97 protein-coding genes, 1 tRNA gene and 2 pseudogenes (1 of these 100 running past the window's edge) are annotated in these 115,343 nt (G+C 38.1%); 62 read left to right on the top strand and 38 right to left on the bottom strand.

What is annotated here, in order from left to right:
• The 5 genes from mnmE to ACFIJK_RS01930 form a co-directional block, all read left to right on the top strand.
• Positions 1 to 860, top strand: the 3' portion of a protein-coding gene (gene mnmE, locus ACFIJK_RS01950) for a tRNA uridine-5-carboxymethylaminomethyl(34) synthesis GTPase MnmE (protein ID WP_375626117.1). The gene continues 448 nt to the left of window position 1, outside the view; the window shows 860 of its 1,308 coding nt (coding positions 449-1,308); the start codon falls outside the window, past its left edge; it ends in the stop codon at positions 858 to 860.
• A gap of 106 nt (positions 861 to 966) precedes the next feature.
• Positions 967 to 2,835 (top strand): tRNA uridine-5-carboxymethylaminomethyl(34) synthesis enzyme MnmG, encoded by a 1,869-nt coding sequence (mnmG, locus tag ACFIJK_RS01945; protein ID WP_375626115.1) that lies wholly within the window; start codon positions 967 to 969, stop codon positions 2,833 to 2,835.
• Complete coding sequence (gene rsmG, locus ACFIJK_RS01940; RefSeq protein ID WP_375625523.1) at positions 2,835 to 3,482, top strand: 16S rRNA (guanine(527)-N(7))-methyltransferase RsmG; 648 nt, start codon at positions 2,835 to 2,837, stop codon at positions 3,480 to 3,482. Before mnmG ends, rsmG begins: the two co-directional genes overlap by 1 nt.
• A gap of 6 nt (positions 3,483 to 3,488) precedes the next feature.
• Positions 3,489 to 4,286 carry a ParA family protein gene (locus tag ACFIJK_RS01935; RefSeq protein ID WP_273787549.1) on the top strand — a complete coding sequence of 266 codons (798 nt, stop codon included), beginning with the start codon at positions 3,489 to 3,491 and terminating at the stop codon, positions 4,284 to 4,286.
• 32 nt (positions 4,287 to 4,318) lie between these two features.
• Complete coding sequence (locus tag ACFIJK_RS01930) at positions 4,319 to 5,224, top strand: ParB/RepB/Spo0J family partition protein (protein ID WP_026500155.1); 906 nt, start codon at positions 4,319 to 4,321, stop codon at positions 5,222 to 5,224.
• A gap of 409 nt (positions 5,225 to 5,633) precedes the next feature.
• Here the strand turns inward: ACFIJK_RS01930 and ACFIJK_RS01925 are convergent, their stop codons facing one another.
• The 7 genes from ACFIJK_RS01925 to dapF all read right to left on the bottom strand — a co-directional run bounded on the left by ACFIJK_RS01925 (position 5,634) and on the right by dapF (position 11,594).
• Entirely contained in the window at positions 5,634 to 6,146 is a 513-nt protein-coding gene (locus ACFIJK_RS01925; RefSeq protein ID WP_375626112.1) for a hypothetical protein, read from the bottom strand.
• Positions 6,147 to 6,220: 74 nt separating this feature from the next.
• Entirely contained in the window at positions 6,221 to 6,619 is a 399-nt protein-coding gene (locus tag ACFIJK_RS01920; protein ID WP_375626110.1) for a hypothetical protein, read from the bottom strand.
• A gap of 65 nt (positions 6,620 to 6,684) precedes the next feature.
• Positions 6,685 to 7,446 (bottom strand): hydroxyacylglutathione hydrolase, encoded by a 762-nt coding sequence (gloB, locus tag ACFIJK_RS01915; protein ID WP_375626108.1) that lies wholly within the window; start codon positions 7,444 to 7,446, stop codon positions 6,685 to 6,687.
• 62 nt (positions 7,447 to 7,508) lie between these two features.
• On the bottom strand, positions 7,509 to 8,195 hold the full coding sequence (locus ACFIJK_RS01910; protein ID WP_375626106.1) for a septation protein A: 687 nt from the start codon (positions 8,193 to 8,195) through the stop codon (positions 7,509 to 7,511).
• The gene (gene ftsY, locus ACFIJK_RS01905; protein WP_375626104.1) at positions 8,192 to 9,445 is read right to left on the bottom strand and encodes a signal recognition particle-docking protein FtsY; all 1,254 of its coding nucleotides are present in this window, start codon (positions 9,443 to 9,445) and stop codon (positions 8,192 to 8,194) included. Before ftsY ends, ACFIJK_RS01910 begins: the two co-directional genes overlap by 4 nt.
• A gap of 14 nt (positions 9,446 to 9,459) precedes the next feature.
• On the bottom strand, positions 9,460 to 10,743 hold the full coding sequence (mtaB, locus tag ACFIJK_RS01900) for a tRNA (N(6)-L-threonylcarbamoyladenosine(37)-C(2))-methylthiotransferase MtaB (protein ID WP_375626102.1): 1,284 nt from the start codon (positions 10,741 to 10,743) through the stop codon (positions 9,460 to 9,462).
• Positions 10,743 to 11,594: a diaminopimelate epimerase gene (dapF, locus tag ACFIJK_RS01895; RefSeq protein WP_375625532.1), complete on the bottom strand. Its 852-nt coding sequence runs from the start codon at positions 11,592 to 11,594 to the stop codon at positions 10,743 to 10,745. The genes mtaB and dapF overlap by 1 nt, the downstream gene beginning before the upstream one ends.
• 224 nt (positions 11,595 to 11,818) lie before the next feature.
• On the opposite strand from dapF, the gene ACFIJK_RS01890 reads away from it, so the two are divergent.
• The 8 genes from ACFIJK_RS01890 (at position 11,819) to lpdA (ending at position 22,952) form a co-directional block, all read left to right on the top strand.
• Complete coding sequence (locus tag ACFIJK_RS01890; RefSeq protein ID WP_015857108.1) at positions 11,819 to 12,364, top strand: AprI/Inh family metalloprotease inhibitor; 546 nt, start codon at positions 11,819 to 11,821, stop codon at positions 12,362 to 12,364.
• Between the two features lie 98 nt (positions 12,365 to 12,462).
• Positions 12,463 to 13,662, top strand: a complete 1,200-nt coding sequence (zapE, locus tag ACFIJK_RS01885; RefSeq protein WP_375626300.1) for a cell division protein ZapE — start codon at positions 12,463 to 12,465, stop codon at positions 13,660 to 13,662.
• Positions 13,663 to 13,950: 288 nt separating this feature from the next.
• On the top strand, positions 13,951 to 14,913 hold the full coding sequence (gene mdh / locus ACFIJK_RS01880) for a malate dehydrogenase (protein WP_375626099.1): 963 nt from the start codon (positions 13,951 to 13,953) through the stop codon (positions 14,911 to 14,913).
• 90 nt (positions 14,914 to 15,003) lie between these two features.
• Entirely contained in the window at positions 15,004 to 16,200 is a 1,197-nt protein-coding gene (sucC, locus tag ACFIJK_RS01875) for an ADP-forming succinate--CoA ligase subunit beta (protein WP_375626098.1), read from the top strand.
• Positions 16,201 to 16,203: 3 nt separating this feature from the next.
• Positions 16,204 to 17,106, top strand: coding sequence for a succinate--CoA ligase subunit alpha (gene sucD / locus ACFIJK_RS01870; protein WP_375625535.1), 903 nt, complete (start codon positions 16,204 to 16,206; stop codon positions 17,104 to 17,106).
• 164 nt (positions 17,107 to 17,270) lie between these two features.
• Positions 17,271 to 20,270 carry a 2-oxoglutarate dehydrogenase E1 component gene (locus ACFIJK_RS01865; protein WP_375626095.1) on the top strand — a complete coding sequence of 1,000 codons (3,000 nt, stop codon included), beginning with the start codon at positions 17,271 to 17,273 and terminating at the stop codon, positions 20,268 to 20,270.
• Positions 20,271 to 20,302: 32 nt separating this feature from the next.
• The gene (gene odhB, locus ACFIJK_RS01860) at positions 20,303 to 21,514 is read left to right on the top strand and encodes a 2-oxoglutarate dehydrogenase complex dihydrolipoyllysine-residue succinyltransferase (protein ID WP_375625537.1); all 1,212 of its coding nucleotides are present in this window, start codon (positions 20,303 to 20,305) and stop codon (positions 21,512 to 21,514) included.
• 31 nt (positions 21,515 to 21,545) lie between these two features.
• On the top strand, positions 21,546 to 22,952 hold the full coding sequence (gene lpdA, locus ACFIJK_RS01855) for a dihydrolipoyl dehydrogenase (protein WP_375626093.1): 1,407 nt from the start codon (positions 21,546 to 21,548) through the stop codon (positions 22,950 to 22,952).
• A 1,055-nt stretch (positions 22,953 to 24,007) separates the two neighbouring features.
• On the opposite strand, the gene ACFIJK_RS01850 is transcribed toward lpdA, so the two are convergent.
• Positions 24,008 to 25,246, bottom strand: a complete 1,239-nt coding sequence (locus ACFIJK_RS01850) for a saccharopine dehydrogenase family protein (RefSeq protein ID WP_015857100.1) — start codon at positions 25,244 to 25,246, stop codon at positions 24,008 to 24,010.
• A gap of 53 nt (positions 25,247 to 25,299) precedes the next feature.
• A complete protein-coding gene (locus ACFIJK_RS01845) occupies positions 25,300 to 26,397 on the bottom strand; it encodes a carboxynorspermidine decarboxylase (RefSeq protein WP_375626298.1) in 1,098 nt (365 codons plus the stop codon).
• 167 nt (positions 26,398 to 26,564) lie between these two features.
• On the opposite strand from ACFIJK_RS01845, the gene ACFIJK_RS01840 reads away from it, so the two are divergent.
• The 7 genes from ACFIJK_RS01840 (at position 26,565) to mnhG (ending at position 33,343) form a co-directional block, all read left to right on the top strand.
• The gene (locus tag ACFIJK_RS01840; protein WP_375625539.1) at positions 26,565 to 27,062 is read left to right on the top strand and encodes a BA14K family protein; all 498 of its coding nucleotides are present in this window, start codon (positions 26,565 to 26,567) and stop codon (positions 27,060 to 27,062) included.
• A 229-nt stretch (positions 27,063 to 27,291) separates the two neighbouring features.
• The gene (locus ACFIJK_RS01835) at positions 27,292 to 30,213 is read left to right on the top strand and encodes a monovalent cation/H+ antiporter subunit A (RefSeq protein ID WP_375626090.1); all 2,922 of its coding nucleotides are present in this window, start codon (positions 27,292 to 27,294) and stop codon (positions 30,211 to 30,213) included.
• Positions 30,213 to 30,554 carry a Na+/H+ antiporter subunit C gene (locus tag ACFIJK_RS01830; protein ID WP_375626088.1) on the top strand — a complete coding sequence of 114 codons (342 nt, stop codon included), beginning with the start codon at positions 30,213 to 30,215 and terminating at the stop codon, positions 30,552 to 30,554. Before ACFIJK_RS01835 ends, ACFIJK_RS01830 begins: the two co-directional genes overlap by 1 nt.
• Positions 30,554 to 32,176 (top strand): monovalent cation/H+ antiporter subunit D, encoded by a 1,623-nt coding sequence (locus ACFIJK_RS01825; RefSeq protein ID WP_375626086.1) that lies wholly within the window; start codon positions 30,554 to 30,556, stop codon positions 32,174 to 32,176. Before ACFIJK_RS01830 ends, ACFIJK_RS01825 begins: the two co-directional genes overlap by 1 nt.
• Entirely contained in the window at positions 32,173 to 32,658 is a 486-nt protein-coding gene (locus tag ACFIJK_RS01820; protein WP_375626084.1) for a Na+/H+ antiporter subunit E, read from the top strand. The genes ACFIJK_RS01825 and ACFIJK_RS01820 overlap by 4 nt, the downstream gene beginning before the upstream one ends.
• Positions 32,655 to 32,936, top strand: coding sequence for a K+/H+ antiporter subunit F (locus ACFIJK_RS01815; protein ID WP_375625542.1), 282 nt, complete (start codon positions 32,655 to 32,657; stop codon positions 32,934 to 32,936). The genes ACFIJK_RS01820 and ACFIJK_RS01815 overlap by 4 nt, the downstream gene beginning before the upstream one ends.
• Positions 32,933 to 33,343 carry a monovalent cation/H(+) antiporter subunit G gene (mnhG, locus tag ACFIJK_RS01810; protein ID WP_375626082.1) on the top strand — a complete coding sequence of 137 codons (411 nt, stop codon included), beginning with the start codon at positions 32,933 to 32,935 and terminating at the stop codon, positions 33,341 to 33,343. The genes ACFIJK_RS01815 and mnhG overlap by 4 nt, the downstream gene beginning before the upstream one ends.
• A gap of 16 nt (positions 33,344 to 33,359) precedes the next feature.
• Here the strand turns inward: mnhG and ACFIJK_RS01805 are convergent, their stop codons facing one another.
• The 4 genes from ACFIJK_RS01805 to ACFIJK_RS01790 form a co-directional block, all read right to left on the bottom strand.
• Complete coding sequence (locus ACFIJK_RS01805) at positions 33,360 to 33,752, bottom strand: MliC family protein (protein ID WP_375626080.1); 393 nt, start codon at positions 33,750 to 33,752, stop codon at positions 33,360 to 33,362.
• Positions 33,753 to 33,769: 17 nt separating this feature from the next.
• A complete protein-coding gene (locus ACFIJK_RS01800; RefSeq protein WP_375626078.1) occupies positions 33,770 to 34,165 on the bottom strand; it encodes an MliC family protein in 396 nt (131 codons plus the stop codon).
• 417 nt (positions 34,166 to 34,582) lie between these two features.
• A complete protein-coding gene (aroB, locus tag ACFIJK_RS01795; RefSeq protein WP_375625546.1) occupies positions 34,583 to 35,716 on the bottom strand; it encodes a 3-dehydroquinate synthase in 1,134 nt (377 codons plus the stop codon).
• Positions 35,691 to 36,323: a shikimate kinase gene (locus ACFIJK_RS01790; RefSeq protein ID WP_375626296.1), complete on the bottom strand. Its 633-nt coding sequence runs from the start codon at positions 36,321 to 36,323 to the stop codon at positions 35,691 to 35,693. Before ACFIJK_RS01790 ends, aroB begins: the two co-directional genes overlap by 26 nt.
• A 260-nt stretch (positions 36,324 to 36,583) precedes the next feature.
• Here ACFIJK_RS01790 and ACFIJK_RS01785 point away from each other — a divergent pair, with 260 nt between their 5' ends.
• The 3 genes from ACFIJK_RS01785 to ACFIJK_RS01775 all read left to right on the top strand — a co-directional run bounded on the left by ACFIJK_RS01785 (position 36,584) and on the right by ACFIJK_RS01775 (position 39,345).
• The gene (locus ACFIJK_RS01785) at positions 36,584 to 37,510 is read left to right on the top strand and encodes a site-specific tyrosine recombinase XerD (protein WP_375626075.1); all 927 of its coding nucleotides are present in this window, start codon (positions 36,584 to 36,586) and stop codon (positions 37,508 to 37,510) included.
• Between the two features lie 90 nt (positions 37,511 to 37,600).
• Complete coding sequence (locus ACFIJK_RS01780) at positions 37,601 to 38,557, top strand: acetyl-CoA carboxylase carboxyltransferase subunit alpha (protein WP_375625548.1); 957 nt, start codon at positions 37,601 to 37,603, stop codon at positions 38,555 to 38,557.
• A 38-nt stretch (positions 38,558 to 38,595) separates the two neighbouring features.
• Positions 38,596 to 39,345, top strand: coding sequence for a L,D-transpeptidase family protein (locus ACFIJK_RS01775; RefSeq protein ID WP_375626073.1), 750 nt, complete (start codon positions 38,596 to 38,598; stop codon positions 39,343 to 39,345).
• Between the two features lie 1,564 nt (positions 39,346 to 40,909).
• On the opposite strand, the gene ACFIJK_RS01770 is transcribed toward ACFIJK_RS01775, so the two are convergent.
• The 3 genes from ACFIJK_RS01770 to ACFIJK_RS01760 form a co-directional block, all read right to left on the bottom strand.
• A complete protein-coding gene (locus ACFIJK_RS01770; protein WP_375626071.1) occupies positions 40,910 to 41,971 on the bottom strand; it encodes a CobW family GTP-binding protein in 1,062 nt (353 codons plus the stop codon).
• 407 nt (positions 41,972 to 42,378) lie between these two features.
• Positions 42,379 to 43,476 carry a D-alanyl-D-alanine carboxypeptidase family protein gene (locus ACFIJK_RS01765; protein WP_375626069.1) on the bottom strand — a complete coding sequence of 366 codons (1,098 nt, stop codon included), beginning with the start codon at positions 43,474 to 43,476 and terminating at the stop codon, positions 42,379 to 42,381.
• Between the two features lie 711 nt (positions 43,477 to 44,187).
• Entirely contained in the window at positions 44,188 to 44,985 is a 798-nt protein-coding gene (locus ACFIJK_RS01760) for a lysophospholipid acyltransferase family protein (protein ID WP_375626067.1), read from the bottom strand.
• A 129-nt stretch (positions 44,986 to 45,114) separates the two neighbouring features.
• Here ACFIJK_RS01760 and thiD point away from each other — a divergent pair, with 129 nt between their 5' ends.
• On the top strand, positions 45,115 to 45,969 hold the full coding sequence (gene thiD, locus ACFIJK_RS01755) for a bifunctional hydroxymethylpyrimidine kinase/phosphomethylpyrimidine kinase (protein ID WP_375626066.1): 855 nt from the start codon (positions 45,115 to 45,117) through the stop codon (positions 45,967 to 45,969).
• A 1,949-nt stretch (positions 45,970 to 47,918) separates the two neighbouring features.
• Here thiD and ACFIJK_RS01750 read toward each other — a convergent pair.
• The gene (locus ACFIJK_RS01750; RefSeq protein ID WP_375626064.1) at positions 47,919 to 48,401 is read right to left on the bottom strand and encodes a GNAT family N-acetyltransferase; all 483 of its coding nucleotides are present in this window, start codon (positions 48,399 to 48,401) and stop codon (positions 47,919 to 47,921) included.
• A 125-nt stretch (positions 48,402 to 48,526) separates the two neighbouring features.
• Between ACFIJK_RS01750 and ACFIJK_RS01745 the strand changes: the two genes are divergently transcribed.
• Positions 48,527 to 48,805 (top strand): hypothetical protein, encoded by a 279-nt coding sequence (locus ACFIJK_RS01745; protein ID WP_375626063.1) that lies wholly within the window; start codon positions 48,527 to 48,529, stop codon positions 48,803 to 48,805.
• A 375-nt stretch (positions 48,806 to 49,180) separates the two neighbouring features.
• Here the strand turns inward: ACFIJK_RS01745 and ACFIJK_RS01740 are convergent.
• Positions 49,181 to 49,255 (bottom strand) — tRNA-Gly (locus ACFIJK_RS01740).
• Positions 49,256 to 49,440: 185 nt separating this feature from the next.
• Here ACFIJK_RS01740 and ACFIJK_RS01735 point away from each other — a divergent pair.
• From ACFIJK_RS01735 to ACFIJK_RS01705, 7 genes are all read left to right on the top strand, one after another.
• Entirely contained in the window at positions 49,441 to 50,418 is a 978-nt protein-coding gene (locus ACFIJK_RS01735; protein ID WP_375626061.1) for an ABC transporter substrate-binding protein, read from the top strand.
• A gap of 62 nt (positions 50,419 to 50,480) precedes the next feature.
• Positions 50,481 to 51,377 (top strand): ABC transporter permease, encoded by an 897-nt coding sequence (locus tag ACFIJK_RS01730; RefSeq protein WP_375626060.1) that lies wholly within the window; start codon positions 50,481 to 50,483, stop codon positions 51,375 to 51,377.
• A complete protein-coding gene (locus ACFIJK_RS01725) occupies positions 51,370 to 52,164 on the top strand; it encodes an ABC transporter ATP-binding protein (protein WP_273787584.1) in 795 nt (264 codons plus the stop codon). Before ACFIJK_RS01730 ends, ACFIJK_RS01725 begins: the two co-directional genes overlap by 8 nt.
• Positions 52,165 to 52,168: 4 nt before the next feature.
• Positions 52,169 to 53,209, top strand: a complete 1,041-nt coding sequence (holA, locus tag ACFIJK_RS01720; RefSeq protein ID WP_375626058.1) for a DNA polymerase III subunit delta — start codon at positions 52,169 to 52,171, stop codon at positions 53,207 to 53,209.
• 1,934 nt (positions 53,210 to 55,143) lie between these two features.
• On the top strand, positions 55,144 to 56,073 hold the full coding sequence (locus ACFIJK_RS01715; protein WP_375626056.1) for a prephenate/arogenate dehydrogenase family protein: 930 nt from the start codon (positions 55,144 to 55,146) through the stop codon (positions 56,071 to 56,073).
• Positions 56,074 to 56,483: 410 nt separating this feature from the next.
• Positions 56,484 to 57,338 carry a YihY/virulence factor BrkB family protein gene (locus ACFIJK_RS01710; RefSeq protein ID WP_375626054.1) on the top strand — a complete coding sequence of 285 codons (855 nt, stop codon included), beginning with the start codon at positions 56,484 to 56,486 and terminating at the stop codon, positions 57,336 to 57,338.
• Positions 57,339 to 57,369: 31 nt separating this feature from the next.
• Positions 57,370 to 57,846, top strand: coding sequence for a YaiI/YqxD family protein (locus ACFIJK_RS01705; RefSeq protein WP_375626295.1), 477 nt, complete (start codon positions 57,370 to 57,372; stop codon positions 57,844 to 57,846).
• 1 nt (position 57,847) lies between these two features.
• Here ACFIJK_RS01705 and ACFIJK_RS01700 read toward each other — a convergent pair whose 3' ends face one another.
• Positions 57,848 to 58,543: a TlpA disulfide reductase family protein gene (locus tag ACFIJK_RS01700; RefSeq protein ID WP_375626052.1), complete on the bottom strand. Its 696-nt coding sequence runs from the start codon at positions 58,541 to 58,543 to the stop codon at positions 57,848 to 57,850.
• Between the two features lie 32 nt (positions 58,544 to 58,575).
• Here ACFIJK_RS01700 and argH point away from each other — a divergent pair, with 32 nt between their 5' ends.
• From argH to ACFIJK_RS01675, 5 genes are all read left to right on the top strand, one after another.
• On the top strand, positions 58,576 to 59,976 hold the full coding sequence (gene argH / locus ACFIJK_RS01695; protein WP_375626050.1) for an argininosuccinate lyase: 1,401 nt from the start codon (positions 58,576 to 58,578) through the stop codon (positions 59,974 to 59,976).
• Positions 59,977 to 60,027: 51 nt separating this feature from the next.
• Entirely contained in the window at positions 60,028 to 60,207 is a 180-nt protein-coding gene (locus ACFIJK_RS01690) for an LPS translocon maturation chaperone LptM (protein WP_375626049.1), read from the top strand.
• A gap of 9 nt (positions 60,208 to 60,216) precedes the next feature.
• Complete coding sequence (gene lysA / locus ACFIJK_RS01685) at positions 60,217 to 61,491, top strand: diaminopimelate decarboxylase (RefSeq protein ID WP_375626047.1); 1,275 nt, start codon at positions 60,217 to 60,219, stop codon at positions 61,489 to 61,491.
• Between the two features lie 116 nt (positions 61,492 to 61,607).
• Positions 61,608 to 64,037 (top strand): TIGR02302 family protein, encoded by a 2,430-nt coding sequence (locus ACFIJK_RS01680; protein WP_375626045.1) that lies wholly within the window; start codon positions 61,608 to 61,610, stop codon positions 64,035 to 64,037.
• A gap of 221 nt (positions 64,038 to 64,258) precedes the next feature.
• Entirely contained in the window at positions 64,259 to 65,029 is a 771-nt protein-coding gene (locus ACFIJK_RS01675; RefSeq protein ID WP_375626043.1) for a class I SAM-dependent methyltransferase, read from the top strand.
• A gap of 144 nt (positions 65,030 to 65,173) precedes the next feature.
• On the opposite strand, the gene ACFIJK_RS01670 is transcribed toward ACFIJK_RS01675, so the two are convergent.
• The 4 genes from ACFIJK_RS01670 to tsaD all read right to left on the bottom strand — a co-directional run bounded on the left by ACFIJK_RS01670 (position 65,174) and on the right by tsaD (position 68,455).
• Positions 65,174 to 65,854, bottom strand: a complete 681-nt coding sequence (locus ACFIJK_RS01670) for a response regulator transcription factor (RefSeq protein ID WP_375626042.1) — start codon at positions 65,852 to 65,854, stop codon at positions 65,174 to 65,176.
• Between the two features lie 457 nt (positions 65,855 to 66,311).
• On the bottom strand, positions 66,312 to 66,746 hold the full coding sequence (locus ACFIJK_RS01665; RefSeq protein WP_375626040.1) for an EVE domain-containing protein: 435 nt from the start codon (positions 66,744 to 66,746) through the stop codon (positions 66,312 to 66,314).
• Between the two features lie 69 nt (positions 66,747 to 66,815).
• Complete coding sequence (locus ACFIJK_RS01660; protein WP_375626038.1) at positions 66,816 to 66,977, bottom strand: hypothetical protein; 162 nt, start codon at positions 66,975 to 66,977, stop codon at positions 66,816 to 66,818.
• A 383-nt stretch (positions 66,978 to 67,360) separates the two neighbouring features.
• Positions 67,361 to 68,455 carry a tRNA (adenosine(37)-N6)-threonylcarbamoyltransferase complex transferase subunit TsaD gene (gene tsaD / locus ACFIJK_RS01655; RefSeq protein ID WP_375626036.1) on the bottom strand — a complete coding sequence of 365 codons (1,095 nt, stop codon included), beginning with the start codon at positions 68,453 to 68,455 and terminating at the stop codon, positions 67,361 to 67,363.
• A gap of 384 nt (positions 68,456 to 68,839) precedes the next feature.
• Between tsaD and ACFIJK_RS01650 the strand changes: the two genes are divergently transcribed.
• From ACFIJK_RS01650 to ACFIJK_RS01635, 4 genes are all read left to right on the top strand, one after another.
• Positions 68,840 to 70,024 (top strand): COG4223 family protein, encoded by a 1,185-nt coding sequence (locus ACFIJK_RS01650; RefSeq protein ID WP_375626035.1) that lies wholly within the window; start codon positions 68,840 to 68,842, stop codon positions 70,022 to 70,024.
• A gap of 11 nt (positions 70,025 to 70,035) precedes the next feature.
• Positions 70,036 to 71,595 (top strand): heme biosynthesis protein HemY, encoded by a 1,560-nt coding sequence (locus ACFIJK_RS01645; protein ID WP_375626033.1) that lies wholly within the window; start codon positions 70,036 to 70,038, stop codon positions 71,593 to 71,595.
• Between the two features lie 146 nt (positions 71,596 to 71,741).
• On the top strand, positions 71,742 to 72,488 hold the full coding sequence (locus tag ACFIJK_RS01640) for a glutamine amidotransferase (protein WP_375626031.1): 747 nt from the start codon (positions 71,742 to 71,744) through the stop codon (positions 72,486 to 72,488).
• A gap of 422 nt (positions 72,489 to 72,910) precedes the next feature.
• Positions 72,911 to 73,966 (top strand): DUF2125 domain-containing protein, encoded by a 1,056-nt coding sequence (locus ACFIJK_RS01635; RefSeq protein ID WP_375626293.1) that lies wholly within the window; start codon positions 72,911 to 72,913, stop codon positions 73,964 to 73,966.
• Positions 73,967 to 75,005: 1,039 nt separating this feature from the next.
• Here ACFIJK_RS01635 and ACFIJK_RS01630 read toward each other — a convergent pair.
• Positions 75,006 to 79,715, bottom strand: coding sequence for an NAD-glutamate dehydrogenase (locus tag ACFIJK_RS01630; RefSeq protein ID WP_375626029.1), 4,710 nt, complete (start codon positions 79,713 to 79,715; stop codon positions 75,006 to 75,008).
• 273 nt (positions 79,716 to 79,988) lie between these two features.
• On the opposite strand from ACFIJK_RS01630, the gene ACFIJK_RS01625 reads away from it, so the two are divergent.
• From ACFIJK_RS01625 to rpsP, 4 genes and pseudogenes are all read left to right on the top strand, one after another.
• Positions 79,989 to 80,645, top strand: a complete 657-nt coding sequence (locus tag ACFIJK_RS01625; RefSeq protein ID WP_375626027.1) for a carbonic anhydrase — start codon at positions 79,989 to 79,991, stop codon at positions 80,643 to 80,645.
• A 230-nt stretch (positions 80,646 to 80,875) separates the two neighbouring features.
• Positions 80,876 to 82,444 (top strand): signal recognition particle protein, encoded by a 1,569-nt coding sequence (gene ffh, locus ACFIJK_RS01620; protein WP_375626291.1) that lies wholly within the window; start codon positions 80,876 to 80,878, stop codon positions 82,442 to 82,444.
• 24 nt (positions 82,445 to 82,468) lie between these two features.
• Positions 82,469 to 82,797, top strand: a pseudogene (locus tag ACFIJK_RS01615) (chorismate mutase).
• 16 nt (positions 82,798 to 82,813) lie between these two features.
• Positions 82,814 to 83,188, top strand: a complete 375-nt coding sequence (gene rpsP / locus ACFIJK_RS01610; protein WP_273787601.1) for a 30S ribosomal protein S16 — start codon at positions 82,814 to 82,816, stop codon at positions 83,186 to 83,188.
• A 135-nt stretch (positions 83,189 to 83,323) separates the two neighbouring features.
• Here the strand turns inward: rpsP and ACFIJK_RS01605 are convergent, their stop codons facing one another.
• Positions 83,324 to 83,539: a DUF1674 domain-containing protein gene (locus ACFIJK_RS01605; protein ID WP_015857055.1), complete on the bottom strand. Its 216-nt coding sequence runs from the start codon at positions 83,537 to 83,539 to the stop codon at positions 83,324 to 83,326.
• 83 nt (positions 83,540 to 83,622) lie between these two features.
• Here ACFIJK_RS01605 and htpX point away from each other — a divergent pair, with 83 nt between their 5' ends.
• From htpX to ACFIJK_RS01590, 3 genes are all read left to right on the top strand, one after another.
• Positions 83,623 to 84,669: a zinc metalloprotease HtpX gene (gene htpX / locus ACFIJK_RS01600; protein WP_375626024.1), complete on the top strand. Its 1,047-nt coding sequence runs from the start codon at positions 83,623 to 83,625 to the stop codon at positions 84,667 to 84,669.
• A 47-nt stretch (positions 84,670 to 84,716) separates the two neighbouring features.
• Positions 84,717 to 86,081: an RsmB/NOP family class I SAM-dependent RNA methyltransferase gene (locus tag ACFIJK_RS01595; RefSeq protein WP_375626022.1), complete on the top strand. Its 1,365-nt coding sequence runs from the start codon at positions 84,717 to 84,719 to the stop codon at positions 86,079 to 86,081.
• A 64-nt stretch (positions 86,082 to 86,145) separates the two neighbouring features.
• The gene (locus ACFIJK_RS01590) at positions 86,146 to 87,891 is read left to right on the top strand and encodes a heparinase II/III family protein (RefSeq protein WP_375626020.1); all 1,746 of its coding nucleotides are present in this window, start codon (positions 86,146 to 86,148) and stop codon (positions 87,889 to 87,891) included.
• A gap of 914 nt (positions 87,892 to 88,805) precedes the next feature.
• Here ACFIJK_RS01590 and ACFIJK_RS01585 read toward each other — a convergent pair.
• The 3 genes from ACFIJK_RS01585 to ACFIJK_RS01575 form a co-directional block, all read right to left on the bottom strand.
• Complete coding sequence (locus ACFIJK_RS01585; RefSeq protein ID WP_273787606.1) at positions 88,806 to 88,958, bottom strand: DUF1127 domain-containing protein; 153 nt, start codon at positions 88,956 to 88,958, stop codon at positions 88,806 to 88,808.
• Positions 88,959 to 89,308: 350 nt separating this feature from the next.
• Complete coding sequence (gene purH, locus ACFIJK_RS01580) at positions 89,309 to 90,928, bottom strand: bifunctional phosphoribosylaminoimidazolecarboxamide formyltransferase/IMP cyclohydrolase (RefSeq protein WP_375626018.1); 1,620 nt, start codon at positions 90,926 to 90,928, stop codon at positions 89,309 to 89,311.
• Between the two features lie 690 nt (positions 90,929 to 91,618).
• Positions 91,619 to 92,401, bottom strand: a complete 783-nt coding sequence (locus tag ACFIJK_RS01575; RefSeq protein ID WP_375626016.1) for an SURF1 family protein — start codon at positions 92,399 to 92,401, stop codon at positions 91,619 to 91,621.
• Positions 92,402 to 92,699: 298 nt separating this feature from the next.
• Here ACFIJK_RS01575 and rpmB point away from each other — a divergent pair, with 298 nt between their 5' ends.
• The 6 genes and pseudogenes from rpmB (at position 92,700) to ACFIJK_RS01545 (ending at position 96,133) form a co-directional block, all read left to right on the top strand.
• Positions 92,700 to 93,017, top strand: a complete 318-nt coding sequence (gene rpmB / locus ACFIJK_RS01570) for a 50S ribosomal protein L28 (RefSeq protein ID WP_375626014.1) — start codon at positions 92,700 to 92,702, stop codon at positions 93,015 to 93,017.
• Between the two features lie 119 nt (positions 93,018 to 93,136).
• Positions 93,137 to 93,820, top strand: coding sequence for a VUT family protein (locus tag ACFIJK_RS01565; protein WP_375626012.1), 684 nt, complete (start codon positions 93,137 to 93,139; stop codon positions 93,818 to 93,820).
• 557 nt (positions 93,821 to 94,377) lie between these two features.
• The gene (locus ACFIJK_RS01560) at positions 94,378 to 94,557 is read left to right on the top strand and encodes a hypothetical protein (protein WP_375626010.1); all 180 of its coding nucleotides are present in this window, start codon (positions 94,378 to 94,380) and stop codon (positions 94,555 to 94,557) included.
• Between the two features lie 12 nt (positions 94,558 to 94,569).
• Positions 94,570 to 94,815 (top strand): annotated as a pseudogene (locus ACFIJK_RS01555) (DNA adenine methylase); the annotation flags it as partial.
• A gap of 35 nt (positions 94,816 to 94,850) precedes the next feature.
• On the top strand, positions 94,851 to 95,108 hold the full coding sequence (locus ACFIJK_RS01550; RefSeq protein ID WP_375626008.1) for a DNA adenine methylase: 258 nt from the start codon (positions 94,851 to 94,853) through the stop codon (positions 95,106 to 95,108).
• Positions 95,109 to 95,530: 422 nt separating this feature from the next.
• On the top strand, positions 95,531 to 96,133 hold the full coding sequence (locus tag ACFIJK_RS01545; RefSeq protein WP_375626289.1) for a HaeIII family restriction endonuclease: 603 nt from the start codon (positions 95,531 to 95,533) through the stop codon (positions 96,131 to 96,133).
• A 50-nt stretch (positions 96,134 to 96,183) separates the two neighbouring features.
• On the opposite strand, the gene cobT is transcribed toward ACFIJK_RS01545, so the two are convergent.
• From cobT to ACFIJK_RS01530, 3 genes are all read right to left on the bottom strand, one after another.
• Entirely contained in the window at positions 96,184 to 98,079 is a 1,896-nt protein-coding gene (gene cobT / locus ACFIJK_RS01540) for a cobaltochelatase subunit CobT (RefSeq protein WP_375626006.1), read from the bottom strand.
• A 14-nt stretch (positions 98,080 to 98,093) separates the two neighbouring features.
• Entirely contained in the window at positions 98,094 to 99,074 is a 981-nt protein-coding gene (gene cobS / locus ACFIJK_RS01535; RefSeq protein ID WP_375626004.1) for a cobaltochelatase subunit CobS, read from the bottom strand.
• Positions 99,075 to 99,274: 200 nt separating this feature from the next.
• Positions 99,275 to 99,895 carry a J domain-containing protein gene (locus ACFIJK_RS01530; protein ID WP_375626002.1) on the bottom strand — a complete coding sequence of 207 codons (621 nt, stop codon included), beginning with the start codon at positions 99,893 to 99,895 and terminating at the stop codon, positions 99,275 to 99,277.
• A 125-nt stretch (positions 99,896 to 100,020) separates the two neighbouring features.
• Between ACFIJK_RS01530 and ACFIJK_RS01525 the strand changes: the two genes are divergently transcribed.
• Entirely contained in the window at positions 100,021 to 100,293 is a 273-nt protein-coding gene (locus ACFIJK_RS01525; protein ID WP_015857043.1) for a BolA family transcriptional regulator, read from the top strand.
• Positions 100,294 to 100,311: 18 nt separating this feature from the next.
• Here the strand turns inward: ACFIJK_RS01525 and ACFIJK_RS01520 are convergent, their stop codons facing one another.
• Together ACFIJK_RS01520 and ACFIJK_RS01515 are read right to left on the bottom strand one after the other, a co-directional pair.
• Positions 100,312 to 101,280, bottom strand: coding sequence for a tyrosine recombinase XerC (locus ACFIJK_RS01520; RefSeq protein WP_375626000.1), 969 nt, complete (start codon positions 101,278 to 101,280; stop codon positions 100,312 to 100,314).
• Between the two features lie 3 nt (positions 101,281 to 101,283).
• On the bottom strand, positions 101,284 to 102,105 hold the full coding sequence (locus tag ACFIJK_RS01515; protein WP_015857041.1) for a SapC family protein: 822 nt from the start codon (positions 102,103 to 102,105) through the stop codon (positions 101,284 to 101,286).
• Positions 102,106 to 102,237: 132 nt separating this feature from the next.
• Here ACFIJK_RS01515 and rimM point away from each other — a divergent pair, with 132 nt between their 5' ends.
• From rimM to ACFIJK_RS01480, 7 genes are all read left to right on the top strand, one after another.
• On the top strand, positions 102,238 to 102,795 hold the full coding sequence (rimM, locus tag ACFIJK_RS01510) for a ribosome maturation factor RimM (protein ID WP_375625997.1): 558 nt from the start codon (positions 102,238 to 102,240) through the stop codon (positions 102,793 to 102,795).
• Between the two features lie 285 nt (positions 102,796 to 103,080).
• A complete protein-coding gene (trmD, locus tag ACFIJK_RS01505; protein WP_375626287.1) occupies positions 103,081 to 103,779 on the top strand; it encodes a tRNA (guanosine(37)-N1)-methyltransferase TrmD in 699 nt (232 codons plus the stop codon).
• Between the two features lie 209 nt (positions 103,780 to 103,988).
• Positions 103,989 to 104,429 carry a 50S ribosomal protein L19 gene (gene rplS / locus ACFIJK_RS01500; protein WP_375625996.1) on the top strand — a complete coding sequence of 147 codons (441 nt, stop codon included), beginning with the start codon at positions 103,989 to 103,991 and terminating at the stop codon, positions 104,427 to 104,429.
• A gap of 473 nt (positions 104,430 to 104,902) precedes the next feature.
• Positions 104,903 to 105,304 carry a succinate dehydrogenase, cytochrome b556 subunit gene (gene sdhC / locus ACFIJK_RS01495; protein ID WP_375625994.1) on the top strand — a complete coding sequence of 134 codons (402 nt, stop codon included), beginning with the start codon at positions 104,903 to 104,905 and terminating at the stop codon, positions 105,302 to 105,304.
• Positions 105,305 to 105,322: 18 nt separating this feature from the next.
• Positions 105,323 to 105,709, top strand: a complete 387-nt coding sequence (gene sdhD, locus ACFIJK_RS01490) for a succinate dehydrogenase, hydrophobic membrane anchor protein (protein ID WP_375625992.1) — start codon at positions 105,323 to 105,325, stop codon at positions 105,707 to 105,709.
• Positions 105,710 to 105,715: 6 nt separating this feature from the next.
• Positions 105,716 to 107,560 (top strand): succinate dehydrogenase flavoprotein subunit, encoded by a 1,845-nt coding sequence (gene sdhA, locus ACFIJK_RS01485; RefSeq protein WP_375625990.1) that lies wholly within the window; start codon positions 105,716 to 105,718, stop codon positions 107,558 to 107,560.
• A 15-nt stretch (positions 107,561 to 107,575) separates the two neighbouring features.
• On the top strand, positions 107,576 to 108,355 hold the full coding sequence (locus ACFIJK_RS01480) for a succinate dehydrogenase iron-sulfur subunit (RefSeq protein WP_273723297.1): 780 nt from the start codon (positions 107,576 to 107,578) through the stop codon (positions 108,353 to 108,355).
• 3,151 nt (positions 108,356 to 111,506) lie between these two features.
• On the opposite strand, the gene virB11 is transcribed toward ACFIJK_RS01480, so the two are convergent.
• From virB11 to ACFIJK_RS01455, 5 genes are read right to left on the bottom strand one after another with little or no spacing between them, the layout of a single operon-like run.
• Positions 111,507 to 112,568: a P-type DNA transfer ATPase VirB11 gene (gene virB11, locus ACFIJK_RS01475; RefSeq protein WP_375625987.1), complete on the bottom strand. Its 1,062-nt coding sequence runs from the start codon at positions 112,566 to 112,568 to the stop codon at positions 111,507 to 111,509.
• Positions 112,543 to 113,700 carry a type IV secretion system protein VirB10 gene (gene virB10, locus ACFIJK_RS01470; protein ID WP_375625985.1) on the bottom strand — a complete coding sequence of 386 codons (1,158 nt, stop codon included), beginning with the start codon at positions 113,698 to 113,700 and terminating at the stop codon, positions 112,543 to 112,545. Before virB10 ends, virB11 begins: the two co-directional genes overlap by 26 nt.
• Positions 113,700 to 114,506 (bottom strand): P-type conjugative transfer protein VirB9, encoded by an 807-nt coding sequence (gene virB9, locus ACFIJK_RS01465; RefSeq protein WP_375625983.1) that lies wholly within the window; start codon positions 114,504 to 114,506, stop codon positions 113,700 to 113,702. Before virB9 ends, virB10 begins: the two co-directional genes overlap by 1 nt.
• Positions 114,507 to 114,519: 13 nt before the next feature.
• On the bottom strand, positions 114,520 to 115,221 hold the full coding sequence (locus ACFIJK_RS01460; protein WP_375625981.1) for a virB8 family protein: 702 nt from the start codon (positions 115,219 to 115,221) through the stop codon (positions 114,520 to 114,522).
• The gene (locus ACFIJK_RS01455) at positions 115,218 to 115,343 is read right to left on the bottom strand and encodes a TrwH protein (protein WP_375626285.1); all 126 of its coding nucleotides are present in this window, start codon (positions 115,341 to 115,343) and stop codon (positions 115,218 to 115,220) included. The genes ACFIJK_RS01460 and ACFIJK_RS01455 overlap by 4 nt, the downstream gene beginning before the upstream one ends.

The raw sequence follows: 115,343 nt of genomic DNA, 5'->3' as shown, positions 1-115,343 counted from the left end.
CGACGCTTTATCGTGATTGGCGTCATAAGCTTATGAAGGCGCGTGCTTTTATTGAGGCAGAACTTGATTTTGTTGATGAAGCAGATATTCCCAACGCAATATCTGATAAAGTTTGGAAAGATGTTGAGGATCTTTGTACTTCTATTCGTGAATATATTATTGAAGGAGAGCGTGCGAGTATTTTACGTGATGGATTAAAAATTGTTATTGCTGGTGCTCCAAATTCTGGAAAATCAAGCATTATGAATCGTCTTTCAGGAAGATCTGTTGCTATTGTAACGGAAGAAGCAGGAACAACCCGTGATGCTTTAGAAATGAGAATTATTCTTGGTGGTTTACCTATTTTTTTAACGGATACTGCTGGTTTTAGAAAAACAGAAAATAAAATAGAACAAATGGGAATAGAAGTTGCTAAACAGCATGTTAGGGAAGCTGATTTAGTTATTTTGGTTTATGATATAGGAAATCCTGAACAAGTTGATTTACCAGAAACATCGGCTGAAATATGGTGTGTTGGCAATAAGCTTGATCTTTATGAAAAAAATGATCAGCATTGGTCTATACAATTTTCCGCATTAACTGGTTTAAATTTTGATTATTTTATCAAAGAACTTGAATCATTTTGTCATCATCGTGCTTCTGAAATTGGAAATATTGTTCCGGCGCGTAAAAGACAACTTCAATTATTAAAGGAGGCTGTTAAAGAGATTGAATATTCTCTTAATTATCATTCTCTTGATCTCAGTTTACGTGCAGAACATCTCCGTTGTGCAAGTGATTTTATTGGAAAAATTACAGGAGATATTGATGTTGAAGATTTGCTTGATATTATTTTTTCAGAGTTTTGTGTTGGTAAATAATGATTCACGTGAAACATTGATTATTTCATAGACAGATTATAAAGATTATGTAATTTATATACTGTTTCACGTGAAACCTTAGAATATTTTCTACGGAATGAATTAAATGCAATCATATGATGTTGTTATTGTTGGTGGTGGTCATGCTGGCTGTGAAGCGGCTTCAGCTTCAGCGCGTGTAGGAGCCAAAACAGCGCTTGTTACACATAAAATATCAGCACTGGGAACAATGTCGTGTAATCCTGCTATTGGTGGTCTTGGAAAAGGGCATCTAGTTCGTGAAATAGATGCATTAGATGGTCTCATGGGAAGAGCAGCAGATGCTGCTGGAATTCAGTTTAGACTACTTAATAGACGTAAAGGACCGGCAGTAAGAGGACCACGGACGCAAGCGGATCGACAACTTTATAAAAAAGCAATTCAAAAATTATTAAAAGAACAAGAAAATCTTACTCTTATTGAGGATGAAGTTATTGATCTGGTCGTTAAAGATAATTGTGTATCAGGTGTTATTTTAAAAAAACAAGGAACAATTTTATCTGGTGCTGTTGTTTTAACAACAGGGACATTTTTAAATGGCTTTATTCATATTGGTGATAAAACATGGGCTGCTGGACGTATGGGAGATCAGTCAAGTGTGCAACTTGCTAAACGTTTAAAAAATTATCATATAAAATTTGGTCGATTAAAAACAGGAACCCCTGCTCGTTTGAGTAAAAAAACAATTGCTTGGGATCATCTTCCAAAACAACAAGCAGATGAAAATCCCATTCCCTTTTCTCTTTTAACAGAGAAAATTGAACAACCACAAATTGAATGTGCAATAACACGTACAAATGAGAAAACACATCAAATTATTCGCGAGAATATTTATCGTTCTGCTTTATATTCTGGAAATATTGAAGGGTTAGGACCACGTTATTGTCCTTCTGTTGAAGATAAAATTGTGAAATTTGGAGAACGTGATGGACATCAGATCTTTCTAGAACCAGAAGGATTAAATGATGATACTGTTTATCCAAATGGTCTTTCTACTTCTCTTCCTGAAGATGTACAAATTTCTCTATTGAAAACCATTGAAGGGTTGGAAAATGCTGTAGTTTTGCAACCTGGTTATGCTATTGAATATGATTTTGTTAATCCACAACAATTAACGAGAAGCTTAGAATTACGTTCTTTACCGGGTTTGTTTTTAGCAGGCCAAATTAATGGTACAACAGGATATGAGGAAGCAGCAGCACAAGGACTTTTAGCTGGGTTAAATGCGGCACGTAAAGTAGGTAAATTAGATGAAATACTTATAAGTCGTTCTACCGCTTATATTGGTGTTATGGTTGATGATTTGGTTTCACGTGGTGTTTGTGAACCTTATAGGATGTTTACATCACGTGCTGAATTTCGTTTATCTTTACGATCTGATAATGCTGATACGCGTTTAACACCTTTGGCACAAAAATGGGGTATTGTGAGTGAAATACGTTGGGAATGTTATCAGAAAAAACAAGAACGCCTTGATCAAGCACGATCAATATGTCAAAATCTTTTTTTAACACCCAATGAAGCTTCTGCTCATGGATTACACGTTAATCATGATGGAATTCGGCGTTCCGCTTATGATTTTCTTGCGTATCCTCATATGACTTTAGAGCGTCTTTCAGATTTTTGGCCACAATTACAAACGGTTGATTCTAAAACAGCAGAATCTTTAGAAATTGAGGCACAATATGCGGTTTATTTAGATAAACAAGCACAAGATATTGCTTCTCTTCAGAGAGATGAGCGTTTAGAAATTCCTTCTTCTCTTGATATTCAGGCAATTTCAGGTCTTTCAAATGAACTTAAATCAAAAATTCAAGAAGTGTCGCCGCGTTCAATTGCTGATGCACAAAAAATTGATGGCATGACACCCGCCGCGTTATCGCTTATTATTACATATATTCAACGTCAACGACGTGAAAAGGCTAAAACAGCTTAATGGATTTTTCTACAGAAAAAAAATATCAACAATTATTAAATATTGTTCCTTCTGTTTCACGTGAAACGATGGAAAATTTAATTCAGTTTGAGTCTTTAATACTTCAATGGAATGCACATATTAATTTGATATCTGCTACAACGATACCAGATCTATGGACACGGCATATTCTAGATTCAGCACAAATTTTTCCTTTGTATGCTCATTCTTTACATTGGTGTGATTTAGGATCAGGAGGAGGTTTTCCTGCAATTGTGATTGCTATCTTTTTGAAAGAAAAAAAAGTAGGACATATTAATCTTGTTGAAAGTAATGGGAAAAAAGTTGCTTTTTTGCGAACAGTTATTTCTCAACTTAATCTTCCAGCAACGGTTTATCACGCTAGAATTGAAGATGTATATCAAAAAATTCCCGTATCTGATATTATAACGGCACGGGGATTAGCGCCGCTCAATAGTCTTCTACAACTTATTTTTCCTTTATTAACAGAAAAAACAATCGCTCTTTTGCAAAAAGGTCGGGATTACGCTACAGAAATAAAAAATGCCTCTGCCAATTGGCACTTTGATCTGTTAAAACATAAAAGTAAAGTTGATGAAAATTCTGTTATTTTGGAAATTTCTCATATTCGATCATATAGAGGGTAGAGCAAAATGAGCGAAACACGAATTATCGCTATTGCAAACCAAAAGGGTGGAGTCGGAAAAACAACCACAGCAATTAATCTTGCAACAGCTTTAGCGGCTATTGGTGAAAATGTCCTTATTATGGATGTTGATCCACAAGGTAATGCTAGTACAGGTTTAGGGATTGATCGTAATAACCGTCCTTTATCTTCTTATGATGTTTTAGTTTCGGGAATTTCAATTACACAAGCGGCTTTAAAAACAGCAGTACCCAATCTTTATATAGTTCCCTCTACACTTGATCTTTTAGGTGTGGAAATGGAAATTTCTTCATCACAAGATCGCATACAACGCTTACGTAAAGCTTTCTATGATGATCCGGAAATGGAAAAAAAATTCAATTATATTTTAATTGATTGTCCCCCCTCCCTTAATCTTTTAACACTTAATGCTATGGGGGCTGCGGATTCTGTTTTAGTGCCTATGCAGTGTGAATTTTTAGCACTTGAAGGTTTAAGTCAATTACTTGAAACAGTAAAACAAGTGCGATCCGTACTTAATCCATCTTTAGAAATCCAAGGTATCGTTCTAACAATGTATGATGGACGTAATAATCTTTCAAATCAAGTTGTTGAAGATGTACGTTCTTTTATGGGAGATAAGGTTTATCGTACTGTTATTCCACGAAATGTAAGAGTATCAGAAGCGCCCTCTTTTGGAAAACCTGTATTGCTTTATGATCTCAAATGTGCTGGGAGCCAAGCTTATTTGCGTCTAGCATCAGAAATGATTCAACGTGAAAAACAAGCACGTGCTGCTGCTTAAAAAAATAAACTAAAAATTTAAAGAGCAAAATTATGAATGATGATCAATCAAAAAAAAGACTGGGTCGTGGATTAGCGGCATTAATTGGGGATATCAGTTTAAACAGCGATCTTACACGTTCATCAAATACTGACAAATTTACAGAGTCCAATACAGCTTCTCCTGTTTCTGAACGATTTGTTCCACTTGAATCTATTTCGTGCAATCCACATAATCCGCGACGTCATTTTACCGATTCAGAACTTGATAATTTAGCACAATCAATTCGCCAGCACGGTGTTGTTCAACCTGTTATTGTAAGACCATCACGTGATCATCCTCATCGTTTTGAATTAATTGCTGGCGAACGGCGTTGGCGTGCTGCACAGCGAGCCAATTTAAATAAATTACCGGTTATTGTTCGCGATGTAGATGATAAAACGGCTTTGGAATTGGCAATTATTGAAAATGTTCAACGTGCTGATCTTAATCCTATCGAAGAAGCAATGGGATATGAAATTTTGCTGAATGAACATGGATATACGCAGGCAGATTTAGCGCAAGTTATTGGAAAAAGTCGCAGTCATGTTGCTAATACGCTTCGTTTGTTAAAACTTCCACCAAAAGTACAACAATTCTTAACCGATGGGCAACTCTCCGCTGGTCATGCACGCTGTCTTATCACTGTTGAGAATCCACAGGATTTAGCTGAAAAAATTATTCGCGAAGGGCTTTCTGTGCGCCAAACAGAAATACTTGCGTATGAACAGGCAAATCCAAAAGTCAAAAAACGAACTGCTGTTGAGAAAGATACAGAAACAAAATCTTTAGAAAAATTACTTGCAGACGTGATCGGAATGAAAGTGACTATTCGGCATGGCAAAAAAGGTGGTGATTTAAAAATACGCTACTCTTCACTAGAACAATTAGATGATATTTGCCGGCGTTTGCAAAACTAATTAATTATCTAAAATAGCACGAATTCTATCTACATATTTTTGACTGAAATTAAAATTATCTGAAGGTATAGTATTTTTGAAGAGAATTTTTTATCTTCAAAGGCTATTATTGCAGCTAAAGTTGTTTGAAGGGCCATGAGACCAATAACATAATCTTTAGGTGAGAAATTATATTTTCTTAAAAGATCTGTTAGTTTTGATCTAGCAGAAATAGAAGCAATTAACCCTTCAATGCTGTTATCATTTCCGGTATTGGATGCCTCTGGCTCTGGGGGTAAATCCTCAATTTATTTGTTTTAGTTATTCTATTTTTGAGAGAAAATATTCTGTTAAAGGATAATTTACAATGATATTTGGGTTGCTGCTAGGGAGAAAACAAATTGATAGTCTGTTCAAAATAGCACGAATTCTATTTACAACGACTTTTTAAAATAGCAAGTATTCTATACGTATATTTTTTACCAAACTCTAAATTGTTTGAAACTACAGTATTTTTTTCATCAAAAGAAATCCCCTCTTTTTTAAGAAGTTCAAGAGGAGCTAAAAGCATTGTTAATGTTGCTTGAAGGGCGATGGTTCCTATAGCAAAATCTTTAGGTGTTATATTATTTTTTCTTAAAATATTCATTAATTTTGGTTGATTAGAAATAGAAGCTACGAATCCTTCAATACTGTTGTCGTGTTCAATTTCAATATCAGGTTCTTTTTCGGTATCGGATACTTTTGATTCTGATGGTGAACTTTCACACTCTTCTTTATTAATTTGTTCCATTTTTAAAAGCAAATCTTCTGTTAAGGTATAATTTGCAATAATATACGGGAACTCAAATCGATAGTCTGTTTTCTTTTCCTCTGCCATTGTTAGTTGAGTATGTATCACGAAAAGAAAAAGGAGGAACAAACGTAATACGAACTTAAGCATGTTTAAAAGTTATCCTTTCTTCTTCGAATTTCAGCAAAGACTTCTCCGTTTGTTAAGTCAATTAATTTTTAAAGTTAACAGCCACAAATTTTTTCTACAACAGTATATACTCTATACATATGCTTTTTACCAAATTCCAAATTGCTTAAAAATACGGTGTTTTTTTCATCAAATTCAGCCGAGGTAAGTATCAATAACGTTCCCGTAAGCGCATTGCAACCAAGAAAAAAATCTCTAGGCGTGATGTTATTGTTTTTTAAAATATTCATTAATTTTGGCTGATCAGAAATGTAAGTGGTAAATTCTTTAATAGTATTGTTACATGGGGTATTAGATGCTTTTAACTCTGGCAGTAAATTTTCATATTCTTTTCCAATTTGTTCCATTTTCAAGAGAAAATCTTCTGTTAAGGTATAATTTGCAATAATATACGGGAACTCAAATCGATAGTCTGTTTTCTTTTCCTCTGCCATTGTTAGTTGAGTATGTATCACGAAAAGAAAAAGGAGGAACAAACGTAATACGAACTTAAGCATGTTTAAAAGTTATCCTTTCTTCTTCGAATTTCAGCAAAGACTTCTTCATCTGTTTCTTCTTCCATTGCGAGGTTTCTTCGCAACACACTATCATCCCATCGGAGAAAGGGATTGGTGGCTTTTTCTTGCCCTAAGGTTACTGGTAAAGTCATAGCGTTTTTTGCACGTAGCAAAGAAACTTCTTCCACTCTTTGACGAAGTTTTTGATTATGTGGATCAAGTGTTAATGCGAAAAGAGCATTGGTTTTGGTATATTCATGACCACAATAAAGAAGTGTCTTATCGGGAAGTTGACGAAGCTTTTTTAAAGAGTTCAGCATTTGAGCAGGTGTTCCTTCGAAAAGGCGTCCACAACCAAGTGAGAAAAGTGTATCTCCAGCAAAGAGCAAACCTTTTTCAGGAAAATAATAAGATAATGCGCCCAAAGTGTGACCAGGTGTTGAAAGAGCTAAAAGTGGGTGAGAACCAAAGAGAAGTTTTTCATCAGGTTGAAGTGTTTGATCAAGATGATGAATCTTTTCTTTTTCTGCTTCTGGTCCGATAATCATAGCGTTGTATACTTGTTTTAATTCTTCCAATGCTTCTACATGGTCGTGATGATGATGAGTTACAAAAATAGTCTGAAGTGTCCAGTTACGGCGTTTTAAGGTGTTATGAATAGCTTCACTTTCAGGTGCATCAATTGCAGCTGTGTAGCCACTTTTTTCATCATGAATGAGTACACCAAAGTTATCTTTTCGACAAATAAACTGTTCAATCAACATGTTTTTCTCCTGAACAGTGTTTGGTAATGAATCTATAAAATAATATATAGTGGTGGATTTTTTTAAGAATCAGATTTGTCCTCTTCTGTGAAAAGCCCTTTTGAATGTTTCAGAATGATAGGCATTTGGGTAAGCATAAAGAGGATTGTTAGGGGCATAACGCCAAATACTTTAAAACTTGTCCAAAAATTATCGCTAAAATTGCGCCAAATGATTTCATTCAAAAGGGCAAGAAAAACGAAAAAGAATGCCCAACGATAGGTAAGTTTTTGCCAGCCTAAATCATCAAGTTTTAATGTAGAATCAAGAGCATAACGTAAAAGTGGTTTTTTAAAAAACATACCACTAAAGAGGATGAGCGCAAATAAGCTATTAATAATTGTTGGTTTCATTTTGATGAAAGTATCATTATGAAGCCAAAGAGTTAAAAATCCAAAGAATAGAACAAAGATTCCTGAAATAAGGGGCATAATAGGAATTTGTCGTGCAAGGATCCATGATAAGCTTAGAGAAATAATAATGGCTATCATAAAAATAGCTGTTGCAGGGAAAATAGGTTTACTAAAATTTTGAAAAAATCCAATGTTTTTTATCAACCATTCGCCCTTATAATTAGCCAGAAAAAAGGCGACTAACGGCCCCATTTCCAAGAAAAATTTTATGGTTGGTGAGAGAGGGGGTTTCTTATTGTTATTCATATTTTTTTCAGAATTATTCTGTGAATTAGAGTTAGATAAAGGCTGTTTCATGTATGTTTTCCTGCGATAGTTTCGGCAAAGTCAGAAGCAGAAAAAGGTTGAAGGTCTTCAATATTTTCTCCTATACCGATAAAATAAACGGGTAATTTATATTTTGCTGCTATAGCGACAAGAATTCCTCCTCGTGCGGTCCCATCCAGCTTTGTCATGACTAAACCATTAACACCAGCAATTTCACGGAAAATTTCCACTTGGTTGAGTGCATTTTGTCCGGTAGTTGCATCAAGCGTTTGAAGGATTGTATGGGGTGCTTGGGGTGTGTGTTTCTTTAAAACACGAATAATTTTTGCTAACTCATCCATCAATTCAGATTTATTTTGTAAACGCCCTGCTGTATCAATAATTAATACATCACTGTTTGCTTTTTTTGCTTTTTCATAAGCATCAAAGGCTAAGCTGGCGGCATCTGCACCCAATTTTGTCGAAATAACAGGAGAATCAGTACGTTTACCCCAAATATGCAATTGTTCAATAGCTGCGGCTCGGAAAGTATCACCAGCTGCAAGCATAACTTTTAATCCCCCTGCTGTTAATTTTGCTGCAAGTTTTCCGATTGTTGTCGTTTTTCCAGTTCCATTTACACCTACCAGCAAAATAACATGAGGTTTATAGCTGAGATCAAGCTCTAATGGAATTGCAACAGGTTCCAGAACTTTTTTGACCTCATCAGCTACAATAGTATGAATATCGTCTGGGGAAAGATCTTTTCCGTAACGACTGGAAGCTAAAGTATTTGTGATGCGTGTCGCCGTTTCTACTCCAAGATCAGCTTGGATAAGGATATCTTCGAGCTCTTGCAATGTATCTTCATCAAGTTTTCTTTTAACAAAGAGGTCGCCAATTGATCCGCTTAGGCGTTGTGAAGAAAGGGATAGACTTTTTTTAAGGCGCTCAAACCACGCTATCCTTTTTTGTTCAACAGAAAGTTCAGATAAAATTTCTTCATTCTTTTTTTCACGGACGTTGTCTGTGACAATAATTTTACCAGAAAGAGGAATTTTATCAGAATGAGATTCTAGAAATGGAGATTTTTCATCATATTTTGTAAGTGTTGACTCTCGATTTTTTGTTTGTTCTTCTTTTTCTGTGTCTATAGAGATTTGGTTATTTTTTGTCCTTTCATTTTTGTCTTTATTTTTTTCCATTACATCGCTTTTATCAGGAATAGAAATCTGTTGTTCCATTTCCTGCTCTTGAGATTTGTTAAAAGAGAATATTTTTTTTATAAAAGATTTCGTCATAAGAATTTTCCTGCTCAAGCAGCGTTTAATTTTGGAAGGATAGCAATCAATTTATCGCCATCATGATCAACGATAAGGGCTTGAACAATTGTTCCTGCTTTTGCACCTTTAACTTGTACAAGAGTATAATCTTCCGTTCGTCCGATTTCATCTTTTTCAACGAGAATTGTTTGTAGACTGTTTTGTAAATGAGCAAGATGCTTTTGGTAAGCCTCCTCACCTGCTTTACGTAATTTTTCAGCACGCATCTTAACTATTTTACGGTTGATTTGTGGCATACGTGCGGCAGGTGTTCCTTCTCTTGGACTAAAGGGGAAGACATGGAGATGGGTTAAATTACAATCTTTGATTAAAATAAGACTGTTTTGAAACATCTCTTCTGTTTCTGTAGGAAAACCAGCAATTAAGTCGGCACCATAAACCATTGTAGGACGTTTGGCACGCAATTCTTGGCAAAATTGAATAGCATGTTCGCGTAAGTGTCGCCGTTTCATCCGTTTTAAAATCATATTATCACCTGCTTGCAAAGATAAATGCAAATGGGGCATGATCCTTGTTTCATAAGCTAAAAGATTGATGAGTTCTTCGTCTGCTTCAATTGAGTCAATAGATGAGAGGCGTAATCGCGCTAAGTCAGGGACATGATGCAAAATTGCTGAAGTTAATTTTCCTAGAGTAGCTTTTCCAGGAAGATCGTGACCATAACTTGTAAGATCAACACCTGTAAGGACCACTTCTTGGATACCCTCACCTACCAGCTTTTTAATTTGTTCTATGACAGCACCCATGGGAACTGAGCGAGATGGTCCTCGTCCATAAGGAATAATGCAAAATGTACAGCGATGATCACATCCATTTTGTACCTGTACAAAAGCGCGGGTGCGCTCTTGCATTGCACTGACCATATGTGGAGCAATTTTTTGTACTTCCATAATGTCATTGATACGCACTTTTTCGGAATGGTTAATACCAAAATCAGGAAGTTGACGATAAGAATGGGCGTGAAGTTTATCTTCGTTTCCTAAAACGAGATCCACTTCTGTCATTGAGGCAAAATTTTGCCCTTCTGTTTGGGCTGCACACCCTGTTACAATGATACGTGCATGAGGATTTTCACGTCGTGCTTTGCGGATAGCTTGTTTTGCTTGTCGTACGGCTTCGGCAGTGACAGCACAGGTATTAAAGATAATAGCACCATCTTTAAGCTGATCTAGCCCTGAAGAAGTACTTTCTTTGCGAATGATTTCCGATTCGTAGCTATTAAGTCGACAACCAAAAGTTACAATTTCTATTGCCATCAGGAGTGATCCTTTTTGTAGCACCCTGTTAGAGGGCTTAAAAAACCACTAAATTGATATTTTATTGGTCCTATCATAATAACGTGATCGTCTTCTCGGTAAAAAATATTAAGTGTTCCCTTTGGTAAGTTTACATCAATATGGCGTTGTGTGAGACCACGACGATAAGCAGCCACTGCACTTGCACAGGCAGCACTCCCACATGCTTGTGTTAATCCTGCTCCTCGCTCCCATGTCCGTAAATTTAGACTTTTCTTTGACGTTATGCAAGCAATGGAAATATTGCACTGTTCGGGAAATAGGGGATCATGTTCAAGTTTCGGCCCATATTTTTCTAATGGAATATGTTGAATATCATTTTCAACAAAAAAGATAGCATGGAGATTGCCAATGGATATGAGACAAGCATCTTTTAGGGGACCAGCCGTAATTTCTACGTGATTGGTATCAACTATTTCACGTGAAACAGGCATCTCTTTTGCATTGAAATTTGGGCATCCCATATCAACAGAAATGAGATTATCGGTTTGATATTTCCCTTCAATAATTCCAGCGGGAGTTTCTAAACGAAATTTTTCACCAAAATTGTGATTTTTAAGCCATGCAACAACACAGCGGGTACCATTGCCACAAGCTTTAGCCATTGATCCGTCGGCATTCCATATTTCTATGCGGAAGTCGGCTTTTTTCTGGGTTGGTGTGTGGATAGCCATGATTTGATCAAAATGCATTTCGGGATCTGCCGACAAAGCGAGGATTGCTTGCGATGTAAGAGTATGAGTGCTTTCACGCATATCAACAACAATAATTTGATTTCCAAGACCGTCCATTTTGCTAAATGGCGTTTTCATGAAACTTCTCTATTTCTAATGATTACTTATAAAGAGATATATGACTGAAAATCTTATAAATTTCTAGTGTTTAATAAATATAAAATTGGGTACATAAATTATTTCGTTTAAAATAAATGATTTTAACCTATTTTTTTAATTTGTTAATTTATCTTTGTAACTATAACAAATATTCACTTAATTTCTTTGTGAACTTATTTATTGTCGTGGGAGAGAGTACAGATATGTCGTTTTCAAAAATTTCGTTTTTCGTTGCACTATCAACTGTAATGCTTTTAGGGGGATGTTCAACAACACGGTTTGACAGTAATGACGGTAGTAACGCATTAGAAGTTTTTTATCCATCTCAACAAATGACAACATTGGAAGTGTCTGATCTGTCATCTACTTCTTCGTCGATATCTGAGGCAGCAAACGCTTCGATGTATGAGAAGGGAGATTCTCAGAGTGATGGACGAATGGCTAGTCTCGAATTGCCAAGTAATGCTACTGATTTATTTCCTGCAAGTGTTGCTGGTGTATGGAATCTTTCTATGGGGGGTAAAGTTTGCCGGATCGCAACGCCGCAAACAAAGTTTGGACAAGGGTACCGTGCTGGTCCTTTACACTGTCCAGGAATTGCTTCTCAAGTGAGATCGTGGGCTGTTAAAGGAAAAAGATTATATTTTTATAATAACTCTGGACGTGTTATCCTTGCTCTCTACTCTTCAAATGTTGATCGTTTTGAGGGACGTACACTTGATGATCATCCCGTTGTTTTAAGTCGTTAAATCATTTTTGATCGTTTATGAAAAACTAAGCTAGACGGACAGATTCGTGAAAAGTATTTATATTTTTCATTGAGAACGGTTTGAAAAAGGTTGTTTGGATGATTCTCGTTTCAACACGTTATAAAGAGCTTGTCTCTAAAGGAGAGGTTTGTTTTGACCCCGCTCAATTAGCTATAACAGAATATTTTGATCATTTATTAAAAAAAATTGCGGAACAAAACATCTCTCGTCCTTGGACTTGGAAATTTTGCTCTTTCTTTAATAGAATATTTAAAAGAAAAAAACAAAATATTTCTTGTGTTGTAAAACAAGGGGATGAAAAGGGTTCTTTTCAGGGATTATATGTTTTTGGTGAAGTAGGACGGGGCAAAACTATGCTGATGGATTTGTTCTTTTCTTGTTTGCCTAAAGGTCATAAAAAGCGTGCTCATTTTAATGATTTTATGACTGATGTGCATGAGCGTATTAATTTTTATCGTCAAGCATCTGGGGGTAAAAAATTTAAACAAGATAATCCTATTTTAGCTGTTGCTGAAGATCTTGCACGAGAAGCAAAGGTACTTTGTTTTGATGAGTTTAGTGTAACAGATATTGCTGATGCTATGGTGTTGGGGCGGCTTATTTCTGCTTTGTTTGATAAAGGAATTTTCTTTATTGCGACTTCAAATGTGGCGCCGGATAACCTTTATTGTAACGGTTTAAATCGTGAACTCTTTTTGCCTTTTATTCAAGTTTTGAAAGCATATGTTCGTGTTGTTAATCTTGATGCAAAAACAGATTATCGTCTTGAAAAATCAAATCTACAGCCTGTGTATGTAGCACCTTTAGGAAAAAAAGCAGATGAATGCATGGATCAAGCATGGGCACTTGTATTGCAAGGACATAAGGAGATATCTGATGAGCTTTCTATAAAAGGGCGCCTTATTCCTATTCCGCGCGTTGGTGCAGGATGTGCACGCTTTGATTATGGAGATTTATGTGCAAAGCCTTTGGCAGCGGCTGAGTATTTGGTATTAGGGGAGCGTTATCATACGATTTTTATTGATAATGTACCGGTCATGGATGATACATGTCGCAATGAAACAAAACGGTTTATTTTGCTTATTGATATTCTTTATGAGCGCCACATACGGTTATTTATGTCGGCAGCGGCAGAGGTGGGGGATTTGTATAAAGGGAATGCACAGATTACGGAAACATTTGAATTTCAAAGAACACAGTCACGTCTTTTTGAAATGCAAAGCCACGATTATTTAAAACTTTGGGAAGAACATTTTCTTTTGAAGAAGAAGCATTGATTATACTTTTACCTTTACGTAAACTGTAAAAACAATAACTCTTTGAAATTAAAGAAACGTAATAATTCTGTTGTATTTTTTTTAAATTCACTTTATCGATACATCGTGATAATTTTCTAATAGTTGTTTCAGCGGAGGTTTGTTGTTTCTGTAAGGAGAAAAATTTGTAAATTTCATTTCTTTACTCCTTTTTATGATATTGTTTGAATATGGTTGAAGTCAAAAATATTCAGTATAGGGACGCTGATGGGTGTGCGCTGAATTATCTAAAAGTTAGGAAAAAATAAAATGGCACGAAAAAAAATAGCTCTCATTGGTTCAGGTATGATTGGTGGTACTTTAGCACATATTATTGGGCTTAAAGAACTTGGTGATGTTGTTTTATTTGATATTGCGGAAGGTGTGCCACAAGGTAAGGCTCTAGATATCGCCGAATCTTCTCCCGTCGACGGTTTTGATATCAGTTTAAAAGGTGCTAATGCTTATGAAGCAATTGAAGGATCTGATGTTGTTATTGTAACAGCAGGCGTTGCGCGAAAACCTGGTATGAGCCGGGATGATCTTTTGGGCATTAATTTAAAGGTGATGGAACAAGTTGGAGCTGGAATTAAAAAATACGCGTCTTCAGCATTTGTTATTTGTATTACCAATCCCCTTGATGCGATGGTGTGGGCATTGCAGAAATTTTCAGGTCTCCCTACACATAAAGTGGTTGGTATGGCTGGTGTTCTTGATTCAGCACGTTTTCGTCATTTCTTATCTGAGGAATTTAAGGTCTCTGTTAAAGATGTGACAGCGTTTGTTTTAGGAGGGCACGGTGATTCAATGGTTCCTCTCGTGCGTTATTCAACGGTTGGTGGTATTTCTTTGCCTGATCTTGTAAAGATGGGCTGGACGACACAGGAAAGAATTGATCAAATTATCCAGCGTACCCGTGATGGTGGTGCAGAAATTGTTGGTTTGTTAAAAACAGGTTCTGCTTATTATGCACCAGCAGCTTCTGCTGTTTCTATGGCTGAGGCCTATTTAAAGGACACTAAGCGTGTTGTGCCTGTTGCAGCTTATCTTTCAGGAGAATATGGGGTTAATGATACCTACGTTGGTGTTCCTGTTGTAATTGGTGCAGGTGGTGTTGAGCGAGTCATTGAAATTGATCTTGATAAAGAAGAAAGAGATGCTTTTGATCATTCAGTAAATGCAGTTAAAAAGCTTTGTGAAGCTTGTATTGCTCTTGTGCCTAGTCTCAAGTAAATTGAACAAGATTTAATTCATTAAAACTAAGTATTTAGAATATTAAAACTTTAGGATTAATAATGATCCATAAAAGAAAAGGACAAATGCATGAATATCCATGAGTATCAGGCCAAACGTCTGCTTCATGAATATGGAGCACCAATTGCAAATGGTGTCGCTGTTTATTCTATAGAGCAAGCTGAAAAATGGGCGGAAAAATTGCCCGGACCTCTCTATGTGGTTAAAAGTCAGATACACGCTGGTGGTCGTGGTAAGGGTAAGTTTAAAGAACTTGGTCCTGATGCAAAGGGTGGTGTTCGGCTTGCAAAATCTGTTGAAGAAGTTGTTGCAAATGTTCAAGAAATGCTTGGTAAAACTTTGGTAACCAAACAAACGGGTCCAGAGGGTAAGCAGGTCAATCGTCTTTACATTGAGGATGGTGCCGATATTGAAAGGGAGCTTTATCTTTCACTTTTGGTTGATCGTGGCGTTGGTCGAATTGCTTTTGTTGTTTCAACAGAAGGTGGAATGGATATTGAAACGGTTGCTGAAGAGACACCAGAAAAAATATTCACGCTTCCCATTGATGCTGTAGAGGGTGTTACTTCGGTTGATTGTGCAAGACTTTGTGATGCATTGAAACTACAAAGTAGTGCGCGAGAAGATGGTGAAAAGCTTTTTCCGATTCTCTATAAGGCATTTTGTGAAAAAGATATGAGCCTTTTAGAAATCAATCCGCTTATTGTGATGAAAGATGGTCGTTTACGTGTTCTTGATGCAAAAGTTTCTTTTGATAATAATGCTCTATTTCGTCATCCAGATATTTTAGAATTACGCGATCTTTCAGAAGAGGATCCAAAAGAAATTGAAGCATCAAAGCATGATCTTGCTTATGTTGCTCTTGAGGGTACAATTGGCTGCATGGTTAATGGTGCGGGTCTTGCTATGGCAACAATGGATATTATCAAACTCTATGGAGCTGAGCCTGCAAATTTTCTTGACGTTGGTGGTGGAGCGTCAAAAGAAAAGGTGACAGCTGCTTTTAAAATTATTACGGCCGATCCAAATGTTAAGGGCATTTTGGTTAACATTTTTGGTGGTATTATGCGTTGTGATGTCATTGCTGAAGGTGTGGTTGCTGCTGTTCGTGAGGTTGGTTTAAAGGTTCCCTTAGTTGTTCGTCTTGAAGGCACTAATGTTGAGCAGGGTAAAGCAATTATCAATGAAAGTGGTTTGAATGTTATTCCTGCTGATGATTTAGATGATGCTGCTCAAAAAATTGTTGCAGCCGTGAAGGGAGCTTAAGCTATGTCGATTCTTGTGAATAAAGAGACAAAAGTTCTAGTTCAAGGGCTTACAGGAAAAACAGGAACATTTCATACAGAACAGGCGCTTGCTTATCATGGTACGCAAATGGTTGGGGGTGTTAATCCTAAAAAGGGTGGAGAAACATGGGAAGGTTCAAAAGGCGAAACTCTTCCTATCTTTGCTAATGTTGCAGAAGCAAAGGAAAAAACAGGCGCGGATGCTTCTGTTATTTATGTTCCGCCTGCAGGGGCTGCGGCAGCTATTATAGAGGCTATTGAAGCTGAAGTTCGTTTAATTATCTGTATTACGGAAGGTATTCCCGTTATGGATATGGTTAAAGTGAAGGCGCGGTTAGAAAACTCAAAGTCTCGTCTTATTGGTCCTAATTGTCCTGGTATTCTTACACCAAATGAATGTAAAATTGGTATTATGCCTGGTTCTATTTTTAGAAAAGGTTCTGTTGGGGTTGTTTCGAGGTCGGGAACTTTAACTTATGAAGCCGTTTTTCAAACGAGTCAGGAAGGTCTCGGGCAAACAACTGCGATAGGGATTGGTGGCGACCCTGTTAAGGGCACTGAATTTATTGATGTGTTGGAAATGTTTTTAGCGGATGATGAAACTCAGTCTATTGTTATGATTGGGGAGATTGGTGGTTCTGCTGAAGAAGAAGCAGCACAGTTTCTGCAAGATGAAGCAAAAAAAGGTCGTAAAAAACCAGTTGTTGGCTTTATTGCTGGCCGTACAGCTCCTCCAGGACGTACAATGGGACATGCTGGTGCTGTTATTTCTGGTGGTAAAGGTGGAGCAGAAGATAAAATTGCGGCAATGGAATCAGCAGGGATTCGAGTGTCTCCTTCACCATCACAGATAGGTAAGACTTTGATGTCAGTTTTGAAGGGCTAAAAGAAAATTTCATCTGAATAAGAAAAAGTTCTTAGATTCAGGTGAAAAAACTTGAGTATAAAAAGGTAAAACTTTTTTGAATGTTTGAATCATTGCTTGTTTTGTAAGCATTTAAAGGTTGAAAAGAGATATAAGGAGACGGAATAGATGTTCCGGAGAGGTATATGGCAAGGCAGGACGAAATAAATAGCCTTTTTGCACAGACATCATTTCTTTATGGTGGCAATGCGGATTATATAGATCAACTTTATGCTCAATATGAAAAAGATCCTACCAGTGTTGATTCACAGTGGCGTGCTTTTTTTGAAGGACTTCATGATAATAAAGAAGATGTTCTCAGAAATGCTGAAGGGGCAACATGGCAAAGTGATCATTGGCCAGTAAAGGCAAATGGAGAATTGGTTTCTGCTCTTGATGGTGATTGGTCTTCTCTTGAAAAATATCTTGGTGATAAATTAAAGGAAAAAGCAATAACAGGTGCTGCACAAAAGGGAAAAACTTCCAGTGAGCAAGATGTTATTCGTGCAACACGTGATTCCGTTCATGCAATTATGATGATTCGTGCTTTTCGAGCACGGGGGCATCTTCGGGCAAAGCTTGACCCTCTTCAATTGGCCGAAAAACAAGAAGATTATAAGGAACTTTCTCCAGAAGCTTATGGTTTTACTCCAGCTGATTATGAGCGTCCCATTTTTATTGATAATGTTTTAGGGTTGGAATATGCAACTATTCCACAAATGCTTGAAATTCTCAACCGTACTTATTGTTCAACAATCGGTGTGGAATATATGCATGTTTCTGATCCGGTTCAGAAAGCATGGCTTCAAGAACGCATTGAAGGGCGAGATGAAAAAATTTCTTTCACACAACAAGACAAGAAAGCTATCCTTAATAAGCTTATTCAGGCGGAAGGTTTCGAACAGTTTTTAGACACTAAATATAAAGGTACAAAGCGTTTTGGACTCGATGGTGGTGAAGCGCTGATTCCCGCTCTTGAACAGATTATCAAATGTGGTAGTGCTTTAGGGGTGCAGGAAGTTATTTTAGGAATGGCACATCGTGGTCGTTTAAATGTTCTTTCACAAGTTCTTGCCAAGCCGCATAGGGCTATTTTTCATGAGTTCAAAGGGGGATCTTATAAGCCTGATGATGTGGAGGGATCCGGTGATGTCAAATATCATTTGGGAACTTCAGCTGATCTTGAATTTGATGGTAAAAAAGTTCATTTATCGCTGTTGGCCAATCCATCTCATCTTGAGATTGTTGATCCGGTTGTTATAGGAAAAGCACGTGCTAAACAAGATCAACTTATGGGACCTGCACATACTGATTTACTCTCATTAAGTGAGCGTTCAAAAGTGATGCCACTGCTTATTCATGGTGATGCTGCTTTTGCAGGACAAGGCGTTATCCAAGAAACTTTTGGTCTTTCAGGTCTTAAAGGTTATCGTGTTGCAGGCTCACTTCATGTGATTATCAATAATCAGATTGGTTTTACAACATCTCCGCGTTTTTCACGTTCTTCGCCTTATCCATCAGATGTTGCAAAAATGATTGATGCACCAATTTTCCATGTGAATGGTGATGATCCTGAGGCAGTTGTTTTTGTTGCAAAAATAGCAACAGAGTTTCGCCAAATTTTCCATAAACCAGTGGTTATTGATATGTTTTGTTATCGCCGTTATGGGCATAATGAAGGTGATGAGCCTTCCTTTACGCAGCCACTTATGTACAAGGCAATTCGTAATCATAAAACAACACTTCAACTTTATAGTGACCAATTGGTAGCAGAAGGGGTGATTTCTCTAGAAGAGATTGAGCAACAAAAAAAATTATGGCGCGATAAGCTTGAAGGTGAATTTGAAGCAAGTGCTTCTTATAAGCCTAATAAGGCTGATTGGCTTGATGGAAGCTGGACGGGACTCAAAGCTTTTAGTAGTTCTGATGAGCAACATTCTAGAACAACCGGTGTTGAATTAAAAATTTTAAAGGAAATTGGTCAAAAAATTGTCGAAATTCCGGCAGATTTTCACGTTCACAAAACCATTCAACGTTTTTTAAATAATCGTGCTAAAATTTTTGAAACCGGTGAGGGTGTTGACTGGGCAACCGCTGAAGCTCTAGCTTTTGGTTCGCTTTGTTTGGAAGGAGCACCGGTTCGTCTTTCCGGTGAGGATGTTGAACGGGGAACTTTTTCGCAACGTCATTCAGTTCTTTATGACCAAGAAAATGAGGCGCGTTATATTCCTTTGAATCATTTACAAAAAGGGCAAGCGCTTTATGAAGTTGTTAATTCTATGCTTTCTGAAGAAGCTGTTCTTGGTTTTGAATATGGATATTCTCTTGCTGAACCACGTGGTTTAACGCTTTGGGAAGCGCAATTTGGTGATTTCTCCAATGGTGCACAGGTCATTTTTGACCAATTTATTTCTTCTGCGGAGCGTAAGTGGCTTCGTATGTCTGGTCTTGTGTGTTTATTGCCTCATGGTTTTGAAGGGCAAGGGCCGGAGCATTCTTCTGCACGTTTAGAACGGTTTCTTCAACTTTGTGCGGAAGATAATATGCAGGTTGCTAATTGTACAACCCCTGCAAATTATTTTCATATTTTGCGTCGACAAATTAAGCGTGATTTCCGTAAGCCATTGATTTTGATGACACCGAAATCACTTTTACGTCATAAGCGAGCTGTTTCTCTTCTCAATGAAATGGGGCCAGAAACAAGTTTCTGTCGTGTTTTGCTTGATGATGCAGAATGTCTCAAAGATTCTGTCATTAAGTTGCAAAAAGATAATAAAATTCGCCGTGTCGTTCTTTGTACTGGTAAGGTTTATTACGACCTTTATGAAGAACGTGAAAAAAAGGGTATTGATGATGTTTACCTCCTTCGTGTTGAACAACTTTATCCTTTCCCTGCTAAAGTTTTGGTGAATGTGTTGTCGCGCTTTTTGCAGGCGGAAGTTTTTTGGTGCCAAGAGGAACCAAAAAACATGGGGGCTTGGTCATTTATTGAGCCTTATTTGGAATGGGTTTTGACGCATATTAATGCGCAATATTCACGTGCTCGTTATGCAGGACGTCCTGCGAGTGCGTCACCGGCCTCTGGGTTAATGGTGAAACACCTTGAACAACTGGCTGCGTTTCTTAAAGACGCGTTAGGTTCTTAATTTATTACTACTCTGATGTATGGAAAAATATTATGACTACTGAAATTCGTGTTCCTACTTTGGGCGAATCGGTTACCGAAGCAACGATTGGCAAATGGTTTAAAAAACTTGGCGAAGCTGTCGCTATGGATGAGCCTTTGGTTGAATTAGAAACTGATAAGGTAACCGTTGAAGTTCCTTCTCCTGTTGCGGGAAAATTATCTGAAATCATTGCAAAAGAAGGCGATACGGTTGAAGTAAATGCTCTTTTAGGAGTGGTGGAAGCTGGAGAAGCTGGTGTCTCCCAATCATCTTCACCTTCTGCTACACTTGTTCCAGCAGCTTCATCTGAATCGGAGAAGCCTGCTTCGAGCAGTACAATGCCTCCTTCTCCTTCAGCAGCAAAATTGATGGCTGAAAATAATGTTGCAAAAAGCGATATTTCAGGTTCTGGAAAACGTGGACAAATTCTTAAAGAAGATGTTCTTGGTGGATTAAAACAAAGTACAAATGCTCCTACACCCTCTTCTTCTGCGACGAGTTCTTCGGCAACTCCTGTTCAAGAAACACGTGAAGAGCGGGTTCGTATGACGAAATTGCGTCAAACAATTGCTCGCCGTCTTAAAGATGCACAAAATATAGCAGCAATGTTAACCACATTTAATGAGGTTGATATGTCAGCGGTGATGGATTTGCGCAAGCGTTATAAGGATCTTTTTGAAAAGAAACATGGTGTTAAACTTGGTTTTATGGGTTTTTTTACCAAGGCTGTTTGTCATGCATTAAAAGAACTTCCCGCTGTTAATGCCGAGATTGATGGGACAGATATTGTTTACAAAAACTATGTCAATGTCGGAATTGCTGTTGGAACGGATAAAGGGCTTGTTGTTCCAGTGGTGCGAGATGCAGATCAAATGTCATTGGCAGAGATTGAAAAAGAGATTGGGCGTTTGGGGCGTCTTGCGCGTGATGGAAAATTAGCCGTTTCTGATATGCAGGGCGGAACTTTTACCATTACCAATGGTGGTGTGTATGGATCGTTGATGTCAACACCGATTTTGAATGCACCACAATCTGGTATTTTGGGAATGCATGCGATTAAAGAGCGAGCAATGGTTGTTGAGGGCCAAGTTGTGATCCGCCCCATGATGTATTTAGCGCTTTCTTACGATCACCGTATTGTGGATGGGCAAGAAGCTGTAACTTTCCTTGTACGTGTTAAGGAAAGCTTAGAGGATCCGGAACGCCTTGTTCTTGATTTGTAAAATACAGTTTTCAGGATGAAAGGAGAAACGGATGTCTTATGATGTGGCTGTGATCGGAGCGGGTCCAGGTGGTTATGTAGCAGCAATAAAGGCTGCACAACTGGGGCTTAAAGTAGCGATTATTGAAAAGCGTACAACATTAGGAGGAACATGTCTCAATGTTGGTTGTATTCCTTCTAAAGCATTGTTGCATGCTTCAGAAGTGTTTTCTGAAACCCAGCATGGTTTTGAAACGCTTGGTATTTCTATTGGTAAATCTAAGCTTAATCTTGAACAAATGATGGTTCATAAGAAAGCTGTGGTGACAGCCAATACAAGTGGTGTTTCTTTTTTGATGAAAAAAAATAAAGTTGATACTTTTTTTGGGACAGCCAAAATTTTGAGTGCGGGTCATGTGGAGGTTGTTGCCAGAGATGGTAATAAACAAACAATTGAAACAAAAAATATTATTATTGCTACCGGTTCAGAGAGTTCAGGCATTCCAGGGGTGAATGTTGAAATTGATGAAAAGACTATTGTTTCTTCTACGGGAGCTCTTTCACTTGAAAAAGTACCAGAGCATATGATTGTAGTGGGTGCTGGTGTTATTGGTTCAGAACTTGGATCAGTTTGGAGCCGTTTAGGTGCTAAAGTTACCATTATTGAGTATCTTAATAAAATTTTGGGCTCAATGGATGGTGAAGTTTCACGGCAATTTCAGAAATTAATGGAAAAACAGGGGATAGAATATAAAACGGGAACAAAAGTAACAGCTGTTACACAATCCGGCTCAACTGCTCAGGTGACTTTTGAAGCCATCAAAGGTGGCGCAGCTGAAACTTTAGAGGCTGATGTTGTGCTTATTGCTACTGGACGTTCTCCGTATACGGAGGGGCTTGGCTTACAAGAGGCTGGTGTTCAGTTAGATGAACGCGGATTTATTGCAATTGATGCTCATTGGCAGACGAATGTTCCAGGAATTTATGCGATTGGTGATGTCGTAAAAGGGCCAATGTTAGCGCATAAAGCAGAGGAAGAAGGCGTTGCTGTGGCAGAAATTTTGGCAGGTCAAAAAGGGCATGTTAATTTTGATGTCATTCCTAGTGTTGTTTATACGCAGCCGGAAATTGCGAGTGTAGGAAGGACAGAAGAAGAGCTAAAAACTGCTGGTATTGAATATAATGTTGGCAAATTTCCTTTTATGGCTAATGGTCGTGCACGTGCAATGCAAAAGAGTGATGGGTTCGTTAAAATCCTTTCTGATAAAAAAACAGATCGGGTATTAGGGGGGCATATTCTTGGATTTGGTGCTGGTGAAATGATCCATGAAATTGCAGTTTTAATGGAATTTGGTGGTTCATCAGAAGATCTGGGGCGTTGTTGCCACGCACATCCTACTTTATCAGAAGCCGTGCGTGAGGCAGCTTTGGCAACATTTGCTAAACCACTTCATATTTAAAAAGCTTTTAAAAAGTACATTTTAAAAGGCATAGGAGGCAGAAAATATTTGTGAAGCATACAACAACATTTTAAAACTTTAAAAAGGAATACAACCAATTATATTGAAATATTCCGTTTGTTGTATGCTTTTCGATAATTACTGTTTTAAAATTCAGTTGTGTAGTTTTTAGATTATCCTGTTGTGCATTATCGTTTAGAGCGGTGGTGTTTGTTTGGTTTATGTAAAGTTTTACATATGGGGTGGTTTTTTATACTATTATAAAATATTTAGGATAGGATTCTGAGCCTATTTGCGTGCTTTGTTTTAAGAACACATCTCTCAAAATGCGCAAACCTACTTCACGATGGTGCTCGTGAATGGTATAGCTGTAAAGTTCCTCTTGAAATATATAAAATTCATTCAAATTGTTATAAGACCTATTTGTGCATCATCATCTTTATGTTTAGTAAACGTATACGCTGACATTATAATGCACTTTTTCAGTTCTCAATATTGCTAAAGCTCTTTATTATTTGAAAGTTTTCATAAGAGAATATTACAGTTTTCAGCGTTATTAATCAAGTTGAAAATGATATTTGTTGTTATAAATCAATGTTTTATATATGAAAATGAATCATGTGAAGAGGGAAGCCAAGAGGAATTCGCTCAAAGAAATTTAATTGTTTAATGATTGGAGTGGGTTAAGGATCTTTGTCATTTAAGATAAAGAGGGGAGGGATTGAATATTCTACAAAATACCACTCTTTTTTAAAAGAGCGGTATTTTTATATCTTTTCTTTATCACACTATCTTTTTGATGATAATGACAAGTTATACAGTGTGATTAAATTAGTTTTTGCTTCTCTGTTTTTCTTGATCATTGCTTGTTATGTCTTAGAAAGATGATATGTCTCTTCTTTAAGGTTGTTAAGAAATCGTAATGTTGCCAAAATATAACGAATAGCTAAAATTTTTTTGAAAACCATAATTACATGAGAATATTAAGTTTGTTTTCATTGGGCAGTTTTCTGATAACTTAAAAAATCAAGCATATGCTTTCTATAGGTATAAATTTAAAATTCTAATTTTTTATCCTCTTGTTGTTCTCTTATAAAAGTGGGAAGCCCCATACGATCAAGATATTTAAGGAAAGGGCGGGGTGGTAATTCCTCTACATTGACCATAGTCTTAACATCCCATTCGCCTGTAGCAATGAGAAGGGCTGTAGCAGCGGCTGGTACGCCAGCGGTATAGGAAATGCCTTGTGCTCCAGTTTCATGAAAAGCTTGTTTGTGATCGGCTATATTATAGATAAAAATTTCTCGCAGGTGCCCATCTTTTTCGCCTTTAATAAGATCTCCGATACAGGTTTTTCCTGTGTAGTCTGGGGCGAGAGAGGAAGGGTCGGGTAAGACGGCTTTCACGACTTTCAAGGGCACGACTTCTTGACCTTCTGCCGTTTTAATCGGTTGTTCGGATAAGAGTCCGAGGTTTTTTAGAACCGTAAAAACAGTGATATAACGTTCACCAAATCCCATCCAGAAACGGACATTCTCCACATCGAGATTTTTTGATAATGAATGAATTTCATCATGTCCCGTCATATAGGCTTTTTGTTTTCCAACAACGGGAAGATCCCATTCATGGCTGACTTCAAACATTTTATTGGAAGTCCATTTTTTATTTTGCCATGACCATACTTGTCCTGTAAACTCACGGAAGTTAATTTCTGGATCAAAATTTGTAGCAAACCAACGCCCATGATTTCCGGCATTAATATCAATAATATCAATATCTGTGATTTTATCAAAATAATTATCACGCGCTAATGCTGCGTAAGCATTCACTACACCTGGGTCAAAACCTGCTCCTAAAATAGCGGTTATACCAGCTTTTTCACATTCTTGACGCCGAGGCCATTCATAATTGCCATACCAAGGAGGTGTTTCACAGATTTTCAACGGGTCTTCATGAATCGCTGTATCGATATAAGCGCATTTGGTTTCAATACAAGCTGAAAGAACAGACATATTAAGAAAGGCAGAACCAACATTAATGACAATTTCGCATTTGGTCTTTTGGATGAGCTTTATAGTTTCTTCTACATTCATGGCATTGAGCGAATGGCTTTTGAGAACACCCTGTTCTTTCATTGTGTTTTTTTCTTTAATGGAAGCAATGATGGCTTCACATTTTTTGAGTGTTCGTGAAGCAATGTGAATTTCACCAAGAATATCGTTGTTTTGAGCACATTTGTGTGCAACAACTTGTGCAACACCTCCAGCACCAATAATGAGAACATTTTTTTTCATTGTAGGTTCATCTCCTTTTTAATACTGTTGTATGACGTTTTTATGGTTGATCTTTATGAAAGGCTTTTCTGATAGTCGTTATAGCTGAATTGGCGTTGAAGTGTTAGTGTACCATCGCATTCTTTGAGAACAATAGCAGGCATTGTAACGCCATTAAACCAGTTTTTCTTGACCATTGTATAACCTGCTGCATCCTGAAAAGACAGCCGATCGCCTATTTTAAGAGGTTGTTGAAATTGAAATGTTCCAAAAATATCACCAGCAAGACAAGATTTTCCACAAACCATGATTTCATGGGGACCTTGATTGGGTTCTAATTTGGCATTTTCACGATAAATGAGAAGATCAAGCATATGTGCTTCAATTGAGCTGTCAACGATGGCAAGATTCTTTTCATTATACAATGTGTCAAGAACACTGACTTCTAATGTGGTGCTTTTGGTGATAGCAGCTTCTCCTGGTTCTAGAAAAATAGTAACACCATGGGTTTTAGAAAATTGTTTTAAACGTTTTGCGAAAGATTCTAAAGGATAATTTTCAGCGGTAAAATGGATTCCGCCACCAAGGCTTATCCAGTCAACAGCAGAAAAAAGTTCTGCAAATTTTTCTTCCATGTGATTCAGCATTTGATTAAAAAGATTAAAATCAGCATTTTCGCAATTGTTGTGGATCATTAGGCCATTGATGAGGGGTAGAACTTCTTTTATAGCGCTTTGATTGGTTTCGCCTAAGCGGCTAAAAGGGCGGGAGGGATTGGCAAGATCAAAATTGGATGCGCTGATTCCTGGATTTAACCTCAAACCCCGTTGGATGGTTTTGCTAGCTTTAGAAAAACGTTGAAGTTGTTGGATTGAGTTAAAGATAATTTTGTCTGCATAGCCACAGGCTTCATCAATTTCATGATCGGCCCAAGCAACCGAATAAGCATGTGTTTCTTTGCCAAATTTTTCTCTTCCTAAACGCAGCTCATAAAGGGATGATGATGTGGTTCCATCCATGAACTCAGACATTAAATCAAAAACACTCCATGTGGCAAAACATTTCAAAGCAAGTAAAATTTTAGCTCCAGACATTTCCCGTAAACGAGAAATTGTTTGCATGTTTTTGATGAGTTTCGATTTGTCTATAAGATAGTAGGGGGTTTTTATCATCATTTATTCATTCTTTTTTGAAGGATCTTATTACCAAGATCAACGTTTAGTACAAAGAGTAACAGAATGTCTCAAGAAAAAAGAGTCTTAAGAAAAGAATCTGTTTCTGTCTAGCAAGAGAAAGGCTTTCTGTAATTACTGTTGTTTATTATTTTGAGTTTTGCGTTATGAGTATGAAAAAAAAATTATATTATGCTTTAGCTTTTGTATTGGTTAGCAGTTTTTTCATTATAACAACTACTCTTGTTAATTGGGGGAAAAATAGGAGTTATGCTAAAGCCAAACTGGTTACTCAGACTTCTGTCCAAGATAGTTCGGTGCCTTTGATTTTTACGGGGCGTAGAGAACTTAATGGTTTTAAAGGTTATCGTCATTATCGGCGTGGTTATCGTAAATATAGTGATAATTGGTGGTATCCTGAAGTGGCATTTGTTACATCACGGCACTTAAGCACAAAAGGCGCATCATTAAAAGTTGTACCAGATGCTAAAAAAGTGTTTTTAACGTCTTCTTCGGAAAAATTAGAAAAAAAAGAGCCATGGATGCTTAAACAACATATTGAATCTTGCCGTGCGCGTTATCGCTCTTATAATAAAAATGATAATAGTTTTCAGCCTTTTCACGGGGGGCGTAAACAGTGTTTATCACGCTTTTTTAAAGGATAGAAATTATTAAATAAATTTTTAATTGCTTCTTGTCGTGGGCGTTATTGTTCTTACAATAAAGAGAGAACTTGCGTGGTGCGTAGCATTTTCATGCAAGCGTTTTTTTTGAAAAATTTAAATACTTTTAAGTTTTATTAAATCTTATTATCATTAAGTGTGGAATGGGGGGAGGATATAAGTTTTTGTTTTGTCGATGACAAAATATTAAGGACAGGATGGAGTTGAAAGAATGACAACACGGGAAGCAATGTTGATATTGCTCGTTTTGCTTCCCTTTGGTGGAAGTGCTGTCATTGGCTTTTTTCGCTCGACAGCAAAAAATAATGAAGCATGGTTTGCTGGGATTGTTGCACTTTTCTGTCTTATTTTTACAATAATGCTTTATCCAGAAGTTTGCGAAAACCACATAGTGCGTTTAGATATTTCTTGGCTTCCAGAATGTGGGAGCGATTTGATTCTCCGTATAGATGGTTTGTCGTGGCTTTTTTGCTTGCTCATTACAGGAATTGGGCTGCTTGTTGTCATTTATTCACGTTATTACATGGATCCAGCAGATTCTGTACCGCGATTTTTTTCCTTTTTTTTGGCCTTTATGGGATCAATGACGGGAATAGTCTTATCAGGCAATCTCGTCTTTTTGGTTATTTTTTGGGAACTCACCAGCATTTTTTCTTTTTTGTTGATCGGCTATTGGTACCATAATGCAAGTGCGCGTGAGGGTGCGCGTATGGCTCTAACGATCACAGGTTTTGGCGGTTTTGCTCTTTTTATTGGGGTTTTATTGATTGGGTATATTGTTGGCAGTTTTGATTTGGATAAGGTGCTTCAGTCTGGAGATATGATTCGGTCAAGTTCTCTTTATAGTCCTGTCCTTATTTGTATTTTATTGGGGGGATTAACAAAAAGTGCGCAGTTTCCCTTTCATTTTTGGCTGCCCAATGCGATGGCTGCTCCAACCCCCGTATCGGCTTATTTGCATTCAGCAACCATGGTAAAAGCGGGATTGTTTTTACTTGTTCGTTTATGGCCTGTGCTTTCTGGGACAGAATCTTGGTTTTGGCTAGTTGGCTTTTCAGGACTCTCGACATTGCTTCTTGGTGCTTATTTTTCCATGTTTCAGCAAGACTTGAAAGGACTGCTTGCTTACTCGACTATTAGTCATCTTGGATTGATTACCACGCTTTTAAGCCTTGGTAGTCCACTTGCTTGTGTTGCAGCGATCTTCCATATGGCCAATCATGCTACTTTTAAAGCTTCTTTATTTATGGCTGCTGGTATTATTGATCACGAGACGGGAACACGTGATATGCGTAAATTGTCAGGGCTTTATCGCTCTATGCCTATTACAGCAACTCTCGCTTTAGTTGCAAGTGCAGCGATGGCTGGAGTTCCCTTGTTGAATGGTTTTTTATCGAAAGAGATGTTTTTTGCTGAAGCTGTTGAAACGCATATGGAATCATGGCTCGATTGGATTGCACCTTATGTAGCAACGCTGGCTAGTTTGTTTAGTGTAACCTATTCTATACGCTTTATTCATGGCGTTTTTTTGGGTCCAAAACCTGTCAATTTACCCAAAACTCCCCATGAACCACCGCATTTCATGCGTTTACCAATGGAGCTTTTGGTGTTTATTTGTTTAGCCGTTGGTATTTTTCCTAATTTAACTATAGGACCTATTTTAGATAACGCGGTCGTGTCTGTTTTAGGATCAATGACAATCCCTTATAGTTTAGCCGTTTGGCATGGGTTGAATACTCCATTAGTGATGAGTTTTGTTGCGTTATTAGGAGGCGGATTGCTCTACGCTGTCGGGCACCGTTATTTTTTATCCTGTGATGATGGAGCACCTTTTTTTCGTCACTTAAATGGACCGCGTATTTTTGAACGTATTCTCGTGATTATTTCTTGGAAATGGGCACGTGCGGTGGAATCTATTTTATCAACACGCCGTTTGCAGATACAGTTGCACTGGATTTTTTGGGTGTGTTTTGCATTTGTTGGTCTTTTACTTTGGTGCGATGGTTTCATTTCAGCGGGGGCGTTACCGCTTTTTCCAGTTGATATTCCTTTTCTTGCTCTTTGGTTAGTCGGCGGATTATGTGCGCTTTTAGTTGCTTGGCAAGCAAAGTTTCATCGTCTTGCATCACTCATGTTGTCGGGGGGAGCTGGTTTGATGACTTGTGCAACCTTTTTATGGCTTTCTGCTCCTGATTTAGCAATAACACAATTAGTTGTTGAGGTTGTTACAGTCGTCTTATTATTGCTTGGTTTACGGTGGTTGCCTAAACGTTTGCATAATCCTACACCAACGCCTGTTCGTTTTTTCGTGCGCTTGCGTCGTATCCGTGATTTCATCATAGCCCTTGTGGGAGGTGCTGGTGTAGCATGGCTCTCTTTTGCAGTGATGACACGTCCTCAAGGTACGACGATTTCTGATTTTTTTCTCACCAAGGCTTACTCTGATGCTGGTGGTCGCAATGTTGTGAATGTGTTGTTGGTTGATTTCCGTGGTTTTGATACTATGGGAGAAATTGTCGTTTTGGGTGTTGTTTCTCTCACTGTTTTTGCCCTTTTACGGCGGTTTCGTCCTGCCCCTGAAAGTATTGATGCACCTTTTCAACAACGTGTTCAAAAAGCCTTTGATATGGCACAGCCTAATCGAAATGTGGGAGATACAGTTTTGAATTATTTAGCTGTTCCTGCTGTTATTATGGGTTGGCTCTTTCCGATTATTATCGCTTTTGCTGTTTATTTATTCATGCGAGGGCATGATCTGCCAGGAGGTGGATTTGTTGGTGGTATTACTTTGGCGATAGGATTTATTTTACAATATCTTGCACGCGATATTCGGTGGGTGGAAACGCATTTGAGAGTTTTACCTTTGCGTTGGATGGGCTTTGGCTTATTGTTGTCAGTCGTAACGGGGATGGGCTCTTGGTTTTTTGGATATCCTTTTTTAACATCCTTTTTTCGATATATTCATTTTCCGTTAATTGGAAAAGTTCCCATGGCATCTGCTTTTTTGTTTGATTTTGGTGTGCTTTCTCTTGTGTTAGGAGCAACTGTTCTCATTTTAATTGCACTTGCACACCAGTCAATTCGGAGTTACCGAATCGGGAAGAAACCTGTTTTGAAAGAGAAGGAAAATTAATGGAAATTGTTCTTTCTTTAGGTATTGGTATTCTTGTTGGATCAGGAATTTGGCTTATTTTACGTCCACGCACTTTTCAAGTCATTCTTGGTTTGTCTTTGATTTCCTATGGTGTCAATCTTTTTATGTTTTCAATGAGTAGACCGCGTAGTAATGCTGCGCCAATTGTTGATCCTACTGCTGTTATTAATCCAGCTAATTATGTCGATCCTCTCCCTCAAGCTTTAGTTTTAACTGCGATTGTGATTGGTTTTGCAACGACAGCTTTATTTTTAGTTATTCTCTTGGTTTCACGCGGTTTAACGGGTTCAGATCACGTTGATGGACGTGAGGTGCAGTGATGGAAGTAGGGGTGCATCATCTCCTTATTTTGCCTATTCTTTTGCCGTTAATCACTGGAGCTGCTCTACTTTTCTATGATGAACGGCGTTCGAAATTTAAATCATTGATTAGTCTTTTTTCGGCGGGATTGTCGGTCGTTATTGCTGTTTTATTAATTATACGTACTCTTGAAATAGCGCCGGCTTGTGATGTTTATCGGCTTGGCAATTGGCCCTCTTCCTTCGGAATTGTTTTGGTCCTTGATCGTTTAAGCGCCATGATGCTTTTACTTTCAAGCTTGTTGGTGACTAGCGTACTGGTTTTTGCGCGGGCTTATTGGTACAAAGCTGGTTCTCATTTTCAGTCACTGATGCAATTTTTTATGGTGGGGATAAATGGCGCTTTTTTGACCGGTGATTTATTTAATTTATTTGTATTTTTTGAAGTTATGTTAACGGCTTCCTATGGGCTTGCTTTGCATGGTTCTGGTCAGGCACGCGTACGCGCAGGGTTGCATTATGTCGTGGTTAATCTTGTTGCTTCATTACTTTTTTTAGTTGGTACAGCACTCATTTATGGAGTCGCTGGTACTCTTAATATGGCCGATTTGGCTGTTAAAATAAAATATATATCTTCTACAGATATTGTTTTGTTCGAAATAGGTGTTGCACTTCTAGGTATTGCTTTTTTGCTTAAGGCTGGTATGTGGCCGCTTAATTTTTGGTTGGTGCCAACTTATAGTGCAGCAGTAGCGCCTGTTGGAGCTTCTTTTGCGCTTTTGAGCAAGGTGGGTATTTATATTATTTTACGTTTAACGCTGCTGTGGTTTGGTCCTGAAAGTGAATATTTTAACCATTTTGGTCATACCGTTTTGTTTTATGGTGGGTTGGCCACTATGATTTTTGGTTTTATTGGGGTATTGGCGAGTCAAGTTTTAGTGCGTTTGGTAGCTTATAGTGTTCTTGTCTCTTCTGGTACATTGTTGGCAGCAATAGGGATCGGCAATGCAGCACTGACAGCAGGTGCTCTTTTTTATATTGTTTCTTCAACTTTAGCACTGGGAGCTTTTTTTCTTTTGGTAGAGTTGGTTGAACGCTGTCAAGATGTGGCTGCTAATGTTCTGGCTGTCACAATGGAGGTTTATGGTGATGATGAAGAGGAGGAAGAAGATGAAGTTGGCACATATTTCCCTGTAACCTTGGCAATTCTTGGGGCTTGTTTTGGTATTTGTGCCATTTTGATTATTGGATTGCCACCTTTTTCTGGTTTTGTTGCTAAACTTATGATGTTCATGGCAGTTTTAAACCATAGTAGAGAGGATTTTTTTGCCTCTCTTCCGGTTTATCACGATTGGCTTTTTGTGGTTTTTGTTACCCTCTCTGGTTTTGCAGCTTTGATTGCACTGACACGAACGGGGATTCGAACTTTTTGGGTTTCTCTTGAAGGTCGCGTTCCCCGTGTGCAGGTGATAGAATTTGCACCTATTGCTGTTCTTCTTGCTTTGTGTTTTCTTATAACAATTGTAGCCGGTCCTGTTAGTCATTATATGTCTGAAACTGCTAAGACTTTGTATGAACCTCAGAATTATATTGGGAGCGTTTTAACGGATTTTTCTCTCGAAAAGAGGGAGATGAATAAATGAATCGTTTTTGTCCTTCTCCTTTTTTCAGTGGTGTCATTGTCCTTATGTGGCTTATTTTAAATGGTTTTAGTTTAGGGCAATTGCTTTTAGCCATTATAACCGCTTTGTTTTGTGGTTGGATGATACGGCTCCTTGAACCGGAGAAGGTTGCTATTAAAAGTTGGAGTGCGGTTTTTCGTCTTATTTTTCGAGTCTTAATAGATTCTATATCCTCAAATATCTCGGTCGCTTGGTTTGTTTTAACAAAAAGGTCTCGAAAACAGCGATCTGGCTTTATTGTAGTGCCTCTTCTGCTTCATAATCGCACTGCTTTGGCTATTTTAGCGTGCATCCTTTCGGCAACTCCTGGAACGGCTTGGGTTGCCTATAATAGTAAAAAGGGTGAGCTTTTGCTCCATGTCTTAAATTTAAAAAAAGGATATAATTATCAACGATTGATAAAACAACGGTATGAGCAATTACTTTTGGAGATTTTCTTATGAGTATGGTGATCCTTTATTGGGGGCTTTTCTTTTCACAGTTTTTTTTAAGTTTGGCGGTGATCTTCGCATTGTTTCGGTTGATTCGTGGTCCACGGGCACAGGATAGAATTGTTGGTTTGGATGCTCTTTATATAACCACTGTTCTTTTGTTTCTTACATTCGATATCCGTTCAGGAACAACCATTTATTTTGTTGCTGCTCTCATTATTGGGTTGTTGGGGTGTGTATCAAGCATCGCTTTAGCGAAGTTTCTTATGCGGGGGGAGATTATTGAATGAAAGATGACGTATCGCTTGTGGTGGCTATTGCTATCACGGTTTTCTTAATATTAGGGTCTGGATTGACACTGATCGCAACGATAGGTTTGGTGCGTTTTTCCAGTTTTTATCAGCGTTTGCATATGCTTTCAGTATGTACGAGTTGGGGCGTTGGTAGCATTCTTATTTCTTCATTTCTTTATTCAATATTTGTGGACCATTATTTTGTTTTTCATGAAGTGTTGCTGATGTTTTTTTTGTTTTTAACAGCACCGGTAGCTTCTATGTTGCTCTCACATACAGCAGCTTATCGACATCATTCAGAAGAACAGTCAGAAAAACCGCTGGCTCTTTTATTAAACCAGACGGAGGAAAAGTTACCCACGTCAGAAGGAACATCAAGCGATGAGAGCCAGCGCGGTTCTTGAAATGTAAGAACCTTCCTTATTCTATGCTTTTTTCTTCTACACAGTGGATGGGCTTTTCTTCTTTTGGATCATCAATAAGATCGTAAAATATGGCTTCATTTTTAGTTATCCACCAAATGTATTGACCACCTACATATTTTCCTCCAGAAGCGGCAATTACATTAGAACCAATGATGCGCTTACCGTTCCATTTTAAATCAACAAGCGCAATATTGCCAGCATTATGATAAGTTGCCTCAACATGCTCTTTGCTTGTTCCCATATCGCATTGATAGGAGACGGTCTCTGTTGTTGGTTCTGGATCATCTGGTACTTCAATGACTAAAGAACTTGCTAATGCATTAATTGAACCTAGGAGGAACACACTTAAAGTAATGAAAAATTGTTTAGTAAAAGAAATTTTTTTCATAATATTTCCCGTGTTATTTAAAATAATAATGTTGACTCATCTTTACAGAGGATAGGTTTTTTTTCTTCTGGATCCTGAGAAAGGTCATAAAGCATGACTTCTTTGTTCTTCTCCCACCAGATATACTGAGCTCCTGCAAATTTTGCTCCTGTCGCCGCGATGACATTAGCAGCAATGACACGATCACCGTTCCATTTGAAATCAACCAACGAAATATTGTCAGCATTAAGATAGACTGCCTCAACGCGCTCTTTACCTGTTCCAGTATCACACTGGTAGGTAATGGTCTCTGTTTTTGGCTCTGGATTGTCTGGTACCTCAATGATAAAAGAACCAGCTAAGCTATTGTTTGAGCTGAAGATTGATAAACTTAAAGCGGTGAAAAATCCTAAAATATGTAAAGTTTTTTTCATGATGCTTCCCTATATTCCTATATTGCGCACAAAGAATAATTTGATTGATACGATGGTGTCTACGGCAGGATTCGAACCTGCGACCCCAGGATTCATACCACTTCGATTTTCACCGCCAGCTTTTCACGGCTGTTTGTGGTCTGGACTGTCTCTTCACCTTGAAGCTTTTGCTCTTTAGGTGCTGCCCGTTCAGTCTCTACACCTTTCTCTCATTTGAAGAGAGACTTGGCTCGGGATTGGCATATAGTCTCCCATGAAGCTTTCCCCGAATTTGAGCAGATTCACTTTGAGGATTTCTCCTCAAAATGCCCAATTTTTTTAGGAATCCTGTGCTCTATCCTACTGAGCTACGCAGACATCATCATACTTATTCCTTTAATAGAAGTATAAAAACGAATCAATTATATTCAATATGAATTAACGAATTTCTGCTAATTTTTGTTCCAGAAAAGTCAAAACTGCTTCCGGAGAGACATTTTTTGCAATAAATGATTGACCAAGTCCGCGTGTTAAGATGAAGGTCAAATTGTTTTGCGAAACTTTTTTATCTTGAGCAATGAGAGTTATTAAACTTTCAGCATCTGGTAACTTCCCTGGGATATCCTTTAATTGTGTAGGCAAACCTATAGATTTGAAGTGTGCTTCAATGCGTTGTGTAAGTGTGGGGTTTATCAAATTTAGTTGAGCAGAAAATTGATGCGCTAGAATCATTCCAATTGCTACAGCTTCACCGTGAATTAAACGCTTTGATTCATAAGCCGTTGCTGTTTCAAGCATGTGTCCAAATGTATGGCCGAGATTTAAGAGCGCGCGCTCTCCTGTTTCTTGTTCGTCACGTGCTACAATGGCGGTTTTAAATTGGCATGAGCGGACAATGGCTTCTGTTCGCATAGGGCCATTAGAAAAGACTTCTTGTCCATTTTTTTCAAGCCATTCAAAGAAATTAGGCTGGTTAATGAGTCCATATTTGACCATTTCTGCGTAACCAGCACGAAATTCGCGCGGTGGTAGGGTATCAAGAAGACATGTGTCAGCAATAACGCATTGCGGTTGATAAAAAGTACCAATAAGATTTTTACCATATTGGCTATTGATTCCAGTTTTTCCACCAACGGAGGAATCAATTTGTGCAAGAAGCGTTGTGGGCATTTGAATGAAGTTCATACCACGGCGGATTATACTTGCCGCAAATCCTGCTAGATCGCCAATGACACCACCGCCAAAAGCAATAACACAGTCGCCTCTTTCTAAACGCGCAGCAAGAATTTGATCGATGACAACTTGCAGGGTTGAAAATGATTTTGATTGTTCTCCCGCTTCTACAATAATAGGGACAGTATGAATTTTATTTTTTGTTAACTCTGCTTGTAATATCTCCAAATGAAGGGAAGCAACATTTGTATCTGTAACAAGTGCCAAGCGCGTTGGATGAGGATCTTTTTTGTTAAGAGCATGTTTAATCTGTGAAGCAGCTTGGGCAATCAGACTCGGACCAATGATGATATCATAACAGTGTTTGTCCAGTTTAACAGTGACGGTCTTTGTTTGCATGCTGATTTTCCCTATTGTTAATTTCTGTGTATAGGTAGTGCTCTACAGATCGTATAACATTTTGTGCTACGGTATGACGGCTTTCTTTATGACTGTTAATTGTTAAGTTTGCCTTTGCATAGATAGGATAACGCTGTTCCATGAGTTTTTGCATGGTTTCTTTAGGATTGGCTGTTTGAAGCAGGGGGCGTGTTGGGTGCTTTGAGACACGTTGCATGAGGATATCAAGATCGACTTTTAGCCATATGGATATACCATTTTGATGAATGGTTTTTCGGATATTTTCGTTTATGTAGGCACCACCACCTGTTGCTAAAACAAGGGGACTTTTTTTCATTAGGTTCAGAATAACACGCTGTTCAAGAGCACGAAATTCTGATTCACCATAAATTTCAAAGAGTTCAGTGATTGTCATTTGCGCAGCTTTTTCAATTTCTTGGTCAGAATCATAAAAGGGTAAACGGAGCATGGTGGCGACGCGTTTTCCGATCACTGATTTGCCTGCTCCCATAAGACCAACAAGGACAAGTGCTTTTTTATCAAGGGACGATAAGAGCTGATTCTTTATTTGTGTTATAGGGACGCGTTTTGGTCGATTGCTTTTCATAACTTTATTTCGGCATTTATCCATCTTAAAGTCAATTCCTGTTAATCTTTGTGAGGCATAATACGAGATAGAATATTTTTGGGTAGGTTATTATCTTATGCCAACATTGACCAGATTTTTGATGATTCTTTTCATTTTGCTTTCTGTTCTTTTCATTATAATGGGTGCTCTTGTGGTTTGGGTTGAACCAGTAACTGTGGATATGTACATCGATGTTCCCTTGGATTCATGGAATCTTTCTACGGAAGCGAATCAATGAAATGAAAAGTGGTGCTGTGATAGATCATTTTCTTGAGATGATGAGCGCGGAGAGAGGAGCTTCACCTCATACGCTTGCGGCTTATCAGCATGATTTGCAGTGGGCACAAGACGAATTGTCTTCACACTCTGTTTCGCTTTTTTCAGCACAAAAAGAAGATTTAATTGCCCTTTTGTCGCTTATGCATACTTTTGGTTTTGCAGCATCGTCACAAGCACGCCGTTTATCGACTTTGCGTCAGTTTTATCAATTCCTTTATGCTGAAGGGTTGAGAGCAGATGATCCCTCTCATGATATTGATGCACCTCGTCAGGGGCGCCCTTTGCCCAAAATCATGAGTGAAGATGCAGTGATAAAATTGCTTGATTTAGCACAGTTAGAAGTCAATCAAGCAGATTATGGGTCTAAGGATTATCTGCGTGCATTGCGTCTTCAGCTATTGAGTGAAATGCTTTATGCAACAGGATTACGTATTAGTGAATTGGTGAGTTTGCCTGTGCAGGCTGTTCGGGGGAAAGCATACAGCATTTTGGTTCGTGGTAAGGGCAAAAAAGAACGAATGGTGCTGTTATCAAAAAAAGCATATCAAGTTCTTTTGCAGTGGTTAAATTTACGTGATCAGGGAAAGGATGTCGCAAGTCCTTATCTTTTTCCTGCGAATTCCGAGACAGGATATATTGCTCGTCAAGTTGTTGCGCGGGAGTTGAAAAATCTCGCTAGAAGAGCAGGAATAGAAAGTGATAGCTTTTCTCCCCATGTGTTGCGCCATGCTTTTGCTAGTCATCTTTTGCAAAATGGTGCCGATTTGCGTGCAGTTCAACATTTGTTAGGTCATTCTGATATTGCTACCACTCAGATTTATACCCATGTGTTGGAAGAGGGACTTTATCGTTTAGTTAATGAGCATCATCCACTTGCCGATGAGTAAAAGGCTCGTTAAAGAAAAGGTGATGTTTTTGAAAAAGACTTTATAAAGCAAATTATAAGTGTATAAGTGACACTGAATGAGTTGGTACAAATGTATAATTATCTTGATTTTGAAAAACCAGTTGCTGATCTTGATGGGAAAATTCTTGAATTAAAAAAAATTTCTCAGGAAAAAGGCAGTCTTGATATGAGCGATGAGATTGTTCGTCTTGAAGCGCGATCTCAAACAGCGTTGCGCGATATTTATAAAAAATTATCGCCGTGGCAAAAAACACAAGTGGCTCGTCATCCTGATCGTCCCCATTTTATGGACTATTCTAAACGCCTATTGAGTGATGTTACACCTTTGGCAGGAGATCGCAAGTTTGCTGAAGATGAGGCTATTCAAGCTGGGTTTGCACGTTTTAGGGGAGAAGCAGTTGCTTATATCGGTCAAGAGAAAGGTCACGATACACAAACACGTTTGCGCTATAATTTTGGTTCTGCACGCCCAGAAGGATATCGTAAAGCTGTACGTATTATGGAAATGGCTGACCGCTTTGGTTTGCCACTCCTCACTTTTATTGATACAGCAGGTGCTTATCCTGGGGTAAGCGCTGAAGAACGTGGGCAAGCGGAAGCAATCGCTCAATCAACAGCTGCAACTTTGCGTTTGAAAGTCCCTGTGGTTTCCGTTGTTATTGGAGAAGGCGGTTCTGGAGGGGCGATAGCAATTGCTGCAGCCAACAAAGTTTATATGTTGGAGCACGCGATTTACTCTGTTATTTCACCAGAAGGAGCAGCTTCTATCTTATGGCGTGATCCAGCTCGTGCAAAAGATGCTGCAATGAATATGCGTATTACCGCTCAAGACTTGTATCGCTTAAAGATTATTGATGGCATTATTTCGGAACCTTTAGGGGGGGCGCATCGTGGCAAAGAGATTGTCATTGATGCAACGGGTGATGTTATTTCAGAGGCGTTAAAAGCTATGGCTGGAAAAGATGGTGAAGCTCTTAAACAAGAGCGAAGGGAAAAATACCTTCAAATTGGTCGATCTCTAACATAGGTTATTTTTTGTGAGGGGATTGATTGGAGTTTTATTCGATGATATTTAGAAGATTCCTCGCTGTGTGTGTGTTGTTTTTAATGGGAATATTGACGGCATGTGGGGGAAGATTGCCAGCTTCTATTCGTGCCAAAGTTGAGCAGCCGTTGCCACAAGAAATCCAGAACAGAATGGCTTTATACGATATTGATCCTTATGCACCAATTGTAATGCGATTTTTCAAGGAAGAAAATCTTGCTGAAGTTTGGAAGCAATCTCGTTCAGGGCCTTTTATCTTGGTTGCTCGCTATGGCATTTGCAAATGGTCTGGTAAGCTTGGACCTAAATATAAAGAAGGAGATTTTCAGACACCAGAGGGGTTTTACACTATTAGCGCAAACCAAATGAATCCTTATTCAAAATATTATCTTTCTTTTAATATAGGATTTCCTAACCTTTATGATCAGGAAAATGGTCGTACAGGAAGCAATCTTATGGTGCATGGTTCTTGCTTTTCCGCAGGTTGTTATTCTATGAGTGATAAGAACATGGCTCAGATTTATGCGTTTGCACGGGATGCTTTTAAAGGAGGACAAAGAGAGTTTCAGTTGCAGGCTTTTCCTTTCCGCATGACCGAGGATAATATGTTACGTCATAGCAGTGATCCTCATTATCAATTCTGGGTTATGCTTAAGAAAGGTTATGATTTTTTTGAAAAAAATCGTCAGCCTCCAACTGTTGAAGTTTATGGAAAACGTTACGTTTTTAATCGCGATATTGATAAAACTTCAGTTTCTCTAATACAGTGAGTGTTATTGTATCCTGCTGCACCGTACTATTACTTATAAATGGCGATACAGGATATGAAAAAACTTTACGCATAAGGTGTCTAAGTGGGTAGTCAATCTTTTAAAGTGCAGAGTTTTTTCATAGAGCTTTGCGTAAGTAAATTAGATGAAGTGGAAAGCCAGGAGGAATTTTCTCAAAGAAGTTGGATTGTTTGCACATCGGTAGTGGTGTTAATCGTCGTTTTTAATAAAGAGTAAGTTAACATAAAATGCGCCTCTCTTTTTATTTCTTTCAAAGAGTTTTATTCTTTCATGCTGTAAAATATTGTCTTATCATGCTGTTATATAAGATACATTCACATATTTTAAAATCCGATATTGCCTCTGTCTGATTTTTGTTTTTTGCCTCAACAGGGATTTTGATTTCAATTAGCTGGAGTAAATATAGAGTTGAGCAGAATATTTTAGAACCAAGAATTTGTCCAATCGGTTTGTGAAATGAATCACATGAAGTGGTTTGCAGATGAAGCGCATTTAGAGAGAAAACAATCTGATTACAGATTGATGGATATTAAATTTTTCATCATAACAATTTGATTTATAATAATTTATCATTTTGCAATTTGAGTTGAGGGACTCAATATCATCAGATTCTTTTATCTTAAAATCTGTTTATGATGAATTAATCGAAACCATTTTTTGCACGTCATAAAATTGAATTGGCATGTGAATAAAACTCTTAAAGAAAGGAGTACAGATATTTCTCATGAGTACTCTAAAGTACCAAGGTTTTCCAAAGCATTTTCAACTGGCAAGAGCATGAGGCTACCAGCTTGCATATTTATGGAGTAAAGATGGAGAATGGGGCTTATACATTTTATGGAGAATTTTGTATTATATTATTTGTAGGTAGCGTTTTGAAATAGGGATGATGCGTATTGAGAGACGGTTTTTTTAACGAATGCGTGAGTTCGCGATACAATGATGTTCTATTTTGTGTGAGGGTGACTATTTTACAGATAAGGGTAATATGTTAGCGTTGGAGTGTTTTTATACGTGGTCATTTTGCATCATGCGGTTTTGTAAGAGAGCTAAAAAGTTTCAATTGTGGTAGTCTATGGGAATTTTGCCGTCCAGTGAAAAGGTACGGATAATTTTATAGGAGACATTATTGTGTAGAAAGCATTGTTAAAAATGTGTATTTTCTTATTTTTTATTCCATTATGTGAATAAACTTGAATAGGAGTGTTTATAAATTTATAACATATTGATTTATAAGGATACTTTAGTGTTATTCAACTTGAATTAGAATCTTGGATACCGTAGGATTCTCCCGTTTCAAAGTTTCTCCATGTTGAATCAATTAAAACCATTTGCTTGCGCATTACAAACGGGGATAGCCGTGTGGGTAAAGCTGTGTAAGAAAAGACTAAAATGCTTTTTACGAACCGTTTCAAGTGCCAAGAGCTTTTGTTTCAACATTGGGGATTAGCAAAGTGTGTGATGATGCCGGTTTGCTCCTTTAAAAGCATAAAGATGGTGGTGCCAATGAATTTAATGGTGTATCATTGAAGGGGGGAAAAAATTAAAATTTTATTCCTGGAATGACTAGAGGATTTTCTAAGAGAGCTGTTTTGTCTGCAGTATCTATTGCTGGTTTATTAAAGAAAGCATTGAGGAGCTTTTGTATTGCTTCTTTTTCAACACCATCGGCAATGATGACAAAACGTGTTTGTTTTATTCCTTTTGGCCATTCTGACAATCTTATGGGAGGATGAAAAAATGTTTGTACGCCATGTAATATAAGTGGGCGATAAGGGTCATCACGCAATGCGATAATTGCTTTAATACGTAATAATTTTGTACCATAACGCTCTTGTAGGATATCTAAAAAAGCTTCAATTGTGGCGTAATCAACAGGACCCTCACAGTTGAGTGAAAAGGTACGAATGGTTTTATGGGGGGTATGATCATGTGGGGTATTCGTAAGATTTTGTTTAAGTTTTGTATTTTCTACTTTTTCATCCCATAATGTGTTATTTATTAATAGCTTTGAACAGAAATCTTCAGAATGGGCGTCAATGATTTGTGCTGTAGGATTAATCGTTTTAAGTGTGTTAAGGAGCGTATCTGAAAGCGTTTGTTGAGCCATAAGGTCTGTTTTGGTGAGAATAATTTTATCAGCAAATATTAATTGTTTATATATTTCAGGATAGCGCTCACATATGGAAAGTGTGCTTAATGTATCGAATGTTGCAAGAACAGCATTTATAGACAATGTTTGAATAAACAACGGGTGGCTTAAAAGTATTTGTAAAATAGGGGCGGGATCAGCCATCCCTGTGGTTTCAATGATAATATGATGGAGTTGTTTGATCTGTCCTGTCTGAACGCGATTTATTAAATCAATTAATGTATCGATGAGATCACTGCGTAAATTGCAGCATAAGCAACCATTGGCAAGCTCAATAATTCCTTCTGTCGTTTTTTCAACCAGAAGGTGGTCAATACTGATTTCACCGAATTCATTGATGATAATAGCACATTCTGTTAAAAGAGGGTCTTGTAACATACGGTTGAGCAAAGTTGTTTTGCCAGAGCCTAAAAAACCAGTAATAAGCGTGAGAGGGATGCGCTTTATTTTCATGTTAATCATCAATCATGGTTTCATTTAAAAAAACATATCTTAGTACGTCTAACAAATTTATAATGGTATCCGCGAGGGATATAATGGTCAATCTCCTATGAAATCCATTGTATCACTATCTTTACGCTTATAAAGTTAAGTGCACGTGGGTATATCATACACTTTTTAGCGTCAATGTTGTGATAATTCTTGGTTCTTGAAAGGACTTATAGGAAGAATTTTTATTCTTTGTTTTAATTATTTTATCTACATGTTCATCCACCTTGTGGCGCGCAAGAGACTGGTTTTTATTGATTCAACAAATACAGATTTGAAATGAGAGAATCTTACATACTTGTGATTCTGACATAAGGTACAAAATAATTAATTTATCATTATAAATCAAAGTATTATAACTAATTGTAAGGTTATGATTTATGGTTTTTTATAGAATGGTTTGCGTGCCTTTTATACGGAATATAGGGTTTTCTTAGTGGTTTTACTGTCATTTTAGGTGTTTGTGGCGTACGAATGAGGTGTACTGATAAAGGATGAGAAAAAGAAGGTGGAGCAGTGATAAAAGGAGAAGTGAGAATAATATTTCCTTGATCATCATATGAATTTGCATGCATTTTTATGGCTTCAGGTGTGCATGTTTGTTGTCTCATATTGTTGGCTTGTGTTATGTTGCTCCCATAAGGTTTTAATGTTGCTAGTGTTAATTGGGGGCTTCCTTGATGCAAAAATCCTGTTTCAAGAAGTTGTGCAGCTTTTTCTTCTCTTTCACTTATGTTGTTAGCACCCAGAATGACAGCAATAATTGTACGTTTATTGCGGGTGGCTGAGGCAACAAGATTAAAACCAGAGGCACAAATAAAGCCTGTTTTCATACCGTCTATTCCATAAAAACGGCCAATGAGGTTGTTTGAGTTATGCTGGATTTTTCGATTATTACCAAAATCAATTGCTGGAATAGAAAAATAATGAGCATATTGTGGAAATTCTCGACGTATCTGAACGGCTAAAAGAGCAATATCGCGTGCCGTGGAGTAGTTTTGAGAGTCTGGTAAACCACTTGCGTTCGCAAAATGCGTTCCAAACATGCCTAAACGTTTAGCTTCGCTATTCATTTTACGTACAAAATTTTTCTGTGAACCTGCAACAGCTTCACTCATGGCAATGGCTAAATCATTGGCAGATTTAACCATGGTGATACTTAAGGCTGTATCAAGTGTGAGTACGGAACCAGCTTTATAGCCTGAACGATATGAAGGAGCTTTTACGGCGTATTCGCTGATGGTGATATGTTTGTCTGGTGAAATTTCTCCTCGGCTCATGGCACGAAAAATAACATAAGCGGTCATTAATTTTGTCAAGGAAGCAGGATACCAACGCTCAAAAGCTTGATTATGTTTTAAGATATGCCCCGTTGTAACATCAACAGAAATAAAAGGCTGCGCTAGAGCAACAGCGCTCGATAAACTCAAAATCACAGAAAAAAATAAATTATAGAAGAGACGTTGCATTAATTTAAATCTAGTTCCTTCTTATTCGTTATTTAGAATTGTTTTAATGTAGCACACAAAGCTTTTAAGTCTAGGTTAGGGAGGAAAGATGGTTAATTGCTGTATTCGTTGTGTCTCGGAGATAAAAACCAATACTCATTTTTATTTTCCCCTTGAATTTGTTTTGATGGCTTAAGTATCTCAAGAAATACTTTTTAAATAATGAAGATTGCACAAGATTTCAGGTTCTTGGGGGATTGATGTTTCTCAGGAAGGAACGAAACGGCATAATCATACATTTTTCTTGTCCTCCTGGTAGGATAGCCCTCGGCACTTGAGATTAAGACGGTTCGTAAAAAGCATTTTAATCTTTTCTTGTATCGTTTTATTCACACAGATATCCTCGCTTGTAATGTGCAAGCAAACGATTCTAATTAATTCAAAATGGAATAGATTTGAAATGAGAGAATCTTAAGGTATTCAGGGTTCTCATTCAAGTTGAATAAAGATAAAATATCATTATAAATCAATATGATGTATGTTGTTTAAACGATTTTAAAGAGAGAAAGAATTCTTTCTCAAAAAAATTCACACATCAATCATTTCTTGTAATGTACATGTGTTTTATAATTTTGAATTAGAAAGTTTGAAGTATCTTTCTTATATTTTTGTTCCATATACTCTGCTCAATATACAAAGTGATGCATTATTCTGATCAATCAGCACATTGTTTCATGATGAATGATTTAGTTTTTGAAGTTTCTGAACAGCGTATGGTGGCATAGGAGGAGGGGTAGGATCTTGAGCTGCTAAGAGAAGCAGTTCATCACACGCTTTTTCAGTTTTTTGGACAAGTTGATCTAGAAAATCACGTTTGCTTAAACCAGCTTCTATCGGGGGAAGAATACGGACACGAATTGTTCCGGGATAGCGGCGAAAATTATTGCGTGGCCAATATAAACCCGCATTGTGTGCAATAGGCACAACTTGAAGCCCTAATTCATTATAGAGCGCGACAATTCCTGACTTATAATCTGGTTCTTGACCGGGTTGTCGGCGTGTTCCTTCGGGAAAAATCAAGATTTGGCGCCCTTGTTTTACTTTCTCTTTTGCTTTTTGTATAACCATTTTTAAGGCTTTGATGGGCGTTGTGCGGTTAATGGGGATAATTTGTGTTTTTGCCATATACCAGCCAAACAATGGAATCCACATCAATTCACGTTTTAAAATGAGAGTGGGGTCATCAAAATAGGGAACAAGACTGAAAGTTTCCCAAGCCGATTGATGCTTTGGAGCAATGATATAGGGTCCTTTGGGAAGATTTTCTAATCCTTCAATCTCATAACTTGTGCCTGCGATGTATTTTTGCAAAAAGAGTGTAACGCGCGCCCATGTTTTAGGGACAATCCATGCCTTTTTGCGGGGCATTAAAAAATAAACGGGAGCGTAAAGAATCATTTGTATGAGAGTTGTTGTATAAAAAGCGAACGTAAAAAGAATAGAACGAAGGATAAGCACTACATTTTCCATTTTATATCTATAAGAAGACTTCATATATAATATAACTCACATGAGAAAACATCTTCTTTATGTTTTTTCAAACATCTATTTTTTCGGTAACTTATTTTCCGATATTTAAAAACAGAAGGAAAGAGGTTGATGGAATTACAAAAAGATAAACTTTTTATTCCACGGATTTTATCTATTGCGGGAACAGATCCTTCTGGTGGCGCTGGAATGCAGGCGGATTTGAAGGTTTTTTCAGCTATGAAAACTTATGGTATGAGTGTGGTTACAGCTGTTGTTGCACAAAATACTCAAGGTGTGCGTTCTTTTCAGGCATTAGATGCTTCTTTTGTTGCAGATCAAATTGATTCTGTTTTTGAGGATATCCATGTTGATGCCGTTAAAATTGGTATGGTTGCAAATGCTCAGATTGCACAGGTTATTGCACAACGTCTTGCTTATCATAAAGCGCGTTTCATTGTTTTTGATCCGGTTATGGTTGCAAAAAGTGGTGATGTTCTTTTAAAGTCTGATGCAATTGAAATTATGCGTGACGTTCTTGTGCCGATGTCAACTTTGATCACGCCAAATTTGCCTGAAGCTGCACTGTTATTGGGAGGTGAAGTGCAATGGTCTTTAGAGACTATGTATCAATATGCTCCACGACTTTTGGCGCTAGGGTGTCATGCAGTTTTGTTAAAAGGGGGACATTTGAATACGCTTAGCAGAAATAGTACAGAAAATTACGATTGTTCTAGTCCAGATCTTTATTGTGATTGTGAAAACCTTTTTATGCTTGAAGCTTCTCGTCTTTCAACCACTCATGATCATGGGACAGGGTGTACCATTTCTGCCGCTATTGCAGCTCTGTTACCTACCCAACCCTTGGATTGCGCTGTTAAACAAGCAAAAGATTATTTGCATGGCGCTTTAACTGCCTCAAATGCTTTAAAAGTAGGGAAAGGGCGAGGGCCGCTTCATCATTTTTATGCATTATGGAAAGATTAATACAACAATTGATTGTGAAAAATCTTCACTCTATGAATTTGTTTCGTCATTATATGCTGTTTTGGATTTATGACTGGTAAGTGTTAGTGCATTGTAGTTTAACAGTTATTTCGTATTAAGAAGGATGAGAAAAAAATGTTATAATTTGTTTCTTTTATATATTTTTTAAGATTAATGTATCCTGTTTCAGAGGCAATTTTGAGTATAAAAAAGAGAGCAAGGAATTGTAAAATCAGGATTTGATAGAAAAAAGGGTAGGGGGAAAGGCCTTTTACAAGGCGATATTGAAACTGGTTGATCCCACTATATTTGCTGTTTATTATATTGGTTGCAAAACAGGATGAGCCAAAATCGTTATCAAAATTATTAAATATATCTAACATTTACAGAGTTTTTGTCGGCATGGGTAGGGTTTTCTAAATGGTAATTGATACGTCCTGATGGAATTATCAATGATTTTTCAGGCGATGTGGTGAATTTTTTCGGATATTACAACGTCATTATCCTCTTTTTATGGAACTGCTTTATGAAATTGCTGACATTTCAGATGAGCAGCTGTGAGGAGTTTCAACATTTAATACAGCAAGATCTAGAAACTTTCACGGATTTAGAGCGGGTTTTAAGGTTTTTATATTTATAGTGATTAAGTTTTAGCGAGAAAGTAGTTGATCGCTCAATCGGAGTTTCAATAGATCTGTAGCGTGTGGTTTAATTTTTTCAAACTTGAATTTTTATTCTGTCATTTAACGGATTTCATCATTAAGTATTTAAAACGATCTGATTTTATTGTGCGCTATGACTGTTCAACACCTTATTTTACGTTGATTGAAGTTATGTTCCTCATGTAAAATAGTATGCTTCAAGTAGAATGCACTTACATTGTTAATTCACATGTTTATTTTAAAGAGATTTCTCTCAAGGTGTGTCACATCCATCATTTATAATAACGTCCGTGAATGCTCTAAAGCTCCTATGAAGTGTATAAAGCTATTATGCTTCCCATTTTTATGTTTTTAAGGTGAAAGGGGCCCCCTATACTATTTTTAGCTCCCAATGTTGCGATAAGCTTTGGTATTTTAGAGCGTTTATAAGAAGAACTTTTATTCCTTTCTTCAAGTGAATTTCATTGATACATCAATTCCGCTTGTGATGTGTAAGCAGATGATTGTGAGTGATTTAATATATAGAGATTTGAAATGAGATAATCCTATGATATTTGAGATGATTGCTCAATATGAATAATAATAAATTACCTTTATGAATCAAATTATTGATTTATTTTCGTGTTGAAGATTATTCTGGATAAGAATTTGTTCAAGCAAGAGGGTTATCGAAGGATGTCTACGCTGTTTGCACAAGTACAAGGGAAAATTTCTTTTGTCATTTCAAATGATGTGCCAGAAATCTCAAAAACTTAATTTATTCAAATAGTAGGTGAAAACAGTTTATTTCGTGTAAAAATAATACAATTAGCGTGAGATATTTCTCATTATCAACTGTGATATAAAAAAGAAACAATATACATAAAGGACCTTTAAAAGGGTTTTGAAGCTCCTTTGGTTATTGTATAAAGCGAAGATTTTTTCTATTAATTGACTAACAGATTAACCATCTAACAAACTATGATGTAACTGTAGTTTTAAATATTTGCTTTCGAGTTTTTTATAATTATCAGTAACAGATAGTAAATTATCAATCATATCAAATAAAATTTTCACTTGTTCAACTTAGATCTTTTATAGATATCTTTTTTAAGACAATGATCCTGAAAATCATAAAAGTAAGAAAAATTGAGTGAGTCATTTGAAACAATTATATCTGTAATAACTTTTTTAGCTTTTCATTATCAGTATTAAAGGAGATTGGCTAAACTTTCTTGGTTGTATAGATTGGTTTTCTGTATTTGAGTTTTGCTGAAAATAATAAATTCGCTTATCGATGAAAAGAATTCATCGCTCAATGATCATGTGTTTATTGGAATAAACTTTAAATTCACTAAAGTTTATAAAACCCAATTTTTTATAAATGCCAATTCCCTCGTGAGATGCTTGCATACCAATAACATGGCATTTCTTTCTTTTTAAATGCTTAATAGCAATTTTTGTCATGAATGTCCCAACACCTCTTTTCTGAAAATCTGGATTGGTGACAATATCATACACTCCACCAACTCCATCGGCTTTAATACAAAAACATATTGCTACAGGATTGTTATTTATATAACCAACGAACATCTCTACATCAGAGTCTTTTTTATAACAACGGCCTATTGTTTCATAAAATATAACCGCTTCTTCATCAAAAGGCTCGAATACTGATGCCATAACATTTCTGTAATCTCTAAAATCTTGAAGAGATTCAACTTCCTTGATTTTGAAGTTATCCGGCATAGAAGTAACATGTGAGTCTATATTTTGTGCTAAAGCTGCCATTCCTACCTCTGTTTCAACAAGCTCTAAACCAATAGATTAAGAGAACTTCATCAACTTTATAATGAGACGAATGAGGTCCAACCCACCAAGCTAAAGGCAGTTTTTGTGCATTAAAGGAATGGATTATGGATTTTGCTTGGTTTGTAGGTATAGTTTCTTGTAAATTTTTAGCAGAGACAATATTGAATGTGTCTGAAGCAAATGTTGAATTAACAGAAGATACTCCATTTGGAAAATCAACAACCTTCATTTTAGGGCATAATTTCGGTAAAAAACGTACCTTTGAAAAAAAGTTATTCTCTAACGATAAGTCAATTTTTGATTTGTTTAATATTTGCTCTCTTTGTAATTGCTCATCATTTTTTAATACTGGGGCTGTAAAAAATCCGTTAGCTCGAAAGTAATCCCAAATTCTTTTACATAAGCTTCTATAATCTGCAAAGCCGCAAAAGATCTGCTGCCAATAGTGAAAAAATTATTCTCGGGATGGCAAGAAATAAAGTTATTGTTGCTAAGCAGCGTCATGAACCAATGGGAATTGTTCATTTCGCTTTTCAAGCTTATTTTACACGGCTTTAACGACTTAACAGACAACAGCAACCTTCCAGAAAAAATCCGTCTAAGTTAAAAATTGTTATCTGATAATCTAAGACACCAAACCAATAGATGCTTCATAAGAAATTATGAATCTTAAAAAAAACTTTGAAAAAATAAATTTGTAAAAAAAAACTAGTGGCAAGCTACAGCTCCACGCAAGAACGAATAAATACAAAATTCAATGGAGCGGGCGATGGGATTCGAACCCACGACCCCAACCTTGGCAAGGTTGTGCTCTACCCCTGAGCTACACCCGCTTACCGATTCGATATATATCTTGCCTGTATGGCGTAGGCTTCTACGAATTGCAACAAAAAAATATCATTTTAGTTTGATTTATTTTGTCCATGTTTTAATAAAATGAAATAAAGATTGATTTTATAAGATTCTTCAGTAATAGATTATTCCTTTTTTAATTTTGCATAGAGAGGGGTGGAATATAATGTTGAAGAGAATAAATATATTGGGGATTATCATTGCAGCTGTTTTTATGATGAACAGTGTTGCAAAAGCGGATGACCAAGTTAAACACATTAAAGTTGCACTCACACAAATTATGGTCCATCCTGCTGCGGATGCCGTTCGTAAAGGTGTGGAAGATGTTCTTGCAGAAAATGGTTATAAGCAAGGTGAAAATTTTCAGCTCACCTTTTTATCAGCGCAAGGCAATATTTCAACAGCAACGCAAATTGCACGTAAATTTGTTGGTGATAAACCTGATGTTATTGTAGCGATTACCACGCCTTCAGCACAAACAATGCTTGCGGCAACAAAAACAATTCCTATCGTCTTTGCGGCGATTTCTGATCCTATCGGAGCTAAAATCGTTTCTTCGCTTACCAAACCTGGCGGTAATGTGACGGGGAGTTCTGATCGTATAGATGTTGCAGAAAGTGTTAAACTTTTACAAGAAGTAAAACCAGATTTGAAAAAAATTGGTTATCTTTATAATGCTTCTGAAGCAAATTCTGTTTCAACACTTAAGGTGTTAAAGGATGCGGCAAAAAAAGTTGGAATTGAAATCGTTCCTTCATCGGCACCAAAACCTTCAGATGTTCAGGCAGCAACACGGGCTTTAATCGGTAAGGTAGATATCATTTTTATTCCTGCTGATAATACTGTTCTTTCTGTTTTAGAGGGTGCAGTAAAGGTCACACAGGAAGCAAATGTTCCTATATTTACTGTTGATGCTAATTCTATTGGACGCGGTCCTTTTATGACGCAAGGTGTGAATTTCTATGATGTAGGGGGTGATGCTGGGAAGTTGGTTGTGCGTATTCTAAAGGGTGAAAAGCCTGGTGATATTGACGTTGTGCAGGCGGCTAATAATGACATTCGAATTGATATGAAAGCAGCAAAAAAAGCGGGGATTGTTATTCCGCAGGCAGTTATTGATCGCGCGACAAAAGTGATTCAATGACTTTCATTGATAGGATGTTGATACAATAAAATACGTTAAGTTTTCATGGGGATTGTCTTTACATGAATATATTTGCGTTTTCTGGCGCTGTGGAATTAGGTCTTATTTATGCTTTTGTGGCTATAGGGGTTTATCTCTCTTTTCGCGTTTTGGACTTTCCTGATTTAACAGTTGATGGTTCATTTCTTCTTGGGTCTTGTGTCTGTGGTGTCTTGATTCTTTTAGGTTTTAATGCATGGGCAGCTATGGCATGTGCTTTTTGTGCAGGCATGGTAGCTGGTTTATTAACAGCTATGTTGAATTTGCGTTTTGGTATTTTGAATCTTTTGGCTTCCATTTTAACAATGTCAGCGCTCTATACGGTTAATCTTCGTATTATGGGAATTATGGGAGGATCTAATGTTAATTTAGCGCTTGCTGATACGGCGTTAACGCCCTTTTATAATCTGTTTGGTTTGTCTGATATTTTTGTGCGGCCTCTTTTCATTGGTATTGTATTGCTGGTTGTGGCGTTTTTGATTTGGCGTTTTTTGGAAAGCGAAATAGGTCTTGCTATGCGTGCAATGGGAGCTAATCCACGGATGGCTACAGCTCAAGGGGTTCATACGTCGGCGTTAATTTATTTTGGTATGGGGCTTTCAAATGCCTGTGTTGCACTTGGTGGTTCTCTTTATATTCAAACTGCGATTGCAACGGATATTACCGGTGGAATTGGAACAATTGTTTTTGGGTTGGCAGCTGTGATTATCGGTGAAACTTTATTTCGTACGCGTAATATTTTTTGGATTATAATCAGCTGTATTGTGGGGTCTGTGCTTTATCGTGTGGCGGTGCAATTTGCATTTGAGGCAAATGGAATTGGTATTGATACGTCGACAGATCTTCAGTTGATTACTTCACTGTTGGTTATTTTAACCCTTATTGTGCCACGCTATTGGAGGAGGCGTAAACGTGATTGAGTTTTCTCATGTTGGGGTTACATTTAAACCGCAAACACCTTTGGAAAAACAGGCTTTAATTGATATTAACCTTAAAATTGATCAGGGTAGTTTTGTTACGGTTATCGGTTCAAATGGCGCTGGTAAATCAACCTTGCTCAGTGTTTTAGCGGGTGCAACGCTTCCCTCAACAGGGAAAGTGGTTATCAATGGGCAAAATGTTTCTAGGCAGTCAGTCAGTGAACGCGCTGGAAAGGTTGCTTGTGTTTTTCAAGATTCTTTGATAGGCAGTTGTGGTTCTTTAACAATTGAAGAAAATTTGGCTCTTGCTGCTCTTCGAGGAAGTCGTCGTGGTTTGCGTTCGGCTTTAAACCATGAGAAACGGCAATTTTTTCGAGAAAAAATTGCTCAATTAGGCATTGGTCTTGAAGCATATATTCATAATCCTATGGACAGTTTATCAGGTGGGCAACGCCAAGCTGTTTGCCTTGTGATGGCAACATTAGCTCATGCGGATGTTTTATTGCTTGATGAACATACCTCAGCGCTTGATCCTGGAATGGCTGATTTTGTGATGCGGTTGACTGAAAAAATCGTTAAAGATAAAAAGTTAACGACTATTATGGTGACTCATTCTATGCGTCAGGCTCTTGATTATGGTGATCGCACCTTGATGTTGCATGGTGGAAAAGTGATTTTGGATGTCTGTCATGAAGAGCGTAAGGGCTTGGATGTCAATGACTTAATTGGCATGTTTCAGAAAGTTCGCGGGGAAGTTCTTGATGATGATGAACTGTTAATGGATTAATAATGTGGCTCAGAAAAAAGCACATGAAGTTGATCAGTTTTTAACGCGTTTTTCACGTGCTTTTCCTATTGTTCTCATTTATGGGCCAGATCGTGGTCTTGTTTGTGAGCGTGCACAATGTTTTGCAAAACTTACAAAGGTAGCAATAGAAGATCCATTTTCGACAATTCGTTTGGATGCTGCTGAAATTGATAAAGATCCTGCGCGTTTGGAAAATGAAGCGCGTACGTTATCGCTTTTTGGGGGAGATCGTTTGATATGGATCTCTAATGCGGCTAATCAAAAAGGTTTTCTTGCTGCCTTAAAACTTTTAATTGAGAAGCCACCAGAAGCTTGTTTTATACTCATTGAATCAGGGGATTTAAAAAAAGGAACAGGGTTGCGCAATGCTGTTGAAACAGCATCAAAAGCAATGGCTTTGCCCTGTTTTGCAGATGATATGCGTTCTCTTGACGGTTTGATTGATGAGGTTTTAGGGCAGTTTAAGAAGACTATTTCTTTGGATGCACGTAGATGGTTACATGAAAGTTTAGGGGCGGATCGCCTTGTATCACGAGGTGAATTAGAAAAGCTTTGTCTTTACGCTGCAAATGCTCACGTTACTCTTGAAGATGTGAAAGCTGTTGTAAGCGATGTCAGTGCTCTTTCTCAAGATGAAGTCATTGATGCTCTTTTATTGGGCGATATATCAGGCTTTGAAGCGCATTTTAACCGACATGCAGCATTGCATGGGGCGCTTTTTTTTATTTTGAGTACAGCACAAAGGCATTTTCAGCAATTACAGCTATTGCGTTATCAGGTAGAGGTTGAAGGAAAATCGCCCTTTACGGTGGTTTCTCAAGCACGGCCTCCCATTTTTTTTCAACGGAAAAAGATCGTTGAGCAAGCTTTAAAATATTGGAAGTTAGAACAAATTTCTTATGCAATGGAAAGAATTCAGAGTGCTGTTTTAGACAGTCGTAAAAATCCACTTTTGGGTGAAGCTATCATTCGCCAAGTTTTGTTAGGGCTTACAATTATTGCACGACGCCAGATGGCAGCTTAACAGTTTAGAAATATGATGATTTTTTATTTTTAGTACGCCACAGAGGTATTTTAAGCAATTAAAACTGTTGTGTTATCAAGTAGAGGTTAGTTGTAGTTTTGAAGTTGCATTTGAAGAGCTTGAAATTTTTATAGAAACTTTTCTTCAGAAAAATTATTTATCTTTGAAAGGCAGTTTTTACACGGTTTTATTATCTTGTTGTGTCGTAAAACACTGTTGGTTCGTGATATAGGGCTCAGGCAAAATTTACGTATTCGGTGTTTTTTGTGTGAGTATGGGGTGAATATTAGGCTAGTTCATAGCGCCTTAATGGAGTAACATCCCTCATGCAAAACAGAGCATCTCAAACAACAGAAGACACTTGTATGGTAGATTCATACGCTTTCTTAGAAATATTTCTCAATGCGCGCATATCTATTTCGCGGCGGTGTTTATGAATGGTATAATGGTAAAGTGCTCCTTGAAGAATATAAAATCCATAGAGCATCACTATTTTTACGCTTAATAAAAGTGCAAGCCAGAGCATCATCATATATTTGTCTAGTCTCTAATTTGCTACAGTTTTTGGCATTAGAGAGCGTTTTGCATCATTTTTTTCTCACATGTCTTCTTGTGACGTGCAGACAAGAGAGTTTGTGATGGAAGAATTTTACCGTATTTGAAGTTATGATTCAAATTGAAAAACAATTATTATATTTATAAATCAATATATTATAGATTAATTGAATCACTTAAAATAGTGAATTAGTGGAATCTTTTAGACAAGAAAATGAATTGTTTGCAGATCGGTATGAACTAAGAATCTTCGTGGGATGAGGAGAAAGTCAAAATAGATTATGATGAAAACGACAGTACCTATGAGGAGATTTTTATTTTTGATACAGAGATGATTATCTTAGCAATGAATGTGTCTCATAAACAGAGCAAGCCATTGTTTATTATTATAACTCATCATTTTTCATATTGAGTCAATCAAAACGATGTCTTTTGCACGTCATAAGTGGGGGCGTGTGGATAAAAACTGTGCAAGAAAGCACTAAAAATGCCTCTTATGAATGCTCTCAAATTCCAAGGGTTTTTGCAACATTGGAGGTAGGCAAATATAATGATAGTGTTTTATTAAGTGTGAAGAGGGTCGTGCTTAATGGATTTATAGTTATAACATTTACAAACACTGTCGTGAGATAGGCTGGGGAGAGAGATGTCTTTTTAAAACAAACGCATGAATTTGCAATCCAAATCTATCCTGTTTAGGGCGCTTTGTTTTACGTGAGGGGTATGGCTCCATTAAAGGGATATTCGGTGTTTTGTTATCAAACTTTTTCTTTATTGAGAGAGCGTGTTTTTCTCATATTTGTTTGATTTACGGTATCAGGAATCGGGAGAGGAAAATGTTTTTAATGGTATTTTTTGTATGCGTTATTTTACGGTGTTTTCAATATTCATAAAACTTGTGTTGATGTTGTAGGTGGAGGCGTAATACATTCTTATATAGGTCTGATGTACAAATTAATGAACGTATTGGGATAATTTGGAAAGAGTTGGTGTCTGCTTACGCTTTTGATGTGTTTTTTGTGAGTAAATTAGTAAGATTTAGTAAGATAAAGTAAATTGATGAGATTTTATGTAGAGTCGTTGTTATCTTAATTGAGAGTGCATTTAATTTTTGTTTCAGTGATGCGCTTTGATCAGTAATTAAGTGGGAGTTTTAGAGCGTGATGTTAGATTTCTCGTCATTTATTGTTAATGTATTTTCTAGGTAAAATGATCTGTTGTCAGCTTGCGCAGGTGATGATTGGTAAACTGCGTTATTCTTTATTTCCTAGTTGTTGTTTTTTAATGTTTTACGCATAACTCTTGAACAAACAGACAGGAAAATTATGATTTTACAATTGTTTTTACTGCCATTTGCAAAGAATCTTTGAAGGTGAAAGATGCGCCATATTCAATTTGAAAAAATAGCACTCATTGGAATCGGTCTGATTGGATCTTCTTTAGCAAGAGTTATTAAAAAGAAAAATCTTGCGGCTCAAATTTCTATTGCAACACGTCGTTCAGAAACCTTGAAAAGAGCGCGCGAATTGGAGCTTGGGGACTTTTATACGACAGATAATGCAAAAGCTGTTGAAGGAGCAGATTTGGTTATTCTTTCTGTTCCTGTTGGGGCTAGTGCAGAAGTAGCAAAAAACATTCGTGATCATTTAAAACCTGGAGCGATTGTGAGTGATGTTGGTTCTACGAAAGCGTTGGTTATTGCGGAAATGGCACCTTTATTGCCAAAAACAGTTCATTTTATTCCAGGGCATCCAATTGCTGGAACGGAATATTCAGGACCAGATGCTGGTTTTGCTGATTTATTTATGAATCGTTGGTGTATTTTAACGCCTTTTGCTGAGAGTGATGCTGCTGCTGTCGCACAATTAACAGCGTTTTGGGAAGCTTGTGGTGCGCGTGTCGAAAAGATGGATCCTAAACATCATGATCTTGTTTTGGCTATTGTTTCGCATTTGCCGCATTTGATTGCTTATAATACTGTTGGGACAGCGAGTGATTTAGAAAAAGTAACAAATTCAGAAGTCATTGCTTATTCCGCTTCCGGTTTTCGTGATTTTACACGTTTAGCATCTTCTGATCCCGTTATGTGGCGCGATATTTGTTTGCATAATAAGGATGCTATTTTAGAAATGTTGAGCCGTTTTAGTGAGGGGCTTGCTTTTTTAGAGCAGGCAATTCGTTTAGGAGATGGTGAGACATTGTTTAACTTTTTTACACGTACGCGTGCTGTACGTCGCAATATTATTGATGCTGGACAGGAAATTGATGCTCCTGATTTTGGACGTCAGAGTGTTTCTAAAAAAGGGTGAATAAAAGCAAGGTTTTTTTGTTGAATTTCATTGGTTTTTTCTAGAAATCGATAAGAAGTTTTTTCTTTATTCAGTCATAGATGGCAATAAAAAAGAGTGGCGATTGCTTCGATACAGATAACTATGACTTCAAAAGGTTTTATGTGTGCAAGATTATCGTGCTTAACTCTCTATAGGGCATATGATGTACAGAAGAGGTTACTGATCTATAGAAGAGACAAAAAAATGAAGTCGTTGTAGAATTTCATATAGTGGGTTGTTGTTTTTGTTTTAGTATAAAGTCAGGCTTGACCGTGTTGATTATTGCCCTTTATATTACAACATCGGAAGATGTTTGTTTGCAGAGTTTTGATGATTTTTATAAAGCTTGAAATAGACAGAGGAAGAGTTTTACCAGAAAGTATAGAGATTTGTTAAGAAATATCTTTAGGTATAGCTATCGTATCCTTGTTGACGCAGTAAGCCATTATTGGCGTGATAATGGGAGTGCTTTTGCAAGCCATGTCGCGCTCTCTGGGCTTTTAGCATTTTTTCCTTTTTTTATTTTTGGAACTTCTCTTGCCAGTTTTCTTGGTGCTTTTACATATACACCGCAAAAAATCAAAGCTTTGGTGCAGTTATTACCAGATGTCATTGCAGAGCCTTTATCTCAGGAAATTATCAATGTTTTAACCATACAGCGGGGGGGAGTGTTGACAGTTTCTGTCATTGGAGCGGCTTATTTTGCTTCTAATGGGGTAGAGGCGTTACGTACAGCTTTAAATAGAGCTTATCGTGTTGTTGATCGGCGTAGCTTGTTGTTTTGTCGTTTTCAAAGTTTGTTTTTTGTGATTCTTGGAGCTGTTGGTCTTATTGTGATCAGCGTTTTGTTGATTTTAACACCTCTGCTGATCAAGATTATGCAAAATCATTCTTTTTTCATTACAGAATATATCGGTGTTATTCGTCTATGGCGTTACATAATCGCAGCGGTTGTTCTCTTTGTAAGTCTTTTGATTGTGCATAAATGGCTACCAGCAGAGCGGCGGAAGTTTATAGATATTTTACCAGGAATTGTACTGACAATGTTTGTATGGTTTATGGCTTCAATTGCTTTTGCACAATATTTGACAATGTTTGATTATATTTCTACCTATGCAGGGTTAGCATCTATTATGGTTGCTATTATTTTTCTTTACATCTTGAGTGCAATTTTTATTTTGGGAGGAGAAATAAACGCGGCGATAATGTTTTATCGCAAGCATTTGCAACATTCAGATGGATGAAAGAACTTAACTATTGCGTGAAAGCCAAGGTATGAATATCCCAATAAAGCCTGCTATCACTTTGTTGATTGATGCGGATGCTTGTCCTGTAAAAGATGAAGTTTATCGTGTGATGAATCGTTATCAGCTTAAGACATTTGTTGTGGCAAATCGTTTTTTTTCCCTTCCAGATGAAGCACTCATTGAAAGAGTGGTCGTTGCTGGTGAATTCAATTGTGCTGATGATTGGATCGTAGAACATGTGCATGAGGCAAGTATCGTTATTACCAGTGATATTCCTTTAGCAGCACGGGTTGTGCAAGCTGGGGGTTTTTGTCTTTCGCCAACGGGGCGTATTTTTGATGTAAATTCAATTGCTCAGGCTTTGGCGATGCGCAATTTGATGGAAGATTTGCGTGGACAGGGCAGTATAATAGGTGGTCCCCGTCCTTTTTCTCGTAAAGACCGTTCTGCCTTTTTGTCAGCACTGGATCTTGTTATACAACGTTTAAAAAGAAGCGGTTATTAGGTTATAGGGCTTCTTTTATAACAGCTTTTATAAGTGCTTTGGCATCGTCATTGGCCCATGGAGCTGCACCATTGAAGGAAGCAATGAGATATCCCTCTTTATCGATGAGAAATGTAATGGGGAGTCCTAAAGCAAGCCCCTGTTTTCTAACATTGTTGAAAATATCCATTGTTTCATCGCGATAGTAAAGCAAATTATCCGCATGAATATTCTGTAAAAATTGCTGAATTTTTTCAGGAGAAGCAGTTTTATCGATATTAATAGCTATGACATCAAAGTTTTCTCCACCTAATTCATGTTTTAATTGCGCAAGTTCTGGCATTTCTGTGCGGCAAGGTGCACACCAAATAGCCCATAGATTGACCAGCATCGGTTTTCCAGTAAATTCGCTGAGTGTGCGCTCTTTTCCTCGAATGTCCTTGAAAGAGAGTTTCTTCATATCTGAGGGCGTATCAGCAAATCTTATGTGGCTAAAAAAGCCTTTTGCTGCTTTTCGGATCGCCATCATTTTTTCTGCTCGTGCTTTATCAATGTTTATTTTTTGTGCTTGTGCTGCTGAAATGAAATTGAAAAGAAAAGACTCTCTTTTGGTATCGTAGTTTATGGTTGCGTATAAACTCAATGCAATGATAAAGAAAGCAAGGGAGAATTGCCTTTTTTTATTGTTTTTTTCGCTGATGAAAATTTGAAAAATCATAATTTTGTCCTTTAAATAGGTGTTTTCAGAATATGACAGATGAGAAGTTAAAGAACCAAATGTGGGGTGGTCGGTTTGCAGCAGGTCCTGCTGCAATTATGGAAGAAATTAATGCCTCTATTGATTTTGATCAAAAACTTTATCGACAAGATATTGAAGGTTCCCTTTCTCATGCGGCTATGTTAGCGCAAACGAAAATCATTTCACAATCAGATTATGAAAAAATTGTTCATGGTTTGAAACTTATTCGCCAAGAAATTGAAGACGGTAAATTTGTTTTTTCACGAAAGCTTGAAGATATTCATATGAATATTGAAGCGCGGCTGAGCGAATTGATTGGTCCTGTAGCAGGGCGTTTGCATACGGCTCGCTCACGCAATGATCAAGTTGCTGTTGATTTTCGCTTGTGGGTGCGTGAAGCAACGCAAAAGATAGCACAAGCTTTAAAAGGATTGATAGAGCAATTGCTTATTCGAGCAGAACAACATGTTGATACCTTTATGCCAGGCTTTACGCATTTACAATCAGCACAACCGGTAACATTTGGCCATTATATGATGGCTTATGTTGAAATGTTTGGTCGCGATTTATCGCGGATGCGTGATGCGATTGAGCGCATGAATGAATCGCCTTTAGGGGCGGCTGCTTTAGCAGGTACAGGCTTTCCAATTGACCGTTTTATGACAGCAAAAGCGTTAGGCTTTCGAGAACCTACACGCAATTCGATTGATAGTGTTTCGGATCGTGATTTTGCCTTAGAATTTTTAAGCGCTGGCGCTCTTTGTGCAACGCATCTTTCACGTTTAGCAGAAGAAATAATTCTTTGGTCAAGTGAACAGTTTTATTTTATTCGTTTATCAGATGCTTTTTCAACGGGTTCGTCTATTATGCCGCAAAAGCGAAATCCTGATGCTGCCGAACTTGTGCGGGCTAAAGTGGGACGGTTGAATGGCGCATTGATGGGGTTGTTAACGGTGATGAAAGGGTTACCCCTTGCTTATTCAAAGGATATGCAAGAAGATAAGGAATATGTGTTTGATGGGGCTTTGAGTTTGGAATTATCACTAGCAGCAATGACAGGGATGATTGCTGATTTGAAAGTTAATAAAGAAGTTATGAAACAAGCCGCTGATTCTGGCTATGCAACAGCTACAGATTTTGCTGATTGGCTTGTACGCAATTTAGGGATTCCTTTTCGCGAAGCACATCATATCACAGGGTGTGCTGTGGCATTGGCAGAAAAAAAACAGTGTCGCCTTCAGGATTTATCATTAGATGAACTTCAAGCAATTTGTCCTGATATCAATGCGACACTTTTTGATGTTTTGACCGTTGAAAAATCTGTTGAAAGTCGCAAAAGCTTTGGGGGAACAGCACCTTCAGAGGTTCTTCGGCAAATTGCGTATTGGAAAAAGTGTCTTGTGAACGCTTGAGTGATTGTATTTTAAAGGTAAAAAAGAGATCGAGATGAGGAAAGAGGACAGATGAAAATTATATTAAAGGGGTTGATGATTGTCCTTTTAGGAGGCGTTTGTGTTGCTGGGTGTGGGCGTAAAGGGTCATTGGAAATGCCTCTTACAAGTGTGGAAAAGTCTGTGCAAGGAACATCTGTTGCTCAAAGTGAAGATGATAAACCTTTTATTCTTGATCGTTTGATAAAGTAGGAGGAAAGTGTGGATTTTTTCTCTTACCATCAAGGTATGCTTCATGCTGAGGGTTGTTCACTTGCTGTTCTTGCGCAGGAGGTGGGGACTCCTTTTTATTGTTATTCCGCCAATGCATTGGTTACACGTTTTAAAGACTATAAAAAGGCTTTTCAAGGGATGCCTAGTCTGCTTGCTTATGCGGTTAAAGCCAATTCTAATCAAGCAGTTTTACGGCTTTTAGCGAACAATGGAGCGGGAGCTGATGTGGTCTCAGAAGGGGAATTACGGCGTGCCCTTGCTGTTGGTATTCCGGCACATCGTATTGTTTATTCTGGTGTTGGTAAAACCATGAGAGAGATAGATTTTGCTCTTGCACAGGATATTTATTGTTTTAACGTTGAATCAGAGCCGGAACTTGAACAGTTATCTCAACGTGCTGTTGCGCTTTCAAAGATAGCACGTGTTTCATTGCGCATTAATCCAGATGTTGATGCAAAGACCCATAAGAAAATTACAACAGGAAAATCTGAAAATAAATTTGGTATTCCATTGTTGTTGGCAAGAGAGGCTTATAAAAAAGCGGACTCTTTACCTGGATTGCAGGTTTGCGGTATTGATATGCATATTGGCAGTCAGATTTGTGATTTAAAGCCATTTGAAGAAGCATTCCTTCTTATTGCAGATTGTGTGCGTCAATTGTGGAGCGATGGCTATGCAATAACGCATATAGATATTGGTGGTGGGCTTGGTATTGCCTATGGTTGTGAACAACATACTGTACCTTCTCCTTTTGATTATGCTGCGCTGGTAAAGAAATATATTGCTCCTTTAGGGATTAATATTGTTGTGGAGCCGGGGCGGAGCATTGTGGGACAAGCTGGTGTACTGATGACATCTGTTCTCTATTTAAAAAGGGGACAAGGGCGGAATTTTGTTATTGTAGATGCGGCGATGAATGATCTGATGCGTCCAACGCTTTATGATGCTTGGCAGAATGTCGTCCTTGTGAAACAAGCAGCAAAAGATGCTCCCCTTATTCGTGCAGATATTGTTGGTTCTGTTTGTGAGACTGGCGATTATTTAGCACTAGATCGTTACTTGCCGATTTTGGCACCCGGTGATCTTTTAGCAATTACGCAAGCTGGAGCTTATGGTGCTGTGATGGCGAGTACTTATAATAGCCGACTTTTGATCCCAGAAGTTCTTGTTCAAGATACGTGTTATGCGGTTATTCGTCCACGTCTTGATTATGCTCAATTGATGGGATGTGATCATATTCCTGATTGGGTTGAGAATTCTTAAGTGTTTTTGGTCTTATTTTTACTAAACTTTGATGAAACAATTTATTTTCTAGAAATTGTCTTGTATGGGGTTTATGATCTTAATGCACCACGATAAAAGGGGATAAATGCTTGTTTATGAAAAATAAAAACATCAAAGGCTTTGCAATGAAGCTTTTGTGTGTGCGCATTTTGATGTGGGGAATCCTTTCATTTGAACGGATGTGGGTACGGTTGTTGCCATTTTTCCTCGTTGTTAGTCTCTTTTGTTCGTTTAGCTGGTTGGGACTTTTTGGCATTTTGGGCTATTGGTCACATTTGCTCTTACTTGGGGTTATACTTGTTTGTGCTGGGGCGAGTTTATTTTTTCTTGTTCGTTTTCGGTTTCCCACAATACGGGAAGTGAATTGCCGTCTTGAACGCGTCAATGATCTTAGACATCAGCCTTTGAATATTCAGACAGATCGTTTATGTTCTGAAAATGATGAAGATTTTAGTGCTGTTATTTGGCGTGAACATCAACGCCGAATGGCAAAACAATTATACCATTTAAAAACTGGATTTATCTCTCTTAATAGTGCGGATTATGATCCTTTGGCTTTGAGGGCTTTGTGTGTTCTTCTTTTTGTGTGCGCTTTTAGTTTTTCTTTTGGTTCACAAGGGGGGCGTTTGGCTGATGCCTTTGATTTTCGTCCTGTTGTTGATGAAAAATTCATGCGGATTGATGCTTGGGTAACACCACCTGCTTATACCGGTGTGGCACCGATTTATTTGACAAAAGATGAGAAAACACAACTAGAAATCCCTGAAGGGAGTAATGTTGTTGTGCGTGTTGTCAATGGGGCTGGCGTTACAGTAAAAGCAAAGTCTGTAGAAGATGGGAGGGAAGTTTCGTTTTCAGAGAAAACGGAACAAACAGCTTTGAATGATCCAATCGCTCATTTTGAAACACATTTAAAGCATTCAATGAATTTATTTGTATCATCACGTCGTAAAAAACAGCAGTGGCATTTGCAGATGATTAAGGACACGCTTCCGACAATTCATTGGCTGGAAAAACCAGGGAGGATTTTAACGGGATCATTAGAGTTACGATATGTGGTGGATGATGATTATGGTGTGACAAAGGCTTTTGTTGAAATAGAGCCTTTTCTTTCTCAGAATAAAAGTGCTTCCTCTCTTTATAATGCTCCGGAAATAGAGCTTCTTCTTCCGCGTGGTGGAAAGGGAAAAATGCGGATGGTGCAAGATATATCAGCGCATCCATGGGCAGGTTCGCAAGTCAAAATTACTTTGGTGGCAGAAGATGGTGCGGGGCAGAAAGGGCGTAGCAAAACTTTTGTTATGACATTACCGCAACACGTTTTTTCAAATCCTGTCGCGCGTGCGGTGAGTGAATTGCGTCGTTTATTAGCGCTTGATGCTTCTGCGAGAGAGCGTGTATTGGATATGCTTTCTGCTTTGCTTGTGCGTCCAGAAAAAGGTTTGCAAAATGTAAAGCATTTTCTTGTTCTACAAAGTGCGTGGACAAGACTTTCTTTAGCACAAACAGAAGATGATTTGCGTGGTGTGGTGGATTATTTATGGCAAATTGCTTTGGGTATTGAAGATAATCAGCTTGAATCCGTGCAAAAAAATTTAAAACAAGCTCAAGCTGCTTTACGTGATGCATTGCGTTACGGTGCTTCAGCGGCAGAAATTGAACGGCTTATGGCAGATTTACGTCAAGCTATGGATGAGTATATTCGTGCTTTGGCTGAAAAAGCACAAGATAGTCAAGTTTCTAAAAATTCTAAAAGCTCAAAAAGTCCTAATCTTTCTGAAGCTACATTACAAGAAAAGCTAAATTTAATTGAGGAAATGGCTAAAACGGGCTCTTCTTTAGCAGCTGAACAACTCTTAGCGGAAGTTGAACAGACGCTTGATCATTTGCATGTGCAAAAAGGCAATCAAAATGAGGGAGAAAAAAGCCAATCTGCACAAATGAAAGAAAAGATGGACCAGCTTGGAGATTTAATGCGTCGTCAGCAAGAAATTCTCAATGAAACACATCAGTTAGAGATGGAACAAAAACGCGGAGAAAATGTGCCGGAAACACAGAAAAAATCTTTAAAAAAACGTCAAGCTGAATTGCAGTCTGAATTATCAACATTAGAAAAAGAATTATCAGAACAAGGATTTGAAACAGGGGGCGCATTGAAAAGGGCAGAAGAAAAAATGAATTCTGCGGAGAATGCTCTTGATAATGGAAATCATCAGGTATCTATACAAAATCAGTCTGATGCTTTGGAATCTTTGAGGCAAGGTGCACAAAATGTTTTGAAAAAAATGCGCGAAACACTCAAAGAAACGGGAAATGATCAAAATGCTGATTCTGGTCCTAAAGATCCGTTAGGACGTCCACTTTCTTCAAAAACAGATGAAGAACAAGAAGGTGAGGCACTACCACAAAAAAGTGATCAAATGCGTACGCGGCAGATTTTGGATGAAATTCGCAAACGTCTTGGTAAAGAGCATATTCCAGAAGAAGAAAAAAACTATCTTGAAAGATTGCTTCATTTTAATTAACCAGTGTTGGCTTTTTTCTTAATTGATGTCAGAAATAGTGTATGAAGAATCTCTATGGGGTTCATCTCCAAGAAAATGATTAAAGCGCTTGTAACGCAAAATCATCCTGCTGTACTGATTTTTTGATCATTTAAGTTTAAAATATGAAATATTGAAATGTTCGCTATTGCGGAAAAAGAGCAGAAGTCCATATAAGTTTGGTATATGAAAATCTGTAATGTTTGAAATTTGTTTCTACATGGTATGTTGAGTTGGATATCGTTGCGCTGAAAGATTTTTATGCTTCTGCACTTGGGCTGCGTGTGCAAAAGACGCTGTGTGACCAATTGAATTTATGGTGGCCTGATCTTACGGATAAACGGATTATGGGGTTGGGTTATGCACTTCCTTATCTTTCTACATTGCGTGAACGTGCCCAACAATGTTTTGCTTTTATGCCATCTGCTCAGGGTGCTTTCCCTTGGCCTTGTGCTGAGCAAGTTGCTACAGCGCTTGTTTTTGAAGAAGATTTGCCGCTTCCTGATGCGTCAGTTGATTGTATTTTATTGGTACATGCATTAGAATATACAGAAAATTCATTTGAAACATTGAATGAAATATGGCGTGTTTTAGCACCCAATGGCCACTTGATCGTTATTGTACCTAATCGCTCTGGCTTTTGGGCGCGCAATATTACTACGCCCTTTGGTTATGGCGAGCCTTATAGTCGGCAACAAATTACTCGTTTGTTCGAAAAAACAAATTTTGTTTCTGGGCCAATACAAGAAATTGTACATTATATGCCCTCTACGGGTTATGTTTCGCGGTTGTTCTCATTTTTTTATGAGCCATTTGCACGCTATCTTTTGCCTTATTTTGGCGGACTCTTAATGTGTCAGGCACAAAAACGTGTTTATCAGGGGTTGCTGGTACAGCGTCGTCAATCGCGACGTGTTTTTATTCCTGCGTTATCACCACAAGTGCGAAATATTTTAATTTATAAAGATAATTAATCATTTTGCCATTGGCATAAGAACCGCAAATATAGAAGGATTTTCTTATTTTAATTTTTGCACATTATATGTGAAGGTTTTTTTCATCTCGTTTTTGTTTTCATTTAAGATATTAAAATTATTTTTGAAACAGTAAATCTCGAATTAAAGATTTAAACGATAACCATTTTGATCTGTTATGAGAATTTGTGCATTGGAGGGATCTTTTTCGATTTTTTGTCGCAAACGATAGATATGGGTTTCTAAAGTATGGGTGACAATATTTTCATTATAACCCCAAACTTGTTCTAACAATGTTTCACGGCTAACAATTTTATCATTGGCATAATAGAGACACTTAAGAATTGCTGCTTCTTTTTCTGTGAGACAGATTTTAGTGTTGCATTGATCAAGAAGAAGTTTTTGTCTCAGTTTAAAAGTATAGGGGCCAAGATGAAAGGTTGTGTCTTCATTTTGTTCATATTGGCGCAACTGTGCTCGAATTCTCGCTAATAACACCGCAAAGCGAAAGGGTTTTGTCACATAATCATTGGCGCCTGTTTCAAGATCTAAAATATTATCGCTGTCTGTATCATGATTTGTTATCATGATAATGGGGGCACGAAATCCTTGGATGCGTAATTTTTTCACGGCTTTGAAACCATCAAGATCAGGAAATTTAAGTCCCAAAATAGCGAGATCAATATTTTCTTCTTGGATTATTTTCATTCCCTCTTCTGCTGTTTTTGCTTGGAAAATTTCAAACTCTTGATGCATTTGCAATTGTTCTACTAAAACGGGGCGTAGATCATCGTCTTCAACAATTAAAAGAGTATAGTGGTTCATGTTTTTCCTTATAGGCATGTTGATGCACTGATTGGTAAAGAGTAGTTTCGTGAAAAATGAGATTTCATGCAAGAAAAATTAAAAGAGGAAAATTAAAAAAAGAGCGTTTGATTGATTCAATATAAACAGGTTGGGAATGAGATAATCCTGGGGTATGAGGGGTCTCATCCAACATGTAAAGCAATGAACACTCAATATGATGCGTGTTTTAAGCGTGAAGAGAACTGTGCAACACTTAACACATATACACTGTTTAGGAGAATTTCACGGTTATTTTTGTTTTTTCGTTGCATTTGTGTGCGAGGGGGTTTTGTGTGTGATGTTCGTGGTGTTGCTTATTATAATCGTTGAGTAAGCTTTGCCTTTAGCAATACCGAAAAGATGCATCATAAAGAGGTTTTTTGTGCAATGCTATGAAGCATCTTTTTATATGAGTTAATGAATAAAAATTATTGTTTCAAGATACAAGCATTTCCCTCTTAAGGTTGCCCATCAAACAGACTTCTTTCCATTCATCTTCTGTCACGGGTTGCACTGATAAGCGGCTGGCTTTAACCAGCACCATATTTGCTAGTTTGGGATTGGCTTTAATTTGTTTTAATGAAACAGATGTTGGCATGTCACAAAGTGCACGGATATCCACACATTCCCAGCGTGGATCAGAGCTTGTAGAATCAGGGTGTGCTTCAGCACATATTTCTACAATACCTACAATTTCTAAACCTTTATTTGAGTGATAAAAAAAACCTTTATCGCCATATTTCATGGCGCGCATATTATTACGGGCTTGATAATTTCGTACACCATCCCATTGTTCGCCATTAACTCCTTTTTTCTTTTGCATCTCCCATGACCATTTGTGGGGTTCAGATTTAAAAAGCCAATAAGCCATGAGTTCTCCTTTTTCATAGACTGTTATGCATTCATCATGTGTATTTTTATAAGCATCTTTGTAACACCATCAACGATGATTTTTAAAATGGGGTAAAGAACGGGCATAATCTGTTTTTTCTTGTTTCAAAATAACGTGTAGCAGAGAAACGCGATCCATTGATATTTCACGTTGTATAAAGGTATTTTGCTCTTTGCTTATCTTTTCAGCTATGGCTTGAAATGCGTTCACTATAAGAGCTTTTTGGAGAAAATTAAGAAAATTGATTCTAAAAAGTTTTAAGATTACAACGGCAATGAAACGAATAGATGATCAAAGATAATGAGGTCAAAGAATGGCTTTCATATCTATGCTTCGTGAGAGAGAGTAGATCTTATTATGCCGTAAAATACCGTCATTTGAAGTGTAATGATATAAGGCAGTTTTTTGAAACATAAAGTTTTTTAGAATGTGTGGTGAATATTTAGGTTTGCGTGTCGAGCTTTGGGTTAAGTGAATTGTGTGAGTGGGAAGCAGGTGGAATCCGCTCGATAGAAAGTTCGGACTATCTATAGACCGAATTGAGTAGAAATCTTCGTTTTTTAAGATGTGTGTGGGGGGGGACGTCAATTTTATTATGCTTTTGTTCCACGGCGTCCCATTCCGATCAAGGGCGTGGCTTTTTCATCTAATGGCCAGCGTGAGCGGGGTGCAATGTCGAGAGAGCTTGTTTCTCCTCGTGCGAGTTTTTGTGCACCGGCAAAAGCAATCATTGCAGCATTATCGGTACACAAGGAAAGAGGAGGGGCTATAAATTCAAAACCATGTTGATGGGCAAGTTCTTGCAACGTAGAACGAATGGCTTGGTTTGCGGCAACACCGCCCGCGACAACCAAAGCAGGAGAACGCTTTCCTTGATTATGAGAGAGAGGATATTGGTGGGTAAAGTGTTGTAGGGCTAGGTGAATACGATCATGTATCGTATCGGTTACGGCGGCTTGAAAACTTGCGGCAATGTCAGCAATATCATTTTCTGTAAGAGGAGCTATGGCTGTTGCGGCTTGTCGAACAGCAGTTTTTAGTCCGGAAAAAGAAAAATCTAACCGTTTTTCACCTTTTAAAGGTCGTGGAAGGGGAAAGCGATTTTTATCACCAAATAAAGCTGCTTTTTCAAGTGCTGGTCCACCAGGATAAGGAAGACCTAAAAGTTTTGCAGTTTTATCAAAGGCTTCTCCTAATGCATCATCAATGGTGGTTCCTAAACGTTGGTAGTTGCCTACTCCATGAACAATGATTGTTTGTGTATGACCCCCTGAAACTAAAAGTAATAAATAAGGAAAGCTGACGCTGTGCGTTAAGACAGCTGTTAAAGCATGTCCCTCTAAGTGATTTACCGCAATAAATGGTTTGCCAGTGGCAAGAGAGAGTGCTTTTGCGCTCATAACGCCTACCAACAATCCTCCTATCAAACCAGGTCCACTGGTGGCTGCAATGCCATCAATATCTTTTAATTTTGTGTTTGCTTCTGTTAGTGCTTGCAGAATTAAATGATCAAGAACTTCAACATGGGCACGAGCAGCAATTTCAGGAACAACACCACCGTAAGGTGCATGGTGATCAATTTGGCTCCAAACAACATTGGAAAGAATTCGGCTGTTTGATTCATTGTTATATTCAATGACAGCCGCTGCCGTTTCATCACAACTTGTTTCTATTCCTAGAAGACGCATTTTAAACAAAACCTTATATTGAAGCTTCTTTCCTGTGTGCGTATCATGAACAGAAAAAGATGCAAAGTATTTCTCTTAGAATTGATTTTTCTATGAAAAATATGTGTTTTGGTATTTTCTTTGAATTTCATGATATTGTTGATTAAAAAATAAAGCTGTATTTTTGAGTACAAAATGCAAATGTGTTTTTAAAAACTTGTCTATTAAAGTCTATAATTGTAAATATTATTGAGAAAAATGAGATTTGGAAAATTTTTATAAAGTTATACTCTTTATAAAAAGAATGTAAAGCAAACGAAGATATTTGAGAAAAGCTTCATTTTTAAAACTTTTTTCATTTTATTATTTTATCATTAAAAAAAGTGTGCACAAAAAGTGACAGAGATGGTCGATTCTTCAAAACCAAAAGTTAAACCACATTATGCTGGTACGCGCCGTAAGAAACCAGTTATTGAACATGAAGCTGTTCTCCATGATTCAGAGGAAAAAATCCACAATTCTGTAGAATCTCATGCGCGAGAAAAACAGAATATACAAGGTCAGGATAAAAGTACCTCTAGTACAACTTGGCTTTTCTTGTTCCTTTCTGGGATTTTGGGAGGATTCATTGCTTTGGGAATTTTTATGGGGCTTCAATGGGCTGGTCTTTTTCCTTCTCCTTTTGTGGCAAATTCTGTTGGGGGGGGAAAAGCTTTGCAGATTGCTGAAGCCGCAAAAAGTCAAGGTAAAGACACAAAGGAACAATTGAGCCGGGTCTTTAAAGAAATCGATATGTTAAAAACAGAGTTTTCTTCTTTTTCATCACAACAGTTTAAAACAACGAAAAATGATGAACTATCGAAAGAAGAAAGCAAAAAAGCTTTTGCAATTTTAGAGGAAAAAGTAAAAGCTCTTGAAGAAACTGTACAAACTTTTGTTAGAGAGTCGAAAGAGATAGAGACGGCTTTGTCTGTTGGGCAGAGCAATGCAAATGATCTTGCTGCGTTAAAACAACAGTTAGAAACACTACAGGAAGAAACTGCTGTTAAAAATAGTGAGAAAAGAGAAATAGATACCGCGCTTTTTACTGCAATTAGTTCATTAAAAAATGCTGTAGAGCGTGGTGGATCTTATAATAATGAATTAAAGCTGTTACAGCAATTATCGCCTTCGATTGATGGACTTGATGTGTTGCAAAAGACAGCTACTGTGGGTCTTCCAAGTTCAGCACAACTTTCAGTTGATTTTGCTCATGTTGCCGATGCAATTGTTGGTACGCAAAATCTTGTTGCGTCAGATGCTGGTTTTTTTGACCGAATTTTAGCATGGATAAAAGGGCTCATTGTTTCGCGACCGATTGGAAATGTTGAAGGGATGACGCTTGGGGCTATTGCGGCACGCATGGAAGTTGCCATTCAAGCTGGTGATTACGAAAAGGCTTTGAGCGAATGGCAATCATTGCCTCAAAGTGCAAAAGATGTTTCAATGGATTTTGTTAAGCAGCTTGAAAGACATATTGCTATTCAACAGTTGTTGCAGCAATTGTTATTGTCTGTGCAACAAGGATCTTTTAAAGCAACAAAGATGTAAATAGGCCCAAGATGATACGTGTTTTTATTTATATTTGTGTTGTTTGTATCCTCGGTTTAGCTTTCACGTGGGTTGCTAATCACAATGGTATTTTTGTTCTCACATTTTTGCATTTCAGATTTTCTGCTTCATTTCTTACAGTGTTAAGTGTGCTTATTTTGTTTTTTGTAACGCTGGTGCTTTTATGGTGGTTATTGTCTTTCTTTTTTTCTATACCAAGTACTCTTTCCAATTATTTGTATAAACGCCATAAAAAGCGCGGTTATGAAGCTCTTTCAAAGGGGATTCTTGCAACTTTTGCTGGTGATAGTATGGTTGCGCAAAAAATGGAAGCACGGGTTGCTAAATATCTTGCAGGAAAACAAGAGCCATTGGTAAAATTCTTACAAGCGCAAACCTTGTCTTTACAAAATAACTCTGTTCGGGCCATCGGTCTTTATGAGGAGATGAGAAAGGAAGATCCAACAAAACTGGTTGGACTTTATGGTTTGTTTCGTGAAGCGATGAAGAGTAAAGCTTATGAGGCAGCGCAACAATATGCCGAAGAGGCACTGACTTTATCGCCAGCACTTTTATGGGCGCATCAGGCGGTGCTTGATCGGTTAAGTACTGAGGGTAAATGGGATAAGGCACTTACTATTTTTGAGAGAACGCAAAAAGCTCTCCCGCGTTCTGTTCGCGCGACTCCAGAGCGGCAGCATATACAGGTTTTACTATTAAGTGGGCAGGCACTTTCTTTGTTTGATACACATCCTGTACAAGCACGTGAAGCCATTTTGAAAGCCCATAAATTGGCGCCTGATTTTGTTCCAGTAATAGTTATTGCTGCTGATATTCTTTATAAGTTAAATGAAACGCGTAAAGCGGATAAAATGATTATAGCGGCTTGGCAAAAGAATCCTCATCCTGATTTGGGGACGCTTTATCTTGAAAGAGAAGAAGGAGCCATTGGGCGATTAAAAAGGGCTAAGACACTTGCTTCTTATAATAAAGATGCATTTGAATCGGCTTTCCTTATTGCTAAAGCAGCTTTAGATGCTGGTGAAACAGCATTAGCGAGAGAGCAGGCAAAAAAAGCATTACAGTATCATCCACGGGAAAGTGTTTATTTATTGTTGGCAGATATTGAAGAGGCACAGGGAAACAATCAAGGTGCTGTGCGTCAATGGCTTTCTTTAGCACTTCGTGCTGAACGTGATCCAGTATGGATGTGTGATGGGTCCATTTTTTCTTCTTGGTCAGCGGTTTCTCCAATCAGTGGACGTTTGGGCTGTTTTGAATGGAAGGCGCCTCCCTGTATGCCTTCTCTCACATTAGAGGCGGACAATATTGTGCCGAAAAAGCAAGACAAAGAGTATGTTATGGGAAAAAGTGATGGTGTTGAAGATAAGAAGCTTGAAAAATTAACACCTATAGACGATTCTCTTTTGCATAATGCGCAGGTGGAGAAACAAGATATAAAAGAACAAGATGTAAAAATGTTCAGTCAAACTCACTTAAATGTTGATGATCCAGGGGTGAAAACAGAAGAAGAAACATTTTTATCGAGGAAAAAATTTCGTTTATTTTAAATTGCACCAATGTGATAATACGAATGTTTTCTCAGAAGAAACAATTGACCTAGAAGAAAAAATATCGTTAGTCTTGTCCAATAAAATTATTCTCTTATGCTTTAAAAATGAAGTTTTGCTTGGTTGCAGAGGTGATTGGTTAAAAAATGTTTTTACATCAGAGATGTCTTGATAAAAAACAAAAAAATAACAAACCAAGGATTGCTGTTGTTATTCATCGGCGGTCTACCTATACTGGTCGTTTAGGAAAATTTTTACAACAAAATGGTTTTGTTCTTGATATTTATCGTCCTATTTTTGGACAAAAACTCCCTGATACATTAGAGCATTATGCCGGTGTTGTTATTTTAGGGGGGCCGATGAGTGTGAATGACAGCGAAGCCTATATTGGTGAGGAAATTGATTGGATTTCGTTATCACTAAAGGAAAATAAGCCTTTTTTGGGTATTTGTCTTGGAGCGCAAATGTTAGCGCGAAATCTAGGGGGGCGCGTTGGTACAAGAAGTGATGGGACTGTTGAAGTCGGCTGGTATCCACTAGAAGCAACCCCTCAAGGGAAGGAATTGATGAATTGGCCAGAAATGGTCTATCATTTTCATGATGAAGGTATTTATGATTTACCGAAAGAGGCAATGCTTTTGGCAACAGGGCATACATATCCTACACAAGCTTTTCGTTATGGAAACAATGCATGGGGTTTGCAATTTCATGCTGAGTTTACACGTGCTATGATGCGACGGTTAGTCGTGCGTTCGGCACATAAATTGACTGAAAAAGGTGCTCAACCTGCTTGTGCACATTTGAAAGGTCGTTTAATTTATGATCAAGCTTTAAGCCAATGGTTTGAAGGTGCATTACACCAGATTTTTTGTGTACCGACCGCATTTGTGTGAGTGTTAGAAACACTATTTATTATCGTTCTTGTTGTGCTGTAAAACAGTATCGTTTAAGGCAGAGATAGAAAACTCATGTAAAACTTTACACATGAGGTATTTTTTGTTAGAAAGTGTAATGGATTTTCTTAAAAAGATCTTGGTGGGTGGACTTATGAGATACTGTACTTTAGAACGATGTATAGGAACTCTTTGAAGTGATCAGTAGATAAAATCCGGTCGATTAAGAAGTTGGATTGTTTATAAACTGACTGTGGTTAAGAATCTTTGTCCTTTTTAGGGTGGGGAGGAAGTTAAGAGATAAAGAAAGTTTTAATGTTGTCTAAATCCTTTCAAATACCGTCATCACAAAAGAGATTTTCTTTGAGCTATTTAATTTGTGGGCTCCTTTGTCTTGCTCTGATATTTATTTATAGCGCACTCTGGTTTTTTTTTCACGTAAAATAGAAGAGCAAGTTTCTGATATATTTGCAAAAGCGTCTTCCTATAATATGGCGGCGGTATGTGAGAATGTGCGCAAGGATGGTTATCCTTTACGTATCGGTGTTGTTTGCGACAATTTTCAATTTTCTTGGCCTTTACATGGGGTTTCTGTATCGACGGGGCGTTTGACAGCTGGTGCACCAATTTATGCACCTCATTTGGTCGAGTTTAATGTTCATTCTCCTGCATCAATTGTTTTTTCCGGACAAACTTCCATAGTATCGCGTTGGCGCAATTTGGTTATTGAAACAGAACCTTATTGGAAAACGGGTAAAACATTGAAGTTTATAGCTGAAGGGCTTGAAATTTCACCTCTTTCCTCTTCCCTTGAAGATCAAAAGCCTCAAGAAGCATTAGGAGAACAAACAACAGATAAAAAAACGACACAGGAAAATGTAGAAGATCAAGCATCTTTGCAAAATACGCATGACATGATTACTCAGCCGTTAGAGACAAAAGATATGCCTCAAAAAATAACGGCAGAATTTTTGCGCTTTGATCTGAAACATGAAAAGAATGATTTGTTGGGAAATATAACTTTTGACGGTTTTGATGTTTCTCTAGTTTTTACATCTTCTTTTGTTGATGTCCCAAAAATTGATGGTAACTTGAAAGTGATTTTAAATGACATCTCTTTTTTGTCTGAAGATGAAGGGAAAAATTGGCAACAGCGACTGTATGGAAAAAGTGGGCTTTTAAAGCAAGGTGAATTGACTTTTCATACAGGTGGTGGGTTACGTATTAGTGGACCTTTTTCTTTTGATGAAGAAGGATATTTGACAGCAGAATTCGAACTTGTCCATATTCAGCCCATGAAGCTTCTTAACACTTTGCAGCGCTTATTTCCCGCGCAGGACAATAATCTTCAAGCGTTATTTTTTATTTTGGGTGCACTGCCTAAAAATGCCGATGGCGCTCCCGTTCTCCCCTTGCTCATTAATAATGGGTGGGTAAAATTAGGTTTTTTAAAACTTGGTCGTCTCGCTCCACTTTAGGTTTTGTACCCAAGCCTTTTTTCATTTTTACCACCAAATTTCGATTTTTTCTGATTTTTACACTTTTTTTGCAATTTTAGAGTGTCAAAATCTATTTTAACAAAATGCGTATTTAATGGTAAAAAAATAGCTGTAAAAATAAAAAATTACCACTTACTCCTAACTAATCCCACCTCTTTTCACTTAGTACAAAATCTTATGTCAAACTACATATAGCAACAGTGTTTGTGTGGAAAAAGTGGCATTTTAAAGTATGCTGAATTGCCTTTTTATACAGGTAGTGTGGTGCCGTGTTAGGAACCTTTTTTCTTTATGTATGGAATTTTGAGCATATTGCAGATGTCTGTTTAGAGTGACCTTTGAAATAGGTAAAACAGCTTAGTTGGATGAGAATATGAAGTTGTAAAGAGGAGAATGGACGTCCGTTTTTACTGTCGTTTTTTATTTGATTTCACGTATTTCAAAAGCAGTTACAGCCATATCTTTTAAATAATGGATTAAGCATATCCTTTTGTTTCTGATGTTTTTTAATGCAGCCATATGTCTTCCACGTAAAACAGAATATATTTGTATTGCATATTTACGCATTTGTTAAAAAAATATTTCTCAGTGCTTTCTATTTCACGATGTTGCCTATGAATGGTATAATGATAAAGCCATTAAGCACCACCATCTTTTCGTTTATGGAGTAAGAAGCTAGAAGGGGGCATTTAGTTCTTTCTTTAATGTTTTTTATCTATACGCTTTTCTCATTTGCAATATGCAAGGGGCAATGCGTTTAATTGATTGAATATAAACAGACTTGAAATAAGAAAAACTTAGAATATCAGCTTCTCCTTCAACATAAAAATAATAAAACTATGATTGTAAATCAATATATTATATTTTTATGTTGAAGGATATTTGACAGTAAAATTTGAATTTATTTTTTATTTTAAGTGCTTTGTCTCAAAATGCGGGATAGCGCTTCCGTTCTTCCCTTACTAATTAGTCATGTATGGATAGAACGGGAGATTGAATGGGTTGTTTTGTATCTGCTTTAGGTTTTAAAGCCAGTATTTTGAAGTTGAGAAATCAATCCTGCTGCAAAAGTAAAACGAGAAATATTGAGATCATTTTCAATAAGGGCACTAATGCGGTTTGTAATGTTGTGAATATGATTTTCTTCTGTTTTTTTCCAAGTGTCAAAAGGATCTTTTTTCTTTCCATAATTTTTGAGGATTTTCATAACGATTTGCCGTAAGCTTTCAGAAACATTTTCTTTGGCTTGGCTTAAAGCCATACTATCATAATAATCTACTACAGGAATTATACGACTTGCTTCGTTAATGCGGTTTATACGAATGATTTGTGCAAGTGAAAAATAGATCTCTGCGGTTTTAATAAGATCACTGTTGCTTTTTTTTGCAATTAAAGAAATATCACAGATTGTTGAAGCAGCTTCTAAGAGAGCTAATTGCTTCGCTAATGCTTTTGGTGCTCCCTCTTCGCTGTAGTGTAATGCTTTTTCCTCAATCTTTTGCTTAATATCGTTGTCGTGAGAATGCATAAGCTCTTTTTCAATAATGCTACGGGCTTGCTTTATTGTTTTTACGATTTCTTCTAATGGACGTGAGAGATCTATGTTGTGTAAACCCCAACTGGTTGTTTCAAAGAGCATTGGGGTCATTGCTGCGTAGAATTTGTTTTGGACAAGACCGGGTATTTTATTATCAAGCTTATCAATTTGCTCAGACAATTGAGGAATTTCAAAACCATCGCGAATGGCAATGAAAACGCGAATAATATTTTCAGCTTTTTGTTCTGTTGCATCGTGTAGTCTATTAACAAAAGTGGGGCCTCCACGATTTACAATATCGTTGGCAATCAGCGTTGCTATAATATTACGACGCAATTGATGGTTAATGACTTCCTTCTTAAAATTTTCTTGAATTTGTGTTGGAAAATAGTTCAGCAAGGTTGTATTGAAATAGTGATCATCAACAATGGGGCTATTAGCAATTTCTTCTTTTAAGGTTAATTTAGCATATGCAAAAATAACAGCGAGTTCTGGACGGAGAAGACCTTTGCCTTGGGTTGTTCTTTGTCGTAAAATTTGCTCATCAGGGAGTATTTCAACTCTACGATCTAGAAGCTTTTTTTGTTCCAAATCGTGCATAAAGCGTATTTGATAGGGCAAATCAGTAGTGCTTTGATTTTCCGCCAAAGAAAGAGCAAGGGGTTGTAGATAATTGTTGCGCAAAACGAGTTGCTCGACTTGAGGTGTCATTTTTTTCAAGAGCTTATTGCGATCTTCGCGGGTTAACGTTTTGGCACGTAGTGCTGATGCAAGAACAATTTTGAGATTGACCTCAATATCAGAACAATTCACACCAGCAGAATTGTCAATGGCATCCGTATTGCATCGACCACCATTTAAGACATATTCAATCCGTCCGCGTTGTGTAACACCAAGATTAGCCCCTTCGCCAATAATTTTTGCACGCACTTGCTCTCCGGTAATGCGTATCGCATCATTCGCACGATCACCTACTTGGGCATCATTTTCTGTTGCTGCGCGGATATAAGTACCAATGCCGCCGAACCATAAAAGATCAACAGGGGCTTTGAGAAGAGCAGATATAATTTCAAAGGGTGTTCCTGTTTGTTTTTCGAAACCAATGGCTTGTGCTGCTTCAGGTGAGAGAGTAATGGTTTTTTCTTTTCGTGAGAAGATACCACCGCCCTTTGATAATTTGCTTTGATCGTAATCTTGCCAGCTGGAGCGAGGAAGTTTAAAAAGGCGCATACGCTCTGCATAGCTTTCGTCTATGCTTGGATCTGGATCAATAAAGATATCGCGGTGATCAAAAGCGGCAATCAATTTTGTTTGTTTGGAAAGTAGCATCCCATTACCAAAGACATCGCCAGACATGTCTCCAACACCGACACAGGTGAAGGGCGTTGTTTGAATATCCTGATCAAATGTTTCTCTAAAATGTCTTTTGACAGCTTCCCATGCACCTTTGGCTGTAATACCAATGGCTTTGTGGTCGTAACCTGCTGAGCCTCCAGAGGCAAAAGCATCATCGAGCCAAAAGTGATTTGCTTGGCTGATGGCGTTGGCGGTATCAGAAAAAGTTGCTGTTCCTTTGTCTGCTGCGACAACAAAATAGGGGTCAGGGTCATCATGACAGATGACATTGGGGGGAGAACTTATTTTGCCGTTAATTAGATTGTCTGTGATTGAGAGCAAAGCTGTGATAAAGTCTGTATAAGCTTGTTGTGCTGCTTCTATAATGAGAGCACGGTCATTTGTTTGGGGAAGCCGATGGGGATAAAAACCCCCTTTTGCACCTGCAGGAACGATAACTGCATTTTTAACTTGTTGGGCTTTGACTAAGCTGAGGACTTCGGTACGATAATCTAATGCGCGGTCAGACCAACGAATGCCACCACGAGCGATAGGTCCAAAACGCAAATGTACCCCTTCAACTTCCGGTCCATAAACAAAAATTTCTCGGTAAGGGCGTGGTTCAGGCAAATCCTCAATTTGGCGCGGATTTAATTTGGTGGCTAAAATACGCCGTGGACTTCCATCGTCAAGAGGCGTAAAGGCATTCGTTCGTAAACTCGCATCGATAAGGTTGCAATAACGGCGTAAGATGAGATCATCATCTAAACCAGACACTTTCCGTAATTTTTCTCCAATACGCTTTTGAATAACCTGTTGGCTTTTTTCCCGTTCTTTTTCTGTATGGCTTTGGTGAAACTTTAAATGAAATAAAGCATAAAGATCTTGGGTAATGTCAGGATAAGCATTTAAAGTTTGGGCAACGCGATCTTGCGAATAAGGAATACCAGCTTGCTGGAGATAGCGCCCATAATGGCGCAAAATAACAATTTCATGCCAATCAAGTTCAGCTGTTTGGGTGAGTGCATTAAAAGCGTCATTATCAGCATTTTGTGCCCAAATTGCCTCAAAGGTTTCGGCGTGTTTTTGACCGTTTTTTTCAAAATCGATATAGAGCTGGAAAGTACTTTCCAGCTGCATATCATGAAGATACACAGAGTGCCCATAGCCATCTGGTAATTCAAGGGTTTGTTCGGCAATAACGCGAAACCCCATGTTTTCAAGGAGTGGTACGCGTTTGGAAAGGGCAAGAGCTTCATGGCGGTGAAAAAGCCGAAGAGAAATAGTACGTTTTTCTTTATTTTGTGTGTGATAAAAGTTCACGAAAAGGGGCTTCTCATCATGAAGATTTAAAATATGTCCTGCATCGTTAATAGCGTCTTCAGCTGAAAATAAATCACGATAGCTGTTGGGAAATTCGCTGGCTAGACGTGTTTGTTGCTCTGTTGTTTTCTGAGTAAGAGCGATGGCTTGAACGCTGTCTTCCCAACTTCGTGCAATCGAACGTACATGTTGTTCAAGTGTGGAGCGCTCGTGAAGGGGAACAGTCTCGTTTCCTTTGCGATGGATGATATAATAGACACGTATAAGGGTGCTTTCCAAAAATAGCGGATAAGATTCAAAAAAGTCGCCTTTATAGAGCTCAACAAAATGTTCGCCAACTTTTTCACGCAGGCTGCTGCTATATTGGTCACGCGGTACGTAGACAAGGATAGAAACAAAGCGCCCAAAAGAATCAGTGTGGGCAAGAACCCGTAAACGTGGGCGCTCATCTAATTGTAGAATAAGTTTAGTGTTTTCTGTCAATGTATCAACATCAGAGCGAAACATTTCATCTCTTGGATAGGTTTCTAAAGCACTGACGAGTGCTTTTCCTGAATAATCGGCGTGATTGTGTCCAAGACGTTGAATAATAGTTTGGGCTTTTTCTTTTAAGAAAGGAATTTGCAAAATAGAACGTGTATAAGCTGAGGAGGTAAAAAGCCCTACAATGCGTAATTCTCCACAGAGTTGTTTTTCTTTATCAAATATTTTAAGACCAATATAATCGAGCCAGACAGAACGGTGAATTTTGGAGCGACTGTTAGCTTTTGTCACGATAAACAGATTATCGCTTTCCATGAAGGATAAAACTTCTTGAGGAGGTTCTTTCATACTTTCATCGTCAACAATATGAATAGAAGCATCCGTGAGTATACCAAGTTCAATATTACTCGCTGTAAAGGATTTTAGGGGTTTTTGGTCTTTGATGAAGTTGTAAGTGCGCATACCAAGGAAAATGAAATTATCGTCCATTAGCCAGTGAAGAAATTCAATAGCCTTTTCACCTTCTTGTTTGTAGTGCGGGGGAAGGCTTATTTGGTAGGCATGAATATGCTTTTTAACTTCTTCAAGCATAGGTTTCCAGTCTTGTACAGCAGCATTAACCTGTTCAAGAACTAAGATGAGTTCATTTTCAAGTTTTTGTATTTGCTGTTTGTTTAATGACTCGATGTGAATTTGCATCAGACTGATGCGTTTTCCAGAAGTACAATCAAGAATAGGGTGCGCAATTAAATAGATATGGTTTTTGTGTTGATTGAAAACATTTAAAATAGAATCGAGAAGGAAGGGTTTGTTATCATTGACAAGCGTGATAGCGGTTATAGGCTTGTTATTACGGGTCAAATTTTGGTCAAAGTAGATAGTATTTTTTCCCGTCTGATGGAGATTAAAAGCTTTTACTGCGATGGCTGCGGCTTTTTGAAGTTCTTTATTTTCGTAATAAACAATATCTTCTTCATCTGTTTGAGCAAAAAGGATTTCTTCTATTTTATCTTGGGTGTTTTTTGTTTCTGTTTTTTTTTGTTGCAACACATTCACTCTCCCTTTTTGCTCTTAGGGGTCTTCTCTTCTCTTTTTAAAAGCAGACCATTATATTTTTGTATACTGTAACACCTTCTTCTTGAAGAAAATAGCTCTTTATTTGGAAAGAATGAGTTTGTTTTTGCTGTTTTTTAGTAATATTTTGTACTTTAAAGAAATATTTTGCTTCAAGGAAAGGGCACTTTTAGTATTTTTGTATGTTAATAGTTTGTTTTTTAAAATATACAAAATGAAAGTAAAAAAAGAAGCAAAAGTAAAGAGAGAATGGCGCGTTTACCAGAAAGACTTTTAAGTGGTTACCAAAACTTTATAAACAATCATTTTTTATATAAAATAGCAGATTATCAGCAATTGGCGATTGAGGGGCAGAAACCTGAAGTTTTGGTCATTGCTTGTTGTGATTCGCGTGCAGTACCAGAAATGATTTTTGATGCTAAGCCAGGGGAAATTTTCACTTTGCGCAACGTGGCGAATGTGGTTCCTCCTTTTTCTCCTGATGACCAATATCACGCAACATCAGCAGCTCTTGAATATGCTGTGCAATTGCTTAAGGTGAGACATATTGTCGTTTTTGGTCATGCCCATTGTGGAGGCATTCGTACTGCTCTTAATGAGACATATAAATCTTTATCATCAAATGATTTTATTGGTCAATGGATAAGTCTCTTAGCACCAGCAGCAGAAATCGTTTTGAATAATAAGTCGCTGTCGTGGCCAGAAAAACAGACGGCATTAGAGCAGCTTTCTATTCGCCATTCGTTGAGAAATTTAGAGACGTTTCCGTGGATAAAGCTTCGCAAAGATCAAGGTTTTTTGACATTGCATGGGGTTTGGTTTGATATCTCTAGCGGAAAATTATGGAGTATAGAACAGGAAACAGGTTGTTTTATGCGTGTTGAAGTTGAAAGTTTTGAAGTATAGTATTTGCTGTTTTTATTTCTTCGTATAAAAAGACATTTTATGATAAAACTTGACAAAGCTGGGGTTTTATTGTTTGAAGGAGCAAGCTTTCAGTGACAAAATTAACTTGGAGCCACCGACTGAGACCCCAGTTTAAGGGTATAAAGAGATCTCAGAGGTCAACATCCGACGGCGCGATGCGTTCTCGGATGCTATTTTGGTTTGTTTGTTATGCAACAATGAGGTAAATGATGTTTGAATCCTTGCAAGAGCGACTTGGTTCTATTCTGTCTCATTTGACGGGACGTGGCGCTTTATCGGATCAGGATGTTGTAGAGGCGCTGCGTGAAATTCGTCGCGCTTTATTGGAAGCTGATGTTGCTCTTGATGTTGTACGCTCTTTTACCGATAGGGTTCGGGAAAAAGCTGTTGGGGCCGAAATCGTTAAATCAATTAAACCAGGCCAAATGGTGGTTAAAATTGTTCATGATGAATTGGTTCATATTCTTGGAAATGAAAGCGTTCTGAGTGATTTAAATGCACCAGCTCCAGTTGTTATCATGATGACTGGTTTGCAAGGTTCCGGAAAAACAACTACAACAGCAAAGCTTGCAAAACGTTTTACTGATAAGCACAATAAAAAAGTTCTCATGGCGTCATTAGATACACGTCGTCCTGCTGCACAGGAGCAATTGCGCCAATTGGGAGAACAGGCGAAACTTGCAAGCTTGCCTATTATTGCGGGTCAGCTGCCTGTTGATATTGCATCACGTGCCGTGCAGGCTGCTAAATTAGGTGGTTATGACGTGCTTCTTCTTGACACAGCAGGACGTAATCATATTGATGAAGCTTTGATGCTTGAATTGGCTGAAATTAAAGCATGTGCCCTTCCTCATGAGATTATGTTGGTGGCTGATAGTTTGACGGGGCAAGATGCCGTTCATCTTGCTCGTTCTTTTGATGAGCGTGTAGGGATTACAGGGATTATTTTAACACGGATGGATAGTGATGGGCGTGGTGGTGCTGCTCTTTCTATGCGTGCTGTTACAGGTAAACCAATTAAAGCAATTGGAACTGGTGAAAAAATAGATGCCTTAGAAGAATTTCATCCCAGTCGTATTGCTGATCGTATTCTCGGAATGGGGGATATTGTTTCTTTGGTTGAAAAAGCTGCTGAAACAATGGATCATGAGAAAGCTGCTGCTTTTGCAAAAAAAATGCAAGCCGGAAAATTTGATCTGAATGATCTTGCAGAACAGTTGCAGAAAATGAAAAAACTGGGTGGAATGGGCGGTATTATGGGCATGTTGCCAGGAATGGGGAAGGTCAAAGAGCAGATTGCGGCTGCGGGGTTTGATGATCGTTTGTTTGATCGTCAATTGGCCATTATTTCATCTATGACACTGCAAGAGCGGGCGAATCCAGAGCTTTTAAAACATAGCCGCAAACAGAGAATTGCTAAGGGATCTGGTACAACGGCAGCTGATATTAATAAACTTTTAAAGATGTATCGCCAAATGGCTGATATGATGAAAGCCATGGGTGGTAAAGGAAAAAGTGGTTTGATGGGAAAAATGTTGGGAGGACTTGGTTCCAAAATGGGTTTTGGTGGTATGGGAAATTTGGGGGGGGATTCTCCAGCTATGCCTGATTTGTCAGGATTGGATCCAAAGCAATTCTCAACGCTTCAAAAGCAAATTGAAAATGGTAATGGAGAGAAGTTCTTGCCCGGACTTCCCAAGCGTGGACCTATATTTCCTGGTCTTTCCAATGGCATTGCCGATAGGGGAAAATTTCCTCAGCATCCTAAGAAAAAATAAGATGTGAAGAGGGAAAGGAATATGATGCAGGAAACAGTATTAAAAGAATTAGCACATTTACGAGCATCTATTGATAATTTTGATGCAACTTTGATTCATATCTTAGCAGAGCGTTTTCGTTGTACGAAAGCTGTTGGGCGCTTAAAAGCGCGTTATGATTTGCCTAAAGTAGATCCTCTGCGTGAGCAATATCAGGTAGAGCGTTTGCGGCAATTGGCTATGGATAGTGATCTTGATCCTGATTTTGCTGAAAGATTTTTAAAATTTATTATTAAAGAAGTTGTGAGTCATCATGAAGTTATTGCTGAAGAGCAAAAAACAAAAAAGTCAATTTAAACGAAAGCCAGAGCTGACAATAGGAGATAAAATATGGCATTGAAAATTCGTTTGTCCCGTGGAGGTTCAAAAAAACGTCCTTATTATCATATCGTCGTTGCAGATGTTCGTAGTCCGCGCGATGGGCGGTTTCTTGAGCGTGTTGGTGCATGGGATCCAATGTTGCCTAAAGATGGACCGAGGGTAAAACTTAATGAAGAACGTATCCAATATTGGCTTGGGCAAGGGGCTCAACCAACAGATCGCGTTTTACGGTTTTTAGATGCAGCTGGCTTGAAAAAGCGTCCAACTCGTAATAATCCACATAAAGGTGAACCGGGTAAAAAAGCACAAGAACGTATAGCAGCAGCAAAGCAAGCGGCAGAAGAAGCAGCGGCAGCGGCTGAAGCAGAATCTGCTTCAGCATAAGAAGCATGGTTGTTTATCAACGTGTCTTTAAAAGCTTTAGAAAAATAAATATTATCCGTTTTTGTTTATCAAAAACGGATTTTCTTTAAAAAGTGGCTTGTTTAAACAGCGCTGGTTTTTTAAAAATCAATGGTTTTAAAAGTCAATAGCGCGGCCTTTAATTTCCCAGTCTCCATAGCGGGAAGGGTCTTTTCCGCCGCGTCCGCCGTTTTCTAAAGGTTGTTCTTTTTTTGCTGCGCTTTTTCGCCTTTCTTCAGCTTCTTTAAGGGCGCGTTGTGCTGCGGGAGAAAGAGATTGCTGTTTAACGACAGTTGCGTTTTTTTTGCTTGTATTCTCATCTTTTTTATTCATTTTACACCTATTCCATTGAAGAAGCAGAAAGAAAACACCATCATATAATATTGATTGACTTTTATCATGGAGTTTTTTGAGTAATGAATATAATGCGTACAGCCATGCTTTTGGCTTTTTTAACTGCTCTTTTTATGGGAGTTGGTTATCTTGTTGGAGGGGGCGGTGGCATGGTCATTGCTCTTTTGATGGCAAGTGGTTTAAACTTTTTTTCTTATTGGAATTCGGATAAAATCGTTTTACGCATGTACGGGGCGCGTGAAGTTGATCAGCATTCAGCACCAGTTTATTATAAGATTGTAAGCGATTTAGCACAAAGGGCTTCTCTTCCTCAACCAAAGGTTTATGTTATTGAGAATGCACAGCCAAATGCTTTTGCGACGGGACGTAATCCGCAAAATGCTGCTGTTGCTGCAAGTACTGGGTTGTTAGAGCGGTTGAGTTCAGAGGAAATTGCCGGCGTTATGGCGCATGAGCTTGCACACGTTGAGCATCGTGATACCTTAACAATGACTCTAACCGCAACGATTGCAGGGGCAATTTCAATGCTTGGTAATTTTGCTTTCTTTATGGGAGGGCAGCGCAACTCTTCAGAAGATTCTCATGGCGCTGGGGCAATTGGAGGATTTATTGCATTGCTCGTGGCACCTTTTGCAGCGATGCTGGTGCAAATGGCGATTAGCCGTACGCGGGAATATGCTGCGGATCGGAGAGGGGCTGAAATATGTGGTAATCCTTTATGGTTGGCTTCGGCATTGCGTAAGATTGCTGATGGGGGACGTGGGGTATATAATGAAGAAGCAGAGCATAATCCAGCAACCGCGCATCTGTTTATTATTAATCCTTTGAGCGGTGAGGGAGCGGACAGTCTTTTTTCGACACATCCAGCAACTGCAAATCGTATTGCTGCTCTTTATCAGCAAGCAGAAGAGATGAAAGGGGCTCTTGCCAAAAGTGTGGGATGGAATAAAGAAGACGCTATACATGAAAAAAGCAGCGGGATGAGCTATGCGGATTTTCATAGTGGTCAGGCTCATACATTAGGTGAGCAAGAAAACAGTCCTTTTCAGCGTGTTACAAAGCGTCCTTCTTGGCTTCGTTATGAAAATTCAAAAAGATCTCGTTCATAGAGTTATTGAGGGATTTTTTAAGGAAATAGTGATATAAAGGTGGTGTTTTGAAACACAAAAAAGCGGGGCATGTGTCTGAAAAAAATGTTCCAGGGTTAGCTGTTCGACAGGTGTGTGTGCGTCTTTTGGGGGCGGTAGTTGATAAGTACACGCCTCTGTCTGGTTTGACGGATAATGAACACGGACATCCACAATATTTAAAGCTTTCACAGCGAGATCGTTTGTTATGTCGGGCTATTTTAACAGCTTCATTGCGTCATCGAGGGCAGATTATGGCGGCTCTCTCACGCTTTTTGGCGCGTCCTTTGCCTTCACAAGCACTTTCACTTCAGCATCTTTTGCATATCAGTGTTGCACAAATTCTTTATCTTGATATTCCCGATCATGCGGCTATTGATTTAGCTGTGCGTGTGGCGAAACTTGATCCTCGAATGCGCCGTTTTTCAGGGGTGGTGAATGCTCTTTTGCGCAATGTTGCACGTGAGGCAGAGCCTTTACGTCAACAAGTTCCTACCATTGAAGGTGTGCCAGCGTGGTTTGGACAGCTTTTAATATCAGCTTATGGAACAGAAAAGGCGCATCAGATTATAGCAATTCAAAGTGTGGAACCCCCTTTCGATTTGACAGTGAAATCTGACAGTGTTGGATGGGCTAAAAGGCTTGGCGGTGTGGTGTTGCCCAATGGTTCTGTTCGATTAAATCGTCTGGAGAGTTCTGTTTCTGATTTACCAGGCTATAGTGAAGGAACTTGGTGGGTTCAAGATTTCGCTGCAGCGTTGCCTGCTTGTTTACTAGGAACACTTCGGGGTAAACGAGTTGCTGACCTTTGTGCGAGTCCTGGGGGAAAAACAGCACAATTGGCTTTACAAGGGGCAGAGGTGACAGCAATTGAGCTTTCTGCTAACCGCGTAAAGCGTTTAAAAGAAAATATGGAACGGCTTCGTTTTTCAGTTCACATTTGGCAGGGTGATGTGAGAAATTTCCATCCCACACAGCTTTTTGATGCGGTTCTTCTCGATGCTCCTTGTTCTTCTACTGGAACGATCCGTCGTCATCCAGATATTTTATGGACGAAATCGAGGGAAGATATCATCAAGTTAGCGGCGTTGCAAAATGATTTACTTGTCGCAGCAATTTCCTTGGTAAAGGTGGGGGGACGGATTATTTTTTCCAATTGTTCATTGGCAAGAGAAGAAGGTGAAGATCTTATTGAAAAAATTTTATCGACACGCAATGACATTGTTTTAGAACCTATTTATCCAGGGGAAATGGGAGCACTGGCACATTTGCTTTGTGGGGGGATGTTACGTACAACGCCTGCGGATTTTTGTCATAAAAATTTTGATGCTGAGAAAACCGCATTTTTAGGAATGGATGGTTTTTTTGCTGCGCGCTTACGAAAAATTGCTTAATTAACGCTTCATTTACAAAAATGGTCGAAATTGTATTTGATTCAGCATAAATGGAGATGAAATTTTGGCGGTTGCGGTAAAAGCTCCTCAGGTAAAAGTGGCAGCCTGTATCGATACGATACAGAATATTATGCGGCGTTTATGGGTTGGACCATTGTTTCGTTGGCGGTTTTCAGGGTTTCGTCCTCATAAAATTTTAGCGCATCCCATGGATTTGCATGTAGCAGACCCTATGATGGCGCATGAATTTTATCATGGTCGTTTTGCTTTTGCTGGTCACATTGTTCATTCTGGTGCTGTTTCGCCGTTTGCATTGGTTCCACCAACGCTAGAATGGGAAGCAGCTCTACATGATTTTCATTGGTTGCGCCATATGGAGGCAGCAGGAAGTGATTTAGCTTCTGCACATGCACGCTCTCTTTTAGAAGATTGGTTTGACCATGCTGGAAAGAAGGTAAAAGGGCTTGCTTGGAGTGGTCCTGTTGTGGCGCGGCGCTTGATTTCATGGATTTGTCATTCGAAAATGTTGTTAGAAGGGGCAAGTGAACGGTTTGAAAAACGCTTTTTACGTGCGCTTGGTTTGCAATTTCGTTATTTGCGCGTAACAATTTGCAGTATGGAGCATGATGACCGACGTTTACAAGCAGCAGCGGCTTTGACGTTCGCATCTCTTGCTTTGCCTGTTTCTGTGGCAGTGAAAAAAAAGGTACAAACCACACTTATAAAAGAGCTTTCCCGTCAAATCCTAGTTGATGGTGGGCATATTTCTCGTAGTCCTGTTATTTTGCTGAATTTGTTATCGGATTTATTGTCGTTACGGCATCTTTTTATGCGTAGCAATGAAACAGCACCACGTATTTTGATTGATTCTGTTGAGCGTATGTTGCCAGCTTTACGATTCTTTATCCATGAGGATCAAACGTTGGCTCATTTTAATGGGGTTGGTCCCCTTGTGTCGGAACGGTTATCGTCCCTTTTGAAGCTTGATGAAACAGGAGGGCATCCTTTTAGTTATGCCCGTTATTCAGGATTTCAGCGCTTAAAAGCCAATCAAACAACAGTGCTTGCAGATACAGGAAAGTTTCCACCCCGCTTTGTAGCACAGCAGGCTTGTTCGGGGTGTTTGTCTTTTGAAATGTCTTCACAAGGGCACCGTTTTATTATCAATACTGGTGTTAATCCTGATGGTCGGGAAGATTATCGACATTTAGGGCGTGTTACTGCAGCACATTCAACAGCTACGCTTAATGATTGTTCAGTGGGTGCTTTTTATCAGAAAAAGAAAAATGGCGCGCCATTTTTGTTTGATGGACCCAGGGAAGTTCAAGTGCGCCGTATAGAGGATTCAGAGAAGACGGGTTTTATTGCGAGTCATAATGGTTATTTGCGACCCTTTAATCTTATTCATGAGCGTGGTCTTATTTTGGCAACAAATGGAGATATGATCGAAGGTTTTGATCGCTTTTTTATGCCAAATAAAGGGGGAAAGAGACACAAGAGTGTGCAAAATGAACAAAATCATGTTGCTGTTCGGTTTCATCTTCATCCACAAGTTGAAGTTAACTATGATGGCAAACGTGTCTGTTTAGCCGTAAAGAACGAGAACGTGAAGAGCGAACAAGTATGGTATTTTATATCGCCTGATGCAGATATTTGTCTTGAAGATTCGATTGATTTTGCAGAATTAACAGGTCCACAACGGACACAACAGATTGTTTTATATTTTCGTCCTGCATTTCAGGAAAAAGTTCGTTGGCGTTTTATCCGTAAAGCGTTTGATAAAAAATCAGAACATTGTTCCAACCCATAGTATATTGCGTTTTATCTTCGTGGCGCAAAACATCATCGTTTATTGTGGTAATATTCTCAAAATTTGAAGATCATATAAATTTTATACATGAAGCATTTTGTTAGAGTATAGGTTGGATGTTTTTAGGCAAGGTTTGCTCATAGAATCTCATGAGGTGATGCTAAGAGAGAGGGATTGGCTCCCGAAAAAAGAGTTTTTAACAGACCATTGTTGACAGATGAGTACTGGTTAAGGATCTTCATTCTTTAAAGATGCGGAGAGAAAATAAAGCTGTTGCTTATCTTCGATAAGTTCTTAAGTGTGCTGTTGGGATCAATATTTCTCTCTGAGAGAGTTGCATTAATAGGGTTACGTTCCTCACGAAAAACAGAGCGCTATTTATTGCATATTCACGGACTTATATTAAAGAAAAATCCCTTAATACTTCCAAGCCTATTTCGCGACGATGTCTGTGATGGGTATAACGGTAAATCCATGAAGCACCTCATCTTTACGCAAGGAGCAATTCGGCACTATCACGCTATTTATAGTGCCCAATATTTGTAACAAGCTCTTAGCATTAGAGATGATTCATAAGAGGCATTTTTAGAATTTTCTTAATAGTTTTTATCCACACAGGACCCCCCGCTTGTAACGTGCAAGCGAATGGTTTTGGTTGATTCAACATACATAGATTTTGAATGGGAGAATCTTCGGTATTCGGGGTTCTAATTCAATATGAATAACGCTAAATTATTAATCAAATATTATACATCACAGAAGCACTAAAAATTCAAGAAACAATACATAGCAGCGCCCGAAAAAGACAGCCCCTCCGCTCTTTGTTATTATACTAAAAATGAAGTCATAATAACAAACCACAAAATGCGTGTTTTTTCATAGCAAAGCACTCTCTCAAATGCTTCAAATAACTTTCATAAAGATTTACGCGAATAACGCCGTGCAATCGAATCAATATCACCTCGACAAATTCCAAGATCGCTGAGTTCATATGTTGAAAGACAACTTAATGCATTAACGGTTCGACGATAACGGCGCCAATTACTATAAAAACGTAGAATATTCATATCCTCTACTCAAACTTTTCATTTCACTCTTTAGGTTTAAGAATAGAGCATATTACTAAAAAGAGTTGTGTTATAATATCATAACAGGTATGCATCTACATACAAAATAATACCCTTTTAACATTTTGCTCATGTGAAAGGGAAACCATTAAAAATATTAACAACGACAATATCCTATCCCTAAATAATGATTAAATTATATGCATTTTCTGTGGTGATAAACTTCTTCACGAGTAGATTCTTTGGATTGAATAACTGCTTCCATTTCAACAGTTATCAATAGTCATATGATGATTATGAACAGTTCCTTGAAACATTTGTCTCATATGAAGAGGAAATTAGTAAAATTATTAATGGCGGAAGTGTCGTGTTCCTGTAAAAACCATCGCTAAACCCTGCGCATCAGCAGCCGTGATAACTTCTTCATCACGCATGGAGCCTCCTGGTTGAATAACTGCTGTTGCTCCTGCTTCAGCTGCTGCTAATAAACCATCTGCAAAAGGAAAAAATGCATCTGATGCAACAACCGATCCTTTTGTGAGATTTTCTGTTAAGCCTGCTCTTTGGGCACTTTCTGCTGCTTTACTTGCAGCAATTTTTGCTGAATCGATGCGGCTCATTTGTCCGGCTCCAATTCCAACTGTTGCGCTATTTTTCGCGTATACAATAGCATTTGATTTAACGTGTTTTGCTACACGAAAAGCAAATTGAAGATCACGCATTTCATCTTGAGTTGGTGCCCGCTTTGTCACTACTTGCAATTTAAGATCATCAACCACTACGTTATCACGCGATTGCACTAAAATGCCTCCTGCAAGTGTTTTCGCAAGAAGTCCTGCACAGCGTGGATCAGGAACTCCACCTGTAATGAGCAAACGAAGATTTTTTTTCTTGGCAATAATTTCACGTGCCGCCATTGTGGCATCAGGAGCAATAATCACTTCTGTGAAAATTTTAACAATCTCTTCAGCACATTCCTCATCAAGGGGTTGATTTAAAGCAACAATTCCACCAAATGCCGATACATTATCACACATAAGAGCTTTCAAATAAGCTTCTTTCAAATTTTCTCCTTCCGCAACACCACAAGGATTGGCATGTTTAATAAGAGCGACAGCAGCGGTTTTTTGCGGATCAAATTCTGCCACAAGTTCAAAGGCTGCGTCTGTATCATTCAGATTGTTATAAGAAAGCGCTTTGCCTTGTAAAAGTTTTGCTGTTGCAATACCAAAACGTTTTTCATTATTGCGATAAAATGCTGCCTGTTGATGTGGATTTTCTCCATAGCGCATAACACTTTCAAGATGACCAGAAAAACTCTGCCACGATGGAGTTTCAATTTTTAAATCCCGTGCAAACCACGATGCTATTGCCGTATCATAAGCGGCCGTGTGTGCATAAGCGCGCATTGCTAGCTGATGACGCACAGATAAGCTTAAACACCCATTATGCTGCTTTAATTCAGCTAGAATCGAATCATAATCTTTTATCGCTGTTACAACACCGGTATAAGCATAATTTTTTGCCGCGGCGCGAATCATCGCCGGTCCACCGATATCAATATTTTCAAGAATCGTTTGTCCATCGGCTCCCGATAGGATCGTCTCTTCAAAAGGATAAAGATTCACCACCAAAAGATCAATTCCATGAATGCTGTTCTTTTCCATAGCTTCCCTATGGCTAGGATCTTCTCTTACCCCTAACAAAGCACCATGAATCAAAGGATGGAGTGTTTTTACACGCCCATCCATTATTTCAGGAAATCCAGTAACTTCAGCAACATCTTTTACCGGTAAACCAGCCGCTATGAGGGTTTTGGCTGTTCCTCCTGTTGAGATTAATTCAACATTGTAAGTCGCATGGAGGGCTTGTGCAAAAGCAACCACACCCGTTTTATCAGACACAGAAAAGAGAACACGACGAACCCGATGAAGATCAGGTATGGGAAAATTTTTGGCAACAACACCCATAACAGAAGCCTTAAAAATTAAAGAGTTAAAATTCTAGTAAAACACGCTTATACATTTATAGCATAAGCCTTTAGCAAAATACACTGAAAGGATAAACTGTCTTTTTAGAATATAGGATGACTCATCTTTTTTATTATCCTGTAAAAACACTCTCATTTGAGGTGTGGTGGTGGGTGTAAAGTCTCATTGAGACATTAAATGTTTTTTTGTTGCTTATAACTCAACATCTCATCTTCATAGCAGTTTTGAAACAAAAAATGCATCCGTATATTCTCTGCTATATTAGCTTTTATACTAGATGAAGGCGAAAGTATTGCGTATATCAGTTGGAGTAATCTCTGAGATGGGAAACAATCTAATGAAGCAAGAATATAAAATTATAAAAGCAAAAATGAGTGCCTATCTTTCCTATCATTTTTAAATTTGGCTTTATGTTTTTCAAAAGCTTTTATGACAATGTTTTTGAGAGTGAATTTTTTTATAGAGTGAATATAATGCATTGCTTCACATTTTTGGGCATTACATTTTTAATGAATCATCCCTCATTTTATGATGGTTTTTTAAAGAGTGTCGCGTAAATCTTTTGTGGATGGTATAAAGATCCATTGTATGCCTATGATCTTTATTTAACAAAGGCGCAAGTTAGTAGATTCTATTCTCTTTATCACTTGAGATAGAAGAGATCTTTTTTTAGTTTTTTTGCCGTAGCAGAAAAAGAAAAGCTCCTAACACACCAGCAGCTAAAATAAACCACGTGATTGCATAAACGAGATGATTATTTCGAAAATGGATAATCGTAAGACCAACGACAGGAAGGTTTGCTTGTGGAGATGTTTTTCTGGCATCAATGAAATAAGGGGCAACAGTGGACAAACCAAGTTTTTGTGCCATAGCGGGGAGATCGCGCGTATACCATAAATTTTTGTCCGGATTATTTTTACGCGGGAAAAAACCATTTTTTTCACTCATGCGTAATAAACCTATAATCGTTGTTTGTTCTGTGTCTGTGGTAGAATTTTGCTGAGATGAGGCATTTTTATGCGATTGCTCTGGGTTTTGAAAATTGTTACGTTCATCCATGGGGATAAAACCACGGTTGATAAAGATTAGTGCATTATCAGTAGTCTGTAAAGGAGTCAAAACCCAATAGCCTGTAGTATTTTGAGCGGCTGCAGTGACTAAAATATTTTTGTCTGTTAAAAATTTTCCTGTTATAACAACAGGTTGATATTCATTTTTTTCAAAAGTAATATCTGACCATTGATTTTTTAGGGGGGCTTTTATGGGGGGCAAATGAATGCGCTGATTGGCACTGGTGATAAGATTTGTTTTCCAGTTTAACCGTTGTACTTGCCATATACCTAATGCGCTAAAGAGAAGAAAAAAACAAATACATAAAGTCCCAAACAAAAAAGAAGAAAAACAGCAAGAATTTCCCTGAAGCTTTGTCATGGGGGGCTCTTTTTTGCTCATGATTTATGCTTCCTTTCGGGACAATAGGCTTTTATTCTAACATGGTATGTATTTAAAAAAAACATTTTGTACCCTTTTTGGCAGAATTTGCACGCCTTAATTGAGAAAAAAGATGAAGAATGAGCCCGTAAGAGATGAAAAAGGTTTTATAAAAGACTTGACCTTTTGTTGTCGACCCCCTATTAGAAAGAAACTTCCCAATGATGCCCGTTTAAGGTTGCATTGTGCGTGTTTTGCGTTCATTGTGTCTTTTGGGTATGGGAATTTGAAAGTTTCTTAGAGTTTAAGGGTGAAGTTTATGTCTCGTGCATGTGAATTGACAGGGAAGACGGTTCTGTATGGTAATAATGTTAGCCATGCAAATAATAAGACTCGGCGTCGTTTTTTACCAAATCTTTGCAATGTGACATTGATTTCAGAAGTGTTACAGAAAAGTTACCGCTTGCGCATTTCAGCAAGTGCGTTGCGTTCTGTTGAGCATCGTGGTGGACTTGATGGTTTTTTGGTCAAAGCAGACGATAAAGAGTTGTCGCAACGTGCGCGTTTGCTAAAACGCCAAATCATTAAGAAAAAAGCTGAGCAAGAAGGTGAGCAAAAGGCTGAACAAGCAGCGTAATTGCTATCGTCATTCTTTTTTGTTTATTGACGCTTTTATTCCGGTTTTCTGTTCTAGACGTTAAGTTTTTTGCAGGTTGATCGTTTTATTTTATTGGTCCCGTATCCTAGGTTTAAAAAATGCCCTCAAGCAGTCTTTTACGAGAACAGCAAAAGAAAAGGTATATTGTTTTTTCTATTTTAGCAATGTGCCTTGCTGTCACTGCTTCTAATATTTTTGTTCAATATCCTGTTTATTGGTTTGATTTAAATGAGCTGTTGACTTATGGGGCTTTTACCTATCCATTTGCTTTTCTGATCAATGATTTGACCAATCGTTTTTATGGTCCATCTGCTGCGCGGCGTGTAGTTTATGCTGGTTTTTTTGCGGGGGTCTTTGTTTCTTGGATATTGGCGACACCACGGCTTGCCCTTGCTTCTAGTTTTGCATTTTTATTTGGACAACTCCTTGATATTGTTGTTTTTACTCCTTTACGACGTAAAACATGGTGGAAAGCACCTTTAGCAGCAGCGTTGGTTGGTTCGGCTTTGGATACAATGCTGTTTTTTGCTCTTGCTTTTTCTAGCTCTTTTGCTGTTCTTGATAAGATAACAGGGTACGCTGATAGTTCACTGGTGGAGAGTACTGTTTTGGGAGGAGTAGGCATGCCAATTTGGCTCTCGCTTGCTTTTGGTGATTTTTCGGTAAAAATTATTATGAGCCTGTTTATGTTGATTCCCTATGGAACAATTCTTAATATTGTAAAGCTTCCTCTTTATCAAAGTCATTCAAAGAATGATTCTTCTTTTGTTTGTAACAAATAATGATCTTTGTTTTTTTGTTTTGCTAAAGAAGAGAAGGTTGTGCGTTATGCTTCTGCGAACAGAATTTGAGTGGATTCAAAAAAGGGATTTTGATTCTTTTCTCAAGTTGTATTTATCCATACATCATCTATGCTTATGATGTGTAAGGAAGTGCTTTTGACTGATTCAGTATGAGATAAGAGCATCTTATCAGTATTAAAAACAGATAATCAAGCTCTTATAAAGGATCAAAAATGTCTTGTTAAGAATTGTGATTTCTTACTTATGATTATTTGAGTTATAAGAAACTTGGTTCTTATAAAGGAAAAAACATTTCGATATACATTTGGGTAGTATATAAATAGAAAAATAAATACCAATGGTATCAAGCCTTTTTTGACAGTTTTAAAATTTGGTTATACTGGTATTTATCATTATTTTAGTAAAAAATGTTTGTGCAGATATGTTAATGAATTTACAATTTGTTATAACGCGATCTCTGTAGAATTTGGCAAACGCTTCGAGTATTTATTTTAGATAATTGTAGGTTAGAAAATGCGATACTTGGAGCTGATAGTATGAATAAAATGATAAATCAAACAGATCATACAGAGGCTTTATTTGATAATTTTGTATTAACTTCCTTGAAAAAACAGAGAGAGACTAGGGAGTTGCCTATTGTAAAATCACCTCTTCGTTATCCGGGAGGGAAAAATCGTGCTGTTCCTATGATTATTAATAACTATATAAGGAAATAAAAAACTTTATGTTCTCCTTTTGTAGGAGGGGGGACAATTGAATTAACCTTAGCAAAAAGAGGAACAAAGGTTTATGCTTATGATGCTTTTAAGCCGCTTGTTATTTTTTGGCAGATGCTTTTGAAAGCTGCTTCAGCTCTTGCAGAAAAAGTAAGAGAATATGAAGATATGACTCCCGTAATGTTTTATAATCTCCAAAAAACTTTTGGGAATATTAAAAATCAATTAGAGATTACTGCTGTTTTTTCTTACTCTTAATTGCTCTTTTTTCCGGAAAAATACTTTCTGGCGGTATGTCTCCAGGACATCCTCGATACAATTATCGTTCTATTGAATGGCTTAAAGATTTTAAGATTGAAAATTTCACAATGGAACACAGAGATTTTACAGAAAGTATTCCTAAACACTCTAACGATTTTCTTTATTGTGATCCTCCATATCTTATTAATCAAAAACTTTATGGTCAAAAAGGCGATAAACATCATCCTTTTGATCATCAATCTCTTGCTGAGCTTTTAAGAAAGCGTCACGGATGGGGTTTTATCTTATAATGATTGTCTGGAAATTAGAGAACTTTATAAAGGACATACAATACTTAAATCCTGAATGGACTTACGGTATGGGAAACAATAAAAAATCAAATGAACTCGTAATTTTGAGTAAGGATTTTTAGGAAATTGCATGAATCAGGTAAGAAAATGGAAAAGCCTTTGAATTGCTTTGTCATGGGTTTTAAAAAAGCAATAAAGGCTTCTATAGAGTTTAACTCGTCCTTTCAAATAGCGGAGTCTTTTTATAATTTATTTAATGATACTGAAAAAAGGCTTTTAAATCTCGCTTCTATTGAAGCAGCTGTTTTCTTACAGTTACATGATAAAAATATTAGAAACACGCAAACTTTTGTTCTTTAGGAAGATTTTGTTGGGATCAAAGGAGATGTCCGTGATATCATTTAAAAGTTCCTGAAAATCACATTGGTATTTCTGCAAAACATAATCATAGCGCTATCAAACATCCTCGCCTTTCTGGTAAAATAGATTTTGGTAAAGAATGGACGGGTTATTCTTGTAGCAGCGTTTATTTCAATGAAGTTAGGCCTATTTTTGATTATTTAGCAGAGCTTAGAGATAAGAAGATGTTCTTTAGAGATATAGAGGATAAAGACAGCAGAGTTTATCTTCCAATCCTAGAAGCTTTTTCTAAAGAACTTCAAAGGCTTTGTTTAGATTATCAAGATAAATTTGTGAAGCTATTGTTTCAGTATGTTATAGGTTCTTATGATTTTTATAAGATTATGATAGATACAAGATCTAAACAAAAACGGGTTATTATTCAGTCTTTTAATTTGAATGGCACTCTGGAATATGGTCGTAAATGGAAAATTCCAAGCAAAATTTTATCAGTTGCACTAAAACCAGAAAGTAAAAACAAACTTATTATAATTTTTGAAGATGGTTGGAGCATTTCTTTTAGAATTCATAATGCATCCAGTAAAGTAGAAGCTTCTTTAAAGTTCGATATTCAGTTTGTGGGATTATCTTCTCAGGTTGTTAGTCATCAAATTCCGATGGTTTAATGATAGAGATAATTTTTTAAGATGTAATTGTTGGCTGTTTCAAGGTAAGTTTATTTCTTATGAATATGAGGCTTTTTATCACTAAAAAGTATTTCTAATTGTTTTGTTATGGCGTCGGCGAGTTCTTCAGCATTCATAATTGTTACAGCACGTTGATAATAACGTGTGACGTCATGACCAATTCCAATGGCAATGAGTTCGATGGGGGAGTGTGTTTGGATTTCTTGAATCACTGCGCGTAAGTGTTTTTCTAGATAATTGCTGGAGTTGACCGATAGTGTCGAATCATCAACAGGAGCACCATCAGAAATGACCATGAGGATGCGACGTTGTTCACGCCGCGATAAAAGACGTTGATGAGCCCAAATTAAAGCTTCTCCGTCGATATTTTCTTTTAATAATCCTTCTTGCATCATCAAACCTAAATTGCGTCGTGCGCGACGCCATGGGGTATCAGCACTTTTATAGATGATATGGCATAAATCATTGAGGCGTCCAGGATTGTGGGATTTGTTTTGGGTAAGCCATTGTTCTCGCGATTTTCCTCCTTTCCACGTTTTAGTGGTAAAACCTAAAATTTCAACTTTGACAGCACAACGTTCAAGAGTTTGTGCCAAAATATCAGCACAGCTTGCGGCAACGCTAATGGGGCGTCCGCGCATTGAGCCAGAATTATCAATGAGAAGTGAAACAACCGTGTCCCGAAATTTGGTGTTGCTTTCCATTTTAAAAGAAAGGGGTTGCATGGGATCAATAATTAGACGTGGAAGCCGTGCTGTATCAAGATACCCTTCTTCAAGGTCAAAGCTCCAGTTGCGATTTTGTTGCGCCATCAAGCGGCGCTGGAGACGGTTTGCTAAACGGCCAACGATGTTTTGAAGATGATTGATTTGCTTATCAAGATAACGGCGTAAGTGATCTAACTCGTTTTCAGAACAAAAATCTGTTGCTTCCAACACTTCATCAAATTGACGGGTGAAGATTTTATAATCACCAAGTCTTTCCATTTGTTCCGAATCGGAAAAAAGGCGTTTGGTTCTTCTTGGCTTTTCTTGCCAAGGTTCATTTTTTTGTTCGCCGTCAGCTTGATCATTGTTGTTTGATTGTGTCGCTTGTGTTTTTCCGTCGTCTTGCACATCACTTTCTTGTTTAGTGCTGGTTTGTTCTTCACTTTGAGCGTGTTTTTTGTTTTTACTCTCTTCTTCTTCTTGGTCTTGAGGTTCACATTCGTTTTTTAATTTTTTATTGTTTTCACTGTTAGAAGCTTCAGCTTGTTGCACTGTCATTTTGAGTGTAGCAAGCATTTGGCGAACAATCTGTGCAAAAGTTTGTTGGTTGTAAATATGATGAGTGAGTTCATCGAGTTCTGCTGCTGCTTTTTGTTCGAGTTCTTGACGCCACAATTCTAAGACAGGACCTGCTTCTCTTGGAGCTGTGCGCTTTGTTATTTTTTCACGCAATAAAAGTGCAATCGCTTCTTGGATGGGGGCTTCACTTTGGTTGCTAATCTTATGATAATGGGCTCTTTTGTATTTATCGGCGAGCATGACATCAAGATTTTTTGCAAGCCCCTCCATGGCTAAAGTACCAATTGCTTCAACACGTGTTTGTTCTAAGGCATCAAAGACAGCACGTGCTTCTGATTCTAGTGGAGAAAATTGCATGTGAATGCGGTTATCATGCCATGCTTTGCGTAGAGCCATGGAATCACCTAATCCGCGGGTAATGGTGATGTCTTTATTCGTTGCGTATTGAGGTAATTCTGGTAAACGCGCACAACTTTCGCTTAAAGATGGTCGGTTATGACTAAAGGAAACTTCAAGGTTTTTTGTGCCTGCAATTGCACGCATACAGGTGGAAAGTGCTTTTTTAAACGCTTCAGCATTAAGAGTGTTGTTGGAAGAATCTTTTGCCAGATTTTTGTTGTCGCCAATATCGGTAGCCATGAGTGACAGATTCCTTAAGGCGAAACACCATGAATGAGTGATTCGGGAAGCTCTTGTCCAAAGGCGCGTTGATAAAATTCTGCAACAGTGGCACGTTCGAGTTCATCACATTTATTGAGAAAGGTTAATCGGAAGGCAAAGCCGACATCTTGAAAAATTGTTGTATTTTCTGCCCAAGTAATGACGGTACGTGGACTCATGACAGTTGAAAGATCTCCATTGATAAAAGATTGGCGTACCATATCAGCAACATGAACCATTTGTGAAATTGTCTTTTTTCCCTCAGCCGTTTGAAAAGATTTGACCTTTGAACAAATGATATTAACCTCTTTATCATGGGGTAAATAATTGAGTATTGTAACAATAGACCAACGGTCCATTTGAGCTTGATTGATCTGTTGGGTACCATGATAGAGACCGGTTGTATCACCAAGACCAATGGTGTTTGCTGTTGCAAAAAGACGAAAGGCTGGATGTGGAGAGATGACACGGCTTTGATCAAGTAAGCTTAATTTTCCAGAGGTTTCAAGAACGCGTTGGATGACAAACATAACATCGGGACGCCCCGCGTCATATTCGTCGAAAACAAGAGCAATATTATTTTGATAAGCCCATGGCAAAATGCCTTCTTTAAATTCAGTGATTTGTAAGCCATCTTTTAAAACGATAGCGTCTTTTCCTACAAGATCGATACGACTTACATGACTATCGAGATTAATGCGGACACAAGGCCAGTTGAGGCGTGCAGCAACTTGTTCAATATGTGTTGATTTCCCTGTACCGTGATAGCCAGAAACCATTACACGACGGTTAAAGGTAAAACCTGCGAGAATCGCTAAAGTTGTTTGCTGATCAAAAAGATAATCAGAATCAATATCAGGGACATGGGGGGTTTTTGTGCTAAAAGCAGGAACTTTCAGATCTGTTTCAATATGAAATAGATCGCGAGCAAAAAGTGTAATATCGGGCAAATTTTCAACGGTAAGATTTGTCATTGTGTTTCTGGAAGGGAGAGGACGCTATTTATTCATTAGAAACGATACAAGAGTTAGAGTATTTATGCAATGCTCTATAATGAGAGCCTTAGATATTGAAGGAAGATTTTTTGCGTATTCTATAATGTTTTGAAAAAAAATAATATCTTGCGCAAATAATGGTGGTCTAAATGAAAATAGGCTCATATAAGCGCGTATTTTTAGCACAAACCAGACTTTTTTAGCAAATTATAAGCATGTAAAACATCACGAAAGCGCTCTTCTGAGGCACGATTACCACCATTGGAATCAGGATGGTGCTTTTTTACCAACTCTTTATATTTCATTTTGATGTCTTCTGCTGAAGCGTTTGCCTGTAGTCCCAGTGTATCAAAAGCTTTTGCTTCTAAGGGCTTTAATTTTCGTGAGAAGTTATTGCTTGAATGCCGCTCCGTAAAAAGCGTGAAGGGATCGCGCATGCGATTTTGATAGGCAGCTGTTCCAGAGCGAATCTTTGCATAATTAGCAGCTGTTTTTTTCGTTGTACCATTGCTTAGATCTGTAGGCCATGTCGGACGATGTCCTGTAAGAGCATCCTTTTGAAATTTTGCGATATCTTTATTGCTAAGACCAGAGAAGTAATTAAAATTTTTATTATAGGCGCGTACGTGTTCAATACAAAAATATAAATATTGTCCTTCGTGATTTCGACCTGCTGGTGCTTTATGGGATCCTGTTTTTTCACAACCTTCCCACTGGCACTGTTGCGCTTCTGGCTCAGCTTTTTGTTTTTTATTTGAGCTTATGCGAATTGAATCGAATAATTTAGATGTTATTGTCATATTCTTGGTTTATGCAAAATTGATTAATTTTACAAGAATTGACTTTTGAAAAATTTGTTTTCACACTTAATTTTATTATGAAAAAGGTGTATTTTTGCACGTTCATTTTGTTTGAGGAATGAAAAATGTTTATAGAAACAATAATCAAGAGAAAGCTTCAGGATGCTTTTCATCCGCAAAAGCTTGAAGTGATTAACGAAAGTCATCTTCATGAGGGGCATCCTCATAATGAACATGCTTTTGATGGTAAAGGAGAAACACATTTTCGAGTGAAAATTTTATCTTCTTCTTTTTCCAATATGACACGCGTAGAAATACATCGAGCGATTTATAAAGTTTTACAAGAAGAGTTAGCTACTTGTGTCCATGCTTTGGCACTTGAGGTTGAAACACTCTAATTTTTTGATGAGACGTTTTTAGGAACGGGGATGGGCCTTTTGATAAATTTTTAACAAATGGTCTGTATCGACATGGGTATAGATTTGTGTGGTGGAAAGACTAGCGTGCCCAAGAAGTTCTTGAATCGTGCGCAAATCTCCTCCCCGTGATAAAAGATGGGTGGCAAAAGAATGGCGCAGTGTGTGAGGCGTTGCAGTTTCTGGTAAACCAAGACTTGCTCGTAAGTTGCGTACAGTTTTCTGAATAATGGCCGGTTGTAGGGGACCGCCTCGCGCTCCGCGAAATATGGGTTGGTTATCTCTTAAAGGATATGGGCAACATTTGAGATAATTTTGTACAGCTTCGTAAACAATTTTGATGAGAGGAACAAGGCGTGTTTTTCCGCCTTTTCCTGTTATAAATAAACTTGTTTTTTTAGGATCAGAAAATTGTTCTGGTGTGAGGCTTAAGGCTTCTGATATTCGCATTCCACAGCCATAGAGAAGCATGAGGACAGCCGCATTACGAGCGCTAATCCAAGGTTCATTTTCTAGCTGGTTTTCTTGTTTGACTATGTGAAGTGCTGATTTGATCGCTAAAGGTTTTGGGAGCGATTTTGGGTGTTTGGGGCTTCGGATAAGTTGAGCCGCAGGGACATTGACGATTCCTTCACGTGATAGGTACTTGAAAAAAGAACGTATGCCTGCCACTCCGCGGCTTAAAGAGCGAGCACTTACATTTTTTGTACGCCGATAAGCAAGATAAGCACGCAAGTCACTGATGCGTAAATGAGTAAGATCCGTAAGGGTTGGTATATGGCTTAAGTGTTGACAGAGAAAAGACAAAAATTGCCGCGTATCACGTTCATAGGCTTGCACTGTTTGTGCCGACATACGACGTGTTTGGACGAGACACTCTAACCAATTTTTCCTTGCGTTTAAAATTGCATGGTCTGCTGGAATGAGAGGAATATTTTTATCTTTTCTCTTGTCGTTTTTGATAGGCATTATCTAGTTGAGAGTTTCTTTCTTTTTAGATTTTTCATCGTTAGAATGACCATTCTTGTTTTGGGGTTGCTCTTCACGATTGATAAGTTGCTTTTCACCTTTGAGAGAGAGTATTTTTAAGAGATTGTGTGTTGACATCAAATGCGCAAAAATTAATCCTAAAAAGCCATTTTTATGAAGTTTGGCAAGTTGGCTTGCTGATAATTTATTCAATTTTTCTTCATCAACAACCCAAAAATGTTCTAACTGCGCTGAGAGACCTTTATCGTTTTTCACATTGATGGATTTTTGGCTTAGAAGATCCATTTCCACAAGAGCATCAATAAACTCAGAGGTTTTTTCCATGGCTATTTTAAAACTTTCAAGAAAACGAATACGTTCTTCCATAAAAGGAGAAATAGAGCCGTCGGAATTAAAAAGTTCTGTTCCTGCAACTTCATTAAACATACCTGACTGTTGATCAAAGCAAACAGAAAGTTCTTTTTCATTGCTAATTTGCGCCAGAACAAAAGGATAGCGACGGACAAAAGCAGGGACATAAGTATTGGTTTTCCAACTTTTATCAGAAGCGATATAGTCATTTTCGTCATTAGAAAGACCGACAAGAGCCGCGGATGTGTAGTGCCGTTTTTTTTGTTCATCTTCGGCGCACATAAATAAAATAGGATAGTCTAGTGCTGCTTGAAAATATTCAGTACTTGCTAAAGGAACCCAGTGAGTATCCTTGGCAAAAGACATATCACTTGGAGGAGCAAATTTTAGATTTTTATGGGAAACTTTGTTGATTGGTGTGATATCTTTGTAAAATAGCATAATATTTGCCATAAGACTTTCTCCTTTATTAATTTGTTTTTTGTTACCAAGAAAGGTCTTTTAGAAGATTGTCTCATATGGCAACAAGATTGAATAGAAAACTATAAGATTGAAGGGTTCATTTTTGAGAGATAATATTTTCGCATGAAGTATAATAAAGAAAAGCTTAAAAATAAAGTCTATCTTGCCATTATTGGTATGCCTCATGGTATAAAAGGAGATGTTTTTGTTAAAATTCTAAGTGCTGAGCCACAGCGTTTCAAGTTTTACAGCACTCTTTATGATGATATGGGGCGTTCTTATGAAATTGTAACTCTTCGCATACAAAAAAATAAGGCGATTGTACGTTTTAAAGGGGTAGAAAATCGTAATGTTGCTGAGTCTTTAAAAGGTATTCGCCTTTATGTGATGCGTGATCAATTAATTGATGATCTGGATGAGGATGAGTTTTATCAAGTTGATTTAATAGGCTTTCGTGTTCAAGACTGTGGGGGAAAAGTCTTGGGGGAAGTGTGTGGTTTCTTTAATTTCGGGGCTGGTGATTTGCTTGAAATACGTTTGAATACGGGTAAAAGAGTTCTTATTCCCTTTAGTAAGGTGGCGGTACCAGAAATTTGTATGGATTCTGGTTTTCTTGTTGTTGATCCCATGGCAGCTGGTTTAAGTGATGGGGGAGACAATGATAAAAAGGAAATAGCTTGAATCTAAAAATAAAGATGAAGGTAAAAAATAACCGATTAATTTCGTCAATAAAAAGTGGAAAGTGTGGAAATATTAAAAATGCACTTTTGGGCAGATATTGTAAGCACTTTATCTCGAGACAGTCCTGAATTTTTAGAGTCTTTTTTTAGTGCAAGTATTTAGAAGGATCGTATTGAATATGGCGCAGATCAAGGAGATTCAATTTAACGTTATAGCGTTAAATATTTTGTTTGTGCTATTTTTGCTATTAAGAGTCTGTTTAAGAAAATAAGGATGAGAAATAAAATGAAGTTTCAGGCGCGCGTTTTAACCCTTTATCCTGAAATGTTTCCTGGTTTTTTAGGGTATTCTTTAGCAGGGCAAGCTTTAGAGCGCGGAATTTGGTCACTGGAGACAGTACAGATTAGGGATTTTGCTATGGATAAACACCATAGCGTTGATGATACACCTGCTGGTGGGGGGGCTGGTATGGTAATGCGGGCGGATGTATTGGCGGCTGCTCTTGACTGTTGTCCACAGGATTCGCCAAGATTGTTGATGAGTCCACGTGGGCGCCCTTTTGACCAAGCTTACGCGCATAGCTTGGCTCGTGATACGGGTGTAACATTAGTTTGTGGACGTTTTGAAGGGGTTGATGAGCGAGTCATAGAAGCACGAGAATTAGAAGAAGTCTCTATTGGTGATTATATTCTTTCAGGGGGTGAAACAGCCGCATTGGTTATCTTAGATGCTGTTATACGTCTTCTTCCTGGAGTGATGGGGAATGCAGCTTCTGCAAAGTGTGAAAGTTTTGAAAATGGCTTACTGGAACATCCGCAATATACACGTCCTTCTCTTTTCGAAGGGCGGGGTATCCCGCCTGTGTTGCTCTCAGGTCATCACAAAGCGATCGCAGATTGGCGTCAAAGGCAAGCCGAATTGTTAACACGTCAACGTCGCCCTGATCTTTATGCGCGTTATGATAAAAATCATCAGAAAACTTGATTCATATGATAAGGTGGTGTATTGCATGGCTCTCTTTTTAGAGAGTTTTTTATAAAAGGTTTTCTGTAGTTCCAAAATTAAAATGAAGGAATGGTGTATTCGCTCCTGTGTAAGGCATAGCCTAAAGAGCTTCTTATTCTTAATAAAGGCTTTTTTGGTAAGAGTTGAGCGCTCTGACTGTTCGATAAAGAACATGAAGGATAAAAGAAATGAATATTATCGCACAACTTGAAGCTGAACAATGTGCAAAAATTGAAGAAAAGCGACAATTTCCAGCCTTTCAGCCAGGAGATACAGTCCGTGTCATGGTGCGTGTGACGGAAGGTACGCGAACGCGTGTTCAGGCTTACGAAGGTGTTTGTATTGCGCGTTCCGGCGGTGGGTTGAATGAGACCTTTACAGTACGCAAGATTTCTTATGGTGAAGGGGTGGAACGGGTATTTCCTGTTTATTCTCCGTTGATCGAAGGTGTTGAGCTGGTGCGCCGTGGTAAAGTGCGCCGTGCAAAACTCTATTATCTTCGTGGTTTGAGAGGTAAAGCTGCGCGTATCGCTGAAAAGAGAGATTATCGGAAAAAAGCTGAAAAGGTTGTTGAGAAAGTAGAAGCAGCAGCTGTAAGCACAGGTGTTGAAAAGCAAGTTGCTGAGTAGAGATTATATCGGCTAAACTTTATGCAAAAGCGGCTTTTATGCCGCTTATTTGTGTCTTTCGTGATTCGTTTTGTCTTTTAAAAGGCTTGGAGGAGACATAAAAATGTTTAATCTATCAATTTTTGCCTCTTTTTATTCTTAATAACGGGTGAATTTAGATATCATTGCATATATCGTGGATACTCAAAAAGATCAGTTTAATCTGAAAAAATGCCTATTTATATCTGAGAAAAGATGTTAGACCTTTGACGTGAAGATAAAATTGTATTAGATTAAAGCAAGTTTTGCGGATCATATCCGTGGAGCAATCGGTTTTTTTATGCGTGACTTTTAATCCGTTATTTGAGACAACCGACCTGTAATATTGGTATCTTGAGATGCCAAACAAGTGAAAACGAGATAATATATTTAGTCGTTTTATGCGGTTTTTCTCGTTCATTGCGGTTGCAGTAAAAACCAGGTCAGGATATTTTATGACAGAGACAACTAGGATAAAAGAGCGCCCTCGTTCCCCTCATATAAGTATTTATCGTTGGACAATTACTATGGCTATGTCCATTGCGCATCGCATTACGGGTATGGTACTGTATGTTGGAATGGTCTTTCTTGCTGTTTGGTTAATTGCTATTGCGTGTGGGGAAGAGGCGTTCAGAACGGTTCACGAGATTTATAGTTCTTGGTTTGGATTGTGCATCTTGTTTCTTTATACTTTGGCAGGGGTTCATCACATGGTTGGTGGTGTTCGCCACATTGTTTGGGATCTGAAGCCTTGCCTTTTGGCAAAAGAAAAGGCAACAGTCACTGCTTGGGCGACAGTGTTTATTTCTCTTATTGTTACTTTTGCGATTTGGATTATTGGATATACCGTTGTTTAGCTGGGGGTGAAAAGAGATATGAAAAAAGATTTTCGAACGGAACTTGGGAAAGTACGGGGGCGTGGCAGTGCTCATGAAGGAACAGAGCATTTTTGGCTAGAACGTTTGACAGGGTTTATCAATCTACCACTTTTGATATTTTTTATTGTTCTTATTCTTTCGCTTGTGGGAAAGGACTATAGCATTGTGCGTGCAAGACTTGCACATCCTATTGTTGCTATTTTGATGGGATTGATGACTTTTTCGGTCCTTTATTATATGAAACTTGGTATGCAGGTGGTGATTGAAGATTATATTCCACGTGAAGGTTTCCGGATATTCTTTTTGACGTTAAATATTTCATTTTGTTTTCTCATAGGTGGTATCATTATTTTTTCTCTTTTGAAAATTGCATTAGGGGGTTAAACAAGTATGGCGGGTACAGGATCATCTCTGGGCGCTAAAGCAGGTAACGCCCCTTATCGCACTGTAGATCATAAATTTGATGTTGTTGTTGTTGGGGCAGGTGGTGCAGGATTACGTGCAACGCTTGGTATGGCGGAACAAGGATTAAAGACAGCTTGTATCACGAAGGTTTTTCCAACTCGCTCGCACACGGTTGCAGCACAAGGGGGGATTGCTGCATCGCTTTCAAATATGGGACCTGACAATTGGCAGTGGCATTTATATGATACCGTGAAAGGTTCTGATTGGTTGGGTGATACCGATGCAATGGAGTATTTGGTGCGTAATGCACCTGCTGCTGTCTACGAATTAGAACATTATGGCGTTCCTTTTTCGCGGACGCAAGAAGGCAAAATTTATCAACGTCCTTTTGGTGGACATACGACACAATTTGGTGAAGGTCCACCTGTTCAGCGTACTTGTGCAGCAGCTGATCGTACAGGCCATGCCATTTTGCATACGCTTTATGGACAAAGCTTAAAGCATAATGCGCAATTTTTTATTGAATATTTTGCACTCGATCTCATCATGACGGATGGGGTTTGTACGGGGGTTGTGGCATGGAATCTCGATGATGGTACAATACATCGTTTTTCTGCCAAAATGGTTGTTCTTGCAACTGGTGGTTATGGACGAGCTTATTTTTCCGCGACATCGGCGCATACCTGTACGGGTGATGGTGGTGGAATGATCGCACGCGCTGGATTGCCACTTCAGGATATGGAGTTTGTACAATTTCATCCTACAGGGATTTACGGTTCTGGCTGCTTAATTACAGAAGGAGCTCGTGGTGAAGGAGGCTATTTAATCAATTCTGAAGGTGAACGCTTTATGGAGCGCTATGCACCCTCCTTTAAGGATTTGGCTTCACGTGACTTGGTTTCACGTTGTATCACACTTGAAATTCGTGAAGGACGTGGCGTTGGACCTAAGAAGGACCATATTCATTTGGTTCTCAATCATATTGATCCTGCAATCTTGCACGAACGTTTACCGGGAATTTCGGAATCAGCACGGATTTTTGCAGGTGTGGATGTAACAAAAGAGCCTATCCCCATCTTGCCAACGGTTCATTATAATATGGGTGGGATTCCTACCAATTACTACGGGGAAGTTCTCAACCCAACGGCTGATTCGCCTGATCGTATTCAACCAGGGCTGATGGCGGTAGGAGAAGCAGGATGTGCTTCTGTTCATGGAGCTAATCGCTTAGGGTCAAATTCATTAATTGATCTGGTGGTGTTTGGTCGTGCTGCTGCCATTCGCGCGGGTGAAGTTATTGATCGGAATGCAGAAATTCCACCCATCAATGAAGAAGCTGTTGACGAAATTATAGGGCGTTTTGATCGTTTACGTTTTGCACAAGGGGCGATACCGACAGCTCTATTGCGTGAAAAAATGCAACGCACGATGCAAGAAGATGCGGCAGTGTTCCGTACAGAAGATTCTTTGCAACAAGGATGTCAACGGATGAATAAAATCTGGGGGGAATTGTCTGACCTCAAAGTCACAGATCGTTCTCTGATATGGAATTCTGATTTGGTTGAAACATTAGAGCTTGAAAATCTCATGGCGAATGCAATCACGACTGTTCATTCTGCACAAGCCCGTTTAGAAAGCCGTGGCGCTCATGCTCGTGAAGATTATCCAGAGCGTGATGATAAAAACTGGCGTAAACATACGCTTTCACATTTGTCAAAAGAGGGTAAGGTGACGTTATCATATCGACCTGTCCATGTGGATCCGTTAACATCTGAAGCTGATGGTGGGATCGATTTAAAGCGCATTGCACCTAAAAAACGGGTTTATTAAGGGGAGACACGAATTATGGTACAAATTAAGCTTCCCAAAAACTCTCAAGTAAAACCGGGGAAGGTTTGGCCTAAACCTGAAGGTGCGACAAAACTGACAGAATTTCATGTTTACCGTTGGTCGCCTGATGATGAGAATAATCCTCGTCTGGATACTTATTATGTGGATCGTTCTGCTTGTGGTCCAATGATTCTTGATGGGCTTTTGTTTATTAAAAACCATATTGATCCAACTTTGACACTTCGTCGATCTTGCCGTGAAGGCATCTGTGGTTCATGTGCGATGAATATTGATGGAACCAATACATTGGCTTGTACCAAAGGAATGGATGATGTAAAACACCCCATTAAAGTCTATCCTTTGCCTTCCATGCCGGTTGTTAAAGACTTGGTTCCTGACTTGAAGCGCTTTTATGCGCAACATCGAGTCATTGAGCCTTGGTTGCAAACAGTTTCTCCTGAACCTGCAAAAGAATGGTTACAAAGTCACTCCGATCGCCAAAAAATCGATGGCCTTTATGAGTGTATTTTGTGTGCGTGTTGTCAGACTTCATGTCCAAGTTATTGGTGGAACGGTGATCGTTATTTGGGCCCCGCTGTTTTGCTTCAAGCTTATCGCTGGATTGCGGATTCACGTGATGAGATGTGTGGTGAACGTCTTGATAATTTAGAAGATCCTTTCCGCCTTTATCGGTGCCATACGATTATGAATTGTGCGCAAACTTGTCCAAAGGGATTAAATCCAGCGAAAGCGATTGCTGAAATTAAAAAACTCATGGTTGAACGCCGCCTTTGAAAATTTACTGATTGATGAAAATAAAGCGCAAGGTAGAAAATTGTATCTCCTTTTAGCAATTAAATCTCTAAAAGAAGATTGGCTGCTTATGGGGGCGCAGTAGCTATAATCATTCTAAAAGCGCAGTAATCTCTAAAAACTAACCAATCCTTGTAGGAGCAATCCTTGCAATGGCTGAGCAGAAAACTCATAGTTGAATATTACTTTGAAAATTGACCGATTAACGAACAGTAAAAAGAAAAATAGAAAATTGTGCGTGTTTTTCGTGCTTCTCGAAACTTAATCTCTAAAAATTTATTGGCTTCTATGAGGCGGTTAGCATAGTTATTATCACCTTTAATAAAGGCATTAGCCTTTCGGGTAGACGATACTTTAAATAGCGTTCTATATAAAAATAATAAAATCAATATGCCATGTGTTTTTATTTTTATTAAATTCGTATCAGAATTTGCACTTTAATGCAGATTCAATTAATCATTTTTTATAAAAAAGATAACTCTGTATAAATAGAGCACAAAAAATAAATGCTGATAAAAATATTATAACGCATGTAAATTATTCAAATGAAATACAAAGGAGTAGTCATTATGACAGTTCGTCATTTTACGATACGTTTATTATAATATCGAAAACATTGCTAATATTCAGGGATTAGGAATTTTTGATAACATCATTATATATTTAAAGGTCATATTTTTTCTTTTAAAGATTGGATTGTTAATCGCATTAAAAAACAAAATTTATAGTTCTCAAAATGGAGAACGAAAAATCCCTATCTATTGTAGAGATAGAGCATACAGTTAAAGGGGCAGTAATTTAAAACTATTGTAACATCATAGATTTAAATTCATTAAAGAGCAGATAAGACGTTTTAAAAAATATCAAATTTATAGTTTTTTCTAAAAATTTAGAAAACGGTAGTGAGAATTCTAAGAACACGTGTTGCGAATGTAGAATAAGGGATGTTTGTAGGTTCGTTTGAGTTGAATAAATTCAATCATCAAAGCAAATATGTTGTATTTTGACGAGTTTCGGAGGTTTTGATTTTATATGTTTTTATCTATAAAAACATAGAGATTTCTAGGTTTAGATCTTATTTATTATGTTTTGGTATTTATTCTGTTGTGCCATAAAACACTATCGTATTTAGGATGTGGTAATTAAAGTGGTTTGAAATCTGCTAGGCGAAGGGGCGGATTGTTTGCATATTAGTTTGTGTGTTAAGAGGCTTCGTCCTTTGAGGTGTGATAGGTGGAGTCTGTTAGCCAATTACGTAAACGAGAGAGAAATCTACGTGGACAGGTTTTTAGTCTAATCTCTCTTATATATTGTGATAGGAAATTCACCTTAATAAGGACCATGACCGGTTACAGAAAAAAGAAATCATTGCGAAAAAACAAGCGTGTTTGTTTTAAAATTTTTAATGCTTCTGATCATAAGGGCACGCGAAATCCCCTGTAGTATCACGCAGACCTTTCATATTCTCGAGCCAAGAATTGTCTATATATCCTCTTCAATCTGATCTTCACGAATTGATGTAAGAGATGGGTACGAGCACCTGTAAGAATAAGCAGACGCAAAGCCAGTTGTATCATTATTTTTGCTTTGCAGAGTGCTTGATAAAAATCTAGAACATTTCTCCAATTCATTGTCGGTTTATTAATGACTTTATGGCGTTGTTTCTCTAAAAGAGCTTTTGCTGTTGCAGCTTTTACCTATCAGATGGGAGTTAAGAGTATTACTTATCTCTCTGTTGGCATAATCTCTGAAACCGGTATACAGTCTCCTAATTTTGGGGGAATATGAAGCTGTAAAGGTGTAAACCAGTTTCCATTTTAGTTCAGTTTTATGACTTTCAAAAGCGTCTAGAGTAATGTCTTTTAAATAATAGAGATTACGCATTGCTTCACGCTTTTGTTTCTCTCGTTCTTTAAAAAGATCACAAATAAGATCACAACCCTTATGCAAAACAGAACGCCCCAAACCAAATACATTTGGCTTGTCAATTTACGTGCTTGTTTTAAAGAACCCTCTCTTTAAAGTTCCCAAGCTCATTTTGCGACAGGGCTTGTGGATGGTATAATGGTAAAGTCCCGATGAAAAATATAAAATTTATAGAGCATCTCTATCTCCACACTTCATAAAAGAACAAGCTGGGCGCCGTTATACACTTTGCTAACTCCCAATGTTGCGACAGTTTTTGGCGTTTGCGACGGTTTATAAGAGGCATTTTTAGTTCTTTTTTATAGAGTTTCATTCTATACGGCTTTATTTACTTGTAATGTGCAAGAGACATAAAATGAGAGAATCTTACGGTACTAAGATCTTTTATCCAACATGCAAAACAATGAACACTCTTTATAAATTAATGTGATGCATCTTAAGAAGTGGGATTTTAGATCTGTGCTTTTAGGAGTTTTTGTTTTTTGAGGCGCAGAAAAGAGAACAGGAATATTCAGAGTAGAGCTTACCTTGTGTAATCTATGGATATCGTCTTTAGGATGGGGATATAAACCACGTGATATGGTTAGCAAAGCTTGTTTAAGAGAAACTTGATTGTTTACGAACAGCTGGAGGTTAAAAATCTTTCTTCGTCCGAAGAAGATGTTGATATGCAACTATACTTTTTATTACCAAATAGAATGTGGTTTATAGATGCTAAATCGAAATGATAGTTTATTTCGTATAAGCTTTTCCGTATCTGGAGATTTTTTGGTTAAAAAACATATTTATTAATCACTTGAAAATAGCACTTAGAATTTTTAAACGATAAGTTTTGGTCTTGATGACGATCATTATTTGTGATGATCGAAGTATCTATTTTACGAAGCTTTCATTGATAGGCGAATCAAAATTTATTCTTTTCTTTTGTTGAAATATTTATTTCGCAGCTATTTTTTTTGCATCAAACATACCTTTTCAAAAGATAAATGGAAAAAATGATCAAAGGTAAGAGAATAGAGAGAGCCTTATGTATATTTGGTTTTCTTGTAAAGTTGTTGTCTATTAACTTTTTTCTTCTTTTATTCATGAAGAGTGTAGAAAATCCATTGGAGAAGCAAAGAGAATAGGAAGAGTTAAATAAATAGCCGTAACAATTAGTTACGGCTATTTTTTGTTTGCATCATATTATCGAGAGAGGAAGCTCCCCTTAAGCGATTTTTGATTTAGCAAAAATAGGGTCGTAAAAGACTTCAGAGAGTTTTCTATCTTTAAAAAACAACACGACGTCAACTGTTGTATAGAGAACGATTTTTATCATTTCTAACTCGAGTTGCCGGCCAACTTCTGATCTTTTAATCAAAGTGGCACATCGTTCAAATGTCTGCAAAGCGCTGTTGGCATGCGTCGTTGTAATCGATCCGGGATGACCCGTGTTTAGTGAATTGAGATATTCCCACGCTTCATTACCTCGCAATTCAGCGAGAAAAATTCGGTCGGGCGACTGACGCATACACGCATCTAGGCATTCTTCAGCTGAAACACGGCCTACATTGTTACCATAAATCATATGTACATGATTGGGATGATTGGGTAGAAAAAGCTCATGAACATCTTCAATTGTGATAATACGCTCCTCTACAGGGACCTTTTCAATTAAAGAGCGAGCAAATGTTGTTTTACCAGATCCTGTCTTGCCTGCAATAATAATGTTGCGTTTATGAAGGACGCATTCTTGTAAAAATTCAAGAATTTTTCCATCACGTTTATGTTGCAAGAGTTCAACTTCAAATGGTTCCAACCTTGTGAAGTCCTGCTTCGATAACAAGTCATTTGCTTCTTTTTTTGAAGGTTTGTTAAAACTTACATCAGAGAAATCATCAAATGCACCTTCTTCTTTGAGTTCTTCTAACGTCTTAACTATAAGAGAATGTTTGCGAATCACAAAGGAAAGAGCACCATCAACGACAGCTGGCGTTTGTATAATTGTACCACGTTGTCCACCAGGCAATAGCACATAATTTATACTTCTGGGAGCCATACCGTTATAAACGATAATAGCTGTAATGAGCGTTTGCAAAAAATTGGTTGTTAACTCTGGTACGCTATGTACTTGCCAACCCTTAAAGCTTTTCGTCCATACTTCGCAGGGGCGGCAAATCGATAATTCAGTGATCGATGGATCTTCTAAGAAACAATCAAGCGGTTGTAGAAGCTGAAAAACTGCTTGATCTTTCTGTATTGGGTTAACGTGTGACAAGACTGTAGACATCGCTGAAATCCAGATCACGAGCAACAAAAATATTTACTCGTTCGCCTTGGTTTTTGTAAAGTGTTGGTGTGATATTGATGGAATTTTGAAGGACATCGATTGCTATAGATTCAGCATTCTGATTACCTTTATTTTGTGAGTTCTCTTTATTTTCTTTGCTGATTTTACTAACTTTTCCTTTTACCCATTCTCCTAAATCACCGATAATGCTTACCATAATTGCACTACCAAATCTCTCCCAAAAGCGTCTGTCAACCCAGCCACCAATACCCGCTTCACCCAGAGGACCTGTGCCAGGTGAGTCAAGATTGACAACAACACCAGAAGGTGTTTCGATGCGTGACCATTGCACAAACACACGCGTTTGTCCTTGTTGTATGCCACTTTGGTAAAAACCAACGACTTTAGAACCACGGTCAAGCAAAACAACACGACCACTTGTGGAATAAATATCGCGTGTTAAATGACATGTCGTCATTCCGGGTTGTGATGTAATGATCTTTGTTTCTAACGTGCAATCTATTTGTGTTCCTTGCGTAATCAAAAAGTCACGGTTACGAAGTTGCGCCGCATGTGATTGACCTAAACGCACGGGCTGAAGGTTATCAAATAATCCGCCACTACCTCTATCATTATTCGATGCTTTACTATTGGTATCTGTAGATCCTTCGCTACCACCGCTGTTAAGGCTAGAACTGAGCATACGTTTGCGTGCTAATTCTTCAGAATCTTGGAGCATGTGTGGAGGAATGGCTGTTTGAAGAAGCTTACTCAAGGCCGGTGGAATATCTAGGTTTGAATCTTCAATTTGTGCTGGTTTTTCTGCTTCTTCTACAATCTTTGGCTCTTCTATAATCCGAGGGACGTAGTTTGGTATAATTTGCTGTACTATTTGTTGTGGGTTTTCTTCCTCAACTTCCACGGTATTACGCATTTTAAAAGCTTTCCAAGTCAAGGCAATCGGTATCGTTACTATGACAATAAGTCCTACCACTAACAATGCACGGGTACCTGGAATTGTCGGACGACGTTCAGAACCTAGTTCCGATCCTCCATAAGTACCTTCAATATGTTTTTGCTCGACGTTGTCCAGTTTTGTACCTTTTCCCTCTCCTTCCTTATTGTCAAACATCATTTTCCTCCTTTATTGATACGATAAACCACCGAAGATACTGTCCCTGTTGTGTTTGGTACGCCATTGGGGTCATAGGCTTCATTAAAAACAGCTAGAGCGCGTTTACCAAGCCGTATGAGCCATTTAGGATTGACCTTATGGACGGCGATAATATCATTAGAACTGCCGATAACGGTGCGTGGTATTAAGCTTTCATTGCCTTCAGCATCTACGACATAAATCGATGGCATATCCATGTTAGCGGGAAATTTGAAGTAAGTAATACGCCCATTGTCCCAAGCATTTATCGGAGCAATATCTTGGTGACCGCTCATGGTGTAACTGAGATTATAGCCATTGACGCTTTGGTGAAAACCACGTTCAATCGCAAGGCGCCGGTTGTTTTCTTCTGACTTTTCATCATTTGAATCGGGATAATGGAAAGCTAATTCATATGTTGATCCTGCACGGTCATTTCGAAATTGTAGTCGGAATTTGTAACTCCGTTTGTCAGTTACAACGATGAGATTGGTATTAGCAAGTTCTGCTTTTGGTTTAATAAAAATATGCCGCCCTTTATGAGCAAAGGCATAGGCTTCAGAATCGCCAAAGGCATGAGTGATATACTGTTCACCTTCTTCAAGAATAATATGTGTTGCCACACCAAGAACTGTTTCAATTTGAACCACATCAGCTTCGTTATATGTTATATAGCGAATGCGGTGGTCATATTGTGAATTTGATGGACTTTTGAGCGCCTGCACAGGTACTGTATAAAGAGAAGAAAACGAAGACAATAGAACAATGAACGCAAGTTTTTTCATAACAATCAATTCCTTAATCATTTAACAGTATTTCTGGGTCAGAACGGTAACTTGTTATTTGAAAACCAAGGGGGTTAAGCAATCGATCAGATGATTTCATGGGTGCACCGACATAGGTGTAACCAATTGTCGCAATCTGGTGCTGTTTTGGTCCGGTAGTAGCACCGCTGCTGTCAAGCTGCTGAGTCGTAAAACGTACGGTTGCTTGACCTAGTCCATTAAGCTGGATTGATCGTACTTTGACTGTGATACGTGCTTTATTGGAAAGCACTTTATCCCGTGCATTTTCTCCATCATAGATTTTATAATATTCTTGTTGAACAGATGCTGCACTTAAAAGTGCTGTTGTGTCATAGTTCAGTTGAATGGTATCGTAGTCGTAATTTTCACGGTTAAGCACATATTGGTTTAGCCAATATCTATCTACAACTTCACCATAGCTGGTCTCGTGTTCACGCATGACTGAAATAACATCAACCGCACCCGTCGTGTTATCAACGCGCAATACTAAGGGAGTTGGAGCTGGTTGAGAAAATCCAATGACTCCACATATCATACCGAATAAGCCAAAAAGACCAACAGTACTCGCTACACGCCATGCCGTTCTGCGCGACCTTATAAATTCATTGATAAGATCACGTTCTAAGCCACGGCTTTCTTCGTAATAACTGCTAAGTTTTTCGGCTTTTACTGGTTTTACTTGTTTTGTTTTCATCTGTCTCCTCGCTTGATTTCGGCAGGGATTGTTTTATTAATAGGCACACGGTTCCTATCATTGGGCTGTTTTAGCTTTGGTGCTAATGCACAAGCTGATAAAATGTTTGCAATCAAAATTAT

Source organism: Bartonella sp. PS17NMGDW (genome assembly GCF_042193555.1).
Taxonomy (GTDB): Bacteria; Pseudomonadota; Alphaproteobacteria; order Rhizobiales; family Rhizobiaceae; genus Bartonella; species Bartonella grahamii.
Note: the sequence above shows the minus strand (reverse complement) of the source record. Positions and strands in the feature narration are given on the sequence as shown.

Excerpts from the sequence above, each read along its gene's own strand:
- mnmG (WP_375626115.1), top strand. The coding sequence starts at position 967 with ATGCAATCATATGATGTTGTTATTGTTGGTGGTGGTCATGCTGGCTGT.
- rsmG (WP_375625523.1), top strand. The coding sequence starts at position 2,835 with ATGGATTTTTCTACAGAAAAAAAATATCAACAATTATTAAATATTGTT.
- ACFIJK_RS01935 (WP_273787549.1), top strand. The coding sequence starts at position 3,489 with ATGAGCGAAACACGAATTATCGCTATTGCAAACCAAAAGGGTGGAGTC.
- ACFIJK_RS01930 (WP_026500155.1), top strand. The coding sequence starts at position 4,319 with ATGAATGATGATCAATCAAAAAAAAGACTGGGTCGTGGATTAGCGGCA.
- ACFIJK_RS01925 (WP_375626112.1), bottom strand. The coding sequence starts at position 6,146 with ATGCTTAAGTTCGTATTACGTTTGTTCCTCCTTTTTCTTTTCGTGATA.
- ACFIJK_RS01920 (WP_375626110.1), bottom strand. The coding sequence starts at position 6,619 with ATGGCAGAGGAAAAGAAAACAGACTATCGATTTGAGTTCCCGTATATT.
- gloB (WP_375626108.1), bottom strand. The coding sequence starts at position 7,446 with ATGTTGATTGAACAGTTTATTTGTCGAAAAGATAACTTTGGTGTACTC.
- ACFIJK_RS01910 (WP_375626106.1), bottom strand. The coding sequence starts at position 8,195 with ATGAAACAGCCTTTATCTAACTCTAATTCACAGAATAATTCTGAAAAA.
- ftsY (WP_375626104.1), bottom strand. The coding sequence starts at position 9,445 with ATGACGAAATCTTTTATAAAAAAAATATTCTCTTTTAACAAATCTCAA.
- mtaB (WP_375626102.1), bottom strand. The coding sequence starts at position 10,743 with ATGGCAATAGAAATTGTAACTTTTGGTTGTCGACTTAATAGCTACGAA.
- dapF (WP_375625532.1), bottom strand. The coding sequence starts at position 11,594 with ATGAAAACGCCATTTAGCAAAATGGACGGTCTTGGAAATCAAATTATT.
- ACFIJK_RS01890 (WP_015857108.1), top strand. The coding sequence starts at position 11,819 with ATGTCGTTTTCAAAAATTTCGTTTTTCGTTGCACTATCAACTGTAATG.
- zapE (WP_375626300.1), top strand. The coding sequence starts at position 12,463 with ATGATTCTCGTTTCAACACGTTATAAAGAGCTTGTCTCTAAAGGAGAG.
- mdh (WP_375626099.1), top strand. The coding sequence starts at position 13,951 with ATGGCACGAAAAAAAATAGCTCTCATTGGTTCAGGTATGATTGGTGGT.
- sucC (WP_375626098.1), top strand. The coding sequence starts at position 15,004 with ATGAATATCCATGAGTATCAGGCCAAACGTCTGCTTCATGAATATGGA.
- sucD (WP_375625535.1), top strand. The coding sequence starts at position 16,204 with ATGTCGATTCTTGTGAATAAAGAGACAAAAGTTCTAGTTCAAGGGCTT.
- ACFIJK_RS01865 (WP_375626095.1), top strand. The coding sequence starts at position 17,271 with ATGGCAAGGCAGGACGAAATAAATAGCCTTTTTGCACAGACATCATTT.
- odhB (WP_375625537.1), top strand. The coding sequence starts at position 20,303 with ATGACTACTGAAATTCGTGTTCCTACTTTGGGCGAATCGGTTACCGAA.
- lpdA (WP_375626093.1), top strand. The coding sequence starts at position 21,546 with ATGTCTTATGATGTGGCTGTGATCGGAGCGGGTCCAGGTGGTTATGTA.
- ACFIJK_RS01850 (WP_015857100.1), bottom strand. The coding sequence starts at position 25,246 with ATGAAAAAAAATGTTCTCATTATTGGTGCTGGAGGTGTTGCACAAGTT.
- ACFIJK_RS01845 (WP_375626298.1), bottom strand. The coding sequence starts at position 26,397 with ATGATAAAAACCCCCTACTATCTTATAGACAAATCGAAACTCATCAAA.
- ACFIJK_RS01840 (WP_375625539.1), top strand. The coding sequence starts at position 26,565 with ATGAGTATGAAAAAAAAATTATATTATGCTTTAGCTTTTGTATTGGTT.
- ACFIJK_RS01835 (WP_375626090.1), top strand. The coding sequence starts at position 27,292 with ATGACAACACGGGAAGCAATGTTGATATTGCTCGTTTTGCTTCCCTTT.
- ACFIJK_RS01830 (WP_375626088.1), top strand. The coding sequence starts at position 30,213 with ATGGAAATTGTTCTTTCTTTAGGTATTGGTATTCTTGTTGGATCAGGA.
- ACFIJK_RS01825 (WP_375626086.1), top strand. The coding sequence starts at position 30,554 with ATGGAAGTAGGGGTGCATCATCTCCTTATTTTGCCTATTCTTTTGCCG.
- ACFIJK_RS01820 (WP_375626084.1), top strand. The coding sequence starts at position 32,173 with ATGAATCGTTTTTGTCCTTCTCCTTTTTTCAGTGGTGTCATTGTCCTT.
- ACFIJK_RS01815 (WP_375625542.1), top strand. The coding sequence starts at position 32,655 with ATGAGTATGGTGATCCTTTATTGGGGGCTTTTCTTTTCACAGTTTTTT.
- mnhG (WP_375626082.1), top strand. The coding sequence starts at position 32,933 with ATGAAAGATGACGTATCGCTTGTGGTGGCTATTGCTATCACGGTTTTC.
- ACFIJK_RS01805 (WP_375626080.1), bottom strand. The coding sequence starts at position 33,752 with ATGAAAAAAATTTCTTTTACTAAACAATTTTTCATTACTTTAAGTGTG.
- ACFIJK_RS01800 (WP_375626078.1), bottom strand. The coding sequence starts at position 34,165 with ATGAAAAAAACTTTACATATTTTAGGATTTTTCACCGCTTTAAGTTTA.
- aroB (WP_375625546.1), bottom strand. The coding sequence starts at position 35,716 with ATGCAAACAAAGACCGTCACTGTTAAACTGGACAAACACTGTTATGAT.
- ACFIJK_RS01790 (WP_375626296.1), bottom strand. The coding sequence starts at position 36,323 with ATGAAAAGCAATCGACCAAAACGCGTCCCTATAACACAAATAAAGAAT.
- ACFIJK_RS01785 (WP_375626075.1), top strand. The coding sequence starts at position 36,584 with ATGAAAAGTGGTGCTGTGATAGATCATTTTCTTGAGATGATGAGCGCG.
- ACFIJK_RS01780 (WP_375625548.1), top strand. The coding sequence starts at position 37,601 with ATGTATAATTATCTTGATTTTGAAAAACCAGTTGCTGATCTTGATGGG.
- ACFIJK_RS01775 (WP_375626073.1), top strand. The coding sequence starts at position 38,596 with ATGATATTTAGAAGATTCCTCGCTGTGTGTGTGTTGTTTTTAATGGGA.
- ACFIJK_RS01770 (WP_375626071.1), bottom strand. The coding sequence starts at position 41,971 with ATGAAAATAAAGCGCATCCCTCTCACGCTTATTACTGGTTTTTTAGGC.
- ACFIJK_RS01765 (WP_375626069.1), bottom strand. The coding sequence starts at position 43,476 with ATGCAACGTCTCTTCTATAATTTATTTTTTTCTGTGATTTTGAGTTTA.
- ACFIJK_RS01760 (WP_375626067.1), bottom strand. The coding sequence starts at position 44,985 with ATGGAAAATGTAGTGCTTATCCTTCGTTCTATTCTTTTTACGTTCGCT.
- thiD (WP_375626066.1), top strand. The coding sequence starts at position 45,115 with ATGGAATTACAAAAAGATAAACTTTTTATTCCACGGATTTTATCTATT.
- ACFIJK_RS01750 (WP_375626064.1), bottom strand. The coding sequence starts at position 48,401 with ATGGCAGCTTTAGCACAAAATATAGACTCACATGTTACTTCTATGCCG.
- ACFIJK_RS01745 (WP_375626063.1), top strand. The coding sequence starts at position 48,527 with ATGGATTTTGCTTGGTTTGTAGGTATAGTTTCTTGTAAATTTTTAGCA.
- ACFIJK_RS01735 (WP_375626061.1), top strand. The coding sequence starts at position 49,441 with ATGTTGAAGAGAATAAATATATTGGGGATTATCATTGCAGCTGTTTTT.
- ACFIJK_RS01730 (WP_375626060.1), top strand. The coding sequence starts at position 50,481 with ATGAATATATTTGCGTTTTCTGGCGCTGTGGAATTAGGTCTTATTTAT.
- ACFIJK_RS01715 (WP_375626056.1), top strand. The coding sequence starts at position 55,144 with ATGCGCCATATTCAATTTGAAAAAATAGCACTCATTGGAATCGGTCTG.
- ACFIJK_RS01705 (WP_375626295.1), top strand. The coding sequence starts at position 57,370 with ATGAATATCCCAATAAAGCCTGCTATCACTTTGTTGATTGATGCGGAT.
- ACFIJK_RS01700 (WP_375626052.1), bottom strand. The coding sequence starts at position 58,543 with ATGATTTTTCAAATTTTCATCAGCGAAAAAAACAATAAAAAAAGGCAA.
- argH (WP_375626050.1), top strand. The coding sequence starts at position 58,576 with ATGACAGATGAGAAGTTAAAGAACCAAATGTGGGGTGGTCGGTTTGCA.
- ACFIJK_RS01690 (WP_375626049.1), top strand. The coding sequence starts at position 60,028 with ATGAAAATTATATTAAAGGGGTTGATGATTGTCCTTTTAGGAGGCGTT.
- ACFIJK_RS01680 (WP_375626045.1), top strand. The coding sequence starts at position 61,608 with ATGAAAAATAAAAACATCAAAGGCTTTGCAATGAAGCTTTTGTGTGTG.
- ACFIJK_RS01670 (WP_375626042.1), bottom strand. The coding sequence starts at position 65,854 with ATGAACCACTATACTCTTTTAATTGTTGAAGACGATGATCTACGCCCC.
- ACFIJK_RS01665 (WP_375626040.1), bottom strand. The coding sequence starts at position 66,746 with ATGGCTTATTGGCTTTTTAAATCTGAACCCCACAAATGGTCATGGGAG.
- tsaD (WP_375626036.1), bottom strand. The coding sequence starts at position 68,455 with ATGCGTCTTCTAGGAATAGAAACAAGTTGTGATGAAACGGCAGCGGCT.
- ACFIJK_RS01650 (WP_375626035.1), top strand. The coding sequence starts at position 68,840 with ATGGTCGATTCTTCAAAACCAAAAGTTAAACCACATTATGCTGGTACG.
- ACFIJK_RS01645 (WP_375626033.1), top strand. The coding sequence starts at position 70,036 with ATGATACGTGTTTTTATTTATATTTGTGTTGTTTGTATCCTCGGTTTA.
- ACFIJK_RS01640 (WP_375626031.1), top strand. The coding sequence starts at position 71,742 with ATGTTTTTACATCAGAGATGTCTTGATAAAAAACAAAAAAATAACAAA.
- ACFIJK_RS01625 (WP_375626027.1), top strand. The coding sequence starts at position 79,989 with ATGGCGCGTTTACCAGAAAGACTTTTAAGTGGTTACCAAAACTTTATA.
- ffh (WP_375626291.1), top strand. The coding sequence starts at position 80,876 with ATGTTTGAATCCTTGCAAGAGCGACTTGGTTCTATTCTGTCTCATTTG.
- rpsP (WP_273787601.1), top strand. The coding sequence starts at position 82,814 with ATGGCATTGAAAATTCGTTTGTCCCGTGGAGGTTCAAAAAAACGTCCT.
- ACFIJK_RS01605 (WP_015857055.1), bottom strand. The coding sequence starts at position 83,539 with ATGAATAAAAAAGATGAGAATACAAGCAAAAAAAACGCAACTGTCGTT.
- htpX (WP_375626024.1), top strand. The coding sequence starts at position 83,623 with ATGAATATAATGCGTACAGCCATGCTTTTGGCTTTTTTAACTGCTCTT.
- ACFIJK_RS01585 (WP_273787606.1), bottom strand. The coding sequence starts at position 88,958 with ATGAATATTCTACGTTTTTATAGTAATTGGCGCCGTTATCGTCGAACC.
- purH (WP_375626018.1), bottom strand. The coding sequence starts at position 90,928 with ATGGGTGTTGTTGCCAAAAATTTTCCCATACCTGATCTTCATCGGGTT.
- ACFIJK_RS01575 (WP_375626016.1), bottom strand. The coding sequence starts at position 92,401 with ATGAGCAAAAAAGAGCCCCCCATGACAAAGCTTCAGGGAAATTCTTGC.
- rpmB (WP_375626014.1), top strand. The coding sequence starts at position 92,700 with ATGTCTCGTGCATGTGAATTGACAGGGAAGACGGTTCTGTATGGTAAT.
- ACFIJK_RS01565 (WP_375626012.1), top strand. The coding sequence starts at position 93,137 with ATGCCCTCAAGCAGTCTTTTACGAGAACAGCAAAAGAAAAGGTATATT.
- ACFIJK_RS01560 (WP_375626010.1), top strand. The coding sequence starts at position 94,378 with ATGAATAAAATGATAAATCAAACAGATCATACAGAGGCTTTATTTGAT.
- ACFIJK_RS01550 (WP_375626008.1), top strand. The coding sequence starts at position 94,851 with ATGTCTCCAGGACATCCTCGATACAATTATCGTTCTATTGAATGGCTT.
- cobT (WP_375626006.1), bottom strand. The coding sequence starts at position 98,079 with ATGGCTACCGATATTGGCGACAACAAAAATCTGGCAAAAGATTCTTCC.
- cobS (WP_375626004.1), bottom strand. The coding sequence starts at position 99,074 with ATGACAAATCTTACCGTTGAAAATTTGCCCGATATTACACTTTTTGCT.
- ACFIJK_RS01530 (WP_375626002.1), bottom strand. The coding sequence starts at position 99,895 with ATGACAATAACATCTAAATTATTCGATTCAATTCGCATAAGCTCAAAT.
- ACFIJK_RS01525 (WP_015857043.1), top strand. The coding sequence starts at position 100,021 with ATGTTTATAGAAACAATAATCAAGAGAAAGCTTCAGGATGCTTTTCAT.
- ACFIJK_RS01520 (WP_375626000.1), bottom strand. The coding sequence starts at position 101,280 with ATGCCTATCAAAAACGACAAGAGAAAAGATAAAAATATTCCTCTCATT.
- ACFIJK_RS01515 (WP_015857041.1), bottom strand. The coding sequence starts at position 102,105 with ATGGCAAATATTATGCTATTTTACAAAGATATCACACCAATCAACAAA.
- rimM (WP_375625997.1), top strand. The coding sequence starts at position 102,238 with ATGAAGTATAATAAAGAAAAGCTTAAAAATAAAGTCTATCTTGCCATT.
- trmD (WP_375626287.1), top strand. The coding sequence starts at position 103,081 with ATGAAGTTTCAGGCGCGCGTTTTAACCCTTTATCCTGAAATGTTTCCT.
- rplS (WP_375625996.1), top strand. The coding sequence starts at position 103,989 with ATGAATATTATCGCACAACTTGAAGCTGAACAATGTGCAAAAATTGAA.
- sdhC (WP_375625994.1), top strand. The coding sequence starts at position 104,903 with ATGACAGAGACAACTAGGATAAAAGAGCGCCCTCGTTCCCCTCATATA.
- sdhD (WP_375625992.1), top strand. The coding sequence starts at position 105,323 with ATGAAAAAAGATTTTCGAACGGAACTTGGGAAAGTACGGGGGCGTGGC.
- sdhA (WP_375625990.1), top strand. The coding sequence starts at position 105,716 with ATGGCGGGTACAGGATCATCTCTGGGCGCTAAAGCAGGTAACGCCCCT.
- ACFIJK_RS01480 (WP_273723297.1), top strand. The coding sequence starts at position 107,576 with ATGGTACAAATTAAGCTTCCCAAAAACTCTCAAGTAAAACCGGGGAAG.
- virB11 (WP_375625987.1), bottom strand. The coding sequence starts at position 112,568 with ATGTCTACAGTCTTGTCACACGTTAACCCAATACAGAAAGATCAAGCA.
- virB10 (WP_375625985.1), bottom strand. The coding sequence starts at position 113,700 with ATGTTTGACAATAAGGAAGGAGAGGGAAAAGGTACAAAACTGGACAAC.
- virB9 (WP_375625983.1), bottom strand. The coding sequence starts at position 114,506 with ATGAAAAAACTTGCGTTCATTGTTCTATTGTCTTCGTTTTCTTCTCTT.
- ACFIJK_RS01460 (WP_375625981.1), bottom strand. The coding sequence starts at position 115,221 with ATGAAAACAAAACAAGTAAAACCAGTAAAAGCCGAAAAACTTAGCAGT.